Below are 115,343 nucleotides of genomic sequence, written 5' to 3'. Positions count from 1 at the left end.
AAGTTAAACTGCGGGCCGCGGCAGAGGATGCCGTAAAATAACCATGCAGGCAGGTCTGCGCATTTACCGCGCAGACCTGTTTGAACTGTTACCGGACAGGAAAGGACAGAGAAGGGAGAAACTTCTGAAATCATGGATAACTATTTGAATACCCCTTTATGGGACCACCGGCTGCCTGTAGAGGAGCGGCTTACTTATTTACTTGAGGAATTGACGCTGGAAGAAAAAATTGCCTGCCTGACCACCGGCTGCCCCGACATAGGGCGGCTGGGGATCAAGGCCTCCTTTATGGGAGGTGAAGCCGCCCATGGAATAGAAGCCAGGCACGATCAGGCCTTTAATAAAGGGGAGCCGGAACCGACCACCTCTTTTACACAGCCTATTGGAATGAGCGCCAGCTTTGACAGAGAGCTTATCCGGGAATGCGGACGCTGCGTGGGAGAAGAGGCGAGGGCTTTATTTACCCGCAACGGTTCAGGAGGGCTTTGCAGATGGGCCCCTACCATAGATATGGAACGGGATCCCAGATGGGGGCGGACGGAGGAAGCCTATGGGGAGGATCCCTACCTGACTGGTGAAATGGCATCTGCGTATATACAGGGGATGAAAGGAAACGACCCGTTTTATATCCGGTGCGGTGCGACTCTGAAGCATTTTTATGCCAATAATGTGGAAAAAAACAGGATTGCGGTATCCTCTTCTTTGGATCCGAGAAATAAATATGAGTACTATCTGGAACCCTTTCGGAAAGCTATCGTGGAGGGCGGGGCGGAAGCCGTTATGACCTCCTATAATGAAATTAACGGGGTTCCCGCCATTGTGAATGAAGAGGTCCAAACCATTCTGAAGGATACCTGGGGGCTGCCCGGGCATGTGGTCTGCGACGGCGGCGATATGCAGCAGACCGTTTATGACCATAAATACTTTAAAACCCATGAGGAGACGGTGGCATACGGACTGAAAGCAGGAGTGGACTGTTTTACGGATGACAAGAAAGTGGTTATGGAGGCCGCGCGGAAGGCTTTGGAAAAAGGACTTATAACCGAAGCGGATATCGACCGGTCCGTACGGAATTCCTTCCGCACACGTATCCGTCTGGGTTTTTTTGACGGAGACGGAGACTGTCCTTATACAGGAATGGGGGAAGAGTATATCAATAACCAGGATCACAGGGAAATATGTGAAAAAATGGCCGTGGAATCGGTAGTCCTTCTTAAAAATGACAGCAATGCCCTCCCCATCCTGCCGGAAAAGACAGAATCCCTGGCGGTTATCGGTCCTCTTGCGGATGTATGGTACAAGGACTGGTACTGCGGAATCCCTCCCTATACGGTAACTGTGCTGGACGGTATCAAAAAAGCCTATCCGGATACCCGGATTACCGGCAGCAGCGGTTTGTCCCGGGTTTATCTGTGTACCGGAGGAAGGTATGTGGGGATGGATGCTTCCTGTAATCTGTTTCTGACCGGAAGGGAGGAGGCGGAATGCTTTACGTTTACGGACTGGGGCTGCGGAAGCACTACTCTGACCGCATGCAGCAATGGGAAATTTGTCACGCTGAAGGAAGATAATGTCCGGATAAAAGCCGACAGGGAAGAAGCATTTTCCTGGTTTATCCGGGAATCCTGGACTTTCAGACCTGTTAGGGAAGAAAACAGGATTCTGCCGGATACCTATTATCTTGACAGCTGGAACGGAATACCGGTGACGGTAGATAACAACGGTTTTCTTGCGTGCGGCAGAGAAAAAGGGGAACCTGCCGTGTTTACCATGGAAGAGGAAACCGACGGCATAAAAGAGGCGGCGGATGCGGCCCGGAATGCACAGCGTGCCGTGCTGGTATTGGGATGTAATCCGGTCATAAACAGCAAGGAAGAAATCGACAGGAGTACACTTGCCCTGCCCCCATACCAGCAGGCGTTGGCGGATGCGGTAAAACATGCCAACCCGGATACCGTGGTGGTCCTGCTGTCCAATTATCCGTATGCCATAACCCGCCTTCAGGAAGAGATGCCGGGGATCCTATGGAGCGCTTCGGGCAGCCAGGAGCTGGGCACCGGGATTGCAAACGTGTTGTGTGGGAAAATATCCCCTGCGGGCAGGCTCAATATGACCTGGTATCTTTCCGATAAAGATCTGCCGGATATAAATGATTATGATATTATAAAAGGGAAACGAACCTACCAGTATTTTGACAGGGAGGTATTGTATCCGTTTGGTTACGGGTTATCCTATGGGGAATTTTCTTACGGAAAGTTATCCCTGGAAAAAAAGGAAAAGCAGATAATTGCCCGTCTCACCATAACCAATACCGGGGCATATGTTTCGGATGAGGTGGTTCAGCTTTATGTTCATAAGGAAACTTCCCGTGTAACCCAGCCAATCAGCAGGCTGAAAGCCTTTGCCAGGATTAAAAACATCTCGCCGGGGGAAACAAGGAAGGTGGAACTGGCTGTCAATTGCGGGGAACTGGAAATATATGATGTAATTTCGGAAAATATGCTGTTGGAAAGCGGAGAGTATATTTTTCTGGCAGGTGCGTCCTCACGGGATATACGGCAGAGAGCCACGATTTATCTGGAAGGAAAAAAGATGGGACTGCGCAGCCCCTGGAAAGTAACTGCAGCGGACAGATACGATGATTATAAGAACTGTTTTATACATAAGGGGACAGAGGGATTTACCTGTACCATTCCGGGAAAGGCAGGTGACAGTCCCGATGCGGCGGAGACTGCCGGGGGTAAGAAAGAGGCAGGAATCTGTATATACCATGACTTTCTTTTTGAAAGGGTTCCCGAAGAATTGGTAATGTGTATGCACGCCCTGGAAGAGGGACGGATACAAATAACCGTATATTCCAGGGAATCACAGGAAACGGACAGCCTGACCATACAAATCAGGAAAGGTAAAGGCTTTGAGGATCACCGTATTTCCATTCCCGCCGGTTTTCATGTACCCGGGGATCCCTGTTCCCTGAAAATAGAAACCGAAGGCAAGATCAGGCTCTGCCGGTTTTTCTTCCGGTAAAACTGCCGGTTAAAGCGTATCACCGGTTTTTTAGGGGAGTAAACATGCTTTTACGGTATTCCGCAGGGCTCATCCCCGTATACTTCTTGAATTTTTTATGGAAATAATCGACATTGTTATAGCCTACCTGTTCGGCTATTTCATATACCTTCAGCCGGTTTTCTTTTAGGAGTTCCTTGGAATATTCTATCTTCCTGTGATCCACATAGGAATTAAAGCTTTCTCCGAAGGTTCTGTTAAAGATCTTACCCAGATAGGTACTGCTGTATCCGAACAGGGGGGCGATTCCCTCCAGCTTAATATTATTCCTGAAATTATGATCGATATAATAAAGAATATCATCCAGTATGTTATCCCTGGACGGACTTCCGGTGGCATTCATTATCATTTCCGTCTGCGCGGATATAAAAAGAATAATTTCATACAGGTAACGGCTTTGATCAATACGGCGGATGATTTCCGAATTTGTGGGAAAAGGGATTTCCGCCGAACAAAACGTATGGTTTACCTTTTCCTTGATACGTAGAAATAAATCCTTCAGAAACAGCTTGACCGAGGAAATATCATTTTTTACATTATACAGGAATTCTTCCAGGCTGAATAAGGTTTCTGCCACCTTATTCCGCTGGAACGCAAGCAGATAATCGGTCAGAAGGTTGCTGTATTCTTCAAGCGTGGCATTATTGATTTCCAGGGAAATCTCATGGAATTTCGGAAGTTCCCCATAGCCCAGGGTATGCTGTCCCTGCATACAGAAAAACCTTCTTTTCCGCAGAGCGGATGCTTCCCGGTAGGACAGATATATCGCAGCCAGATCGGAAACCGGCCGGCCGTAGGCGAGAAACAGGGAATCCAGCGGACTTCCCTTCTGAGGGGGATTTTTTTCATACCGCTCCAGAAAACCGCTGAACTTATTCAGCGCAAACCGGCCCTTCAGAAGAATGACTTCATTGCTCTCCTCATTAAAGTGTTCGAAGGTATGATTTCCTCTGTTCGTGATTTTAAGAAGATCCGCGAAGCTGTAACTGATATCATCCGGATTCGGACTGAACTTTTCATAGATTACTACCTGATAACAGTCCGCATACAGATTCATTTCCTCTATTTCACGGGAGGACAAAAGCGTTTTTTCTGCAGTCTGATAGGTCCCGGTAACTATTTCATGGAGAATGACGTCCTTGGCCTTTGTTTTCAGCAATTCCATGTTTTCGGAAACGGTATGCTCTTCCTCCAGACTTTTCTTGATCTCACAGATGGCCTGCTGAAGCTCATCTTCATCAATGGGTTTTGTAATATAGTATTCCACGCCGTACCTTATGGCTGTCTGGGCATATGTAAAATCGGAATAACCGCTTAAAATAATAAATCTGCCCTGGAAGCCTTTTTCCCGCGCAATTCGGATCAAATCGGTTCCATACATTTTCGGCATTCGGATATCAAGAAGGACAAGGCTGGGCTTTTTCTCCAGGATCAGGCAGAGGGCATCCTCCCCATTGGCGGCTTCTGCACATATTTCAAAGCCAAGTTCGTTCCAGTCTATAATATATTTCAGACCTTCACGGATATTCATTTCATCATCTGCAATCAATACGGTCTCCATTTTGTTACCCCGCTTTATAGTATTTGGTTGCCTTGTATGCCGGAAATATAAAATAGCCTGCAAATTAAGTATAAAAGCATATTGAAAGAATGTCAACGTATGCACGACTCTGCGTGTTACATAAGATTCCCGGATGTAAGGAGACAATGGTATGAAAATAGAATGGAAAAAACTCCTGCCTGTAATGGCTTTATGTATTCTGGTTTTGGCGGTTTCCAGCTGTACAAATAAAAAAGACACATGTCCCTATGAGGAATTCATCGTGGTGGATGTGTTTGATTCCCTTGCCAATTTCCAGGGGATACAATCAGGCTGGTTTGCCAAAATTGTGAAAGATAAATTCAATATGGAGCTGAATATCATTGCACCCAACGTATCCGGGGGAGGGGATACCCTGTTTGAAATCCGTTCCGCCGCAGGAAATCTGGGGGATCTTGTGATATGCTCGGCAGAAAACGGAGTTTTGCAGGACATGGTAACAGCGGGGCTGGTTATTGATATGGAGCCTTATTTAAAGGATCGCCAGATCATGCGGTTTGAAGATGCCATATACGATCTCAATGATAACGTGGGACAGCCGGGAATTTATGCTATTCCTTCCGAACTGTCCATGAATTCTCCCCGGACATCTATGGAAAACCCGGACCCCATATACGGTCCCTATATCCGCTGGGATCTGTATAAAAAAATGGGTTATCCCGAACTGAATACCCTGGAGGATCTGCTTCCCATTCTGAAACAGATGCAGGAAATGGAGCCGGTTGCAGGGAACGGAGAGAAAACCTATGCCTTTTCCTTTTTTAAGGACTGGGACTCCAATCTGATGAATGCGGTAAAACAACCCTGCTGCTTTTATGGTTATGATGAGTATGGATTTGTGCTTGTAAAGGCGGACAGCAGTGATTACCAGAGTATTATTGAGCCGGATTCTTTGTATATGAGAGTGTTGAAATGGTACTTTGACGCAAACCAGATGGGACTGGTGGATCCCGAATCAAGTACACAGACCTATGACAGCTTTGAATCCAAATATAAAGAAGGGCAGCTGCTGTATTGCCCATGGCCCTGGGTGGCCCAGCCCGCATATAATACGGAAGAACGGACAAGTGAAGGAAAAGGGTTTATGATGGCGGATATCCGGGATATGGTGATTTATTCCTATGGCTGCAGCCCTGCCGGAAACCAGAAGGTGGTTATGTCCATAGGATCCAAGGCGGAGGATCCGGAAAGACTGGCAGCGTTTGTTGACTGGCTGTATTCCCCGGAAGGAATACGGAGTAACCGGGCACAGACCTCCGGGGGAATGGCGGGGCCGGAAGGCTTATGCTGGGAATATGGGGAGGATGGCCCTTATTTAACGGATTTTGGAAAAAAGGCTTTATTGGGAGAAGATGCAGAGGTGCCGGAAGAATGGGGGAGCGGTACCTGGTCGGAAGGGATTTCTGCCCTCAACTACAGCACGGTTGCCTCCTGTGAACTGGATGACAATGGATATCCCTATGCATATCTTTTATGGGATTCCGTAAGAGATATGGATATATCCCCCCTGGAAAGGGATTGGAGAGAGAAGATGGGAGCGGATACGGCTATGGAATATCTGCAGAACAACAATAAGCTTCTGGTTTCTCCCGGTACCGGATATATGGCGCCCCAGGAGGATTCCGAAATGGCGGCTATCCGGCGTCAGTGCCGGAAGGTTATCCAGGAGTACTCTTGGAATATGGTATTTGCCTCAGATAAAGAGGAGTTTGACCGCCTTTACACACAAATGTACAAGGAAGTAATGGAGCTGGGTTATGAAACCATGCTGGAGATCGATCTGTGGAATGCAAAGGAGAAAGAGGATGCAAGATGGGAAGCGGTACAGAAATATGAAGAAAGCATAAAAATAAGGTAAACAGCCAAAGTCCCTGTGGATAGAAAGAACCGCTGCAGGTTTTGCCAATCTGCAGCGGTTTTTAGAGTTTTTACAGGAATACTACCGTTCAGACACACCTGAACGACTGCCGGATATCAGGACTGCTGCGGGGAAATGGAGGAGCCGCAGTGTCCGCAGAATTTGGCATCCTTATGCAGCATTTCTCCGCAAACCGGACATTTAATACCGGATTTATCTTCACCGGCAGCTTTTTCAGGTTCAAGTGAAGAACCGCATTGCGTACAAAACTTAAAGCCTTCCGGATTGACTGCCTGACAGGAAGGGCATACCACCATGGATTCCGGTTCGGGTTCCGGCTTATTAGGGGATTCCGGCCCCTTTGCACCATCTTCGGGGTTCGGTTCACCCTGCTGCGCCTCTTCCTTGTTACCGCCATTCTCTTTCTTAATCCGGTCAATTTCAGCCTGCGCCTGATCTATGATTTCATAGTGGCCTGCAGCCGCATCACAAAACTCCTGGATTTCCGTATCTATAGGTTCTTCGTCGGCAAATTTCTTATAATAGAATTCCCCGATCTTTTTCAGATCTTCTCCAACCGCATTTTTTTCCGAAGCGATTTTCGCATTCAGCTTTGTGATTTCAATCGCGTCATTCGTCCTGTCACCAATATTCTTTGCAATATTTCCAATCTTATCTAAAAAATCCATATGTCTGTACCTCCTTTTCCATCATTCTATGCGCAGGAATAGGAAATAACAAGGGACTTTAGAAATAATTTAGAAAGATTAAGAAATCCTTTGACAAATGGACTCTTAGAAATCTATTTCCGTATCATAGTAGCAGGCTTTCAGGAGCTTCTCCATTTCTTCCTGTGTGGGAATACGGGGATTGCTGCCTGTGCAGGCATCACCGATTGCAAGTTCGGCAACGGTGGGAAGCTTCTCCAGGAATTCTTTTTCATCAATAATGGTAGTATCGGCTATCAGACCGCCTTCGCCGTAATTCTTGATGCCCAGAGGAATATTCAGCATCCTGTTCATATTCCGCAGTTCTTCGATTAAGGCTTCGATCAGTTCCTCGGTAGTAGTTCCGGGAAGATTGATAAATCTGGCGATATCCGCATACCGTTCCGCTGCTTCTTCATTTTTGGCATTGAATTTTATTACCTTGGGAAGGTACATGGCATTGGCGGCACCGTGGATAATATGCCCGCCGGAGTAAGCAGCGCCGGTCTTATGTGCCATGGAATGAACGATTCCCAATAAAGCGTTGGAGAATGCCATTCCGGCCAGGCACTGTGCATCGTGCATCTGATCTCTTGCGTCCATGTCTCCGTCGTAGGATTTCTTAAGGTAGTCATGAATCATCTTAATAGCATGGAGTGCCAGGGGATCCGTATAATTGCAATGTAAGGTGGAAACATAGGCTTCAATGGCATGGGTCATGGCGTCCATACCGGTATGTGCTACCAGCTTGGGAGGCATGGTCTCTGCAAGGGCAGGATCTACGATTGCCACATCAGGGGTAATATTGAAGTCTGCCAGAGGATATTTGATCCCCTTCTGGTAATCGGTGATAACTGCAAATGCGGTAACCTCCGTAGCGGTTCCGGATGTGGAAGGGATCGCGCAGAAATGCGCTTTCTGGCGCAGCTGGGGGAAGGAGAACGGAGTAATCAGTTCTTCAAAGGTTACATCGGGATATTCATAGAAAGCCCACATGGTTTTGGCTGCGTCTATGGGAGAACCGCCGCCCATGGCAACAATCCAGTCCGGTTCAAATTCCTGCATTAATTTTGCGCCGCGCATAACCGTCTCCACGGAAGGATCGGCTTCAACACCCTCGAAAAGCCTGACTTCCATTCCGGCTTCCTTCAGATATTCTTCAGCCTGTCCCAGGAATCCGCCTCTTTTCATGGAACCGCCGCCCACTACGATAATGGCTTTTTTTCCTTTGAGGTTCTTCAGTTCAGCGAGAGATCCCTTTCCATGATACAGGTCACGCGGTAAAGTAAAACGTCCCATTGTAAATACCTCCTTATAATTGAAAATGGTTTTGTAACCGGGGATGTCATTCTCCCCTCAATATCTCTTTATCATATGACGCCCCGTTTGTTAATATTTTAACACTATCGTCATGCAAAGTCAATTCAAATAAAAAAGATTGCGGGATGCCACAGGGCACAAGGGGCCGTCTGAACTGTTACGTTGTGTTTCTTGAATTATTTTTCCTCCTATAGTATGCTGGGATCAATAGAAAGCAAGGGGGAACAGGATGGACATCAGTATTTTAATTGTGGATGATGATAAGCTTGTTGTGGAAAAGCTGGTGGAAGGGGTCAATTGGAAGCAGTTAGGGATCCGTACCGTGCTTACGGCCTGTAATATCAGACAGGCAAAAGAAATTCTGGAAGAGGTGGCGGTGGATATCCTGCTTTCAGATATTGAAATGCCCCAGGGTAGCGGCCTGGAATTGCTGGAATGGGTAAGGGATAAGGAAATACCGGTGGAGTGTATTTTCCTGAGCAGCTATGCCTACTTTGCTTATGCCCAGAAAGCGATCAATCTCAAATCAAGAGAATATATGTTAAAGCCTGTTTCCAACAGGGAGCTGGAGGAGGCCCTGGGGAGTCTTGTGGAGGTTTTAAGGCAGAAAGGGGAGTCCGGGGGCGAAGGCGAGGAGCGGAAAAATTCCTTTTGGGAGAGATATCTGCTTCAGGAAAACGGAACCCGATCCCGAACCCTTTTGGAGAAGGCCTGCAAGGAGGGAATCTGCAGCCCCGACGGAAAATACGGACTGCAGCTTATCAAGATCCTACCCGATTCGGATACCAGAAAGAAAAAAGATCTTGTCTTATATGATTTTATCATTCAGAATATTACCGCAGAATTTATGGAAGAACGGCATCAGAGGCTGAAGGCGGTGCTCCGGGAAAGCGATTATGAATGGGTTCTTGTGGCGGAGGAGAGCGGTGAGCAGGAACAGATGAAAAAGGACTCCTTTCATTTGAAAGAATGCCTGGAAAAAGCGCTTCATATGCGGGTATGTATTTATATGGGAGTTATGGTTTCCATAGACTATCTTGAACAAAGCCGAAGGAACCTGGAGCAGATGGAGCAGGAAGCGGTCCCGGGGAACAACGGCATGCTTTTTGAAGAGGAATGGGACAAGAAGGATATCGTATACGTTTCTCCTCCATGGGAAATATGGGAAAAAGAAATGTCGGCCTCCGGTATGATAGAGGATACCCAGGAGAAAATCCTTTTGTTTCTGGAGGAGCTTTGGAACGGCAATCAGGTCACTATTTCCGTACTGGAACAGTTCCGTAGGGAAATGATGCAGATGGTTTACCGCTATCTGAACAAACAGGATGTGCTGATCACCCGGATTTTTGACGGAAGGGAGTTCGACGAGCATTATGAAAAGGCGGTGGCGACCCTTCCGGACATGGAAAGCTTCATCCGGTATATTTTTGAAAAGCTGGCCGGCTATCAGCATCAGGACAACCGGCAGGAGTCGGTGGTTGAACAGATTAAGACGTACATCAACGAACATCTGAAGGAGGACTTGTCCCGGAAAACACTGGCCGGATCCGTGTATCTTTCGGAGGACTATGTATCTAAGATTTTTATGAATGTAACCGGTATTTCCATTCCCAGCTACGTGGCGTCCTGCCGGATGCAGAAGGCACAGGAATATCTGAAATATTCCAATTTTACGGTGAGCAGGGTGGCTTTGGAGGTGGGGTACAGCAATTTTTCCTATTTCAGCAAGACTTTCCGGGACTACACCGGATGTACGCCCAATGAATACAGAAACCGGGTTAAGAAATAAAAATAATTTACAAAAGAGCAGATATATGGAATGTATGATTTTTTCCTTTAAGGGCATCCATTTCAGATATCTGCTTATTTTTGTCATTATTCCGGAAAAATAACAGGGGTATGCATATGCCGCGCCGGGGAGATTCTAAAGAAGTAACATTTTTAAGCTGTAAATAACAAATTTACGGCTTTATTAATTTACCTTATACCGAGAAAAACCCTCAATTTTGTTAGGAGATGAACTTAGAATTTATAGATATCTGGTTATTTAAAATATACAATATATCCATAAACAAAAACAATTGTTTGTGTAAAAATTCAAAAAGATAAAAAGGAATTAAAAAGTAGAAAAAAAGTAGCACAAATAATTCAGAATTAAGTTGGGAGTGATGAAAAGAGTGGCACGACAGAAAACAGCAGTAAACGTTGCAAAGCCGGTCAGTTTCGGAAAGAGGTTGAAAAGGAGCAGTTCCCTGTATCTGCTCATGCTCCCCTCGCTGGTAATTATGTTTCTCTTTACCTATATACCGATGTACGGTGTGACCATTGCCTTTAAGGATTTTACCCCATCCCAGGGGATTATGGGAAGCAGCTGGGCAGGATTGAAATACTTCAGACAATATTTTAATTCCTACCAGTTCTGGATAACAATTAAGAATACCCTGGTAATCAGCCTGTACAGTATATTGGTTACCTTCCCTCTTCCCATTGCGCTTGCCCTCATGTGCAATCAGATGGCAAGAAAAGGGTTTAAGAAGTTCTTCCAGGTATCCACCTATCTGCCGCATTTTATTTCCACCGTTGTTATGTGCGGTATGATTATCCTGTTCCTTTCCCCCAGCCAGGGGATTATTGCCAAGCTGCTGAGCTATATCGGAATTACCCTTCCCAACCTGATGGGCCAGCCGTCCGCTTTTTCCAGTATTTATGTATGGACAGAAAGCTGGCAGCATGTGGGATGGGACAGTATCCTCTACATAGCCGCCCTTTCCGCCGTGGATCCTTCCCTTTATGAAGCCGCTACCATGGACGGGGCGAGCAAGTGGCAGAAGCTGGTAAACATTGATATTCCCATGCTTCTTCCCACAGCTACGATCATGTTTATCCTCCGTACCGGCAGCATTATGAGCGTCGGCTTTGAAAAGGTTTATCTGCTCCAGAATACCCTGAACAGCAGTGCGAGTGAGATTATTTCCACCTATGTATATAAGATGGGTCTGGTGAGCAGCCAGTACAGCCTGTCAGCCGCTATCGGCCTGTTTAACAATATAATAAATCTGGTATTGCTTCTTTCTGTGAATTATATCTCAAAGAAGATGAGTGATACTTCACTGGTATAAGGGGGAATATAAATGGCAAAGAAAAACGCAAGGACCGGAACGGGAATCAAGGTTAAAAAGTCCAAAAACGACAAGGTATTTGATTTCTTCCTTTATCTTCTGGCTTTTATCATTATACTGATTGTCCTGTATCCGATGTACTTTATTATTATTGCATCCGTCAGCAACCCGGCGGATGTATCGGCTGGAAATATTGTATTTCTGCCGAAAGGAATTAATTTCAAAGGTTATTTGAAGCTGGGTGAATATTCACAGCTTTGGGTGGGCTATAAAAACACCATCCTTTATACGGCTCTCGGGACAGTTCTTTCCCTGGTGGTGAATATCCCTGCGGCTTATGCCCTTTCCCGGAGGGATTTATGCGGGAAGAAGCTGTTTACCATTTACTACCTGATTCCCATGTTCTTTACAGGGGGACTGATTCCTACCTATCTGGTGGTAAAGGATTTTAACCTGCTGGATAATTTCTGGGTTATGGTGGTGCCGTTTTCCGTAATTACTTATTACATCATCGTGGCAAGAACTTTCTTTAACAACAGTATACCGGATGATTTATGGGAGGCCGCACAGATAGACGGCTGCGGAAACCTGAATTTCTTTTTCAAAATCGTTCTTCCCCTTTCCAAAGCAGTTATAGCGGTAATTGCCCTCTGGACGGCGGTTGGACAGTGGAATTCGTATTTTAACGCATTGATTTATCTGCGCAGCCCGGAATTGCAGCCTCTGCAGCTGGTACTGCGGAATATCCTCATCAGTAACCAGAAGATCAGCGCCATGACAACCGGCGCGGCGGCAGTGGAAGCCAAACAGATGGCCGACCTGATTAAATATGCGGTAATTGTGGTATCTTCCGCACCGATTATGTGTATGTATCCCTTTGTTCAGAAGTATTTCAACCAGGGCGTTATGCTGGGGTCCCTGAAGGGATGATGTTATGTAACTGTAAAGGTACGGGACAGTTACGATTGCAGTAAGGTATTCATTGCTTGGAAAGCAAAAGTACATAAACACTTGTTTCAAAGAAAAGGAGAGATGAAAATGAGCTATTGGAAAAAAGCGCTGAGCATTGGCTTGGCAGCAGTGATGACGGCATCCATGCTTGCAGGATGCGGCGGCAGTTCTAAGGATACGGCACAATCTGGGGGGGATACTGCGGGTACACAGGCTGCGGATACTGCCGGTGCGAATGGCGATGAGGCAGCAGATAATACAGCATCCGGTGAAATTCCCACCTATACTATCGCAACGGTGCGTTGGACGGACGCATGGCCTACCGATTTTCTGGAAAGCGGTTATATGAAGGAGCTGGAAGAAAAACACGGAATTAATATTGAATGGCAGGTATATTATGACAGTGACTGGCAGGAGCAGAAATCCCTTCTGTTGGCATCCGGCGACCTTCCCGATGCATTTTTCGGTTCCATCTGTCTGAAAGATACCGATATTGCCCAAAATAAGGATTATTTCCTGGAACTTACGGATCTGATTGATCAGAATATGCCGAATTTAAAGGCCGTTTTTGAAAAAGAGCCGGAGCTGCTTGCAAGGGCAAAAGATCGTAACGGAGATATATACAGTCTTGTTAAAAAGCTTCCGTTAAGGCCGGAAGTTTGCGGTAATATCCTATATATTAACAAAGATTGGCTTGATAACCTGAATCTGGAAGTTCCCAAAACTTATGAAGAACTGGAAAGTGTTTTGGAAGCTTTTGTAACACAGGATGCGGATGGTGACGGCGATCCGAATAATGAAATCGGAATCACCGGGGCCAGCAGCTTAAATGCCTTAAGCGGATGCTTACGCAGTTATCTTTCTCCTTACGGGACCATGGTAAGCAGGGATAACAATTACATGAGCCTTGTAGACGGAAAGCCCGTATTCATGCCTGTGGAAGAGAACTATAAGGAAGCGGTAAAATGGTTCAGCGGGATGTATCAGAAAGGGATCATTGATCCGGAGTTCTTCACACAGGAAGATGCTATGAGAAGAAGCAAGCTGCAGGCGGAAGGCGGTTCTCAGGTAGGCCTGGTATCCGCATGGACGGCAGATGCCGAAACAGGGCTGAACGCAGGACAGTTTATTCCTCTGGAAGCTGTTGCAGGTCCGGATGGAAAACATCACGTGGAAAATGCACAGAATTTCCTGGATATTTCCGACAGAGAGCTTTTAATTACCAAGAACTGCCAGAATCCGGAAAAACTCCTTGCCTGGGCGGATGATTTCTATACCGATTTGGCTTCCCTGCAGACCTTCTACGGATCCATCCCGGATCAGGTACAGGATAACGGCGACGGAACTTATGATGTGCTTGTCCCTTCCGACGGAAGTTCTCTGGATACTTCTGCATGGTCCAACTCCATGCGTGACTTCGGGCCGAAATATATGAATCCTGATTTTTATGACAAAGTTAGCCTTCCTGCGGATCAGGGTGACGGAATCAAACTGGCTGAGGATGCCATTAACGGAAAATACGTGGCAGAAGACAATGTTATCGGGTTCCCCATGGTAAAGTATACAGACGATGAACTGACACAGCTGACAACTCTTGGTACGGATATTTATAAATACGTAGAAGCGCAGTTCGCACACTGGGTAGTAGACGGCGGTATCGATGAAGAATGGGATGCCTACCTGAAACAGCTGGACAACATGGGTTTGCAGGATCTGATGAAAATCCAGAACGGAGCTTATGAGGCATATCTGGAATCTATGGGCAAGTAAAATACCCCATTGCCCGCAATATAAAAGGAACGGGTGCATATCCTGGGGGAAGGAAAGGAGAAAAGTAACTATTCAGTCAGGCCGGCGCACTTGCTGCGCTGGCCGTAAGAAAGTGATTCAGGAGTGCCAAAATCCATCGCTGAAAGCGAATTAGGATGGATTTTGGCAGTAACTGTGAAGGGACTGAACCGTTACGGAGAGAAAATGATTTTCAAAAAAGATGACTGCCTTTATTACCAATATGATAACGAAACGGTGCGGATAGAGCCGTGGGGAAGCAATGCGGTGAGGGTAAGGGCCACCAAGAACGCTTCTTTTACCGGGAACAATTGGGCACTGGAGGAAGCTGTGGAGAGCAACGGTGTGATTATTGTCTATGATGATCAGGATGCCTCCGCCGTGGTATACGCCAATATGTACAGCGGCAAAAATGAATCCTTCGGCTCCCTTACCAACGGAAAAATAACTGCAGTGGTAAATGCGGACGGAGTGCTTGCTTTTTATAACCAGGACAAAAAGCTGCTTTTGAAGGAGCAATGGAAAAGACTGAAGGATTGTCCGAGCACCCCGCTTAATGTCTATGGGCGGGAATTCAAGGTGGCAGCAGGGGATTGCTTCCACGTGGCAGCCAGATTCGTGGCGGATGACGATGAGAAAATATTCGGTATGGGACAGTATCAGCAGAAGTATATGAATATGAAGGGCTGTATGCTGGAACTGGCCCAGAGGAATTCTCAGGTGAGTATCCCTTTTTATGTATCCAATATCGGATATGGGTTTTTGTGGAACAATCCGGCGGTAGGCAGAGTGATCTTTGGGGTGAACGGCACGGAATGGTCTGCGGAATGCACCAAAGAGCTGGATTATCTTGTGATCGCAGGTGATACGCCGGCGGAGATTGAGGAAACCTATATGGGCCTTGTGGGAAGGCCTCCCATGATGCCGGATTACGGCTGCGGCTTCTGGCAATGCAAGCTGCGCTACCAGACCCAGGAGGAACTGCTGGAAGTGGCCCGTAAATATAAGGAATTGGGACTCCCTCTGGATGTTATTGTGGTGGACTTCTTCCACTGGACGCAGCAGGGTGAATATAAGTTTGATGAAAAATACTGGCCTGACGTTCCCGGCATGTGCAGGGAACTGGCGGATATGGGGATACGGGTGATGGTTTCCGTGTGGCCCACCGTGGATTACCGTTCTGAAAATTTCCGGGAGATGATGGAAAAGGGATATCTGGTACGTACGGAAAGCGGGGTACGGATAGCCATGACCTGTTTCGGACAGGAGCTGTTCTTTGATGCCACCAATCCGGACGCCAGAAGCTATGTTTGGGATAAAATCAAGAAAAATTACTGGGACAAGGGGGCGCGGCTCTACTGGCTTGATGTGGCGGAACCGGAATATACCACCTATGATTTCAGCAATTACAGATACCAGTTGGGAAGCGTTATGGAAGTGGGGAATATATACCCCAAATTATATACCAAGGGCTTCTATGAAGGCATGAAGGCGGAAGGAGATGATAATCCGGTGAACCTGGTGCGTTCTGCCTGGGCGGGGAGTGCCAAATACGGCGCGCTCGTATGGTCCGGTGATATAGACAGTACCTTTGAGTGCTTCCGCAGGCAGATGCGGGCAGGGCTTTCCATGGCTATGGCGGGAATCCCCTGGTGGACAACGGATATCGGAGGTTTCCATGGGGCATACGGCGGGGATCCTTCCTTCCGGAAGCTGTTTATCCGCTGGTTCCAATATGCCTGCTTCTGCCCTGTTATGCGTCTTCACGGAAACCGGGAACCCCAGAGAGGTTTTGAAGGCGATATGGTATCCGGTATCGGGCTGTTCGGATCCGGCGCGGACAATGAGGTTTATAGCTTCGGGGATGAGGTATTCGCGATCTGTAAGAAATACATGTTCCTGAGAGAAGAGCTGCGGCCTTATATAAAAGAACAGATGCGCCTAGCCCACGAAAAAGGGACTCCTGTCATGCGCCCGCTGTTCTATGATTTTCCTGCGGATAAAAAAGCCTGGGAAACGGATGATGCTTACATGTTCGGCCCTGATTTCTGTGTGGCGCCAGTGATGGAGGAGGACGTATACGAAAGAAGGGTGTACCTTCCTGAAGGGCCTATATGGAAGGATGTGTTCAGCGGTATCTGCTATGAGGGAGGCCGTACGGTTACTGTAGACGCACCTATGGAAAAAATACCGGTTTTCATCAGAGCTGACAGCAAGTGGGGAGACTTTGCTTTATAGCCGGAAAACTATATAATAGAAAAAGGGAATGCCTGGCGGGAAACTACGTATGATGTTGCAGAATCCTGTCAGGCTGTTTGTATAAATGGAGGAAAGACGATGGCAGGAAAATTGGAGAAAAAAAATAAAAGTATGGGAAAACTCACCATGCAGGTCATTATTCCTGTCATAATCTTGTTTCTTGGAATCCTGGTGGTTATGTTCCAGAGTATGTTTGAGGCGAGACAGCTGGTGTATCGCTACATTGAAGATACGGCCAGACTTTATGTGGAGCAGATCAATACCGATATTACAAAAATTAATTATGAAATCATTACCCTAACAAGCAAAAAAGGGGAAGCCAATTCCATTCCCGCAGGAATCAGGCCGGAGGACAGCCAGTATTACCCCATTTTGAATGAGATACAGGAGCAGAACCGGAATCTGAAAATCCGTTACAAAGAGCCCTGCTGTTTTTTTGTCTATCTGGAAGAGGCGGATCTTCTGATATCGGACAACGGAAGTATTTTTAAAAACAGCCAGAAGCTCGGCCTGAGCAATGCGCTGATGGAGGCGCTCAGGGAGAAGCGGGGAGAACGTACACCCTATTCCCAATGGTACTTTATCAACGATGGGGAACAGGACTATGTATTCAGCCGGTTTTCTAAGAACGGAATGACGATGGGATGTGCCATCCGGCTGGAGGATCTTTTCGAGACTCTGCGGATTAACAGCCTTGGCTATGAAGGGATCCCTTATATACAGGGAGAGGACGGCACCATATTTCTGTCCTCTAAAGACAGGAATAAAATAAACCCGGACGAAATCAATGAAATATCCGGAAAAAAAGCAGGCATATTTACAGAAAAGGTGGTCTATTCTTTTCCTATCAGCGGTATTATCGGAGAAAACAGGGCGTTTCATATCATGATTGCCCCAAGCGGCGGAATATTGGAAAAAATCATGCGTCTCCAGGTTATCCTCGTATTTCTGGCAATCGGCATTATTGCAGGCTGCATCCTGGTAATAAGGGTTTATTACCAGCGCATTCTCCGGCCTATGAAGCAGTTCGTGGGCAGTTTGAAAAACACGGAGGAAGAGCAGTGGATAAACGAAAACGGCAGCAATAACATCCTGGAACTGGAAATGGCAAGCAAGGAATTCAAGGGGCTGCTTCGAAAAATCAAGTCCCTTAAAATCGATATTTATGAAAAAGAGCTGGCAAGGCAGAAAACGGAGCTGGAGGCCATGCAGGTTCAGATCAGGCCCCATTTCTACTTAAACTGCCTGAGTCTGATACACGGAATGGCGGATGTGGCAAAGGAAGAGAAAATCGTGCATATTACGGAAATGCTTTCCAATTATATGCGCTATGTCATGAGCGATACCTTTGAACCCAGATCCCTGAAGGAAGAAATCGAGTTTATACGTAATTATGTGGAAATACAGCAGATCCGGTACGGAAAGGAGGCTTTTTCCTTTGAGGTGATTATGGAAGATACCGTCGGTACCTACCTGGTACCTACCCTGATTATCCATAATTTCGTGGAAAATGCCATCACCCATGCGGTTTCCCTGGATAACCATGTGGAAATTACGCTGTATATAGTCAATGAAAATTATGAGGACGGCGAATATCTGTATATCTGCATATCCGATACCGGTACGGGCTTTCCTCCCGATATCCTGGATGCCATTGAACAGGATACGCCCATTTACTATAATGACAGAAAGCATATTGGAATCCAGAATTCCCTGAAAAGACTGAAGCTAATTTATGGGGAGAAAGCAAAGATTACTTTTTCCAATATGGATGAGGGATATGGGGCGGTAGTTGAAATTACCATTCCTGTGCAGCATTAGATACTGCTGTGTTCTTATCCGAACGGAAGCGTAAACGACTGGAGTCATTCCCCTGTAAGGAACCTTGCGGCACAGGGGGCTATTTTAACATTGAAAGACCAGTATGTCTGTGCTACAATTCAAGTAAGGCAATGAATTCAACACTTCTGATTATTTTTATCTTTAATGCCGTGCCCTTTCAATGGCCGGTATCTGATGCATGGTATCGTCTGCGGATACTGTAACATACATGGATATGTATGTGAATGCATGAACTCCTTGCTGACAATAAAATAAGCAGGGAGTAGAAAAGGCGAAACGACTCTCTGCGTAAAAGGAAAGAGAGGAACGCCTATGGAACATGAAATGAAGAATCTGCTTAAGGAGCAGACAATTCCCCCGGATTATCAGTTTAACCTGAGTGATTTTGCCTTATTTCTATCCGTTATGAAGAATAAGGCGGCTTATGAGAACATGCTGCGAATCATAGTTGACGAACCTGATTTGAGGCTTGCAGAGGTAAAGGCGGAGCAGGTGGTACTCAACCAATCCGGCAAACGGGCTATCCGCCTGGATGCCTGGGCAAGGGATGTACGGAACCGTCAGTTTAATACAGAAATGCAGAACGATTCGAAAAGTGATAATTTGCAGAAACGTTCCCGTTTTTACCAGGGACTCCTGGATACCCCTATACTGAAATCGGGAAAAAAGACCAAATACCGCCATCTTCCTTCCACGATCATTATTTTCATTACCCAGGAGGATATCTTTTCCCGTGACTTGGCAATGTATACTTTTACGGAACAATGTGAAGAAATCGCAGGGCTGCATCTGGATGACGGGACTAAGAAAATTTTTCTGAATATGACCAGCCGCAGGGGAAGGCCGGATCTGGTGAGCCTTCTTCAGTATATGAAGAATACGACACTGGATAACCCGGAAATACTGGTAAAGGATAAACGGATTAGAGAGCTGGATCGGATCGTAAGGGAAGTAAAGCAATCGGAAGAATGGGAGGCTGTTAAGATGAATATTCTTGAGATTGGCATCGAAAAGGGTAAAAATGAGGGGATAGACCGGGTGAACCATCTCATCCGGCTTTTGGCGGAGCGAAACCGGACGGAGGATATCATAAAGGCGGCCGGGGACAAAGAATACCAAAAAAAGCTGTTTGAGGAATTCGGTATATAGTATATAACAAGAACAGGGGGTAAAAGCCCTGTTTTTGTATATGTTTTTATTCCTTGCCTGAAGCTGGCCATGGCTTTTTTAATCGCGGCCCCCGGAAAGGGGATGTTTGACTATACATGTAAAGTATTGTAAACTTATTGTAGTTATCTGATCAGGTCTGCATATTTACTGCGCGGTCCGGTATAAAAACTACAGAAAAATGAGTATGGGATTCGTATCTTTTAGATAAAATAGTAAAACAGGAAACCAAGAGGTTCAGCTGAACCTGGGTGGAACGCCCGCAGAACGGGCAGAGGGGAGCTTATATGAAATTTTCGCAAATGCCTTATGAAAGAGTGGATTTCAATAAGGTGGAAGAAGAATTTACACAGCTGATGAAGGAATTTAAGGAGGCCGGAAACGGAGAAAAGCAGTTTGCGGTACATCAGAAATATTATGAACTGCGTGACAGGGTGGATACGCGGATGACAATTGCCCATATCCGCCATGATGTGAATACTGCGGATGCCTTTTACAGTGCCGAGCAGGATTATTACGATGCGGAAAGCCCCCGATACAGCAATATGGTAATCGAATACCAGAAGCTTCTGTATGAATCCCCATACCGCAGCGTACTGGAGGATAAAATAGGACCGGTCGCCTTTAAGAATATGGAGCTGGCACAGAAATCCATGGAAGAGAAGCTGATTCCCCTTGTCCAGGAAGAAAATGCCCTTGCTACCGCTTATGAGAAAATTCCCGCTTCCGCAAAATTTGAATGGGATGGAGAAACCGTAAATATTTCCCGTTTGAAGGCTTATCTGAAAAATCCCGACCGGGAGATCCGTAAAAAGGCCTGGGCCAAATTCTCCGCTTTCTTTCAGGAACATGAGGAGGAACTGGATGATATTTATGATAAGCTGGTAAAGTTACGGACAAAGCAGGCAAAAGAGCTGGGCTATGAAAATTTTGTGGAGCTTGGCTATTACAGGATGAACCGGAACTGTTATTCCAGGGAACAGGTGGAAGCTTTCCGGGAGCAGGTTAAAAAGGATTTTGTTCCTTTTGTTGAAAAGCTGCATGATAAGAGGAGAAAACGTCTGGGACTTGACAAGCTATCCTTTATTGATGAAGGGGTTTACTTCAAGGACGGAAATCCCAGGCCCGTGGGAACACCGGAAGAGATTCTGGAAGCAGGGCAGCGTATGTACAGCCGGCTTTCTCCGGAAACCAGGGAATTCTTTGATTTCATGATGGAAAACGAGCTTTTTGACGTACTGGGACGTAATAACAAAAGGGTGGGAGGATATATGACCTATCTTCCGGTATACAAAGCGCCTTTTATTTTTGCCAACTTTAACGGAACAAGTGCGGATGTGGATGTCATCACCCATGAATGCGGCCACGCCTTCCAGGGGTATCTGTCCGGAATGGATGAGATACGGGAGCATGGGGATATTACTATGGAAACTGCGGAGTGTCATTCCATGTCCATGGAATTCTTTACGGAAAAATGGATGGACTGGTTTTTCGGAGATCAGGCGGACGCATACCGGGAGATGCATTTTGAGGATGCCATGATGTTCATACCCTATGGATGCATGGTGGATGAATTCCAGCATATCGTATACGAAAATCCGGAGCTGACCCCGGCCCAGAGGAAGGAAACCTGGAGCAGGCTGGAGAAGGAATATAAGCCCCACCTGGATTATGAAGGGGATGAATTCTTCGGAAAGGGCGGCTATTGGCAGCAGCAGCACCATATTTATAGCTTCCCCTTCTATTATATTGATTATGTAATCGCACAGACCGTAGCTTTCGAATATAAACTCTGGCTGGATGAGGACTTTGAAGCCGCATGGAAGAGCTATCTGAAGCTCTGCCGTCTGTCCGCGTCCGATTTCTTTACCAACATGGTTAAGGAAGTGGGACTGAAGCTGCCCTTCGAAGAAGGCTGCCTGAAGGAGATAGCAGGGAAACTGGAAAAGAAGCTGACGAAAGAAGCATAATAGTAAATGAATTATATCATATTGGATCTGGAATGGAATCAGGGGAACGAACAGAAGGAAAAACAGCTGAAGGAGCTGCCGTTTGAGATCATAGAAATCGGTGCGGTGAAGCTGAACAGCCGCATGGAGATCTGTGACAGCTTTCATGAACTCATACGGCCCCAGGTTTATAAGGAAATGCATTATATGACCAAAAAGCTCCTTCATCTTGATATGGAGGAGCTGCAGTCAGGGCGCAGCTTTCTTCAGGTGATAAAAAGCTTTCTCGCCTGGTGCGGGGAGGATTATATGTTCGGGACCTGGGGACCTCAGGATCTGTCGGAACTGCAGCGGAATATGAAATTCTATGGAATGGATCCTCTTGATAAAAAGCCCATGAAATTCTATGATGTGCAGAAGCTGTTCAGCATAGCCTTTGAGGATAAAAAATCCCGCCGCAACCTGGAATATGCGGTGGATTTCCTTGCCATATTCAAAGATATTCCTTTTCACAGGGCATTGAGCGATGCGTACTATACCGGGCGTGTTTTGGCAAAGATCAAGGATCCCCAGGTGCTGCAGATGGTATCCTTTGACGGCTTTATTGTTCCCCATAATAAAAAGGATGAGGTTCATATTGTTTTTGACGATTATGCCAAGTATATATCCAGAGACTTTAATGATAAACAGGAGCTTCTTGCGGATAAGGAAGTCTCCTCCACCAAGTGCTATCTGTGCCACCGTAACCTGAAACGGAAAATCCGGTGGTTTACCCCGAACGGGAAGCATTATTACAGCGTATCCTATTGTGAAAGACATGGCTTTATGAAGGGGAAAATCAGGGTCCGTAAAACGGAGGAGGACCGGGTTTATGCGGTAAAAACCATGAAGTTCATTACGGAAGGGGATGCGGCGGATATTTTTAAAAAGAAGGAAAGAGCCCGGGAGCTTCGCAGGATAAAGAAGCACAGGGAAGGATAAAAAACGGACGGCATGGTTTGTGCCGTCCGTTTTACATAACAATAGGAATATCAGCCCTTTACGGCCCCGCTGGTCAGTCCGTCAATTATATATCTTTGCGCGAAGATATAGAAAATCACAAGAGGAGCCATAATCAGGACCATAGTTGTCATCATGAGGGGCCAGTCGCTTTGGAATTCCCCTACGCCCCGGTACATTTCCAGCATAAGTGTAGCGTTGTTCCTGGTATGCAGAAACAGGAAGGGGGTAACAAAATCATTCCAGGTCCCCATGACATGGAAGATGGTCATGGTTACCGTTATGGGCTTCAAAAGCGGGAAGGTAATCTGGAAGAATACACGAAGAGGGCCTGCCCCGTCAATAATAGCCGATTCCTCTAATTCATAGGGAACGGTATTAATAAAGCCCTGGTACATAAAGAAAGCAAAAACACAGCTGCCGGTGGAAAGGACAATCAGCCCGTACAGTTTGTTTATCAGATGAAACCTCTGCATCTGCTGGTACAGAGGAACCATCGTGGTCTGGAACGGTACCATGAAGCCAAGCAGAAAATAAAGCATGACCAGCTTGTAGAATCTGCTTTTCCGTCTTGCCACGGCGTAGGCGGACATGGATCCGAAAAGAATAACCACCACCAGTGTGGAAAAAGTGAGGATCAGGGTATTACAGAAAGCTCTGATAAAATGGATCTGCGCCCAGGCATTTTTGAAATTTTCCAGATACAGGGCTTCCGGAAGCCCCAGAGGATTCATACCCATTTCTCTCGGTGTTTTGAATATACTGATTACCAGATAATAAAAGGGCAGGACTATGATGCAGCATAATAATAGCATGATAATTTCCAGCAGAAAGGTTTTCCACGTATAGCCTTTAAGTTTTGCTCTTTTTTTCATATAAGTTTTTCCTCCCTTTTTTTCATCAGGGACAACTGGATAATTGTGCAGATACAGATGACAAAAAAGAATACCACCGACATGGCGGTTGCTTTTCCATACAGCTTTTCCGTAACGCCCCGGGTTATAATGATCTGGGTTACCATGAGCGTGGAGTAGCCGGGGCCTCCGTTGGTAAGGGAAAATGGCAGATCAAATACCTTAAGGCTTCCGGTGAGCAGCAGCATAACGCTGATAGTCATGGACGGCGCCAGCATAGGGAAAGTGATATGACGGAAAATACCCCATCCGGAAGCACCGTCAATCCGGGCGGCCTCTATATAGGAAGCGGGAATGCTTTGCAGGTTAGCCAGGTAAATGCAGGCATGCCATCCCACCTGGGACCATACGGACACCATGATAATGGAAAACATCGCCAGCATGGGCTTTCCCAGCCACAGTACCTTATCGATGTTAAAAACCCCCAGGATGGTGTTTATGAGTCCTCTTCCGGTGGGACTCAGCATATAAGACCACAGATATCCCAGAATCAGGACGCTGGGTACCGAAGGAAAGAAAAAAACCGCCCGCTGGAGATTGCGTGTTTTCATTTTACCATTCAGCAGGACCGCAAGCGGAATAGCCAGAAGCGTGACCAGCAGGGGGACCGATACCGCATATACCAGCGTATTCAGCAAAGCCCGCATCATGGGGGCATCCCCGAAGAGATCGAAGAAGTTTTTTAGGCCCACGAATTCTGCTTTGTTGAAGCCATCCCAGTTGGTGAACGCATATTTAAAGCTGTTCAGCAGAGGGACTATAGTGAAGGTGGTATATCCCAGGAAAGCAGGGAGTATAAACAGGAGATAGGGAAATTCCCTTTTCAGATTTTTTTTCAAAACAGGACGCTCCTTTCGTTGAAGATATCTTTATAAATTCAGCGGAATGCGTATCCGCTATTCCGCTGAATCTATTTCAGGCTGTATTTGCTTTTCCCTTATTGTTCTGCGTCCAGCTCAGTCCGTTTTTTATCCATGTTTTCCACTAACTGTTCGGGTTTTATGTTACCAGTAAGGATTTCCTGTGTCCCTATGAGCATTTCATTGCCAAGGGCATCCGAGTATTTCCATTCTACTGCGGGCAGATAGAATTTGCCTTCCAGAAGGTATGGATAGCCTTCTTCAATTGTGGGATGGATAGGGAAGTCAATGCCGTCTATAGCGAGAAGGCCGCCAGTCTGTTCCTGGAACATTTTAAGGGCTTCGTCACTGGAAAGATATTCTAGAAACGCTTTTGCAGCAGGCATATTTTTGGCTTTGGCGTTTATTGACCAGCCTACGCCGGTTGCGCCTGTCATCCAGGCTACGCCGTCTTGTGTCCCAAACCAGGGAAGCATGCCGTATTCCAGATCCGGATTCAGTTCATCGAGAGTGGCGACGGACCAGGTTGCGCCGATCATATAAGCGCATTCCTCAAAAGCAAACATTTCATTTACCTGGTCGCCGGTAAGGCCCAGGGCATCCTGATTAATATAGCCGGGATCCAGATAGTCACTTGCCCAGAGACTGACAGGTTCGCTCCAGCCATCCGCATAGGTTAGTTCCCCGTTATTGACCTGGGCGTCATATTTTCCGTTTTTGTCGATCGTTTCGGTTGCAACATACCCCTGAATGGGATCATACAGATTGGTGCTGCAGAATGCCCAGGGCTGGACGCCGTTAGCCTTCAGAGTCTCCATGCTTGCCAGATATTCCTCCCGGTTTGAGGGGACTTCAATTCCGTTATCCGCAAGTATTTTCTTATTGTAGAAAATTCCTGCAATCCAGGCATCCGGCGCAAAGGCGTATATATTACCGTCTTTTGTATAGGTTTCCTTATTTTTTTCAGACATCCTGTCGAAAGCGGGAAGGTAGGATATATCCATGGCAATATCATTATCCAGAACCTCTCCTTTATTTTCCGCCGCGGTCACAAAGACATCCGGTAAATCCCCTGTGGAGTACATAATCTGGAATTTTTCAACATAATCCTGTACCGGGGGTGCATAGATTAAATCCACGCTGACATCCGGATATTTTTCTTTGAAACCGTCCAGTAAAGGCTGCATTACGGTTTCATTCTGCCAGGAAAGAAAGGTCAGTGTTCCGCTGGGGATATCTCCCCCGGTAACCGCTGTACTCTCTGCAGAGGATTCCTGGGCGGCGGAAGAAGGTACTGCGGAGGCGGTTTCCCCGGATGTATCCGTGCCGGCACAGCCGGTTACGGAAAACGTCAGTACAGCTGCGAGTAAGGCAGCAGATAACTTTGATTTTTTTCTCATTTTCATAACCCTCCTTGATAAGCTTGTTTGACTCAGTTTCTATACTGCAGGTGCCGGCTCCTGAATATTTCTAACTGTTATATATTACTTTTTGTATGCTTTTCATACTTAAAATTTTAGACATTTTTCATTAAAAGTAAATGTGATATAATACACAAAACTTGAATTAAAATATCTTTGCATAGAAAAAATGCGAAATAAATCTTTTTTTTATACAATTATGTGCGGGGCTGTTTTATAATGTTACTATAAATCTGCCTAAGCAGCAGAGGCATTCAGGGGGGTATCCTTATGCATCATCGTCCGCAGCATTCCTCAATTATTACAAAAACAGCGGTAAGCGTCACGGCAGTGTTTCTGGCAGCTATTATTCTGCTGATCTTTGGCATTACCTATATTAACAGCTTCTGGATGCATCAGCGTATCCTGACCGACAAGCAGGAATTTGTATCTGAAATATCCCGCAGCATAGATGATCAGTTCAAAAGCCTAACAACACCGCTGGTATCCCTGGGTAACCAGTCCGCTGTACACCGGCTTCTGGGCAGTAACGATACTTATGATGCCAGCTGGCTGGCCAATATACGGGAAATAGAGACAAGCATTTCCCAGATTCACATTTATTATGATCATGTGGTAGATCTTGTAATAATGAATACGGATTCCAAAATCCTTTTTTCTGTCACCAATGCATTAAGCCGTAATTACGATTTCACCGGCAGTGACTGGTTCCAAAAGGCCCTGGAACAGCCCTCGGCCATTAAATATGTGCCTCCCCATGGGGTCGATCATTATTCTAGACAGAATGAGAAATATACCAATGTCTTTTCGGTTATTTATCCGGTAAAAAAGGGGGATAAGGTAGAGGGATATATCCTGTGTGAGGTAAATGCCAATAAGATTTCAAGTCTGTTCTATGGAACCAATTATAATTCGGCGGAGGGTTATATCATGGTGGATGAGGAGGGCAGGCTTATTTATGATTATGTCAGCAACCGCGACCCGGAGGAAATGAGGGACATATGGGCTGCTTTTAACAGAAACGGGACGGCCGATGCACCCATGCAGACTATAAAAAACGGTAATTTATATACCAGCAAGCAGATACAGACCACCAGATGGTTTATCATATCGGAAACGTCTAACGAAATCATCCGAAATTCCACAAACTCCATCTGGTCCTTTGCAATTGTGATAGGCTGTGCAGCTGTAGGGCTGTGTATTCTGGTACTGCGCTATATCACGCGCAGACTTCAGAAACCGGTCGACAGTGTGATCGAAAGGATATCCTCCTATGATGGTTCCGGAGCCGTCGCTTTTGATGATATGGATAATAGTTTCGGGGAAATTACGGTAATCCGGGGTAAATTCGAAGAAATGGCCGGTAAGATTAATTCTCTGATCAATGATGTGTATGTGGCCCAGATGCATCAGAAGGACATAGAACTGGAGATGCTGGTAAGTCAAATCAATCCCCATTTTTTATATAATGTCCTCCAGACCATACATGGTGAGGCCGTCCTGCACGGGGACAGGGAAATTGAAGATATGCTGTCCGCCCTGGGAGAGATTCTTCATTATACCATCGACCATTCCGATGAAATGACCACCATTGCCCGTGAAATACAGCATGTAAACAATTATCTGGGCTTTTATAAAAAGCGGTTTCCGGATCTTTTTACCTATTCTGTGGACTGCCCCGAAGAACTGATGGATCACCAGATACTTAAATATCTGCTGCAGCCGGTGATAGAAAACAGCATAAAGCATGGGTTCAGGGACCGGAAGGAAGGGGGAGAAATAAGGCTGCGTATTACCCGGGGACAGGGGATTATTGTATTCGAAGTTTTTGATAACGGACATGGTATCTGTGCAAAACGGATGGACGAGATTAGAACCAATATGGAATTGGCCCTTAGAAACCCGGGTGTCGGTATTTCCAATACCAATGCCCGTATAAAACTGAAGTACGGAGCCTCTTACGGCATTGTTCTGGACAGCCGGGAGGAAGCATATACACGGGTTATCATAACAATTCCGGATAAGGAAACAGGTGACGGGTATGTATAAAGTATGCTTTGCGGACGATGAACCGATTATTTTCAAGGTGCTGAACGCCCTTGTGGATTGGGCCGGAATTGGCTTTCAAATTGCAGGAACGGCGACGGACGGGGTTGAGGCCTTTTCTTTATATGAAAAGGAAAAGCCGGATCTTATCATAATTGATATAAAAATGCCTCTCATGGACGGGTTAAGCTGTGTGAAGCAAATCCGTGAAAAGGACAAGAAAGTGAAAATTGTTCTGCTGACGGCGAGCGATTCCTTTGAGTCCGCCCAGGAAGCTTTAAATCTGGGGGCCAATGGGTATCTGCTGAAGCCGGTAAGCCGTGATTCCATCAATAAAATCGTATCAAAAATTACAGCGGAATTAAACCGGGAAGCCAGCCGTGCACAGGAGGGCGCTGCCGGCAGTGAAGAGCAGCTCCTGGAGAAAGACCTGCAGCGGCTATACGGCGCCAGCATGAATTCCGGCGAGAGTACGGCAGGGCTGTGTGACAGCAGGCTGCTACGGGGAAACTACGGACTCATTGATATCTCCTTCCGGCGGGATATACAGCAGCAGCCGGGGGATGCGGAGACCCTTTCAAATACCTTTTCTGCTTACATAAGAAAAGCAGGAGTACAGATTCATGCCCATTTTGTATCGGTGAATAACCGTATTATTTATGCGGTTTCCCCTTTAAAGGAAGACGCGCTGCTTTTTTTTCAGGACTGTCATTCCTGTATATCCCAGGATCTGGATTATTCCCTATACCTTTTGCAGGAAACCGGCGGAAATAAAAGCCCCCAGGCCCTGTGCGGCAGCCTGAAGGCAAACAGGATACACAGCTTTTATCATTCAGAAAACAAAGGATATCCCTTTCTTTGCGGCATAAAGGAGGAATATGGCCCGCTCCCGATCAATGAGATCAAAAATATTTTGTCCGGCGCGTTGCAGGATTTCAACATAGCGGGGGTTACGGAATTCCTGCAGCGTATATTTTCGGGTGCCGGAAAAGAACTGCGAAGTCCCGGACAGCTGCAGGGCTTCTGCTATAATATGATAATGCAGCTGAAAATACATATGAAAGAGCTGGGGCTTGTCCAGTCCGCGGAAGAACTGGATAAAATAGGAATTGAACGCTTTCTTGCCATCGAAAGCGCAGATGCTTTGTTTTCCTATACCCGTCATATCATTGAACGGTACCTGGAGGATTTGGAAAAAAGAGAGGAATTTTCCGGTAATAAGTCCATCGTATTGAAGGCGAACGCATATGCAGCGGAAAACTATGGGGATCCGCTGCTGTCGCTGGAAAGTGCCGCCGACTATGTGGGACTCAGCAAGAATTATTTTATCCGTCTCTATGGGAAAGAGACAGGAATCAGCTTCTGGACCTATATCACCGGTCTGCGCATGGAACGGGCAAAGCTATTGCTCCGCAGCACACAGCTTTCCATGACCGATATCTGCGCGCAGATCGGTTATGATGATGTCAGCTATTTTTCCCGTAAATTCAAACTGGAGGTGGGGATGTCCCCCAGAAAATACCGGGAGGGAAAGGAAATGGCCTGATTCCGGTCAAAGACCGTCAGGCCCTCTTGTATACCTGTCAAAATCAATTCCATCCTTCCTGCGCCGTTTGCTCCGTTTCAAGCTTACCTTCCTGCGTTTTCCAAAGCTGTAATTGCGAAGCAGGGAAATAAGGGATATCAGGGCAAACAGGAAAATAGCCATAGCAACGACAGCAAATAAAACATTTTTTATATTAATATAATAAACCTGGCCGGCAGCGGCGTTTGTGCTATTCTGCGTCTTTGAGGCAGCAGCGTTCGTCCGGACAATTTCCACGGAAGCGCTTCCCACAAAGGAACCGTTGTAGGTAAAATGAATTGTGGCAGCCGATTCTTCCGGCCCGTTATCATAATCCAGCTCCGATTCCACATCTTTATATTCGGCAGTATTGGGTAGCACAATGATATCGGCGGGATTAATGGTAAGCAGCGGATCGGAATTCCCGAACACATCACTGTCCGATTCAAAGAAGCTGTTGTTGCCCACCGTATACTCCGTATCCGCTTCTGAAACATTTACGGCATGGAAATTACTGAAACCATAAGTAAACAGATCTATCGTATCCGTATATTGGGCGGGCGATTCCTCCTTTAGAATAACGCAGATGAGCTTCAGGCCGTCCTTCTGTGCGCAGGATACCAGGGTCTGTCTGGCTTCCGAGGTATATCCTGTTTTACTGCCCACCAGATATTCATAAGCATAAGTCTTGTTTGCAAACAGCTGGTTTTTGCTGTGGACATTCATTTCCTGGCTCACCGTGGCGGATACAGGAATGGTATAATTGGCCGTACTCGCCATTTTGCACAGCAGATCATTGGAGAAGAAGGCACGGGCGATTAAAGCCATATCATAGGCAGAGGTATAATGGTTTTCATCGAATATCCCGTTGGAGGTAACAAAGTGGGAATCCTGGCAGCCCAGTTCCGCGGCCTTTTTATTCATTAAATCCACAAAAGAGCTGATGCTTCCGCTGATGTGCTCCCCGATGGCATTTCCCGCTTCATTGGCGGATCCTACCAGAAGTCCGTAAAGGGACTGTTCCATAGTGATCTGTTCCCCTGCCTTGATCCCCATATTGGAATCCGTCAGCCAGTCAATGCTGTTCACCGCTTCATTGGAATAGGTGACGATATCATCCAGAGGACTGTTTTCCATAGCGATGAGGGCGGTCAGTATTTTGGTTATGCTGGCGGGGTAAAGCTTGTCATGTATATTTTTTTCATAGAGAATCGCGCCGGTGTTGGCTTCCATCAAAATAGCGGATTGGGCACCGATGAGAGGCCCTGCGGGCCAGTTTTCCCATTCATTGGATTCCACGGGCATCTCTTTACGCACTTCGGCTTCCTCCTGGAAGCTGTTTCCTGCGGCAGCAGGTGCTGCCCAGACGGAGAAAGGAACACAGAAAACCAGTGCCGGACATAGAAGGACAGTGGTCAGAAAAAATATAAATTTATGTTTCCTACCGGGATGTAATACCATGTATATCACCTTATATTCCTTACTCAAACGCAGATTAGGCCGGTGTTTGAGCTATTCTTACGTTTATCATACGTTTTTACCGCTTTCATCATACACTATCCGGCGATAAATTTTAAGGGATTTAAGGAAAAATTCATAAAAAGTTCCCGGCCGGGAATACGTAAGCGGAGTATGTGGGCCTGTGTTTACAATAAAAAGAAAATAAGCTATAATGCCTTGATGAATATAAAGGTGCATATCCATAAAAGATTATTCTATTTGAGGGTAGGGTTACCGTTGCAGACAGGGAGGAAAACCAATGAGACTTAAAAACGTACCCGGCTCCAGGGAAGCGATTGGGGAGAGCCGTTTTGTGATACATGAACCGGAGGCACAAATGGGAAAATGGACAGAGATATTCGGAAATGAGAAGCCTATCCATATAGAAATCGGAATGGGAAAAGGGAGGTTTCTAATGGGAATGGCCGCACAACATCCCGAAATAAACTATATCGGCATTGAGAAGTATTCCAGTGTCCTGCTCCGCGCTATCCAGAAGATGGAGGAGGACGAGCTTCCCAACGTCCGCTTTCTCCGCATGGATGCGGAAGATCTCTGCAATGTGTTTGACAAAGAAGAAATAAGCAGGATATATCTGAACTTCTCGGATCCCTGGCCCAAGGACAGGCATGCCAAAAGGCGCCTGCCCTCCAGACAGTTCCTTGCCAGATACGATGAGATACTTAAGAAGGACGGTAAGCTGGAATTCAAAACGGATAACAGAATTCTGTTTGATTTCGCGCTGGAGGAGCTGGAGCCGGCCGGATGGAAGGCGGATGTGGTTACCTTTGATCTCCATGGGGATGAAGTGCTGATGGAAGGGAATGTGATGACGGAATATGAGGAAAGGTTTTCTTCGATTGGCAATCCTATATGTAAATATATAATCCGCAGATAACAGCATTCTTTGATATATTTGAATAAAAAGATCTGAAAATACATGGATAATGAGCGGATAATCCATGTATTTTTTATTATAGATACCGGTATCTGCACCTCTGCTTTCAGTAATGGGTAATATGTGCACTTTTTAACTATTTTTATCCTTGCAAAGCACAAAAATGTGTAATATGCTTATACCATGAACTTATGCCTCTGTTTTGTATTGATATGTTATCCGTATTCGTATGGAAAACAGAAAATCGTCAAGACTAAAAAGAGACACAGAAAAAACAAAGGAGGTTTTATCATGGAATATAAATTTACAACGGGAGATTTTGAAAAAGAAGTGCTGCAGTCGGACAAGCCGGTATTGGTGGATTTTTTTGCGGACTGGTGCGGTCCCTGCAAGATGATGGCGCCTGTAGTGGAGCAGCTGGCTGAGGAACTGGATGGAAAAGCCAAGGTGGGCAAGCTCAATATTGATGAGAATATGGAAATTGCTGAAAAATATGGAGTCATGAATATCCCTACTTTCCTGGTATTTAAGGACGGACAGGAAAAAGCCAGGATTGTGGGTGCGGTATCCAAAAACGAATTGAAAAATAAACTGGAACAGACGTTGGCTTAACAGCGGATGACGCCCGGCGTATTTTCGTCGGGCGACGCTTGTGTCTGTTTTCGCATGATGCAAATAGTGTTTTTTAATGACAGTGGTTGATTGTTGAGGGGAAGGCATTTTATGTACATACTCTTTTTCTTACTATGGGTGATCTTTAACGGGCAGGTTACGTTGGAAATCGTTCTGTTCGGAATTGTGATTGCAGGGGCCGTTTATGCCTTCTGCTGTAAATTCCTGGATTACAGTCCGCGGAAGGACTGGATAATCCTGCGTAAATCAGGTTATATCATTGCCTATCTCGGAGTTCTTATCTGGGAAATCGTCAAAGCCAATGCGGCAACCCTTACGTTCATTGTTTCCCCTCATGTCCGGGTCCAGCCTGTTATTGTCCGGTTTAAAACGGACTTGAAAACGAAAACCGCCAGAGTTCTGCTGGCGAATTCCATTACCCTTACGCCTGGTACCATCACGGTATCGCTGCAGGATAATGTGTATACCGTACATTGTCTGGACAAGCAGTTTGGCGAAGGGCTTTCGGACAGTACCTTTGTGTGGCTTCTGCACAAGATAGAAGGGCAGGTGGCAAAATGACCGGTTTGGAAAATGCATATGAAGCGGTCTTTACGGCGGCGTTGATCTTTCTTGGGTTTATGCTGCTTCTCTGCCTGATAAGGGCTGTGCGCGGTCCCCGCGTGGCGGATCGGCTGGTGGCTGTGAATATGATGGGTACGATGGTTATGGTTATGATAGCCATACTCGCCCTTTTGCTGGAGGAAGGCTATCTGGTGGATATCTGCATCATCTACGCCATGATAAGCTTTCTGGCGGTTATTGTGCTGACCAAGGTATATATGGGGGTTTATCAGGAAACAAGGAAAAAAGACAGGCAAAGGGATGCGGCAGAGGAGGAAAAAGTGCATGAATCTTGAATTGCTCCGCTTTATTATCGGGACAGTGGTTCTTACCGCAGGGCTGCTTACCTTTGCCCTGGAGGTGTTCGGATCCTTCCGTTTTGAGTTTGTACTGAACCGGATGCATGCGGCGGCACTGGGGGACACCCTGGGTATCGGAATATCACTGACGGGCCTGATCATTATGTCCGGCCTGAATTTTACCAGCCTTAAAATGCTTCTGGTCATCATGTTCCTGTGGTTTGCGTCACCGGTTTCCTCCCACCTGATTTCCCGTCTGGAGGTAATGACGGATGAAACGCTGATGGAGCATTGTGAGCTGGGGACAGAGACGGATGAAAAACAGGACGGGGCGCAGAAAGGAGAATGATATGCAGACATTTACATATCTGTTAATGGGCTTTCTGGTGGTGTGTGCGGTATCTGTTAGCTTTTCCAGGAACCTGCTGAATTCCATCCTGATTTTTATGTCCTACAGCCTGGTAATGTCGATTATATGGATTCTTCTGGAATCGCCGGATTTGGCAATTACGGAAGCTGCTGTCGGAGCGGGGGTCACCAGTGTGCTTTTCTTTGTGACGCTGAAAAAAATCCATGCTATCCGGAGGGAGGACGAAGAAGATGACAGAAAAGAAGAATAGCCGTTTTTCCCGCTGGTTTTATGGAGAGGAGGATCCTCTTCTGGGCAGGGTGGAAATGAAACCCCAGAAGGAATATAAGGAAGAGGAATCCAGCGTTCAGGAAAGAATGCGGGAATACCGGCAGCTGCAGGAAAAGGTCTATGATGTGAAGCATAACAGGAAGCTTCAGCTTTTTAATAAAGCCTACCGGGTGATGGGGGTTATATTCTGTATCTGTCTGATTGGTATTATGCTGGTGACCGTTTCCTATCTTCCCAGGACCGGTAATGCCTCCAACCCGGACAACAATGAGGTATCGGAGCGCTACATTACCAAAGGGCTGCAGGAGACCGGTGCCGTTAATATCGTTACCGGAATGATACTGGACTACCGGGCGTTTGATACTTTCGGGGAATCCAATGTGCTGTTTATTGCCACGGTTACGGTCCTTATTCTGCTTCGCATTGATAAAAAAGAAAAGCAGGAGGGGGAGAGCCGGGATAATGCCATGACCCAGGCGGAAGCGGTGGAGAATGACCGGGTTTATGAGCCTAAAAACGATTTGATCCTGCAGAAAGTGGCCGGTTTCCTGGTCCCTTTGATCATTATATTCGGCATTTATGTGATTCTAAACGGCCACCTCTCCCCCGGAGGCGGGTTTTCAGGCGGCGCTATTATCGGTGCGGGTCTTATACTTTACCTGAATGCCTTCGGGTTTGCAAAAACCGAACGGTTTTTTACGGAGAAAACGTATAAATGGATTTGTTTCTGCTCCCTGACCTGTTATTGTCTGGCAAAAAGCTATTCCTTTTATATGGGGGCCAACCACCTGGAAAGCGGAATCCCTTTGGGCACACCCGGGGCAATCCTGAGCAGCGGCCTGATATTGGTGCTGAATATTTGTGTGGGTCTGGTGGTGACCTGTACCATGTATGCTTTTTACGCCTTATTCAGGAAGGGGGGATTCTAGGATGGGCGGTAACCTTTTATCCAATTATGGGGAAGCGATTGCCATGATCCTGTTCGGCATCGGATTCTCCAACCTTCTCCTGCAGAAGAACCTGATAAAAAAAATAATCGGCCTTAATATTATGGATACCGCGGTTTATCTGTTCCTTGCGGAAAAGGGTTATATTCTTGGACGTAAGGCCCCTATTGTGGTGGACGGGGTCCAGACTATGGCCAGCTATATCAATCCGGTTCCCAGCGGCCTTGTTCTTACGGGTATCGTGGTATCGGTTTCCGTGACGGCCCTGATGCTGTCCCTGACCATCCGGCTGTATCGCAGATACCATACGCTGGATTTGGATGAAATATCGGCAAGACTGAAAAAGGAGGGATTGTAAATGGATTTTGTACAGAACTTTCCCTTCTTTTCCATTATATTATCCATGTTTTCCGGTACGGTCAGCTCGGTCCTTCCGGCTAAAGCCGCCAAGTGGCTGAACACGGCGGTTATCGGCGCGGTGGGTTGTATGTCGGCCGTGCTGCTGGTATACCTTACGGGGAAAGGAACCAGTTATACCTACATGATGGGCCATTTTCCGGCACCTTGGGGAAACGAAATCCGCGCGGGTGTGCTGGAAGCGGGTATGGCTCTGTTTTTCTGTATCATCATGCTGCTTTCCATGATGGGCGGGCGGAAAAAGCTTTTGGGGGAAGTGGAATACAGCAAGCATAATCTGTATTATATCCTTACGGATTTGCTGCTCAGTTCCCTTCTCGCCCTTGTATATACCAACGATCTGTTTACTGCCTACGTCTTTGTGGAAATCAATACCATAGCTGCCTGCGGCCTAATTATGATCCGGCAGAACGGAAGAACGATTGAAGCGGCGGTGCGGTATATGATTATGAGCCTTTTGGGCAGCGGTCTGCTGCTGGTGGGAATCAGTATGCTGTATGACATGACCGGCCATCTGCTCATGAGCAATATCAAGGAAACCGTGGGGGAAATTGTAGCCCAGGGGGAATTCCAGGTGCCGTTGGTGGTAACCATAGGTCTGATCTGTGTGGGGCTTGCTATTAAAAGCGCCCTGTTCCCTTTTCATTCCTGGCTGCCGGATGCGTATGGCTATTCCACCGTATCCTCCGCCGCCATGCTTTCCAGTCTGGTGTCCAAGGGATATATTTTCCTGTTGATTAAGATCTTTTACCGGGTAATCGGTTTTGAATTTATTGCAGGGAATAAGATTATAAATGTGCTTTTTATCTTCGGGCTTATGGGCATGATCTTCGGCTCCTTAAGCGCGATCAAGGAAAACGATATCCGAAGGATGATTTCGTTTTCCAGTGTGGCCCAGATCGGATACATCTATATGGGCTTCGGGCTGGGAACGGAAATCGGTATGGTCGCCAGCATCTTCCATATCCTGTCCCATGCAGCCACGAAGTCACTCCTGTTCGTGTCCGCTATCGGCCTGACGGATGTTTCCAAAGGAAGCCGCAAATTCCAGGATCTGACGGGAGCCGCCTACCGGCATAAAATAGCGGGAATCGGGTTTACCGTGGGATCTCTGTCCATGGTGGGTATGCCTTTGTTATCAGGCTTTGTGAGCAAGCTGCTGTTTGCCCAGGCCTCTATCGGACATGCTTATAAAATGCTGCCGGCTCTTATCGTGCTGGGAATCAGCACCATATTAAATGCCATTTATTTCATGAAGACAGTCATCCGTATATTTGTTCCGGAAAAACGTCCGGATTGTGAGGTGATTACCGTAAGGGGAGAAAAAACCTATGCGGTTACCATCGTCCTCTTTATCAGCCTTAATATTGCCCTGGGTATGCTTTCCCAGCCTATTGTGAAGTGGATACAGTCGGGACTGGCTATGTTTGGCTAAGGAAACAGGCTGTTGGAGTTGGGAGGAGCATGGGGGCGTTCCGCAGAGCGGGGCCTCACATTGTTTACTATCAGGCGCGGGTACGGCGCGCAGACAGGAGCTTTATATGAAGGAATCAGGCATGCTTCTTTTTCCCATATTTTTTCCTATTATTATGGGGATTCTGTTGCTGCTTTTGAAAAATTCAATAAAACGGGCTGCAATGACAGCCTTGACAGCCATAGGGCTTGTGGTGACCGCAATTGCGGTTATCATGGTGCTTGGCAGGGGAGAGACTGCTTTTACGCTGTTCCAGCTGACAACGCTGCTTCCTGTGTACTTTAAAGTGGACGGGGTGGGAAGGCTGTTTGTGACGGTAGTCACTATTGTCTGGGTCCTGGCCGGAATCTATGCATTCCGGTATATGCAGCATGAGGACTGTAATAAAAGATATTTCGGGTTTTATCTCATTGTATACGGCATTCTGGTGGGCCTGGATTTTTCCGGCAACCTGATTACCTTTTATCTTTTCTACGAATGCATGACCCTGCTCTCCCTTCCCCTTGTGTTCCATACACGGACAAGGGAAGCGGTGATGGCAGGGCTGAAATATTTATTTTACTCCCTGGCAGGCGCTTATCTGGCCCTGTTCGGGCTGTATTTTATCAACCGCTACGGAAATACCCTTACTTTCACGGCAGGGGGCGTGCTGGACTTTTCCCTGGCGGAGGGGCATGAAACCCTGCTGTTAGTGGTTGCTTTCCTGATGCTGATGGGATTCGGTGTAAAAGCCGGCCTGTTTCCCATGCAGGGCTGGCTTCCTACGGCACATCCGGTGGCGCCTGCGCCCGCTTCTGCCGTTTTGTCCGGTATTATTGTCAAATCGGGAGTGCTGGGCATTATCAGGGTGGTTTATTTTATCTTCGGTGCCTCGTTCCTTCAGGGAACCTGGGTCCAGAAAGTATTCCTGGGACTTGCCCTGGGAACGGTTTTTCTGGGATCTATGCTTGCTTATCTGGAAAAAGGATTGAAAAAGAGGCTGGCCTATTCTACGGTAAGCCAGGTTTCGTATATCCTGTTCGGCCTGATGCTCCTGAACCCGGTGGGTATGACGGGGGCATTCCTGCATGTTCTTTTTCATGCAGTTATTAAATCCGGACTGTTTCTCTGCGCCGGAGCGATCATATTCCGGACTGGAAAAACACGGGTGGAGGATTTAAAGGGAATCGGGAAGGAGATGCCGGTGACCGCAGGCTGTATGACGCTGCTGTCCCTGTCTTTAATAGGGATTCCTCCGGCAGGCGGTTTCGTGAGCAAATGGTATCTGGCTGTTGGCTCCCTGTCGTCAGATACCGGAGTTTTCCGGTGGCTGGGGCCGTTGGTATTGCTGCTGTCCGCGCTGCTCACCGCAGGCTACCTGCTTCCCATAGCCATGCGCGGGTTTTTCCCGGGAGAGGAAGCGCAGAGTAAAGGCTTTGTACGTAAGGAAGCGGATTCCGTTATGCTGATCCCTATTCTGCTGTTGACCATCCTGGCCGTAGTGCCGGGCATGTTCCCGGGAGGGCTGCTTTCCTTTATCAATCAAATCGCACAGCAGCTGTTCCCGATGTGATATCTATACCAGGGAAAAAGAAAGGTGTTCCTCTATGAAACCAGAAATGATGCTTGTGGCCGTGCTTCTGCCTGTACTGGGCGGTGCCGTGGTGCCCCTGATACCCTTTAAAAAAAGAACGCATATGGCGGTGTATATTGAGTGTGTGGTGGCGGCAACCTCCCTGATAGTGGCAGGGCTGCTTCTGAACAGGCCCGCGGAGGCATTTCCTATCGTACAGTTTGTCAATAATCTTTCCCTGTCCCTGGAGATTGACGGATTATCCATGGTATTTGCAGGCCTGGTGGCGGCGCTGTGGCCATTGGCGACGCTGTACTCCTTTGAATATATGAAGCATGAAAGAAGGGAACGGTATTTTTTCATGTTTTATACCATAACTTATGGGATCACGCTGGGTATTGCTTTTGCGGAAGATATGCTCACCATGTACTTCTTTTATGAGCTGCTCACACTGGTTACCGTGCCTCTGGTTCTGCATACGCTCACCAGGGAGGCAATACTGGCCAGCCGGAAGTATCTGTATTATTCGCTTGGCGGCGCGGCTTTCGCTTTTATCGGCCTGATATTCCTGCTGACCTATGGGACGACCATTAATTTCACCTTCGGCGGTGTTTTGGATCCGGCGGTGATCGGCGGGGATAAAAGGTCCATGCTGCTGCTGATATACTGTATCGCTTTCTGCGGCTTCGGTGTAAAGGCGGCCGTGTGCCCGTTTAACTCCTGGCTTCCCCAGGCGGGTGTGGCTCCCACACCGGTTACGGCGCTGCTGCACGCGGTAGCTGTGGTAAAGGCGGGGGCCTTTGCCATAATCAGGCTTACCTATTACAGCTTCGGCGCGGATTTTATCCGGGGAAGCTGGGCGCAGAATGTGGTGATGGGAATTGTGATAGTTACCATTGTCTACGGCTGCAGCAGGGCTTTGAAGGAGACCCACCTGAAAAGGAGGCTTGCTTATTCCACGATCAGCAACCTGTCTTATATCCTTTTCGGCGTCTGTATCATGACTCCTCTCGGCCTGGTGGGTGCCCTGAGCCACATGGTATTCCATGCTGTAATGAAGATATGTTCCTTTTTCTGTGTAGGGGCGGTTATGTATAAAACAGGAAAGCAATATGTCCATGAAATAGACGGACTGGGCAGACGGATGCCCGTGGTGTTCGGTATCTTTACCATAGCGTCCCTGGGGCTGATGGGCGTGCCGGGGCTGGCAGGATTTATCAGTAAATGGAACCTTGCCACCGCAGCGGTTATGAGCGATAACGTACTGGCCTATGTGGGAATAGGCGCACTGCTGATATCCGCACTTTTGACGGCTGTTTATATGCTTTCCATTGTGATAAGGGCATTTTTCCCGGATAAAGAAAAGAAGCCGGATCTTCCCGGAGATACCGGGGATCCGGGATGGATGATGCTGGTGCCTTTGTGTATTTTTGCAGCGGCAATCCTTATATTCGGCCTGCATTCCGCACCCATTGTGAGCTTTTTTCAGGAAATAGCCGGCGGGAATTTGAAATGAGAGGTTGGAGGAACCGGAGATGACTGGTGATTATATGCTGTTATTAATCCTTTCCTTTCCCTTCCTGGGGGCATTTATCGTGCTCTTCCTGGGAAAAGGAGAGAACGTGGTAACTGTATTGGAGACGTTGTGTTTCGCTGTGCTTTTTGCTCTGTTCTGGGACGGCGGCAATATGGGGATCCGGTATGATTTTAGATGGGAAGGCTTCTGCGGACTGGGTATGCATCTGTGTGTGGATGGTTTTCGGGCGCTGTACTGCCTGATCGCCTCTCTGATGTGGATGATGACCAGCCTGTTCTCCGCGGAATATATGAAGAGCTACAGGGACACAGGGAGATACCGGTTTTTTACCCTGCTAACGCTGGGAGCCACTATCGGTGTATTTCTTTCGGCAGACCTCTTTACCGTATTTATATTCTTTGAGATCATGTCCTTTACTTCTTATACATGGGTAGCCCACGAGGAAACGGAGGAAGCTCTCCGGGCTGCGCAAACCTATCTGGCAGTTGCGGTTATCGGCGGGCTGGTTATGCTGATGGGGCTGTTCCTCCTGTATGGGGAGCTGGGAACGCTGGAGTTTACCCGGCTTACGGCAGCGGTGAAAGCAAGCCAAATGAAGGGGGACGGCGGATATGGCCGTATTGTTACCGGTGCGGTCTGCCTGCTGTTTGGCTTTGGGGCGAAGGCGGGTGTATTCCCTCTGCATATCTGGCTGCCAAAGGCACATCCCGTAGCGCCTGCGCCTGCTTCGGCCCTGCTTTCGGGTATTCTTACCAAAGCGGGAGTGTTCGGTATCCTGGTTATCAGCTGCTGTCTTCTTCCCTTTGACGCGGGCTGGGGAACCCTGATGCTGATTCTTGGAGTACTTACCATGTTTACAGGCGCTCTTCTGGCTTTATTTTCCGTAAACCTGAAACGGACGCTTGCCTGTTCCTCTGTCTCCCAAATCGGGTTTATACTTATCGGCATAGGTATGCAGGGGCTTATCGGGGAAGAGGGCAGCCTGGCTATACGGGGAAGCCTGCTTCATATGGTAAACCATTCCCTGATTAAGCTGGTGCTTTTCATGGCAGCCGGCGTAGTATTTATGAATCTTCATGAATTAAATCTGAACGAAATAAAAGGTTTTGGCAGGAAAAAACCGCTTCTGCAGTTCTGTTTCCTGATGGGGGCTCTGGGGATCGGCGGAATGCCTTTATGGAATGGTTATACAAGCAAGACCCTGCTGCATGAATCGATTGTGGAATATCGGCATATGGCAGGCCTGGCAGGGGCCGGAGGCGCCGTCTGGATGGGAGCGGTGGAATGGATCTTTCTGCTCAGCGGCGGAATGACCGTCGCTTATATGCTGAAGCTGTATATCTGCCTCTTCGTGGAAAAAAACAATGACAGAGGGCGGCAGGAACGGTTTGAAGGCATGAAGCATTATATGAACGGCCTGAGCGGGTTTGCCCTGACAGGCAGCGCCGTGCTCCTTCCTCTGCTCGGGGTACTTCCCCATCTGATAACCGACAGGCTTGCGGATATGGCGGCAGAATTCCTGCATGCGGAAAGGGTGGAAACGGTAATCGCCTATTTTTCCCTGATTAATTTAAAAGGGGCCTGTATTTCCCTAGTTATCGGAGTTTTACTGTATGGGCTGGTGGTGCGTAAATGGATGATGGTGACGCAGGAAGGATGCAGGGTATACAGGGATCGCTGGCCTGTATGGCTGGATCTGGAGAACCTGCTGTACCGCCCCATTCTTCTCACCGTGCTTCCCCTGCTGTGCGGATCCTTGTGCAGACTTGCGGACGGCCTGATAGACACGATAGTGGTACTTTTGAGAAAGACGATATACAGAGACAGTAAAATCCCTCATGAACTCAACGAAGGAACTCCGCTGACCCATATGGTGGGCCTTGTTCTGGATGGAGTTACTGATTATTTTAATCATCCGGATGCCACAGAGGAAGAGGTGGAGGAGGATAGATACCTGAAGCAGCACATGGAAGGCAGATATGAGCATAAGCTTGCCATGGTGCATGATGATTTCCGGGAGAATGGGACAATTATAGGAAGAAGCCTTTCCTTTGGTCTTTTCCTTGCCTGCTGTGGACTATTACTGACATTGCTGTATATGCTGATCGATTGAGTGTTTTTCCAGATAAATAAAAAACGAAGCTCCCCGGGGGCTTCGTTTTTTATTACCGGAAGGGAAAATAAATGAGGTTTTATGCTCTGTCTCTTACAAGGCAGAGCAGTACCGAGCGGGGACCCATGACGTAAATATTTTTATCCAGGACTTCTTCTCGGGTAATTACCGCGGATGTTCCTCTTGCGGTATCCATTGCGGGAATCCAGTATTTATCGGAGGGAAGTTCCGGAAGCTCCACCGAAAGCGGATTCCAGAAGGTATTGATACCCAGATAAAGGATATCATCCCTGCCCGAGGGATAGACTCCGGCAAACATGACACCAATCATTTTGCTGTCCCAGGAGAAATTGTCATCCCAGGGTTTCTGGGAATGAAGGCTCATCGGCGGGAAACCAAGGCTGCAGGGAGCCGTATTGTCCCGAATCACGCCATGCTGGCGGCGGAAAGCGATCATATACCGGAAAAAGTCGTGGATTTCTTTATTTTCTTCCAGTAAAGTCCAGTCCAGCCAGGAGATTTCATTGTCCTGGCAATAAGAATTGTTATTGCCGAACTGGGTATTTCCAAATTCATCCCCGGCCAGGAACATGGGGGTACCACGGCTGCACATAAGAACTGCGCAGGCATTTTTGATCATACGCGTCCGCAGCGTCAGGATTACCTCCTTGTCTGTCGCCCCTTCCTGACCGCAGTTCCAGCTCCGGTTATCATCGGCACCGTCCGTATTATTCCAGCCGTTGGCTTCGTTATGCTTATGATTATAAGAATACAGATCGTATAATGTAAAACCATCGTGACAGGTCAGAAAATTGACGGATGCATTGGGACCCCTTTTCTCAGGAGGATAAAGGTCAGGGGATCCCATGATACGCTGGGCGGCTGCGGCTGCGCAGCCGTCATCTCCTTTCAGGAAGCTGCGGATATCATCCCTGTATTTTCCGTTCCATTCCGCCCAACGGTTCCAGGAGGGGAAAGACCCCACCTGGTACAGCCCGCCCGCATCCCAGGCCTCGGCTATCAAATCCACACTTCCCAGGATAGGATCATAGGCCAGGCTTTCCAGCAGAGGCGGTTTACTCATGGGAGCCGCATCCTCACTGCGTCCCAGGATGGAAGCCAGATCGAAACGGAAACCATCCACCCGGTAATTGATCACCCAGTAACGCAGGCAGTCCAGGATCAACTGCCGGACAATAGGATGGTTGCAGTTCAGGGTATTGCCGCAGCCGCTGAAATTATAATAATAACCGTCCGGGGTCAGCATGTAATAGATGTTGTTATCCAGCCCTTTAAACGAGAAGAAAGGCCCCTGTTCATTTCCTTCTGCAGTATGGTTAAACACCACATCCAGTATGACTTCAATCCCATTTTCATTCAGGGCACGGATGAGTTTTTTCAGCTCCAGCCCTTCCTGGTTATATTCGATCTGTGCGGTATAGCTGGTATTGGGAGCAAAAAAGCACACAGGGTTATATCCCCAATAATCCAGAAGCTTCCGTCCGTCCACCTCCCGGCTGCCGGCCGTTTCATCAAACTCAAAGATGGGCATCAGTTCCACTGCATTAATCCCCAGATCCTTCAGGTAAGGAATTTTTTCCATTAATCCGGAGAAGGTGCCGGGATGGGAAACCCCGGAAGAAGCATCCCTGGTAAAGCCCCTGACATGCAATTCATAAATGATATTATCCTTCATGGGTATCAGCGGCTGTTTGCAGCTGCCCCAGTCAAAGTTATTCCGCACCACCCGGGATTTATATTGACAGTTCCGCTCACAGGGGAGGTGTACGCCCCATTCACTCTGACCGGTGACCGCTTTTGCATAAGGATCCAGAATATACTTATTTTTATCGAATATCAGCCCTTTTTCCGGATCATAGGGTCCATCCAGCCGGTAAGCATACTCAAATTCATCAATTTTCAAACCGAACACAATCATGGAAAATACATTACCAATCCTATAGTGTTCCGGAAAAGGAATACTGGCGAAAGGCTGGGAGGATTTCCGGTGAAAAAGCAAAAGCTCACAGGAAGTGGCATTGTGGGAAGCAATGGTAAAATTTACGCCTCCGGGCAGGGCAGAAGCGCCGTTAACCTCATAGAAGCCGGGACGTACCTTATATCCGTTGATATCATCCATAGGTTTCAGGTTGGCGGACACCTCTTCACCCGTAATACTTTCCAGCAGAAGGGTATCGTCAGTCTGTGCAAATAACATTTCCTCAGGCGAAGGCTGAGGAGAAATAGTCTGGTCCTTATTTTTCAATGCGTTACCTCCGTTTCGGCTATGGCTGTCATTGGTTCCGTCTTATACTGATTATATCCTGGGAAAAGGCATGGTACAACCTGTTTTTCGTGACGGCGGGAGAGTGAGGAAGCAGGATATAATGAGTAGTGTATGAGTGAATGGTTTATTATATGTGGAATTAACGGCCCTATGAAGTTATAGCACATAAAAGAAAATTTTTTATCCATGGGCGGAAGAAGGGCAGATAGAAGCAGACAAAGCAATACTGATTACTTCGTGTCTGCTGGACAAAACGTAGAACGGCCTGTTCCAGCATTAAAAGGGGAAAAGTAAAAGCCCGGAAACGTTAAGTTTCCGGGCTTTCTTATAGTCGAAGCGACGTGATTCGAACACGCGACCTCTGCGTCCCGAACGCAGCGCTCTACCAAACTGAGCCACGCTTCGATGCGGACTTTATCAAGCCATTCAATAATACAAAAAATAAAGGAAAATGTCAATGGGTTTTTAAAAATATATTTTTATGCTTTTTATCCCCATAAGACAGCCCCTCCTTCTACCTGCCGCGACAGGAGAAAAAGGAGCGTATATTCTTTTCCGGGCAAAAAGAGATTATGTTCACAAGCTTTCAGATACCGGATATGTCCTCCGGGAGGATCTCTTCCAGAAGAGCAGCGTCACAATCCTGTACCGGCCATGTCAGGATGCCGTTTTCCGGATGAAGGATTTGCCCGCTCCACAGTTCCCGGAAAGAGGAGGTGGGATGCAGTCCGGCACGTTTTAGATCCACACACACCTGTTCCTTTCCTTTTTTCCAGTGGAACACAGCAGCATATTGCTTTCCGTCTTTTTGGGCCGTAAAGATATTTGATGCGGAAAAACCCCATGACTCCGCAGGCACAAATACACTTCCCGATGCCGCAAGGCTGTTAATTTCCCTGTTGGTTGCAAATTCCAAGGCTCTCTGGCGGGCTTCCTCTCTTCGGAAATCGTCACTGAGCATCATGACAGTACCTGCAATAACCGCTGTTGTATACCGTGCCCTTGCTTCTCCCGGCGTGCTGTCTTTTTCCATGCAGAAGCTCTTCAACAGACAGATGTGATCCGGATCATTTGCCGCATACAGCCGCCCGCTCTGCCACCAGGCATAGGTCTGGGCATTGAGGACATACTCCACATCTTCCGCCGTACCGAATGCATCGCAGGAAAATCGTCTCGCATGTCCGTACCCAAAAGGAAACAGAGGCGCGATGGAAAGGCTTATGAAAAAGGGCCTGCCGATTTTATCCTCAGACAGATTTTCTGTCAAAAACTCATATCCTTCCGTGATTGCCTGGCGTCCCGTGCGTATTGCATCATCAAAATGGCAGCCTTCCATACCGCCGTGGCTTAAGAAATCCAGCTTAATATAATCAAAACCCCAGTCAATAAAGCGTTGCAGTTTCCACCTCATCTGTTCTTTCCAGACCGGATGGGTTACATCGTAAGGAATTGCGCCGTCTACCCGTGGGAGTAATTCGCCTTCTGTATTACGCAGCAGGATTTCCGAGTAGAGGTGACCGGGAACCCCGGGGATCTCAGCTTCCGTATCCTGTCCGAAAAAAGCAAAAGGAGCATCATAAATACCGGCCCTCTGACCATTCTGGTGCAGTTGTATGACCATTTCTTCCAGAATTTTGTCAGGGATAATATTCCAGCCGGCATCAAGGTTTGCATAGGTAATTCCTTCATTCAGATAGCCTGCCGGCATCAGCTGATCCCGCATAAAAGCGGCGGTATCCCTGAAATTATCCGCATTCAGTTCAAAGGCGAATCCGGCCCAGCTGTTGAATCCAAAAGGTACACTCCCATTCCAGGATAACGGTTTTTTTAAGGTTTTGAGCAAATCACCGTATTGTTCCAGCAGCTTTCGGTAATCCTCCCCCTGAAATATGCAGAAGCGGGAAGAATAAACCTTATTTCCTGCCATGCTTCCATGTTCCACACTGTCATGTGTCCCTTCTTCGGCGATACCGCAGCGGGCTTCCAGCTTTCCTGCATCAAAGCCGGAAAAGACAAGGGCATTTTTCCATGTGGTAAAATCAACAGCGCCGATCAGCAGCCCCTCCCGGCTGTCGGGGGAAAACAGAACGGTCAGATCATAGCTTCTTCTGCCGGCCCGCGGGGGCACCGCCTCGTAGCGCAGCCACATGGTATTGTCATACGGAACCAGAAGCATTTGTGACCAAAGGCTTCTCCATAGACGGGATATTCCCTGACCGGGAGCCTGCATAATAAGCGGCGAAAGACGCCGGGATTCCACGGATTTTCCGTTTGCTTCGGAGAGGGAACAAGAGGCAAACGGAATACCGTCCGATGTGACTTCCAGCCTCTCGGTGAGAACCAGCCCGTTCCCTGCTGTGAAAACAAGTTCGGTGCTATCCGCCTCGGTATGGGTTCCGGACAGCTGTGCTGTCCGGGTATCTATTTGCCTTCCGTCGGTATGTTCCGCTGTGGAATAGGCGGATAGAACCGGGGTAGGCCCATTCCATAATTCAAAATATCCTGTTTCAGTGATTTTCCATTCCATTTTTATCTACTCCCTTTTTTGCAGGCACTGGCTGTCAGGTAAAGGAACCTGGTATCAATCCGCCTGTCCCCACAATGCCATTCTTTCCTGATACTGAGCGGTAAGGTAGTTTTCCACATCAGACAGCCCTGCCGCTTCCATTTCCGCAGCCATTTCGTCATAAACAGCCAACGCTTCCTCATTGTTTGCTGCATTTACCATTTTGGGGAAATTCTGATTATAAATATCCTGTACCTTCTGCCATTTCAGACCTTCCGGAGAACTTCCCGCAGGTTCCAGACCTGTGAGATCTGCCGTATCCCAGCTGTCTGACTCGCCAAAACTTTTGTTCGCAAATTCCGCGGTAGGCTGCAAAACATATTTGGTGGACATGTCATACGGTGTGCCGTCACTTCCGTATCCGTTTTTAATAAACCAGGACCATTTACGGATGCCGGTCTCCAGCTTTGTTTTATCAAAATCTGTCTGGAAACCATCAACAATTTCCTGTTTCGGAACATGCTTTCCGTCTACCATATCCCAGTGCTTACCTTCGATTCCCCACATCATCAGATATTGGCCTTCTTCACTTACGAGGAAGTCAATAAATTTCATGGCAGCCTCCGGATTTTTGCAGTTGGAGGTAATACCAATTGCATCCCAGCCAAGTGTACTTCTGCCGTTATAGGTGGTCTGCGAGGGATCCATTCCTTCGCCGACTACTTTGTAGCTGTAGAATTGGGCATCCGGCCCAATTGTGGAAGCCAGGCTGGTATTGACCCCATCCGTATCCCAATAAGATGCAAAGGTGGAAAATACATTACCGGCTGAAAGCTTCTGGGTCCATTGTTCTTTTTTGTTTACGACCCATTCCTTATCCAGAAGTCCCTCTGAATACATGGTATTCATAAAGGTGATTGCATCCTTGTATTTAGGGCTTTTTATAACATGCTGGAGAGAATCGCCGTTAATATGATAGGTTTTGATTCCATACATGCCGCCAAAAGTACCGGCGTAATTTTTGGTTTCTGCATCCAGGGTAACGGCAATGCTTTCTTTTCCGTCAATAGTGGGATATTTTTCCTTAAACTGCCGTAAAATATCAAGATACTCAGACTGTGTAAAAGGCTCCGGGCTATCGGCGCGTTCCTGTCCCACGATTTCGGCCAGCAGATCCCTTCTCATAAGGACTCCGGCGGACGCGTCCGGATCCACGCCATACCAGTTATTCAGATAATAATTATTTCCGTCACTGTAACGGCTTTTATTCAGTACATCGCCGTACATTTCCTTTACATGGGGGCCATATTGGTCAATAAGGTCATTCAGCGGGATCAGGGCGCCCGCATCGATATAGCGGTTTACGATTTCGTTGCCTCTGTCCATGAGGACAATATCCGGATAATTCTGTCCGGTCAGCATCAGATTTAACTTTTCCAGCGGATCCCCTGTGGGATTTTCCACCTGGATGGTAACGCCTGTTTTTTCCTCAATAGCCTTTGCAATTTCATCGTCAAAGGTATTGCTGCCCGAGTTCTTATCAAAGAAAGTCAGTGTTACCGGTCCATCGGAAGCCGCCTGTGCTCCTTGTGCGCTTTCTCCCCCTGTACTTCCGTTTCCGCAGCCTGTCAACGCTGCAGCAGCCATTGCCGCGCTCAATAAAAGCGCTGTTACTTTTTTTGCCTTCATAAAATCCTCCTTTTATTATCTTACAGGTTATGTATCCTCTCTTCAAGCTTTGGTTCAGCTTTTTACGGAACCGAGCATGATACCTTTAACAAAATATTTCTGGATGAACGGATATACCAGGATAATTGGAATAGTCGCCACCATGGTTGCCGCCATACGGATGCTGTCGGGTGTAATTCCCTGCCCGGTGCGGTTCGCCGCCTGGTTCGCGCCTGTTGTCTGGTATTGGTTCAGAATTTCCACCAAAATGGACTGCATTACTTTCAGATTCTGTGAGTTTGTGTATAAGTAGGCATCAAACCAGGAGTTCCAGTGCATAATTGCAACAAACAGGGCAATTGTCATAATAATCGGTTTGGACAGCGGCAGGACCAGCCTGAAAAAAATTGTCAAATCGTTTGCGCCGTCAATTTTTGCCGCTTCGAAAAGGGCATCAGGCATTCCCTCTATATAGTTCCTGACCAGAATCATGTTGTAAACACTCACCAGATTGGGAAAAATAAATACGATAAAGTTATTCAGCATTCCTAGATTTTTAAGTACCATATAATAAGGGACCAGACCGCCGCCGAAATACATGGTGAAAATAAATAAGAGTGTAATCGGCTTTTTCCACAGCAGCTCCTTTCTGGAAAGCACATAGGCCAGAGCGGTGGTAGCCAATACAGCCAACGGCGTCCCCACCGCCGTACGGGCCAGTGTAACCAGAATGGAATGCAGAAACGTGGAGCGGGTGAGAATATCCTTATAGCTCGCAAAACTTAGTTTTCTGGGAAGGAAATATAAACCGCCGCGCATGGCATCCGTAGCATCATTGATAGAAATAATAAAAATATTCCAGAATGGATATACACACAGAATTACTACCAGCGCCAGAAAAAAAACCTTGAAAATGTCCAGCGCAATGTCGGAAGCGGGTCTTTTCTTTTTATATACATTGGTTGTTGATTTCATCTCTATCTCTCCTTAAAATAATGCACTGTTATCGTCATCGAACTTTTTGGACAGAGAGTTTGCTCCCATTACCAGGATAAAAGAAACCACCGATTTGAACAGACCCACTGCGGTACCGTAAGAATACATCCCGTTTTTCAGACCGTACCGGTATGCATAGGTATCCAGTACGTCGGAATAATCCAAAATGGAATCGTTAGCCATCAATAGCTGCTGCTCAAAGCCTGTGTTGAGAATGCCGCCGATTGCCAGGATCAGCAGTATAATAATCGTGGGTTTTAAAGCGGGAAGTGTAATATACCAGATTTTCTGTAATCGGGTGGCGCCGTCCACGTCCGCAGCTTCATACATATCCTGGCTGATGCCGGAAATAGCCGCCAGATAAATAATCGCGTTATAGCCCAGAACTTTCCATGCATTTGCAAAAGCAATAATCCACCAGAAATAAGGCCCGTGCTGAAAGAATAAAATCTGTTCGTCTGTAAGACCGACCGCGATCAGAAGATTGTTGATTACGCCGTCTGCGGATAGAAAGGTTATGAAAATGTTTGCCGCAATAACCCAGGATATGAAGTAGGGAAGATAAGAAGCCGTCTGAACGAACTTTTTCATCCTGTTGCTTCTCACTTCATTCAGGCATATGGCAAGAATGATGGGCAGAGGAAAAGAAAACAAAAGTGTGAGCAGACTGGTTGCCAGTGTATTTCTCATGATTTTCAGGAAATCCGTCGAAAAAAAGTACTGAAACCAATCAAGTCCGACAAATGCAGAATTAGCCATATCCGCAAAATAGCCGCTGCCCTTCGGCGTATAATTGATAAATGCCATGTACAGGCCGGTCATTGGCGCATAACAAATCAATAACACCCATACCAGTGCCGGCAGAAGCAGCAGAAACAGATATCTTTGTTCCCAGAACCGGAATCCCAGGCTTTTCTTTCTCCCTGCTTTTTTTTCAGGCTCTGCTGCCTGTGGAACCGCCTTTTTCATAGATACCACCCTCTCTTGTGTGAAATGTATACATATTTCTCTTGTGCCTTAATTTTATATACAAATAGCACGTCAAACAAGAAAAGATATTTATAAAAACCATCAGTATTTTACACTTTTTATAGATTTCATTCTGATAGATGTTAAAATCTTACGATAATTTATAGATTTAACGATTCAGGATACTGCCTGACAGATAAAAAAGGAAGCACCGCCAAGTGCTTCCTTTCTTGCAGAATCTTAAAGACAATCATTATTTACGAAAGCGCTGCCTGCCGTCCCGGGGATTTCCACCCGGATGCAGGTTCCTTTACCATACACGCTGTTTATTGTCACCCCATATTCTTTTCCATAATTAAGCTTTACCCGGATATCCACATTTTTCAGGCCGAAACCTTCCTGGGACTGTTTTAATTCGGTACGCAGCTGTACCAGCTTTTCCGGTTCGATTCCGAGTCCGTCATCCGATACCTCATAAAATATGCGGTTTCCATCCTGCCCCACACGTACGGATATGTGAAGTACTTCTTCTCCTCGCGTACCATGGTGGATAGCATTTTCCACGAGAGGCTGTAAAATCAGTTTAATTGTCCGGCAAGGCAGTATTTCCCTGTCTGCATCATACGATATGTCCACAGCATCCCCAAAACGGAGCTTTTGGATTTTCATATAATTCTGTAAAAGATCCAGTTCCTCCTGGACAGATACGGTCTGTCGCCCTTTATTTAAGGATATCCTGTAGAAATCCGCGAGGTAACGTACGCTTTGTACTGTTTTTTTGCCCCCTTCCCGTATAGCCATGGAAGATATTACAGAAAGGGCATTATACAGAAAATGGGGATTTATCTGTTCCTGAAGCAGATTCATTTCACTGGATTTCAGAAGCAGCTTCTTTTCATAATTTTCCCGGATCAGAATCTGGATCCGTTCATTAAGGGAATTAAAAGCATTGGCAATCTGGCCGATTTCGTCGTATCCCATATCGGAGAGAATATAGTCGAACTGACCGTCCCCCAGTTTCTTTGCCGCATAAACCACCTTTTCCACACGTTTTTCCGCCATCTTGCCATAGAGCCAGATAGCGCAGAATACAAAAGAAGAACTCAGCAGAAAAACAAAGAGAATCCGCTGTGTTACTTCTGCTGTTTCCGCAAGCAGACTTTCCTGATCAATGAGCAAAAGCAGGTTCAGACCCATGTCCTCTTCGCGCCGCATACCGATCATATCGATACCGTCCATCGATATTTTCCGGCCCGTATCCCCGGAAGGTATTTCTTTCCATCCCGGGATCAGCTTTCCTATGTCCGATTCTGCCGCCGCCGCGCCCGCAGCCAGTACCTGTCCCGCTTCGTCAACCAGATACATCTGTCTGGAATTATCGTTTTGTCCCAGCTGTTCATTTATGGAATTGGCATCAACCATCATGACCAGATAATTTTCAATTTCCCCGCTGCTGTAATAATTCAGTTTGCGTATGAATCCCAGATAATCAACCCCGTCTTTATTTACAATGCCGCCGATTGTTGTCGAACCGCTCTTTTCAGAAGCCTTTGCTTCAAAACCGGCAGGAAGCTCTTCTTTCTTATAAAAGTAATAATTATCCTGCGGCAGTGTCCGGTTGGTGCTATAGAAGCTAATCCGGTAAATATTCGGCTGTAAGATAGTGATACTGTGCAGCTGCTTATCAATGTAGGAAAACATGTCCCAATAGGAAATATCCGTATAATCCACGCTGAGATAGCTGTTAAGCATCTGGTTCGTATAGAGCAGATCCATAATCGTACTATAAGACAGGAAGGAGGATTCCAGGCTTTTCCCTGTTGTAACCATATTCTGCTGCATTTCCTGGAAACTCTCTTCTGTCAGGATTTCGCTGGTTTTTCTATAATTATAGGCAGTCAGAAATATCATGGGAATGACTGCAAATACGGTATAAACCAGCATCATCTTTCCCATGAAGCCAAAACTCCTAAACCATTTTACGATATTCATTTGGTGTTACCCCATAATGCTTCACAAAGACCTGACTGAAATAGGATATGTTTTCATAACCCACCAGCAGTCCGATGTCTTTTACTTTCTGTGTTTTATCCTTTAAAAGTTCACATGCTTTCTGCAGCCGGAAATCGGTCAGATATTCCAGAATGGTCTGTCCGGTTCCGGCTTTGAACAGACTCCGCAGATAGTTGGGGGAAAGCCGCAGTCCCTCTGCCATTTCTTCCACACTGCAGGCCCCGGCATAATTTTTTTCTATATATTCCTTAACCCAACCCGATACATAGAAGTTCGGATCCTCCTGCTGGCGTTTATAAAAACAGCAAAGGCTTTCCACATATTGCCGCAGGGCTTCCTGTACCTGGGAAAAGAAACCCAGATCAAGAATCAGCAGCTCCGGCTTGACACTCCGTTTATCCATTTCCTCCATCAAACGGGAATCCTCCATTTCCAGACGGTTATGGAGATTGAGATATAGCCCGTAAACTTCTCTCTGGCACTCCCTCCGGTTTCCTTTTCTCAACTCCTCCAGGCATCTTAGCATGGCCGTATCCGCTTCCATCCCGTTCCCGGCGGTAATAAAACGGCGCAACTCTTGTCTGGCGCTGTGGTAGGCGTCCCGATCAACAGGAACCGCTTTTTTATCCCCGGGATGTGCACAGACCACCTCTCCCGGCTTTCCATAGAACATTTCATCCTGCATTCCGGAAAGCAGGACAGCGGCAGTATGCAGTTCTTTTATGGATAGCTTTTGGGTATGCCAGGCCACGCTTCCTTCCCCCTCCAGAAGTTTTGCAATCCTGCCGGCGGCATCCTGAAAAGAAATGTAGGCCTGCAGAATGACATATATCATCTGGTCGGAAAGAAAAGCATGCTGTACTTCAAACAGATCGGAAATCCGGTGGACATGCTTTTCCTCCGGCGCCCCATAAATGGCCAGCATACCATAAGCCTTTTCCTCAACAGGCCTTCCGAAGCAGGTTTCCGACATTTCCTCCAGATTTTCCTCCCTGCCTTCACAGGCGTTGGCCAGCAGCTGCCCCGAAGCCAGCTTCAGGGAAACCTCTGCGGTATGCTCCTTCTCCAGCTCCCCTTTTATACGGAGGATGAGTTTTTCCACCTCTTCCACACTGAATGGCTTCAAAATATAGTCGATAGCCTGTACCTGAAAAGCGGCTTTTAAATATTCAAAATCATCGTAACCGGACAGGAAGATAATCTTGCACCGGTATCCTTCCTCCCGCACTCTTTTTGTCAGTTCAATTCCGTTCATAACCGGCATTTGTATATCCGCGATCAGGATATCCGGCTCATGCTCCGCCATACATTCCAGCGCAGTCCTGCCATTTCTTGCCGTGTAAACCTTTCCGACACCCAGACTTTTCCAGTCCACATAATCCCGCAGCGTTTCCAGCTCGAGCTTTTCATCTTCCACAAGCAAAATTTTAAGCATGCGTTTTCCCCTTCTCTATCCGGTGATGAGCCATCTCTTATTCTAATTATACGGATTTACAGGAATCCTGCAATGCTAATTTGGCAGGGGAAATCAGTAATCGGAAGGATGCATGCCGGTAAATTTCTGAAACGTTTTGGAAAAATGACGCACACTTGTGTAACCTACTGCTTCCGCCGTCTGCTTTACGGATATCCGGGGATTATTACGGATCAGTTTTTTCGCATTCTCCATCCGTACTTCTGTCACAAAATCGATATATTTCTGTCCTGTTTTTTCATGAAATAGCTTACTGAAATAGGTGGGAGACAGATTAAAGTATTCGCTTACGTAGGCGATACTCACATCTTTTCCATAGTTTTGGTGTACGAAGTCTTTAATAACCGTGATGTCAAAATTCCACAGGGGTTCGTTGTGGGATAATTCGGAAGCGGCTTCCAATAACTCCCCGACAAAAGCAGGAAAGGTACCGGCCAGGAATGAATGGGCCAAAACCTCTTCCAGATAGAGATATAAGGTATCCAGACAAATGCAGTCAAATAAATCCCGCATTTCTTTATCCTGACTGAAAGCTGCAGCCTGTCTGCGTATCGTCTCTTTGTTTCCCACCAGGGCATTCTGAATGAAACAGTCAATCTGTTCACAAAAGGACAGTGATTTATCTAATGTGGGGATTTGCTCCAACATTTCTATCTCGGCAGCAGATCGGCAGTCATATACAAGACGGATTTCCGACAACTGTGAGATTTTCCTGCTTTTCTCATAAATTTCCCACAAGGAACCGGCAATTCCCATGAATACCGAAATCATATCCCGGGGATAGGAACGTATCTGGGAATTAATAAAAAAGGTGAGATGGGAAGGATCCTTTACCGAACAAATGACACAAAGCTCTCCGTTGGTATTAAAAAAGACCGCATGATAGGAAATAAAACTGTTTTTTACGCAGAAACTGTCAATGCTGCAGAATAAGTCATGCTTGAGCATATGCTGCTGCTTTTTTTCCTGCTTGTCGATGTATATCTGGTAAAGCACATACGGATCATTACCATAAGATAAAAATGCGGCTTCCTCACCTCCCAGCTGATCCGCCATATTAAAGGAACGTATGACGTCCAGGGCAAACAATTTGTTGTTGTGGTCCTTTTCCTGGTTTTTTAATACCACAATATCATCCACCACTTGTTTTAAGGTAACCAGATCCACGGGCTTGAGCAGATAGGAGTAAGCAGATAACGTGATTGCCTTTTGCGCGTATTCGAAATCGGCATAACCGCTGAGAATAATCCATTTGGTGGAAGGGGAAAGGGTACGGCAGGCCTCCAGTGCTTCCAGTCCATTCATAAGCGGCATGCGGATATCCAGAAATGCAATGTCCGGAGAAAACTTTTCCACCTGTGCAATAGCAGCCTGCCCATTGGATGCATGGATATACATGTGCTCATGGGGATAAAGCTCTTCCAGCATGGATTGCAGGCTTAAACGTATCATCTTTTCATCATCGGCAATCAGTATAAACATGGTATTTTCCTTTCCCGGCTTTTTGTTTTGGAATCATTATTGTACATTTCGTAGGCTTATCAATGCCTCCCCGGATAATGAAAAAAGAATTAGGGGAAAAAATGGTCAAACGTTCTTCAATATTTTTTAATCCTACCCGTTTATAGCATTTGTTTTCGACAAATGGAAGGCCGGTATTGATTACGGTGATGACCACAAAAGCATCTTTGTTGCGGCTTTTGACTGTAAAGGCGGAGAGCTCAATAAATTCATTTTGTTCCGAAGGTTCCAGCCCGTGTACAATTGCATTTTCAATTAATGGCTGGACAAGAAGTTTGGGGATTTCAAAATCTTCAAGACCCGGTTCCATAAAAATATGGAAGTTAAGTCGGTCATCAAAACGGGATTTCTGAAGAAAAAGATAGTTCCGGATAAAGTCAAATTCTTGTTGCAGCGTACTGTTAAAATTATGCTCACATGTATAACGGTACATGCGTGAGAGGCTGATAATTGACTGCTCCAGGCTTTTTCGGTCTCCAAGACGATTGAATGCGAGTAAAAGATTCAGGGTATTATGCAGAAAATGAGGATTAATTTCCGACTGCAGTGTCTGGTACTCTGCAATTTTTTGTTCCATCTTAAATTTATATTCATTATCAATATATATATTTATTTTCTCTATCATTTCATTTAGATTGATAGCAATAGTGGCGATTTCTGAAATACTGCACATAGATGTATCGCACTGAATATGGGAATCACCTGCATGATATTTATCCATTGTGTCCAGAACCGGTACGATAGAACAGCTTAACCTGCGGGAGGTATGTCCAAAGATACATGCGGCCATCAGTATCATACCAATATAAAATAACAAAACCAGACCTGTAGCAAATCGCAGGTTCTGATATAAACCATAACGTGATGAAAGATAGTAAAAAGTAAAGCCAAAACTTTTGTCTGTAAAGGAATACAGATCGTATTGTTTCATAGATTGATTAACGCTTATTTCAGATTTTAAAAAAGATTGTAAAACAGGAGAAAGTAATTCATTGGTAGAAAAAAGCAATTCCTGTTTAGGTGATTCTAAAAAAATTCCTGAATATTGCGTCATAGATATATCTTTCAAAGACTCAAAAATAAAATCCAGTGAAATATCCAGAATTTCATATCCCACAACCTGCCTCTTATCAATGTTCTTAACTGTCCGTATCAGAGAAATGCTATTTTCCCTGGTACCCGTTTCAGAGAGGACAAACAGGGCGGTCTGATTATTATCCTGAAGCTGTTTATACCAACCGGAAGACTTATACTCGTAATTTTCAATGATCTGTAAACTACTGTATTTCTTTAAATAAAACAGATTATCACTATTGGAATTACATGGAATAAAACCAATGCCCGTTATACTGTTTCCAAGCAATGTCATACGGTTATTTAACGTACTTGTATACTCCTGGGCATAATGGGTGTAGGCCAACATATCCTGGGTATATTCTTTTTTGTTGAGAAAGAAAAACAGATTTGATACTTCCGGATCAAAAAGATAGGTTAGCGATAATCCCGAATTGGCATTAATTTGGTTAACCAGATGAGAGGACAGAATTTTCAACGTATTTCTATATTCCTTTTCCTGTGCATTGACAGTTATTTTTATATAACAGAGAAATAAAAACAGTATGAGCAGAAAAGAAGGGATTAAAAAAGAAAAGATAAATGCAGTAAGGGAGGAAACTTTAAGTGAGCGGTGCTTTTTTCCTTTTTTGTAATTAAAATTCATATTCTTCTCCTGATAAAACTATAGACAATATGTTAGGAATCATTATATGCACAACAAAAATGATTTGTCAAATTAATTAAAATTTAAAGCTATATTATAAAAAAAAGTACATAATACACAAAAAAACACACTTTTGGATTCTTTTTCTAAATGATAAACTAAATACGTCCGATAAAGCAGAAACCGGACAGTCAGTTAACAATTAACAAGAATGAGGAAAGGAAGCCAAGTTATGAAAAGGTATGGGAAAAAAATGACGGCTTTACTGTGTGCCGGAACGATGGCAGTCACATTGCTTACAGGATGTTCTTCAGGGGGAGACAATGCTGCTGTATCGCAGCAGCCGGAAAGCACCGCAGTAACAGGTTCAGAAGAAAAGGCAACAACTGTGGTGGAAGCACAACCGTCGGCATCTGATGTGGTATTAGAGGTAGAGACAATCTGGACGGGTGATATGCTGAACGGCTTGCAGGAAATTATGGATGATTTTACGGCAGAAACAGGTATTGGGGTTGAATTAATCTCACCTGGGGACGATTATGAAAATGTAATGAAAACAAGGATGGCTTCGGGAGATCTTCCGGATTTATGGGAAACTCACGGTTGGAGTACAACCAGATATTCTGAATATCTTGCGCCATTAAATGAAGAGACATGGGTTTCTCATATCAAGGAATCAATCAAAAAAACAGTTACCGATTCGCAGGGAAATATTTATGTGGTACCGCTTTCGATTGATCCGGCGTCTATTTGTTATAATAAAGAAATTTTTGAAGAAGCGGGTGTAGATGCGACTACAATCCGTACATGGGCAGACTTTGAAGCAGCATGTGACAAAATTCTTACAACAGGTAAGGTACCGGTTTATGTGGGTGGTAAATCGGTAAACAATATTGCAAATCTGTTTGAGGTTATGGCTCCAGGTTTTCTCACAAACGAGGATGTTGCAGATAACCAGGGCGCCGCTCTGCTTGACGGAAGTTTTGACTGGGAAACGAATTGGACACCTATGGCACAGAAGTTGGATGATTGGCTGCAAAAGGGTTACTTTAACAAGGATATTCTTACCGCCAGTGATGATTCCTCTATACAGGCTTTGGCTAATGGAGATGGAGCAATTGTTATCAGCGGAAATCATACGATAACACAGGCACTCTCTTATAATCCGGATGCAAAACTTGGAATTATGGCAATTCCTTCACCAAATGAAAATGGAAAAGTATATGTAAGTTCTGGAGAAGGAACCTGCTATGGTATGTGGAAGGATTCGGAGTATCCCGATGAATGCAGAAAGCTTCTGGAATATCTGGCAAAAGATGAAATTTCAATAAAAATTGCTACTATAAATGGTAAAATTCCGGCTATGGAGGGTGTTACCAATGATGATGAATATGTTACTAAGGAATTTAACATAATGAGCAGTGCTTTTGGTGATGACCTTCTATTCGTTAATTATTTTGATCGTGCTTATCTGCCCAGCGGGATGTGGAACGATATGGGCGTATCTGGAAATGAAGTCTTTATGAATCCCGGGCAGGGCGTTGGAAAGTGTGTGGAAACAATAAAAATGGCATATGATGAAAAAATCAGTCAGTAATTTTAATAATAAATTTGTGAAAACACTGATTTGAAAAGGGAAAGTAAGTCGCCCCGTAACGGATTATCCCTTACGTGACGACTTACTTATGCCTTGGCTGATAGCCCGCAGTAAAGCTGTGGGGGGAACTTAGCCGGAAAGGTATGGTTATTTCAATGAAAAAAAGAAACCGCAGAATGAATATATTCTATATACCTGCTTTACTTCTTATCCTGTTTTTTGTCCTATGGCCGCTTATAGAAGCACTTCGTATATCCTTTACACAGTGGAACGGCTATTCCCAAAATTACAAATATATAGGCCTGAAAAATTATCTTAAACTATTTAGGGACAGCAATTTTCTTATCGCATTCCGAAATACTATTGTTTATGGCTTTGGTAGTACTCTTCTTCAGAATTTGCTTGGGCTGGCCTATGCAGTATTTTTAAATTCAAAATTTAAAGGGCATTCTATAGTGCGGACATTTATATATATGCCGGTCATGATTTCCAGCTTAATTATGGGATATATAATTTACTTCTTTGTGCAGTATAACAGAGGTATTTTTAATGAAATAATCGGTGTATTTGGAATGGCAGCGGTTGACTGGATGGCCTCCGGCAACAGAGGGGTTATAATTATCACATTGATGAATTCATGGCAGTATGTAGGGATTGCTATGGTTATTTATATGGCCGGTCTGCAGAATATACCGCAGATGTATTTAGAGGCTGCGGAAATAGACGGTGCAAGTGTCTGGCAGCGATTCAGGCACATCACATTCCCTTTACTGCTTCCTTCTATTTCATCGGCAGTAGTACTTAACCTGATCGGGGGACTTAAACTATATGATGTTATTATTTCTCTTTCAGGGGGAGGCCCCGGATTTTCCACCCATTCTCTGGCGTCTTATGTCAGTAACCAGTACTTTAAGGCACAGAATGCAGGATATTCGGCTGCAGTAGGTATTTTTACTTTTCTGTTTATTATGGTGGTATCTAACATATTTACTAATTATTTTAATAAAAGGGAGGTGGATATGTGATGAAAAAACGGCTGCTGAATGATTGGTGGAAATATCTGCTGGGTCTTCTCATCATAATTTTTCATGTTCTTCCTATATATGTTTTAATTGTTATGGCTTTTAAAAGCATGTCGGATCCATCATCTCTTCTTTCCCTGCCGCAAAAGGTATATACAGCTAATTTTACGAAGGTATTTCAGTCGGGGAACATTCCGTCAGCTTTAAAAAACACAGTTATAGTCACATTCTGTGTACTGCTAATTGAAATCTTGGTAGGAGGGTTTGCATCCTATCCATTATCCAGAAATAAAAGCAGGTGGAATGGTATCATAAAAGGGGTAATCATGGGTATTATGATGATACCTTCACTGAGTATTCTGGTGGGTGTCTATTCTCTTCTTGTTTCTATAAAGGGAATATCCACTCTTTGGGGGCTGATCCTGGTATCATCGGCATTCGGCCTCCCTATGACGATTTATTTATTTACTAATTTCATAGGAGCGATACCTCCCTCTTTGGATGAGGCCAGCGCTATTGACGGCTGTGGGGTTGCTCAGACATTTTTTTATATTATTCTGCCTCAGCTGAAACCTGTTACAGTTACCATTGTTATATTAAACGGAGTTGCCATATGGAATGAATATGCGTATAGCTTGTATATTTTGCAGAAACCTAAGATGTATACTCTTACATTGATGATTTCACAGTATTTTTCTGCAGGAGGTAAAGACCTGAACGGTGCGGCAGCAGCAGCATGTGTCGCAATTTTCCCTTTGATAATTGCTTATATCTTCCTACAAAAATATTTTATACAGGGAACAATTGACAGCGCCATAAAAGGATAATTATACGAAAAGCCGAATGGCGGGATGAGAGGAAGCAAATGATACGACCGGAAAAAATCATTTCCTGTGTTCTGCAGGGAAATACTATAAAAGCCGAATGTGGGCAAGGTATTATGTATATGGTTCCTTATGCAACCAATATTCTGCATTTTGTTTATGACCCGGAAGGAAAATCCGGATGTCTGGACAATATTGCCACAATGCAGGAAAAATTACCTATGTGGGGAATCGAAGCACAAGCGGATAAAAGAATTCTACCTGAATTAAGGGAAAATGAGGAACATATAAACTGCCGGATTGCCGGATTGGGAATAGAGCTAAATAAAAGAGATGCTCAAATCACCTTTTGTGATATAAATAACCGCGAACTTCTTACCCTGATGGACTGTGTCATGGATCCTGTAGTTGCATCAGGTGAAAAAACTTTTCGTATCCGTACAGTTTTTTCTGCCGGAAATGATGAGAAATTCTATGGCTTAGGACAGCATCAGGACGGGAAGCTGGATCTTGGAGGTAAAGAGCACATAATGTGGCATGACTATAGCCATAAAGGCGGCGAAATTGTTGCTATACCTTTCCTTATAACAAGTAAAAAATACGGATTGATTTTTGATAATCCATCTCGTTTGAAAGTTACTCCGGGGGTAGAGGGAAAAACAATCTGGGAAGCGGAAGCGGGGGATCTGGTATCCTTTTTCTTTATAACCGGGGAAAAAAACGACGATATTTACTGTGGTTACAGGCGGCTGTGCGGTTCGGCTCCGCTGCCTCCAAGAAGAGGGCTTGGATTTATTCAGTGTAAGCAAAGATATGCATCCCAGAAGGAACTCCTGGAGGTAGCCTCCCAATATAGGGATAAGGGATATCCCTGTGATATTTTTGTTGTGGATTGGTTTCATTGGAAAGTCCTGGGAGATTTGAGTCTGGATACGGATTTCTGGCCGAATAGTGCGGAAATGAACCGTGAGCTGGAGGCTTTGGGATATGAAACAATGATATCCTGCTGGCCCCGGTTTATGAAAGGAAGCAGTAATTATGATTTCCTGGAAAAGCAGGGATGGTTTATGAAGGATACCCAGGGGAATACCGTATACGGAACAATGCAGGATCAAAGAGGTGCATTGATTGATACCACAAACCCGGAATGTGGTAAGTGGTATTTTGAGACTATTAAAAGGAATTATTGTAATCTGGGATATAAATATTACTGGACGGATGAAAATGAACCCGATATCAGCCCGCATGAATCCTTTCTGTATGCCGGAACAGGAATACGCATCCATAATATCTATCCCCTTACCCATACAAGATGTATATATGAAGGGCACAGAGAATCATATACACATCGCTGTCTGATCCTCTCCAGAGCGTCATATCTGGGAGCCCAGAAATATGGTACAACCTTCTGGTCTTCAGATATTTTTCCGGAGTGGGATGTACTCAAAAGACAGATACCAACAGCGCTTAATTTCTGTGCGAGCGGTATGCCTTACTGGTCATCGGACATTGGGGGATGGCAGGCTCTGCCTGATGAGGATTCGGATGAAGATTACAGTAAACTGCTGATTCAGACCTCCGGTTCAGGCATCGCCTCGGTTACTAAAAAAAATTATACGGAACTTTATATTAGATGGTTTCAGTTCGGAGTATTTTGTCCTACCTTCCGTACCCATGGTACCCGTAAACATAACGAGGTGTGGTCTTATGGGGAAGAGGCTGAAAAAATTCTGGTAAAATATCTGAGACTCCGTTACCGGCTTATGCCTTATATATATTCCCTTGCATATCAGGTTACACAGACCGGAGCTCCCTTTATGAGGGCACTTTGGATGGATTTTTCTGAGGAGGAATGTGGCCGGATAGAGGATGAATTTATGTTTGGACCGGCTCTGCTTGTTGCACCGGTTGTGGAGCAGGGGGCGGTATCCAGAGAAGTTTATCTTCCCGGAGGAACAGACTGGTATAATTTCTGGACCAATGAAAAACTGCGGGGAGGACAGACCGTTATGGCAGATGCTCCTGTTGATACGCTTCCTCTGTATGTAAAATCGGGATCTATTATTCCAATGGGTGAGGTTCTTTTAAATAGTAAAGAAGAACAGGAGGAGATAGAAATACGAGTCTACCCGGGAAAGCAAGTCTCTTTTTTATTATATTCGGATGACGGAATAAGTTATGCATATGAAAAAGGGGAATATTCACTGGTAAAATTAATTTGGAAGGAAGATACACAGAAATTACAAATAAAGGATGAGAAGATATCTGAGAAACTAAAAATTAAGAATTATAAATGGGTAAGATGTGGAATAGCGCAAACAGAAAGGGATTAAATAATGCAGGATTTAAGCTTTTCTTTTCCTACACCTCGGATTTCATTCGGAGGTTTCACATTTTCTGTACTGATTTATACCTTCAGTAATGTATATGCTCCTGATGGAGGAATAATGAACATACGCCGGGAGGGAGATATGATTCTGGCGGAAACAGAGAGACTTCGTTATGCAGGTGGACAGATGGAACTGCCTGGAAGAACAAAAATCAAAGCGCAGATATGTGAAAGGGGCATACGTGTTTCAGCTTCCGCTGAAATATTTAACAGCAGCGAAGATATCCGTTGTATAAAAGTTACGGTATATGGTCTACCAGAGGGCAGACTGATTAACCTGATTGATGCACGGCCTAGGGAAATTCCGCGTGAGGGTCTGAATCTTAAATATCCGGAAGGATGGCGTGATGTGGGGACACCTCTTGTTATAATGGAAATTGGGAAAAAGAATCTGCTATATTTTCGTTCTCTGGACGAGAAGGTAAGGGATAAGAGGTTTGTTTTTGTCCGTTCAGGGGAAGGAATCAATACAGAACTTATTTTTGAAGAGGCAGCGATCCGGATGACAAACCGGATACAGACACCGGAATGGGAAATTGGACATAGTAACACAATTACTGATATTTATTTCCCACACATGAAGCATGTGGAAAAATGTTATGGATTGGTACCATGGGAAAACAGAACTGATGTTCCTGGCTGGGCAAGGGAAATTTCTTTGGTGGCCGCTATACATTGCCAGCATTGGACGGGATATGTTTTTAATGACTATGTCCAGGTTCTGGAAAATCTTAAAAAGATCTGCAGACAGGTTGAGGGTAATCGTGTTCTGGCTTACCTGCCGGGATGGGAAGGACGTTATTATTGGAAATACGGCGATTATGTACCAGATGATCGAATGGGTGGAGAGAAAGGCTTTCGGAAGATGTGTGACGGTGCGCGGCAGCTGGGGGTCCATGTGATGCCAATGTTTGGTATTAATGTTGTAGGAAGCCACATTGATAATTATGAAGCTTGGGGGCTTCCTTCTGAATTTATAGGTCCGGGAGGCAGTAAATACGGGGGAAGTGTTGACTGGGATGGTTCCAGGCACTATGACCATAATTCCAACCGAAATTTAAATCCGGCCGCACCAAGATGGCAGAATCGATTGTATAGCCAAGTGACAGGCTTAATGGATAAATATGGGTTTGATGCTGCTTTTTTTGATATAGCTGCCGTATGGCTGAATGATCCTAATCATTATCTTTATGACGGAGTCAAACACCTGATGGAAAGGTTGAAAAAACATAACCCAGGTATGCTTCTTTCAGGAGAGGGATGGTATGATGGGTTGGCAGCCTGTATTCCTTTGCTGCAGTGTGGTCATACGGACGGGGTTCTCCATTGGCATGACGAAGCTTATGCTCCTGTATTTGATACTTATGCCCGGGGATTCGGGCATTTATGCCTGGGCGATGTATCACGAGGAAGTACCGGTGTCCATGAGCTTGGTTTTAATCCCATTCAAAGATGTCCTTTGCGCAAAGGGATTATACCCACGATAACAATTGTGGATGGGACATTGGATAAAGCCCCGGCTGCGGCTGCGGAAATATTTAAAGATGCCAATACTTATGCACAGTTATACTTGTAAAAAGGCATAATACTGAAGGGAGACTTCCGTAGATGAAAGAAGAAAAAACCTTATTTCTGGTATGCAATGCACATCTGGACCTGGTATGGCAGTGGGAATGGCATGAAAGCCTGGCTGAGGCATTGTCTACCTTTCGTATAGCAGCAGCATTCTGTGAGACTTATGACGGATATATTTTTAATCATAACGAAGCTAAGCTATATGAATGGATAGAAGAATATGACCCTCCTCTTTTCCAAAAAATTCAGGAACTTGTCGAGAAGAATAAATGGCATATTATGGGGGGATGGTATTTACAGCCTGATTGTGTAATGAGCAGTGGGGAATCTGTTCTCAGGCAGATAGAGAAAGGGCAGAATTATTTTTTGAGAAAATTCGGATACCGCCCCCGGACGGCTATCAATGTGGATTCCTTTGGACATGACAGGGGGCTTGTTCAGATTCTGTGTAAAACCGGGTATACCTCCTATCTGGTGGGACGTCCAATGATAGATACATGCAAGGCTCCGGGAAGTGATTTTCTATGGGAAGGATATGATGGATCCTGCATTCCGGTGCATCTTGCGGAAGAAGGTTATAATAGTGGTCTGGGAAAGGTGCGAAAGAAACTGGAATATTACCGTCAGCAGAAAGGAACCGGAAATAATGTGCTTGCATTATGGGGAATCGGTAATCATGGCGGGGGGCCATCCGGGGCAGATCTGGAAGAAATAGGACGCCTTCAGGCAGAATGGGAAAAGGATGGAATCCGGTTAGTACATAGTACACCTGAAATGTATTTTGATGCGATTTCCAACTCGGAAATTCCCTTATTTAAAAATGAAATCGGCCCCTCCATGGTTGGTTGTTATACCTCCCAGGTACGCATTAAGCAAATACACTGCCTTTTGGAGAGTATGCTCTATCAAACGGAGAAAATCCTTACAGCAGCTGAAATTGTGACCGGAAATCCTGCTGATTGGGAGGCAATTCGACAGGCGGAAGAAAGTCTTTTATTTAATGAATTTCATGATATTCTCCCCGGAACCTCCATACAGCGGGCAGAAGAGGCTGCTTTGAGAGAGATGGGGGGTGCGCTTTCCCTCCTGGAAAAATACAGAACCTGGGCATTTATGCAGCTTTGCCGGCAGCCTGTGGAAATACCTCCTGGAGTTATCCCTTTATTTGCATGTAATCCACATCCATGGCCGGTCAGGTCGGTAATAGAATGTGAATTTCAGCTTCAGGATCAGGGATGGGATAATACATATACGGACTTTGATGTGGAATATGATGGAGTAGTTATGCCTTCCCAATTAGAAAAAGAAGGAAGTTCCATTCCGCTTGACTGGAGAAAGCGTCTGGTATTTATGGCAGATATACCTCCGTTTACAACAGCGGCTCTGTATGCCCGTCCCAAAGTGCTTGCTAACAAACCGGAATTGCCTCATACGGAAGAATCACAAATCCGCATTATAGGTAAGGAAGGGGAACTGATAATAGAAAAGGAAACAGGCTTCATTCACACGTATATGGATAAGGATATTCCGCTTCTTTTGCCTGGTGCAGCACGGATGCTGGTTATTGCTGATAATGAGGATCCCTGGGGGATGACAGTAAATAGTTTTCCTGAGGTTATCGGGGAATTTATCCTTGCTACCCCGGAGCAGACAGGGGATATCAGCGGTCTGAATAAAAGGCTGGACCCTGTGCGCATAATTGAGCATGGTGCTGTACGTACAGTAGTGGAGGCAGTATTTGTGTATAAACGTTCTTCTGCTATCCTGCATTATTTATATGAGCCGCTGACAAACCGGCTGAATTTGGAAATACGGCTGCAATGGAATGAACCAAATTGTATGGTTAAATTAGCGCTCCCAACCCCTTGGCAAAATGCTGAATGTTTGGGACAGAAAATGCTAGGACGTATACGATTGTATGAAAACGGGTCTGAAAATGTATCTCAGAAATGGATTGCTGTCTGCGGAGATAGATTTGCACTCACTGTCATGAATAAGGGTAGCTATGGCAGCAGCTTTGAAAAGGGAGAACTTCGACTGACACTTCTCAGATCACCCGCTTATACGGCCCATCCCATTGATGAAAGACCTATTCTGCCGCAAGACCGGTTTTTATCACGGATTGATATAGGGGAACGCTTGTTCTGTTTCTCCATTTATGGCGGTGAAAAGGAGAAACTAATGTGCACAATAGAAAAAGAAGCGTTAATTTTTAATGAGTTTCCCTTCGCAAGATCCTATTTTACATCAAAATCAGGAAATGCTGTTTCTGTAAATATACGCCTTGAAAATAAACAGATTCAGTTGCTTTGCCTGAAAAGGCATGAAGATGGTTATCTGATGCGTCTGTATAATAGTTCTCCTGAGGACCAAAAAACAAGGTTTACATTTATCAATACTGAAATAATGGTAGATTTTTCGCCATTTGAGATAAGAGCATTTTATTATATGGATGGTTGTTTGTCAGAATCCCAGATTATCAGGCTGAAATCTGACTGTAACGGAAAATACGATTGACGCTCCGTACAGGGAATGGCATAATAACTTTATATAATGTGTGTTAATAAAAAAGTATGCATATATGAAAGGAAGAGTGCCATGAAAACACCGGAAATTGCACAGAGCGCTTTTCTCGCGCCGGACGCGGTCATATTAGGTGATGTACATATAGAAGAGGACTGCAGCATATGGTTCCATGCGGTTATCCGTGCGGAGTCGGAGGAAATCCGGATTGGCGAAGGCAGTAATATTCAGGACAACGCAGTGGTTCATGTGGATCAGGGCCATCCCGTTTCCATAGGAAACCATGTAACGGTAGGACATGGAGCAATTATCCACGGCTGCCGCATCGGCGATAACACCCTGATCGGCATGGGGGCCATCCTGTTAAACGGCGCATCTATCGGAAAAAACTGTATTATCGGCGCGGGAGCACTGGTGACCCAAAATACGGTTGTGCCGGATAATTCCTTGGTTATAGGAAGCCCTGCATGCGTGAAACGGCAGGTTCTGGACCAGGAAGTGGAAAACAACAGGAGAAATGCAGAAATTTACATCAAAGAGGGAAAAGAATATGCCGACCGCTTCCGGAAAAAAGAATAATTTCATCAAAGAACAGTTATCCCTGCTGGCAGATCCTGCCTACAGGGATTTTTCATCCTCCCTGCTTCCGGGGACGGATCATATACTCGGAGTAAGACTGCCTGCCCTGCGGAAGCTTGCAAAAAAACTGGCAAAAGAAAACTGGGCTGAAAACCTCAGCCTCTGCACCGGGGACAGCTTTGAAGAAATTATGCTGCAGGGCTTTCTCATTGGATACGCAAAAGCACCCCTCCATGAAATCCTGGAGCAGACGGCCGCCTTTATCCCCAAAATCAATAACTGGTCTGTATGCGACAGCTTCTGTATTACCATGAAAGCGGCAAAACAGTACCCGGAAGCTTTTTGGGACTTCCTTCAGCCCTGCCTGGAAAGCAGCGGGGAATTCATTGTCCGTTTTGCGGTGGTAATGCTGCTGGATTACTTTATCACCGGGGAATATATAGACCGGATCTATCCTATCCTTGATCGAATCAAACACCAGGGCTACTATGTAAAAATGGCTGTTGCCTGGGCTGTATCCATGTGTTACGTACAATTCCCGGAGAAAACCATGGCCTATCTGCGGAACAATACACTGGATGATTTTACTTATAACAAGTCCCTGCAGAAGATTACAGAATCCCTTTGCGTGGATTCGGAAACAAAAAAGACAATCAGAGCGATGAAAAGGAGCACGGCCCGTCTGTAAGGCTGTGCCGCCTTCCCGGGCACCCTGGCTTATACCGTTATTTCTTCCTTCAGAGTGGACAGACAGATAATCGTATTGGCATCCGTTACCCCCGGGATATCCTTTAAAGTGCCGGACAGAAAATCTTCAATATCCTGCATATCCCTGAAAAGCACCTTTAGAAGAAAATCCGCAGGACCTGCGATATGGTGGCATTCCAATACCTGGGGAAGCTGCCGGCAGGTATCCTGGAAAACGTCCATATTCCGGGAATAATCCATTTTTACCAGGATAAAAGCCAGAAGATTATATCCGGAGGCACCGGGATTAACCCGGATCGTATATTTTTCTATCACATCTGTCTGCTCCAGCTTACGGATGCGTTCGGTGACTGCAGGCACGGAAAGAGATACCTGTTTACTGATATCGGAGGCGCTTGCGCGGCTGTTTTCCTTTAGTATAGTAAGAATGACGGAATCGGTTTTATCCATGAAAACCTCCCTTAGCTTATTTTTTTCCTGGCTGTGACGGGTTTCCGGGGGTCTTTTTTCGTCCGGGAGGACGGAAGAGAAAGCTTGTAGTAAAACATATACTGCTGCATGACTCCGGCAAAGCCCTGGTAACGTTCAAAGGGAAACCCCTTCGGGTAATAGGCGGCAAGAATCTGCTTTACATGGGTATCCACAGGAAAAGCCCCGATATGGTGAAGCCCAAACAGGCAGATACAGTCGGCCACCTTACGCCCCACACCGAATTCTTTGGTGAGAATGGCGATCGCTTCGTCATACCCCGCGTTTTGCAGGGATTCCAGAAATTCCTTTCCGCTGTCCCCTTCACAGCGAAGTGCCATAGCCAGAATATATTTATCCCGATAGCCAAGCCCCAGTCCCTGCAGTCCTTCCAGGCCGCCCGCTGCAATTGCTTCCGGTGCAGGAAAGGAGTAGAAATCCGGATCCGGAAAAACCCCTTCCGCCACCAGCTTATCCCCGTACCGGCGGCAAAGGGCATCCACACTCTTGCGGATACGGGAAATATTATTATTCTGTGATATGAGGAAACAAAGGATGGTTTCCCAAAGATCCTGGCGGAGAATACGGATTCCGCCTCCATAGGAAACGGCAGAGAGTAAGAAGCTATCCCCGGGATCCACCGCCTGCTTCATGGCCCCGTAATCTGTGGCAAGGTCGAAATAGTTGTGCCAATACGATGCAAACTCCCCGGGGGAACAGGAAAATTCCACACAGGCCCCCTCCCTGCCCGCACCGGAACCAGGCAGGGAGGGCGTGTCGGCAGCTACAGAAGGTGTCTGGCGTATCCGCACCAGATGGCTCCCGGATGCCGCTACATATGTGTTTTCCCCGCAGGGGCATATGCGGAATACCTGCCCCGAATCCATAAGCATATGGATATCAAAATCATAAAGTATTGTCTGGTACATCTGTGGTTATTTCCTCCGTATAAGGACTGTTGTCTGTCTTTTTCGCTACTGTTCATCCACCACCTGGAAAATATAAAATTTCAGATAATAGGACTCATCCGCCGCCCAGAGAATGGGATGATCACAGCACTGGGTACGGAATTCCACCTGACGCAGCCTTTTATGGGCGCCGGATGCCGCCTCCCGTATCGTCTTGGCAAAAAGATCCGGATCCATAAAATGGGAGCAGGAACAGGTGGCCAGGAACCCCCCGTTTTCCACAAGCTTAATTCCCCGCAGATTGATTTCCCGGTATCCCTTCACCGCATTTTTAATGGAATTCCTCGATTTTGTAAATGCGGGAGGATCCAGGATGACCACATCAAACCGTTCCCCCTGTGCTTCCAGTTCGGGCAGGAGTTCAAAGACATCGGCGCACCGGAAGCGGACCCGATTCTCCAGCCCGTTCAGCCTGGCGTTTTCCTCCGCCTGGAGAATGCCTGTCCGGGAAGCATCTACGCCCAATACGCTTTCCGCACCTGCAATACCCGCATTTAAAGCAAAGGAGCCGGTATGGGTAAAGCAATCCAGCACCTTTTTCCCTCTGCACAGCCGCTGGACAGAGGCCCGGTTATATTTCTGATCCAGAAAAAAGCCGGTTTTCTGCCCGTCCTCTACATCGACTATATATTTGACCCCGTTTTCTTCTATCTGCACTTTGGTGTCGAAAGGGGCGCCGATAAAACCCTTGAAGCGTTCCATCCCTTCCTGCAGCCTTACCTTGGCGTCGCTGCGCTCATAAATCCCCCGTATGACAATCCCGTCCTTTTGCAGGATACGGCAGAGTCCCTCCAGAATCACGGGCTTAAGCCGGTCGATTCCCAACGCCAGGGACTCCACCACAAGCACATCCGAAAACTTGTCCACAACCAGGCCGGGAAGCCAGTCCGCTTCGCCGAAAATCACTCTGCAGCAGCCGGTGTCCATGGTCTGCTTCCGGTATTCCCAGGCGTCCGCCGCTCTCTTTTCCAGAAAAGCCTCGTCGATGACCGTGCCTTTTTTCCGGGAAAGAAGGCGTACCGTAATTTTGGAGTTGGTATTGATAAAGCCGATCCCCAGGAAATAACCGTCAAAATCATGCACGGTAACCAGGCCGCCGTTTTCAAACGTCCCGGCAATGCTTTCTATCTCATTATCATAAACCCACATCCCGCCGGATTTTAAAGTCCTGCCGGTCCCTTTTTTCAATGTTACTATCGTATCGTACATTTTTCCTCACATTCTGCTGTATACCGTCAGGGTTCCTGCTGGCAGCGTTTATGTAACAGTTCAGATCAGTCTGAATTGTCACACGTTTTTTCATTAATCTTCTTTTTTGTATTGTAAGTGTAACATATTTTCTTTATAATTTACAGTAGCAGCCGCCAAGTGGAAAATAGAACCTGTCTTCATGGGCTGTAAACGGAAAATCCGAAAAGAGGAAACGGAACGTTTGTTCCAAAGGAGAGCTTATGATTCTGGAAAAATTCTATGAAAACCCGGAAATACTGCATGTCGGGACGGAAGAAAACAGGTGTTTTTATGTACCTCTCGATCTGCAGGAAAAGGAGAACGCTAGAAACTTAAGCGGGATCGATTGGAAATTCGGCTATTTCCCATATGCGGAGGCGGTGCCGGAGTTCTACAAAAAGGATTTTGATGAGGAAGCCTTCGGCAGGCTGGAGGTACCGTCCTGCTGGCAGATGCTGGGCTTTGATCAAAAGCAGTATACCAATATACGGTATCCTTTCCCCTTCGACCCTCCTTTTGTACCGGATGAGAATCCCTGCGGCGCTTATATCAAATACTTTGACATCAGCCGTGAGGAGGCAAAAAAGGAACAGTTCCTTTATTTTGAAGGAGTGGATTCCTGCTTTTATGTGTGGATAAACGGAAAGTTTGCAGGCTACAGCCAGGTATCCCACAGCCCCAGCGAGTTCAATATTACCGGAAAAACCAGGGCGGGAATGAATAAACTGGCGGTTCTGGTCCTGAAATGGTGCGACGGAAGCTACCTGGAGGATCAGGATAAATTCCGTATGTCCGGCATTTTCCGGGACGTGTACCTGCTTTTCAGACCCAAAGAGTATGTGAGGGATTATACGGTTACAACACCCGTACATTTTGGGGAAAACAGGGCGGAAGTGGAAGTAAGGCTTGATGAGGTGGTGGGAAAGCCTCCGGTTATCTGTGAATTGTGGGACAAGGAAACCCTTCTGGGGGAATGCCCTGCCGAAGAAGGGAAAGCCGTTTTCCCCGTCGAAAACCCGGTTTTGTGGAATGCGGAGGAGCCTTATCAATATACCCTCAAAATCAAGACCCCCGAAGAGATCCTGATTCAGAAGGTAGGGATCCGTACCGTTGCCGTACAGGACGGTGTGGTGCTGGTCAATAACAGGCCTGTAAAGTTCAAGGGTGTGAACCGGCATGACAGCAGCCCTTACACCGGTGCCGTCGTTTCCCGGATGGATGCCATGTTTGATCTGCGCATCATGAAGGAGGCAAATATCAATGCCATCCGTACCAGCCACTATCCCAATGCGCCCTGGTTTCCGGAGCTGTGCAGCGAATACGGTTTCTATATGATCGCGGAAACGGACATCGAGTCCCACGGCGCCGCCGCTATTTACGGAGGCAGCACGGAGGGCACTTACAGCTATTTTGTCCAGGAGCCTTCTTATAAAAAGGCCATACTGGACAGGGTACAGCGTTGTGTGATACGTGACAAGAACCAGTGCAGCGTTATTTTCTGGTCCCTGGGAAATGAATCCGGCTTTGGAACCAATATGGAGGAAGCGGGCCGCTGGGTGAAGAATTACGATCCCACAAGGCTTCTCCATTATGAGAGCGTCCATTTCCAGCCCGAAGGGCATGAAAAAGATGAATCCATGCTGGATGTGGAAAGCTATATGTATGCGTCCACCGGGAAAATAGACGAATATTTTGCAGAACCCGGAGTTAAAAAGCCGTTTATCCAATGTGAATTCATTCACGCCATGGGCAACGGCCCGGGGGATATCGAAGACTATATGCAGCAGATATACCGTTATGACGGATTCTGCGGCGGCTTTGTATGGGAATGGTGTGATCACGCCACCTATGAAGGCCGGGTGGAAAACGGAAAGGAAATGTTCCATTACGGCGGGGACGCGGGAGAATTCCCCCATGACGGGAATTTCTGCATGGATGGGCTGGTATTTCCCGACAGAAGGCCTCACGAAGGGCTTTACGAGTGGAAAAATGCCATCCGTCCGGTCAGGGCCGAGCTGCTGGATCAGAAAAAAGGGATTATCCGCCTGCACAATAAACTGGATTTCAGGAACCTGAAGGATTATATCTATGTCCGCTATGAGATCAAAGAAGAGGGAATCCTTCGGAAGGAAGGAGTACTGGAAGAACTTGATGCGGCCCCTCACGGCTTCACCGATGTTACGCTGAAGCTTCCCGGAAAACCTAAGTCCCACTGTTTCCTGAAGCTGACCTATCTCCAGAAAACAAAGGATAAGCTGACCCAGGCCGGCCATGAAATGGGCTTTGATCAATTTTTGCTATCGGAAGAAAAGGAAGAAAAGCTGTCCCTGCAGAAAAAGGGAGAGCCTCTCACCCTTACGGAAACCCCGGAAGTATTCCGGATGGAAAACAGCAGCCTATGTTATGAATTCGGGAAAAAAGAAGGCAGCTTCCTGAAGCTGGAACGGGACGGCAAAGCCTGTATAACGGCTCCGGCAGAGTGGAATGTATACCGGGCGCCTACAGATAATGACCGCAACATCATCCGTTCCTGGAAGGAAGCGGGATACGACAGAAGTGTGGTAAAAGTATATGCATGCGAAGCCAAAGCCAGACAGGGTGTGATAACCATTACCTGCGACTTTTCCATTGCCGCTGTTTACATACAGCCCTTCCTGCGCCTGCATGCGGTATGGAATGTAAACGGCGATGGGGAAATCAAGGTTGCGGTGGATGCAAAAAGAGATACCTCCTTCCCCTTCCTGCCCCGTTTCGGTTTGAAATTCTGCCTTCCTCAGGAGGAGCAGGAGGTTACCTATCTGGGATACGGCCCTCATGAAAGCTACTGTGACAAGCATCAGGCAAGCTATAGGGACGTTTTCCATACGACGGTGCCCCAGCTCCATGTGGACTATGTGCGCCCCCAGGAAAACGGCAGCCATTATAACTGCTCCCTGGTCAGGGTGGGCGGTATGCAGGCCGAAGGCAGCAGGCCCTTCAGCTTTAACGCTTCGGAATACACGATACAGGAACTGGAAACAAAGCAGCACAACTATGAACTGGAAAAATGCGGTTCTGTCATCGTCTGTACCGATTATAAGATAAGCGGCGTAGGATCCAACTCCTGCGGACCTGAGCTTCTGCCCCAGTACAGGCTGGATGAGGAGGAGTTCCATTGGGAGATGCGGTACCGGTTTGAATAAGGAGGAACAAAATATGGCCAAAATAACAATGCCTGTATCAAATGATTTCTGTCCCCAGTGCCTGTATCTGTATGGCACATACAAAGAAAACGGGGATCCGAACTACGGACTGTTCTGCTGGGCCACCTATTGCTGGGACGAAGGGCTTAAGTTTGTCGCCTGTATCGGACAGGATAAGCTGACCCGCGACAGAATAAGGGCCGAAGGTGTTTTTTCCGCTTCCATCATAAGCGAAGCGATGCTGGGCGCTGCAGATTACTGCGGAACCCATCCGGGATATGAATTTGATAAGTCCGGGAAAATGGAGTCTGAAGAGGGCGCTGTCCTGCACGTGCCGGTACCCAAAGACGGCCCCTGGACGTTTGAGCTGCAGGTGGATAAAACACTTCCTCTTGATGACAAAAACAAAAGTGAAATATACATATGCAGCATCAGGAATGTGCTGGCGGAGGAATGTCTGGCAGGCGAAAGTGATTTTGAAGAACGGCTGCGCCAGGCTGCTCCTGTAATTTCCGTATCCACCAAGTATTTTCCCGTACGCCCGGTTTCCCTTGGAGACTGGGGAAGTATGGGATAATTTCCAGAGGCAGGAATTAAAGTTAAAAATAAGAGAATGCCGCTCATTATTGAGCGGCATTCTCTTATTTTTCCGGAATTTCCTTCTCCAGCTGTTCCAGATAATTCTTTTCCCCGCAGTTGGGACAATACAGAATCTGTCCCTTTCTGCTTCCCACGGAAAAAAGGAGCTGCATCAGTGACGGCCTGAACACCTGTCCGCAGGCGGGGCACTTAAAGGTGGAAGTACGCCTGCAGGACAGCCTGCGGAAAATCACGATCAGGACAAACAGCAATAGCAGGATAAGGGCGGTAACCGGTATCATCTTTTGCAGAAAAGCCATAAATACCTCCATTTCCTAACAGGGCTCAGCCAAGATAAGCCCTCAGCAGGTTAAAAGTATTCTCCACGCCCTTTTTATGGCTGCGTTCGTAGCCGTGGGAAGCATACACTCCCGGGCCGATCAGCCCGTGGCGTACATCATAACCGGCGGTAAGGGCGGCATCCGCATCGGAACCGTAAAACGGATAAACGTCCACCGCAAAATCCGCAGATGCTTTTTTTCCGGCTTCGATGAGCGCGCTTACCACGTCATAATGATAAGGCCCCCTGCTGTCCTTTGCACAGATGGATACCTGATATTCATTACAGCCAAGTCCTTCTCCCACACAGCCCATATCTACGGAAAGCACCTCCGTCACATCCGGAGGGATCGAGGCGCAGCCGCCGTGTCCCACTTCTTCAAATACGGTAATATGATGATAAATCCTGCGGGAAGGGGTTATGTTTTCCTCTTTTATATACTTAGCATAACCCAGCAGAATCCCCGTGCTCAGTTTGTCATCCAGAAAACGGCTTTTGATAAATCCGGAGGGTGTCACCACCGTACGGGGATCAAAACAGACAATATCCCCGGGAAGAATACCCAGCGCCAGAACATCCTCCTTGCTGCGTACGATTTCATCCAGAAGCACCTCCATTCCGCCGAAGGATCGCTTGGTATCGTTATATTCCCCGTTTACGTGGATGGAGGCATTACGAAGCTGGAAGGTTCCGGTGTATACATTTCCGCTCCGCGTGATGATGCGGCAGTTTTCCGCCTCCGTGTTGTTCGGGTTCAGGCCGCCTAGTGCGGTCAGGTTCAGCCTCCCTGCGGCGGTAATTTCCGAAACCATCGCACCCAGGGTATCCACATGGGCTTCGATAAGAACCGGGCCGGCAGCAGGATCGCATTCCCCGTTTCCTTCGGAAACCCCATCTGCAATTTTCACAAATACGCCGCCTTTTGCGGTAAGGACAGGCTCATAGCCCAGTTCGGCATAAACCTTCATCAAATATGCCGCCACATCCTTTGTATACCCGGATGGGCTGTCTATGGAAAGCAGCTTCTGTGTCTGCTCCACAATATATTCGGTATAATCTTTCATCTGCCAGTCTCCTGTGTTTTTAATATGAGAGTGCGCCGTTTCGGCACCGATCCCCGGAAAATATTCCGACGCGGCGATACGGCTGTCTCTCCTACAAGATTACCACTTTTGGGATGGCAAGGCCAGTCCTTCCCTCATTTTATTTTAAATAAAAACATGGTATACTGAAAAAGCGACATGGATCAGCCCGTCCCCGTTTCCGGACAGGGCGGCGGCAGTATCCAAACAACAGGTACGGAGGAATTATGGAAATGAATAATAAGGGCGAACAAAGGATGGGCACGGAAAGCATACCCAGGCTGATGATAAGTATGGCGGTCCCGTCTATTATCGCACAGATTATTAATATTCTATATAACATTGTGGATCGGATTTACATAGGGCATATACCGGGAGTGGGCGCGGCGGCTCTTACCGGTGTGGGAATTACCTTTCCTATCATTACCCTCATTTCGGCATTTTCCGCTTTTGTAGGCATGGGAGGAGCACCGCTTGCCGCCATCTGGCTGGGGAAAGGGGACCGTAAGCATGCGGAAAAGATCCTCGGCAGCGGAACCTGCCTTTTGGTTCTGTTTACGGTTCTGCTCATGGCCGTCTTTTATGTCTTTTTACAGCCCTTTCTCTATATGTTCGGGGCATCGGATGTCACCATCGGCTATGCGGTGGATTATATGTCCATCTATTTGCTGGGAACCCTTTTTGTGGAGCTGGCTCTGGGGCTGAATCCCTTTATCATATCCCAGGGACGTTCCCGGATTGCCATGATATCCATTGTGATAGGGGCCGTAGTCAATATTGTCCTGGATCCTTTGTTTATTTTTGTTTTCGGCTGGGGTGTGAAGGGGGCAGCCGTTGCCACCGTGCTTTCCCAGGCGGTGAGCGCCGCCTGGAATGTTACTTTCCTCATGAGCACAAAATCATCCCTGCGTCTCTCCCTCCGCCATATCCGGCCCTCATTCCGCATTATGGGACAGATTTGTTCCCTGGGAATTTCACCCTTTATCATGCGGTCTACGGAAAGCCTGATCAGCATTGTGCTGAACCGGGGGCTTCAGATATACGGAGGGGATTTGTACGTGGGTTCCCTGACCATCATGCAGAGTGTGCTCCAGCTGTTTTCCGCACCGCTTTCGGGATTTACCCAGGGGGTACAGCCTATTATCAGCTACAATTACGGCGCCGGTAATTTTGATCGGGTAAAAAAACTGTACCGGCGTATGATCGGAATCAGCTTTGCTATTTCCTTCACCGCCAACTTGACGGCTATGCTGTTTCCCGGCATATATGCGGCCCTGTTTACAAATGATCAGGAATTGATTGGACTGGTATCGCGGGTTATGCCCGTATTCCTTTTCGGGATGCTGTTTTTCGGTCTGCAGAATGGGATCCAGCCTACCTTCCTTGCGCTGGGACAGGCCAGAATATCCCTTTTTATTGCCATGTTCCGCAAGGTGATACTCCTTGTCCCGCTGGCTTTGGTACTCCCCCGTTTTTTTGGAGTAATGGGGATTTATTATGCGGAACCTGTATCCGATCTTATTTCCGCCGCAACGGCAGGAATCCTGTTCGGCATAAATATAAAGAAGATTCTGTCCAAAGAGTATCTGGCCAGAATCCAGTGAGGGATTAGTTATGAACATAAAAAAAACAGTGCGGGCGCTTCTTATCATTAACGGTCTCCAGTTTATGGCGGCTTTCCTGCTCTGGCTGGTGATAGGGACGCAGGTTCTCGGACGGGTGAATCCCGCCATCTATCTGACTATAGGCATCATGCTTCTGAGCAGCCTTCTCACCCTGATGGGGCTGTATACCGCCAGCCGGTATCAGAACGACAGCTACCGGGAAAGTATGAAAAACCTGGAAAACCTGAATCTGAAGCTGCGTGCCCAAAGGCATGATTATATGAACCATCTGCAGGTGATCTACGGATTGCTGGAGCTGGGGGAATATGAGGATGCCAGGGAATATATGGAGCCGGTTTTCAAGGACATCAGCAAAGTGTCCAAAGCGATGAAAACCTCCCAGCCGGCGGTGAACGCCCTGCTTCAGGCCAAGATGGAATCCGCGGAAAAAAAGGGGATTGCCATGTTGGTGGAAGTGGCGACCCCTCTGAAGGTAATTCCTGTAGAGCCATGGGAGCTGTGTAAGCTGCTTGCCAATCTTATTGATAATGGGATCACGGCGCTGGCGGATAAGGAGGGCGAGAAAAAGCTGACGGTGGAAATGCGTCAGGACAGCCGGTCTTATTTCTTTGCCGTCCGTAATAACGGGCCTGCGATACCGGAGGAGCACCAGACCCTCATATTTAAGCAGGGCTTTTCCACCAAAAAAGAAGAAGGACATGGAACCGGACTCGCCATTGTATCTCAGATTGTGAAAGATGCCAGGGGGGAACTGCGCCTTTTATCGGATGCAAAAGAGACCTGTTTTGAAGTCCGTCTGCCCCGGTAATAACAGGTTTTCCGCACGGCAGGTAAAGCTCCCGGTTTGCAATTCAAAGAGAGATACTGACATTACAGCCCCTATTCTGTATAAATGGCAGGATACCTCTTCCGGGAATTCCGGAAGGGATTATAATCAGACATAGATAGAACGGTACGGAGATCCCCGGAACAAACAGAGGGCCGGTGCCGGAAAGGAGGAAAAAAGGGATGGATACATTAATGATACTGGGAATTATCCTTTTCATTGTAGGCTTCATTCTGATAGCTGTTGAGATGGTGATTCCGGGATTCGGAGCGCCGGGAATCAGCGGAATCGCCTGCCTTGTGATAGGGGTTTTCCTGACAGCCGACACCGTGGCGGAGGGAGCCTTCATCACGGTCCTTGTATTGGCCCTGCTGGGCATTATGATGGCGGTTATTGTATGGATGCTTTCCAAAGGGAAAATCCATTCACCGATCATCCTGGAGGAGGAGCAGAAAAAGGATGAGGGCTATATCAGCTCTATGGATCTGCAGTATCTCCTTGGGAAAAAAGGGATTGCGGAAACGGATTTAAGGCCCACCGGAGTGGGAAATTTTGAAGGTGTCAATTTTGATGTAATATCTGAAGGCAGGTATATATCAAAAGGTGCGGATCTGGAGATAATAAAAGTAAACGGTTCCAAATTAATGGTAAAGGAACGATAATAAAGGGGGCTTTGTAATGGGAAACATACTTGTAATCAGTATCATTGGTATTATCGGACTGCTTATTGTCCTGTTTTTTATTTTTGTACCGATCGGGCTGTGGATTTCCTCCATGGCGGCGAATGTTAAAATCAGCATATTAAACCTGATAGGAATGAAGCTGCGCCGTGTGGTTCCCTCCCGTATTGTGATCCCCCTCATCAAGGCCAGGAAGGCCGGTATGAATCTGGGGGTAAACCAGTTGGAAGCCCATTATCTGGCGGGCGGTAATGTGGATAATGTAATCAATGCCCTGATCGCATCGGAAAGGGCCGGTATCGAGCTTCCTTTTGAAAAAGCGGCAGCGATTGATCTGGCAGGCCGGGATGTGCTGGAAGCGGTAAAAATGAGCGTTAATCCCAAAGTAATTGAAACCACCAATGTATCGGCTGTTGCCAAGGACGGTATTGAGCTGCTGGTAAAAGCCAGAGTGACCGTGAGGGCCGATCTGGAACGCCTTGTAGGCGGTGCCGGGGAAGCGACAATCCTGGCAAGAATCGGTGAAGGTATTGTAACCACCGTAGGTTCGGCGCAATCCCATAAGGAAGTGCTGGAAAACCCGGATGACATCTCCAAGCGCGTATTAAGCAAGGGCCTGGACTCCGGTACGGCTTTTGAAATCCTTTCCATTGATATTGCGGATATCGATGTGGGACGTAACATCGGCGCCCATCTGCAGTCCCTCCAGGCGGAGGCAGATAAGAACATTGCCCAGGCCAAAGCGGAGGAAAGACGTGCCATGGCTGTGGCAAAGGAACAGGAGATGCGCGCATATGTGGTGGAAGCGGAGGCCGAGGTCCCCAAAGCCCTGGCCTATGCCCTCCGGGAAGGGAAAATGGGAGTTATGGATTATTATGAGCTTCAGAACCTGAAAGCGGATACCGATATGCGTTCGTCAATTTCCGGTACGGGATTGACGGATGCGGACTTGACCGGTGACGGAAGGAATGATTAGAAATGAAAAGGAATAGTTTACAGGAAGGGATTGGAAGGCTGGCCGGTGCGATAATGTCCAATAAATATGCAGGCAGCAATGCGGTATGGCATCCCTATCTTCCCCCGGGAGTACTGCTCCCGGAGGGGGAAGTGTCGGAAAGCCTCTTCCTGACAGAAGAAACACAGGAGGCGCCGCCGCAGACAGGGCAGCAGGAAATACAGCTATCCGCCGGACCGGCGACGGCATGTAACGGGGGTGGAAAAAGCCGGGAAAGCAACCGGTTCCCCACCATTACCGTACAACGGAGGGCGGCACTCAGAAGAGCAGTGGTTCTGAGTGAAATTATCGGTGAACCGGTCTGCAGGAAAAGAAAAAGGAAGGCATATGGCGATCAGGGTAATCATAGTAGAGGATGAAAGCGGCATACGTAAGCTGCTGAAAAAAATCATAGAACGGAAGGGCGGCTTTGAGGTGGCGGGGGAATCCGACAATCTGGCGGACGCGGTGAGCCTTTTTGCCAGAATAAAGCCGGAGGTCGTTTTTCTGGATATCGAAATCAACGGGGCAAGCGGCATTGACTGTGCGAAAATCATTGCAGACATGGATCCCAAGACAAAAATCGTTTTTGCCACCGCCCATGCGGAATATATGCCGGAGGCCTTTGAGGTATATGCCTTTGATTATCTGATAAAGCCCTTTGCTATCGAAAGAGTGGAACGCACCCTTGCCCGCATCCTTTCCCTGAAGGAACAGGAGCTGCCGGAGCATGCGGATAAAATCGTGCGCTACGAAAAAGAGCTTGACCGGCTTCTTGTCAAAGGGAAGGAAAGCATGAGCTTTGTGGATATCCAGGATATCATCCTGGTCCAGCGGGAAAATAACAATACCGTTATCTATACCGGACAGGATTCCTTTACCACCTCGGCAGGTCTGGGGGACATTGAAGCCAAACTGGACCCGGAGCTTTTCCTGCGGAGCCATAAATCCTATATCATCAATTTATCTAAAATAAAAAAAATAGAACCATATGGACGCTGGACATATATTGTGGCCTTTAAGGATATTAACAGGGATGCGCTTATTACAGCGGAGAAATACGAAGAAATTAAAAAAAGATTTTCCTGAAACTGAAAATTGCATGCGGATTAATAACGTGGCCACAGGTGGAACAATTGTAAAAGGCCCTGCTGTCTTCAGCAGGGCCTTATATGCGGAATCATAGATTTTTGGATTTCCCTTCCGGGGAGGAGATTACCCAAGCTTCTGCCAGATTTCCTTCACATCCCGGAACAGGAAATCCGGTTTTATGTCACCCTCTTCTATATCCTTGAGGGTAGCTTCGCCGGAAAGTACGCAGATGGCATCCACGCCTGCATTTTTCCCGGTGGCGATGTCGGTATAAAGCCGATCCCCTACAATAACCGCCTCCTCAGCCGGATACCCGGTATTTTTAAGCACGCAGTCCACCATGATGGGCTGAGGCTTGCCGATAAAGAAAGGCTCTTTACCAGTGGCATTTTTCAGCATAATGCTCATGGAGCCGCAGTCAGGAATAAAGCCGAAGCTGACCGGGCAGACCAAATCCGGATTGGTGGCAAGGTAGACCACGTCCCGTCCCAGCATAATGCATGTATTGCGGATTTTTTCCGATGTATTTTCCGTATCAAAGCCGATGAGCACGATAGAAGCCGTTTCCTCCGGTTCCGTTACCACATGCAGCCCGCTTTCCCGAAGCTCCGTTACCAGGGAACGGGTACCCATGCAGTATACGGTCTGGCCGGGGTAATTCTCCCTGATATACATGGCAGTCGCCTGGCTGGAGGTGTAAAAATCTTCATAACCGGCCGGTATCCCCATTCCGGTAACCTTCTGCACATAATCGGCTGCCGATTTGGAGGAATTGTTGGTAATAAAAATATACCGTCCTCCATTATCGCGGATTTGCTGCAGAAAATCCAGGGTCCCTTCAAAGATTTCATTTTCGTTGTATATGGTGCCGTCCATATCCAGCAGCCACAGTTTTTTCTTTTTCAGTATTTCGGCATTCCGGCCATTCCAATCGGTAATCATCGCAGATCCTTTCCTTTATCAAAATTTAAAACGGTTACCCACAACCCACTATATCAAAGCACATCCTTCGTGGCAATGATATTTACGCCCGTACCTGCCGCATTCTTAAGCAGGATATCGCCGATATGGACGGGAGCAGGCACGGTGATATTCTTCAGTTCCTTTACACATGCCTCCATCTTACCCTTGGGAATGTCGGAGGCTGTTTTTACCGAAACAACAGGCAGGTGCCCGCCCTGAACGCGTACGGTGGAGGTGACGATGCGGGTGGGGTTGGTGCATTCTTTCCTGGCATAGGCTTCGCCACGGGGGCAGGTGTTTCCGGCAACCTTCACCACCTCACTGTCCTGCAGACTCACGGTGAGAGGGCAGCCCAAAGGACAATTAATACAGATGAGTTCACGCTGTTCCATTTGCTTCACCTCTTTCTACCTGAATGGTAATTGTTTTAAGATCCGGCTGGGAATGTCCCATTTGGGACAGGATATCCGCTTTTTTTAGGATAACCTGTTCCATCTCACCGGGGGCCAGCTTGTTTTTGTGCAGACGGGCAATCTGGCGTCCGTCCAGATATACACCGATAAAGCAGTTTTTATAAATGGCGCCCACACGGAACCGGACGGTGAGGGTATCTTCCATCTGGGAGGGATACAGGATTTGGGGAACAGTGTAGCGGACGCCGTTTACGGCAAGAAGCTGCACCGGCGGCCCACCGGCGGTGGCGCGCTCCCCCTGAATATAAAGGGCCGCATACTTACCGGCTTTTTCCGCCTCCTGAGAAACGTAATCCACCAAATCATGGACATGAAGGACATTCCCGCAGGCAAAAACCCCTGGTATGCTGGTTTCCAGACTCTCATTCACAGCAGGACCCGAGGTGACGGGGCACATATCCACACCAAGCTTTCCGGACAGTTCGTTTTCCGGGATCAACCCTACGGACAGAAGCAGGGTGTCACAGGGAATATATTCCTCCGTTCCGGGTATGGGTCTGCGGTTCTCATCCACGTTTGCCAGGGTCACACCCTGCACTCTCTCTTTTCCATGAATGGCGACTACGGTGGTACTGAGTTTCAGGGGAATGCCGAAATCATCCAGGCACTGCACAATGTTCCGCTGCAGCCCGCCGGAATAAGGCATGAGTTCTGCCACAACCCTGACCCTGGCACCTTCCAGCGTCATGCGCCGCGCCATGATAAGGCCGATGTCCCCGGATCCCAGGATGACGATTTCTTTTCCCGGCATAAAGCCGTCCATATTCACAAGACGCTGTGCGGTTCCTGCGGAATAGATACCCGCAGGCCGGTAACCGGGTATGTTCAGGGCTCCCCTGGGACGCTCCCGGCAGCCCATGGCCAGGATGACGGCTTTGGCGGAAAGTGTCATCAGCCCATCCGTCCGGTTCATTGCCGTTACGGTTTTTCGGGAAGGATCCCCTGCGGCAGGGCAGATATCCAGTACCATCGTATGTAGCTTATAGGGGATATTCATTTCTTTCACCCGGGAAATAAAACGGGCGGCATATTCCGGACCTGTCAGCTCTTCCCGGAAGGTATGGAGGCCGAAGCCGTTATGGATGCACTGGTTAAGAATACCGCCCAGTTCGTTATCCCGTTCCAGTATCAGTATTTTATCAATTCCGTTTTCGCGGGCGGAAACCGCGGCAGCAAGTCCTGCCGGTCCTCCCCCGATAATAATCAGATCATAATCAGCCATAATAAACCTTTCCGCATGATACATGCATTATAAAATATTTCCGCGGCCAACGAGCCAAACGAACGCGCTTGCGCGTTCGCCTGGCGACCGCCGTGAGGGTCAAAAACCTCGCCGTTCACGGCGGGGGTTTTAACTTCCGCCGGTCATTCCGGTGAGCAGACAGGACTTCCCGCCCGATTTGGTCAGATCCAGAGGGGAGATCTGCAGTTCCCTTGAGAGGATTTCCATCACCCGGGGGGCGCAGAAACCGGACTGGCAGCGGCCCATACCCGCGCGGGTGCGGCGTTTTACGCCATCCAGGGATTTGGCTCCCAGAGGCCGGCGTATGGCATTTATGATCTCACCCTCCGTAACGGTTTCACAGCGGCAGATGACATTGCCGTAAGCGGGATCGGCGGCGATGAGGGCTTCCATTTCCTCCGGTGTGCTTTCGGCAACACAGGGGATATCCTTACGCCGGGAAATAAAATCGGCTTTCTTTCCGGCCTTCAGCCGTGCGGCGATTTCTTCCGCCAGGAAAAGGCCGATGGCCGGAGCGCTGGAAAGGCCGGGGGAATCGATGCCTGCCGCATTGAAGAATCCTTCCGCGTCCTCCGCTTCCCCCAGGACGAAGTCACCCTTTTCTTCACAGGCACGAAGGCCGGCAAAAGAGGTGATGGCCATAGAAAGCGGTATTTTTTCTGCACTCAGCCGTGCTTTTTCCATGACCTGTGCCAGTCCTTCCCCGGTAGTGCTCACTTCTTCTTTATCCGTGATATCCTCCGCGGTGGGGCCGGCCAGAAGGTTCCCGTGTACGGTAGGGGTGATCAGGATGCCCTTGCCAAGCCGTGTGGGCTGTTGGAAAATGGTATGGGATACAAAGCTTCCGGCTTTTTTATCCATCAGGATATATTCGCCCTTACGGGGGGTGATATGCAGCTTATGGGCGCTGACTTTGTTGTTGAACTGATCCGCGTATACACCTGCCGCATTCACCACACAGCGGGCGGTAAAGGTGCCCCGGCTGGTACTGACCAGATATCCGCCGTCTGTCCGGGCAATGTCGGTAACCGCGGTTTGAAAACGGTAATCCACGCCGTTCACATATGAATTCTCCGCCAGAGCGATAGTCATTTTAAACGGACAGACTATGCCGCCGGTAGGTGCAAAAAGCACCGCCTTTACTTCCGGAGACAGATTAGGCTCCAGTTCTTTTATTTCTTTCCCGGTAACGATGCGCACATCCGGCACGCCGTTGGCCTCTGCTCTTTCCCGTAGCTCTTCCAGACCGGGAAGGTTTTCCTCATCAAAGCAAAGCACCAGGGATCCGTTCCTTTGAAAGGGAAAGTCCAGTTCTTCCGCAAGGGCATCCATTCTCTGGTTGCCCAATACATTCATGCGGGCCTTCAGGGTGCCCGGCTCGGCATCATAGCCGGCATGGATAATGGCACTGTTTGCCTTGGAGGTACCGCAGCACACATCCTCTTCCTTCTCCAAAACCGTCACCTTCAAATCATATCGGGACAGTTCCCTTGCCGTGGCACAGCCGGTAACACCTGCGCCGATAACAATTACATCCAGCATAAATTCCTCCTATCTGCCGCGCGGGCGGCACCTGCAAAATAAGGTCTAACGGTCCGGTCCTTTCACAGTTACAATAAAGTTACTGCTTATCAGAACCTGTAATATAAGAAAAAGACAGCCAAAAAACACATACCGTCCGGTACGCCCTTTTTGCTGTCTCCTTTTCTCCTGCAAATACGATATTCGATTTTGTTTATAAAATATATGCCGCAGGCTGTTACATAAACCAGACCCGGCGGTTTGTTGTTGAAATGGATACGGCCCCCGCATTCAGGGCTGCCATAATATCTTCCCGATCCGTAATCAGCCCGCCTGCAATGACCGGGATCCGGCTTTCCGTACAAATACGCCGTATCACCTTGGGCATCAGCCCGGGCAGAACCTCGATGATGTCAGGATGCACCGATTCCGACTGCCTGCGTATATTGTCGAAGGCCATGGAATCTATGACAAAAAAACGCATCACCGTAAACATGCCGCATTCCCTTGCCTGACGGATAAGGGCAGGCTTTGTGGATATAATACCGTCTGCGGCAGTGGTATTGTGGATAAAGGTAACGGCTATTTCCTTACCGGACAGTCCGGAAATCAAATCCAGATGCACGATCACCGTTTTCCCGGCATTCTTCAGACGCCTCACAATTCCTGCAATGCTGCAGATATCTCCATAGAGAACGAACACAATCCGTATTTCGGAATCAATACAGGCTGTCAGCCCTTCTTCATCTTTAACGGCAGCGACTACAGGACAGTCCTCAAACTGTTCCATAAGTAATTTATTCATAGGAACACCTCTGGAACTATATTTTAGCATAGTGAAGTGACGAACGCAAGACGTTCGTCGGAAATGGCCGAAGTATTAATCGATCGGCGCTACCGTTCACGGCTCTTTGTGCCTGCCGCCCTGTGGCTTTGCCTGCCCGCCCAAAGAGCCGTGAACGGTTACCAATCGACACCTTTATTGTCATTTTCAACCGGTATTTATTGACACCGGGATGCTTATGAAATAGGATAAAGAAAATTGGTTTTATTTTGCTCTCAGAATGGAAAGGGATAGGAAAGCGGATGCAGGAACAGTCAGGTAAGCGGGTACACGGGCTGATAAATGTTTTGTGGGTTTTGATGGGTGTGGTGACCATAGCCGTATTTTTTATTGTGGGCAGAAATTCCGGGCTGGAGGATTCCGCTGTGGATTTTGGATGCGTTGAGGATATCAATGAGGGCTGGTATTATGAGGAAGGCGGACAGGTAAAGTATGTGGAGGAGCTGCCTTATATCACGAAAATGGAAAAAGTGACATTTTATCATGTGCTTCCGGATTCCAGCGGGGAACCGGCGGTTCTTACGTTCCGTAACAAACAGCAGAAGGTGACGGTATGGGTGGGGGATGAGTGTGTCTATCAGTACGGAGACGGCGGGCCTCTGCGGGGCAGCCTTCTGCCTTCCATCCAGTGCTTTGTCCCGGTGGGGATTCAGGACGGGACGCAAACGGTACGTATCCAATTGGAAAAGAGTGTGGGAAGAAGAGTGATGTTTCCCGGGGTACAGATGGGAAGCCAGGGAGCGGTACTGATGGAATTTATCAGGGACAGCCGGGGAATTCTGCTTTTCGGTGTGCTCATGATCGTCTTTGCCCTGTTTTTGATAGCGGGAAGCCTTGTTCTCCGGGTTAAGAACAGGGGTTCCGAATACGCTCTGTTTTTTTCGGCGGGGATGTTTGTATTCCTGTCCTCTCTGTGGGTGCTTACGGACTCGCCGGTCATGCAGCTGGCAACAGGGAATTCGGAGGCTGTGTTTATCACATCCTTTTTATGCTTCATGATATTCCCCCTCCCTATGTTTTCCTTTGTGGAAAGCATATGTGAAAAGAAATACCGGGAATTGTTTGTCCTGAAGGTGTTGTTTATTCTTAATTTCTTTCTGCAGGTATTTTTATATGCGGTCCTGCGGATGGAGTTTTACAGGATGCTTCCGGTTACCCATATCCTGATTGCAGCGGCTATTATACTGATTATTTACTGCCTTGGGAAGGAATACAGGAGGAACCGGGCCTTTTATGCAAAGCAGATCCTCATCGCACTTTTTGTTTTTATGGGAACGACTTTTCTGTCCTTTGCCGACTTTTACGGGAAGCAAAAGGATTACAGCGTAATTATGCGGCTGGGAATGCTGGCGTATGCCCTGATCCTGATCGCCATTTCCTTCAGGAAGTTTATTCTGTCGGGAGAGGAAAGGGCAAAGCTTGCCGTTTATAAATCCCTGGCTTATGTGGATATTATGACTGGATGCCATAACAGGGCGGCTTTTGAACAGGTTATGCAAACCCTGAAAGCGGGGGCGGATGAGGCTGAACTGGCAGGAATGGCTATGATCGACCTGGATGGCCTGAAAAAGGTGAATGATACGTATGGACACAGCATGGGGGATGAAGTCATTATCGGTGCGGGAAGATGTATCAGAAAGGCGTTTGATGGCATAGGAGACTGCTTCCGCATCGGCGGAGATGAATTCCTGGTAATCCTGAAAGGGAAAAAACTACAGGAAAAGGAATATAGAAGGCTGCTGGAGGAAATGGTATCGGAATATAATAAGGAGCATGAGATACCGCTCCGGTTTTCCTGCGGCTTTGCTTTGCCCGAACCCGGGCAAAAAGATGCAGATGCCCTTTATAAAGAGGCGGACGGCAATATGTACCTGGAAAAACAAAAAGGATTGGAAAAAAGGTCTTGACTCCGCCCCGCGGGGGAGGGCTTATACTTTCCGTATCAGGAAAGGAGGAGGAATCGCCGTTGTATAAAATAGGTGAATTTTCCAAGATAACCAGCCTGACCGTAAAAGCGCTCCGCTATTATGAGGAGCAGGGGATTTTGTGCCCTTCGGAGCGGGATAAGAACGGCTACAGGCTTTATAACGATTCGGATTATGAAAGGGCAAGACTGATTGTCCTGCTGCGTGAGCTGGACTTTTCCATTATGGAAATCCGGGATGTCATTGCCAATTATGGGGGAGAAGAGGATTTGGCTTACTTCCTGAAGGAAAAACAGGCACAGATATTGCAGCGGATTTCCGGGGAAAAGGCGCTTCTGAAGAAGCTGGAGGAGGCTCTTCCGGGCAGGTTGGCCGGAGGATATGTGAAACAGGAGTATGCTGTCCGGGTGCAGGAGGAGGAGGAAGTGACGGTGGTTTCCATCCGGTTCCGGGGAGCCTATTCCGATGTGGGCAAATATATTGGCCGCCTGTATAAGGCGGCGGGGAATAAGGCATCCGGCTGTCCCTTCAGCCTGTATTATGATGAGGAATACAGAGAGGATGCGGATGTGGAGCTGTGTTTACCGGTGAAAGGCATGGTGCAGGTACCGGGAATCAGCTGCCGTAAGCTGCCGGGCTGCCGGACAATCCGCACGATCCATCAAGGCAGCTATGAGGAACTGGGATATGCATATAAAGCGCTTCTGGACGCCGCCTTTGAAAGGAAGCTGCGGCCGGAAGCGCCTTCAAGAGAGATTTATACAAAAGGGCCGGGACTTATTTTCCGGGGAAATCCCTCCCATTACCTTACGGAGCTGGCTATTCCGGTCAGGGACGGAGGGGTTTTGCCGCAGGGAGAGGAAGATGCGGATCTGGATAAGCGGATGCAGGAAAGGGAAGAGATAGCCGGAAAGGATGACTATGGCAGAATTGAAATTTGACTTTAAAAAAGAATATAAATCCATTTATTTACAGAAAACGGCGCCGGTTCTGGTGGATGTGCCGCCCATGACTTATCTTTGTGTGGACGGAAAAGGGGATCCCAATACCAGCCGGGAATATAAAGACGCGCTGGCTGTGCTGTACGGTCTTTCCTATACCATCAAAATGAGCAAGATGGACGGCTCCCAGCCCCAGGGCTATTTTGATTATGTGGTCCCTCCCCTGGAGGGGCTGTGGTGGATGGAGAAACGGGAGGGGTTCGACGGCATCCATATTACGGATAAATCCTGTTTCTGCTGGACTTCCATGATCGGCCTCCCTTCCTTTGTCAGCAGGCAGGTACTGGAACAGGCCAAAGAAAAGCTGCACAAAAAGAATCCGGATCTGGATCTTTCCCATGCCCGGATGGAAACCCTGACGGAAGGCCTGTGTGCCCAAATCATGCATCTTGGCCCGTATGACGGGGAACCCGGCACCATACGGCAGATGCAGGCGTTTCTGGAAGCCGAAGGATATATAACCGACATAAATGAAACCAGGAAACATCATGAGATCTATTTCAATGATCCCAGAAAGACGGCACCGGAAAAATTAAAGACGATCATACGCCATCCCGTCAAAATCCGTATATAGGGAAAGGTGCAATGAGAAACGCAGAAGCAGGCAGCTGTCTCTGCGTTTCTCATTGCACCTTATTTCCGCGGCAAGGAGCCAAACGAATGCGTTTGCGGCGGGGGGCTTGACTTTAACCGGTTTCGGAGGGAGCCGGCCGCTCACATAAAAACACAAAAAAAAGCACCAACCCCGAAGCTCTGGATGTCTTCAAAATCGGTACTTTCAAAGTGCGCCTTCAGGGGCTCGAACCCTGGACACCCTGATTAAGAGTCAGGTGCTCTACCAACTGAGCTAAAGGCGCATGTTTTCTTCTGCAACGCAGAATTCATTATATTATATAAATTTTTATTTTGCAATACTTTTTTAAAAAAAAATTAAGAATTTTTTACACAAGCTTTATGAATAAGCAAAAGTATGATATGATCCCTATTGTTTTCAGTGAAAACCCGTTTTTTTCAAAGAATTGGTGATAGAAAGGGTTAAGAGGTGTTATAATGTTTTTTGACAGTCATGCCCATTATGATGATAAAGCCTTTGATGCAGATCGGGAGCAGCTTCTGGGCAGTTTCCCGGAAAAGGGTATCGGTTACGTGGTGAATGCAGGGGCCAGCTTCGCTTCCAGTGAACGATCACTGGAGCTGGCGGATAAATACCCGTTTTTATATGCGGCGGTGGGGATCCACCCCGAGCATGCACAGACATTGGACGAAAAGGGACTGGAGTGGCTGCGGAGCCGGCTTTCCGATCCCAAAGTGGCAGCGGTGGGAGAAATCGGCCTGGATTATTATTGGGACGAGCCGGATCCGTTGATACAGATAGAAGCCTTCCGCCTCCAGCTGGATCTGGCTAAGGAGGCAGGAAAGCCTGTAATTATCCATTCCAGGGATGCCGCAAGGGATACGCTGGAGACAATGCGGACAGAATATGGAAAAGACAGGCCTGCGGTGATCCATTGTTTTTCCTATTCCAAAGAAACAGCCAGAGAGTTTCTGGATCTGGGATATCTGATCGGGATCGGCGGTGTGGTTACTTTTAAAAATGCCAGAAAGGTGAAAGAAGCGGTGGAATATATTCCTTTGGACAGGCTGCTTCTGGAGACCGACTGCCCGTATCTGGCGCCGGATCCTTTCCGCGGCCGGAGGAACAGTTCCCTGAACCTTCCGCTGGTGGCGGCCCGGATAGCCGCGCTGAAGGGACTGACCGAGGAAGAGGTGGAGGAAGCAACCTTCCGGAATGCGAAACGTTTTTACGGGATAGATTAGTTTTACGGGATAGATTTAGAAGGCACAGAAGGTAACAGTTCAGGCAGGTGTGCGCATTTACCACGGAGGAATGATATGCCAAAATTAGGTACGCCAACCGGTACGATTGAGGTACTGCAGAAATATAATTTTAACTTCCAGAAGAAATTCGGCCAGAATTTCCTGATAGAACCCCGCGTTCTGGAAACCATTGTGGAGGCGGCAGGAGTCGGAAAGGATGACTGTGTGCTGGAAATCGGGCCAGGGATCGGCACCATGACCCAATACCTTGCCGAAGAGGCCGGGAAAGTGGTGGCTGTGGAAATTGATAAAGCGCTGATTCCTATTCTGAAGGATACCCTGGCCGCATATCCTAATGTTACAGTTATCCATGGGGATATCCTGAAAATGGATGTGAAAGAACTGGTAAGGGAAAGAAATGCAGGAAAACCTGTTAAGGTGGTTGCTAACCTGCCATACTATATAACCACCCCTATCATCATGCAGCTGTTTGAAAGCCATGTCCCCCTGGAAAGCATCACTATCATGGTACAGACCGAGGTGGCGGAGAGGATGCAGGTGGGGCCGGGAACCAAGGATTACGGTGCGCTTTCCCTGGCGGTCCAATATTATTCCAGGCCGGAGATCGTCACCCATGTGCCGCCGTCCTGTTTTATGCCCAAACCGAATGTGGGAAGCACCGTCATCCGGCTTGCCAGGTATGAACAGCCCCCGGTGGTTACGGCGGATGAAGAATTTATGTTTAAGCTGATCCGGGCATCCTTCAACCAGCGCAGGAAAACCCTGGTGAACGGGCTGTGCAATGCATCCGGCCTGAACCTGTCCAAGGCAGAGGTGGCGGAGGCGCTGGAAAAAATGGAACTGCCCCCCGCCGTCCGGGGAGAAACCTTCACCCTGGAGCAGTTTGCCAGGCTGGGCAGCCTTTTATATAAAGGGAGAATACAATGATTGAAGCAATTGTTTTTGATATGGACGGCATTTTGTTTGACACCGAAAGGCTGAGTGTGGAAAGCTGGGTTGAGGTTGCCGGAAAAATGGGGCTTGGTGATATTGATAAAGGGGTCTATGGCTGTATCGGGTTGAACCGCACGGACTGCCGTATTTTTCTGAAGGAAACTTATGGGCAAGATTTTCCCTATGAATATTTCAGGGAGCAGACGGCTGCTGTTTTCCAGAAGAAAGTGGACAAAGACGGCCTCCCTGTCATGAAAGGGGCACAGGAGCTGCTCCTCTGGCTGCAGGAGAAGGGGATAAAGGTGGCTCTGGCATCCTCCACCCATACAAAAAAAGTGGAAAGCCATCTGCGGCTTGCCGGATTTACCGGGTTTTTCCAGGCGGTTATCGGCGGAGATATGGTCGAGCACAGCAAGCCGCTCCCGGATATCTATTGGAAAGCCTGCCAGCTGCTGCAGGCAGATCCTGCCAGGGCTGTGGCTGTGGAGGATTCCCCAAACGGAATCCGTTCCGCTTATGCGGCAGGAATGCTGCCAGTTATGGTTCCGGATCTGGTACAGCCCGATCCGGAGATAGAAGATATGCTCTATCAAAGATGCGACAGTCTTTTTGACGTCCGGGATTTTCTGGAGAATAAGCTTAAAGAAGGTGAAGTACGCGTATATTCTGATATGATTGGAGGTAATACATGAAACAGGCATTGCTATGGGCAGCCGGCGGAACCGGCTTTACCTTTCTGATGACGACGCTGGGAGCCGCTATGGTTTTTTTATTCCGCGGCAAAATAAATATGAAAATCCAGAGGATTTTTCTGGGATTTGCGGCAGGTGTTATGATTGCCGCCTCCGTGTGGTCGCTCCTCATACCTGCGATTGAGGAGGCGGAGGCAGCGGGCAAGGTGGGATGGATACCCGCAGCGGGAGGTTTTGTGCTTGGGATCGTTTTTCTTCTGCTGATGGATCAGCTGCTTCCCCATCTGCATGCGGGATCCAAGGAGCCGGAGGGGCTTTCCTCCTCCTGGAAACGGACCACCCTGCTGGTTATGGCGGTAACCCTTCACAACATTCCTGAGGGAATGGCAGTAGGCCTTGCTTTTGCCATGGCGGCACAGCATATGGGGGCTGAAGCAGGTGTGGCAGCGGCATTTGCACTGGCGCTGGGCATCGGTATTCAGAACTTCCCGGAAGGGGCGGCTATATCCCTGCCGCTGCGTCAGGAAGGGATTCCCGGCTGGAAGGCCTTTCTTTACGGAAGCCTTTCCGGTATTGTAGAACCGATATTTGGTATCCTGGTAGTGCTGATCGCAGGAGGAATCCAGCCTCTCATGCCCTGGCTTCTCAGCTTTGCGGCAGGTGCCATGATGTATGTGGTGGTGGAGGAACTGATTCCGGAGGCGCATTTGGGAGAACATTCCAATATAGGGACGCTTGGGGTGATGGGCGGATTCCTTATTATGATGATATTGGATGTTGCATTAGGCTGATAAAAGGAGGAAAAAGATATGGAAAAATCAAAGGTTTATTTTACCACAATGAAAACTTCATTTTCTGAGAATCTGCCTCAGAAGCTGGAGCGTCTTATCAAAACGGCAGGTATTGGCAAGATTGATTTCACCAACAAATATGCCGCAATTAAAATCCACTTCGGCGAACCGGGCAATCTGGCCTATCTGAGGCCGAACTATGCGGCTGTTGTGGTGAAGGTCATCAGGGAGCTTGGCGGAAAGCCGTTTCTTACGGACTGCAACACGCTGTATGTGGGCGGAAGGAAAAACGCCCTGGATCACATGGATGCAGCATACCAGAACGGTTTTTCACCCTTTTCCACGGGCTGTCATGTGATAATTGCAGACGGGCTGAAGGGGACGGATGAAGAACTGGTCCCCGTGGAAGGCGGCGAATATGTAAAGGAAGCCAAAATAGGACGCGCCATTATGGATGCGGACGTTTTCGTCACCCTGAGCCACTTCAAGGGCCACGAAGCCACCGGTTTTGGAGGGACTCTGAAAAATATCGGAATGGGCTGCGGTTCCCGCGCGGGGAAAATGGAGATGCATAACGCCGGCAAGCCTTATGTGGAGCAGGCAAACTGTATCGGCTGCGGACGCTGTATCAAGATCTGCGCCCATGACGCCCCCTCCATCACGGACGGCAAGGCTTCCATCGATCATAAGAAATGCGTGGGCTGCGGCCGGTGTATCGGGGTGTGCCCTATGGATGCGGTATGTACGCCCGGGGATGAAAGCAATGATATCCTGAACCGCAAGATTGCGGAGTACAGCAAGGCGGTGGTTTCCGGACGGCCCCAGTTCCATATCAGCCTGGTGGTGGATGTTTCCCCTAACTGTGACTGCCATTCGGAAAATGATATTCCTATCGTACCGGATGTGGGAATGTTTGCCTCCTTCGATCCCGTGGCGCTGGATGTGGCCTGTGCGGATGCGGTAAACAGGCAGCCGGTTATCAGCGGAAGCCAGCTGGATCGCATGCCTCATGTGCATCAGGATCATTTCATTGACTCCGCGCCGGATACCAACTGGCATTCCTGCATTGAGCACGGGGTAAAAATCGGGCTGGGCAGCGATCAATATGAATTAATAGAGATCTGAGATTCATACATAGGAATTACAAAAGGTTCCGGTCAGGCATACCATCGTATCGCCTGTCCGGAACCTTTTTTCTGATTCGGAATTGTACCGGGACCTTATGCTATTTGATAACAGCGAACCCGCCCGGCAGAATCCGCCCGTTTTCCGTCTTTCGTGATACAAGGATACTTCCGTCAGGAACGCCTGTCCCGGTATCCCCTGCGTTGATACATACCGTAAGCGACCGGCCGTCAGCCTGCCTGCGATAGGTAACTATCCGGGATCCCGCAGCTTCCCCCGTCGGAAATATAATTTCCGGGCAGCGGCAGAGAGGTTCCTGCTTCCTAAGAGCTATGAGAGCCTTTACCATGGCGGTAGTCTCCCGAAAGGTTCCTCTATCTATATCATCCCAGGGCATGCATCTCCGGCAGTCGGGATCCGGGCCGCCTTCCATGGCAATTTCGGTACCGTAAAAGATACAGGGGCTTCCCGGCATGGTATACAGCACGGCCAATGCCTGGAAAAAAGAATCCGCATCAGGAAGCTTGCTCCGTAAACGCGCCGTATCATGGGAGTCCAGAAGATTGAAAAGCACCCGGTTGGTCTGCTCCATATACATGCTGTAGCATTTATTAATCCGGTACCGGAATGACAGGCTGTCCGCTTCTTTGTTCCGGAAGAAGTCCATCACTGCATTATGGAAGGGATAATTCATGACGGAATCAAACTCGTCACCTCTCAGCCACCGCATGGAATCCTGCCAGATTTCCCCCAGAATATAAAAGTCCGGGCGCAGGGCTTTCAGACGTGCACGTAAGGAACGGCAGAACTTATGGGATATTTCATGGGCCACATCCAGGCGCAGGCCGTCGATTCCGAATTCCCTGACCCAGTATTCACAGGTTTCCGTCAGATATTCTGCCACTTCATCGTTATTGGTATTCAGTTTGGGCATAAATGCGGTGAAATGGAAGGAATAGTATTTTTTGTCATAGGTCCAGGGATCGGCCTTGTCAAAAGGCCATTTATTTACCATAAACCAGTTCCAGTAAGGGGACGCAGGGCCTTTTTCCAGCACATCCTGCCAGTAGGGAAAATGGTAGCCGCAGTGGTTGAACACACCATCCAGCATGATGCGGATACCTGCCTGATGGGCGGTATCCACCAGCGTGCGGAAATCCTCCTCTGTACCGAAGGCAGGGTCGAGCCTCCGGTAATCCGTGGTGTCATATTTGTGGGTGGTGGAAGCCTCAAAAATAGGTGTGAGGTAGATGCCGGTAATACCCAAATCAGCCAGATACCCGATTTTGGAAGTGATCCCGGCAAGATCCCCGCCATAAAATTCGTCATTGGTTACATGGCACCGGCCCCAGGGAAGCAGTTTCTTTTTGGGGAGGGAATCGTCCTTCCTGCAGAAGCGTTCCGGAAAAATCTGATACCATACCGTGTCTGCCACCCAATCCGGCGTTACATTGATATCTGCAGGATTCATCCAGGGAAAAGAAAAATAGGACAGCCTTTTGTTTTCCAGGACAAGGGTATCCTTTGTATAGAACCCATCCTCCAGATAAAAGTAAGTCTCGTCTGCACTTCGCAGCTCAAAAAAATAGGCGCACCGCTTATAAGGAGGGAAAACGGAAAGTGTCCACCACTTGTGGTTTTCCAGTTCCTTTCCGCCGGACATCTCCTCCGGATGCCCCTTCCACCGCCATGGCCCCCCGAACTCCTCCGATTCCATGGGATCCTCATAATGGAGGAAAACCCGTTCCACATCCTTTCCTGTCTGAATCTGAATCACCAGCTCCGCTTCGTTTTTTGCGTAGCACATATTATCCTGGCTTCTGTGATAAATACAACCTAAATCCATGTGCAAACCTCCCTGTACTCCAAGATCTGTAACCGTTCGGACCTGCCTGGACGGTTAGTTTGTTTCGTTATCCTATGTTATCACGAGAGATTTTGCGGCCATACCAAAAATCTTACCATCTGCATATAGAAATCTATACTTTATGAAAAATAATATACAAAGTATATAACAAAAATTTTAAATAAAAAGTAAAATTAGTAATATTGAATATGAAATAAATGTTATATAGAAAGGGAAATACAAAATGTTACTATATAAATGCAGGAAAAAAGAATGAATTAACAAAAGGAGGAAATTGGGTATGAAGAAAAAAGCGATTGTAATTCTGCTTACGCTTTCCATAGCGGCAGCAGGTATTGTGGGCTGCGGGAAGCAGACATCTGCGGAAAATACGGGGGCTGCTGCGCAGGAAACACCGGCTGTGCAGGCTTCCGAGAGCAAGGAGGCTGCAGAAGAAGGAACTTCATCCGGAACCGTGGAAATCGAGTTTGTAAACCAGAAGAGAGAGGCGGCGGATACCTTCCAGGCAGTTATCGATAAGTTCAGTGAACAAAACCCGGATATCAAGGTGACGCTGAATACCACCCCCGACGGAAGCGGCGTGCTGATGACAAGAGCCAGCAGTGATACACTGCCGGACATTCTCATGCACTGGCCTACGGACGCACAGTTTGTACAGTTTGCCAATGAAGGGCTGCTGGCAGACCTGACAGGCAAAGAATATACGGGAAACATCGTGGATTCGTACATTGAAGATCTGAAAATGGAAGACGGAGGTATCTATTGCCTGCCTATTTCCCTGAATTTTATGGGCGTTTACTATAATGTGGACAAATTTACGGAAGCCGGGCTTTCCGTTCCTGCGACATGGGATGAACTGATTGCGCTGTGTGACAAAATCGTGGCAAACGGTGAGGTTCCCTTCCTCCTTCCCAACAAGGACGCATGGACCGTTTCCCAGCTCTGGGATAATATCGGCGGGAAAGACAGGGGCGGTTATGCGGACTTTTATGCAGGCCTTGATGACGGCAGCCAGTCTTATGCGGCGGACGCCATTGCCAACGATTCCATGGAGAAAATGGTTCTTCTGACGGAGAAGTATTCCCAGGGTGATACCCTTTCCCTCGGCTATGATCAGGCCATTAATGATTTTGCCACAGGGGCCTCCTACATGTTTATCCAGGGAAGCTGGGCACTTCCTTCCATCCAGTCCGCCAACCCGGACAGTAACGTGGAAATGTTCCCTATGCCCAACGGAAGCGGTGATATGAAGCAGCCGGTGGGAGTTGACTGTGCAATCTGCGTCAGTGCCAAAGCAGCATCCGATCCCGCCAAATCGGAAGCCGTTGATAAGTTTATGACCTATCTTTTCTCCACCGAAGCCGGGCAGATGTATTCCGACAGGGATCATTCACCGTCCGCAATCAAAGGGGTTACGGCGGATATTCCCCAGGATAAGCTGGTTCTTGACCTGATTGATAAAGCTGGCGTTCTGGATCTGGCAGTGCCTCCTACCGGATTTGAAGATACCAAGCGTTCGGAAATCCAGAATGTATTTATGGGTACTTCCGTTTCCGATTTCCTTACCCAGCTGGATGAAGACTGGAAAACCGCAAGAGAGGCGGAAGCGCAATAGCGTGCACGCAGCGGCTGCCGCGCAGTACGGGCCGGCTATTGTTTAGGTAAAGCGGGCAGGGCCGCATGTCCTGCCCGTTTTCAGGTAAGGAGAAAAGAGTTATGGAGAAAGAAAAAAGTAAGAAAACAAAGAAAATATCCGAAAGAACCAGAACGCTGTTCCTGTTTACAGTGCCGTCCGTGGTGATGTATACTGTATTTTTTACGGTGACTATGGCAATCGGGATTTACTACAGCTTTACGGACTGGAACGGCATAAGCGCATCCTATAAGCTGATCGGCTTTGGAAATTATGTCAAAGCCATGATGGATCGTAAATTTCTGGCTGCCCTGAAATTCAACTTCGTATATACCTTTCTGTTTGTAATCATTCTGATCGTTATTTCCCTGCTGGTGGCGATATGCCTGAATAACCTCACGAAAGCATCCACCTTTTTCCGGTCCATCTATTTCCTTCCGGCGGTGCTTTCCATGGTAACGGTGGGGCTGATCTGGAATGAACTGTTTTACCGCGCACTTCCCGTCATCGGCAAGACACTGAATATCGGCTGGCTTTCCAACAGCCTTCTGGGAAATAAAACAACAGCCATGTTCGGTATTCTGATAGTCAATCTCTGGCAGGGCTGTTCCATTCCTATTGTCCTGTTTCTGGCAGGACTGCAGAGCGTGCCGTCGGAGCTTTATGAAGCGGCTACCATCGACGGGGCCAACCGGTGGGACAAATTCAGGAGCATTACCTTCCCCTTCCTGATTCCGGTTCTGAATATGGTTATCATAACCCAGGTAAAGGCCGGCCTTACCATATTCGATTATATTATGGCGATGACGAACGGCGGGCCGGGAGGGGCCACTCAGGCAGTGGGTATTTTAATTTACAACCAGGCGATGAAGGGGAATGCCTACAGCCAGTCCGTAGCCGAATCCATGATTTTATTTGTAATCGTGGCCGTTGTGGCTGCCGTTACCTTAAAAATGACTAAGAATAAACAGGTAGGTGACTAATATGGGAAAATCGATATCATCCAGAATTGCTAAAGTGGTTACATGGATTGTCCTACTTATAGGGGCGCTTATTATCCTGTTTCCCATGTATATCACCGTGATAACCTCTTTAAAGACACAGCAGGAATCCGCGGCTGATTTTTTCTCACTTCCTGCCTCCTTTTACCTGGGCAATTTTATCAGTGTGTTTGAAAAAAGCGGGTACTGGACTTATGTGTGGAATTCCGCTAAAATCACAATCATTTCGGTGGTGCTGATACTTGTTTTCATTCCCATGTGCGCCTATGCCATTGCACGGAAAATGGAAGAAAACAGATACTTTAAGACCATCTATTTTTATCTTCTTCTTGGGATTTTTGTACCGTTCCAGGTTATCATGGTGCCGCTGGTGCAGTATCTCACCAAAATGAAGCTTTTAAACCAGACAGGACTGATTTGCATGTGCCTTGCCCTGGCGTCATCCCAGGGAGTATTCCTTCTTGCCAACTATGTGAAGAGTGTGCCCAGGGATTTGGAGGAAGCGGCGTCTATCGACGGCTGTACCACCTTTACCGCTTATTGGCGCGTGGTTCTTCCTTTGATAAAACCTATGGTTGCCACTATTTTTGTCATGAACGCTTTATGGGTATGGAACGATTTCCAGATGCCCCTGCTCATCTTAAACCAGCAGCCGGGAATGTGGACGCTGCCCTTGTTCCAATATAACTTTAAATCCCAGTATACGTTTGACTATAACCTGGCATTTGCCTCCTATCTGGTTGCTATGCTGCCGGTGGTAATTGCCTATATCTGCGCCCAGAAATATATCGTTGCCGGACTGACCCAGGGCGCAGTTAAGACATGAGAAGGAAATCCGTCCGCCTGGAAGTACTTACGGTATTTCTGATTTTCACGGTTATCATGATGGGCGTGAGCCTGATGATTTATAACCAGAATATCGGCGAACTGAGGCAGGCCGACATTAATCATCTGATGGAGAGCGGCAAGCAGCTGGCCTATTCCGTGGATTCCATTATCCTGGATGTGGGAAGCCTGTTTAACCTTCATTATCAGGATCAGAGGATGTGCAACATTATCAACCACCGGAAAAGCCAGTATGATGAAGTGACACGGTTCCAGAACACCACTTATGTGGAAGGGACCATCAACCACGTGGTTTCCAACAGCAAATACATAAAACGCTGCTGCATCTTCTCTGCGAACGGGGATGTATACAGCAATATCAGCTCCGTGTTCCAGGACTATAAGGATTACATATGGGAAATCGTGGACAGCGGAAAGATCGGGCACAGTATTTATTATACGGATCCGTCGGTCTGGAGCATCGGCCAGGTGGATTACAAGGTCGTGACCGCTGTAAAAGTATTGTACAGCTATAACGGGACCTCTCCTCTGGCCTATGTAACCCTGGACATCAGCTATGCGGAGCTGGATCGTCTGCTCAATTCCACAGATAACCCCGCAGGCACCCTGCTGTTTTATGAGGATATGCAGATTTACAATAACGGGAAGGGCGGCCTGTACGGAGAACAGCTTACACAAGTGCAGGAAAAAGCAAAGCAGATGGTAGAGGAAGGACGGGAACAGGATATCCTGCGCATCGGCGGGCTGGATTACCTGATGACTGCCATACGCAGCGAGAGTTCGGGCTGGACAGTGGTGCGCTTCATTGCCGAAAAGGAAGCCCTCCGCTCCATATCGGAACGCAAAGTCAGGGATATCACCATCCTGCTTGTTACGGCGGCTGTGGTTTTTATGATCTACTATTACCGGGTTAACCAGCTGATGGATCCATTGACCAAAATGGATGAAGTGATACGGCATAATAAAGGAACCTCCCTCGCAAAGGTATATTTATCGAAGGAGGAGGAATGGCTGCTGGGAAATAATGAAATACGGAATGTGATACAGAATTATAACAGCATGGCGGATCGGATTAATGAATATGCGGAAAAAACACTTCTTTATGAGATCGATCAGAAGGAAGCCCAAATCAAAATGCTGACCTACCAGATCAATCCCCATTTTCTTTATAATACGCTGAATACCATAAGCGCTATCGCAGAAATAGAAAACATGGACAATATCGTAGAAATTACGGACAGCATATCCAATATATTCCGGTATAACCTGAAAGGGGATTCCATTGTCACGCTCCGGGAGGAAATCGATCACGTAAAGGATTATGTACAGATACAGAAATACCGGTTCCCGGATCAGTTTGAGATGATTTATGAAATCCCGGAAGAGATTTATTCCTTTAAGGTCATGAAATTCATCCTCCAGCCCCTTGTGGAGAACAGCATATCCCATGGGCTGTTCGGCACCGCGGAAAAAGGGCGCGTGACGATCAGCGCCTCGCTGGAAGGAGAGGAGGACATGCTCCTGACTGTCACGGATAACGGTGTCGGAATCAATAAAAAAAAGCTGGAGGACATGAATCAGAAGTTGTTCGAATACCGGGTGAATATGAATGCCGGTCAGGATTTCGGAGGAGACGGAATCGGTATTATGAACGTAAATGCCCGCGTATCCGGCTATTATGGCAAAATCTACGGAATCACCCTGTACAGCGAATATGGCCGGTGGACCCGGGCGGTACTGCGGATAAAAGCATTGCGGGACACAAAGCCCGGGTAATCGTTCAGACAGGACGGGTAGGAGAAACGATATGAAAATATTGATTGCCGAGGATGAATATTACGCCAGGCAGAGGCTGATAAAGATTGTCAGGGAATGTAATATGGAGGTGGAGCTGGCAGCCGCTGTGGAAAACGGCAGGGCGGCGGTGGATTTTCTGGAACAGAACACGGATGTGGATGTGGTTCTGACAGATATTATTATGCCGAAGCAAAACGGCCTGGAGCTTGCAGAATATATTCATATGAATATGCCTTATATCCAGGTGGTAATCGTATCCGGCTATGAGGAATTTGATTATGCCAGAAAAGCTATGGAATACGAAGTCAGGCAATACCTGATAAAACCCGTGAAAAAAGAACAGCTGTTAAACGTGTTACGGCAGCTGGAGGAAAAACAGGAAAGCTTCCGCAGAGAGGTGGAGGCCGGTGTCCAGGAACGGCTGAAGAAACTGCCGAATGGATATACCTCTTCCAAACAGGTGCTCACAAATGAGGAGCTGATGAAGCTCCATATGCCCGGAGTGTCGTGGCTGCCCGACGATGTGTCCTGCAGGATATTTGTCCTGCAGTTGGAACGGCCCATGAATGACAAAGACGCCGGCTTTCTGGGCAAAATCTGCAGCCAGAAGCTGGGAAGCAGGCTGGCGGGGAACTTTTTCTGCCAGCAGAACGATGAATATATGGCGGTCGCTGCAGAGGAGGGAAGCCTGCTAAAGGATCTGGAAGGCATCCTGAATTACTGCCGTGTCCAGCTTCAGACCGGGGTGGTGATGGGAACAAGCCGCCCTTTTTCCGGATGTGTCAATAGGTACGACGCCTATAAAGAATGCCTGTATGCCATTAATATCCGGCTTCTGAAGGGCTGGAACCGGATTTTCGAATATCAGCTTCCCCACGGCGGGAATACCTATTTCCTTTCCCAGGATGAAAATGCGCTCGCCGGCTCCCTTCAGCTTTCCGACAGCGGGAAAGCGGCGGCCCTGGTTCACGGGCTGCTTACTAAACCGGATTTGCTGGAAAGCGGAGACGTGAATGCCTATTATGACATGATTTTGAATATTCTGCGGAGCGTTAACCGGTACTACCGTTCCCTGTATAAGGAAAACGAAGCCATGGACTGCAAGGTGGAAATCATGTTTTCCCGCAGGTATGATCTATATAATTTCAAGCACCCCGGCGAGCTGGAAGAATATCTCATGGATATTATCCGGGAAATCTGTGATCAGGGACAGAATTCCCTCAAAAACGGGGGAAATGCCATAATACGCGACATCCTCCATTATGTGGAGCAGAATTACCAGTACGATCTTTCTTTGCAGGAGCTTGCCGAAAAAAAGTATTTTATGAATCCTTCCTACCTGAGCCGGCTGTTTAAAGGCGCTGTGGGGCAGACCTTTTCCCGGTATGTAATCGAACTCAGGATCAAGAAGGCCAGGGAGCTGCTGGAGGATAAAAGTATGAAAATAAATGAAGTTGCCGCGCAGGTGGGGTACAATAATACATCTCATTTTATCCAGTCCTTTAAGAAACTGTGCGGCTGCACGCCGGAGGAATACCGGAATCAATAGAAAAAAGTAGGGGAGGGTTATCTGATGAACAAGAAAACAGAAGTAAGCTATAATCCACAGCTGGGATATCTGAAAACCATATTCAGCCACAATTTCGATTTCCTGACAGGAGTCCTGGGATATACGGACAGGGGAGACGGCGTGGTAATAGAAGCAGGGACATACCGGAATAAAAAAGCCGCAGTGCTTATACAGCCTTTGAGTCCGTCGTCCTACCGTTTCCGGATGTATCCGGAAGGAAAGGAGCCGGATTTTACAAACGAAGTTTTTTCTTTGGAAAAGACAGTGTCCTACCAGGTGGCGGAAGAGAAAGAAACGCTGTCCATACATACTGCCAGGCTGGAAATCCGGATAAGAAAGATACCCTGGGAAGTGAGTACCTACCTGGACGGCAGGCTGCTGACAAAGGAACAGAACCGGGATTCCAACGTGGATAATATGTGCAAATACCTTCCTTTGGGGTTTGACCGGGATGACGAGGGCAGGGTGATCCGGGTCAGGGAGAGTATGTATATGTATGCCGGTGAGGCATTTTACGGCTTCGGTGAGAAATTTACCGAATTTAATAAGAGAGGACAAAAAATCCAATGCTGGCAGAAGGATGCATTGAGCACCAATACCGGGGATTCCTACAAAAACCATCCGTATTTCATGAGCAGCAGAGGGTATTCTATCCTGGTGAACAGCTTTACCAGAATGACCTTTGACATGGGATGCGGCTCCAATGTTACCTATGGGGTGGAGGTGGAGGACAGCTATCTGGATTATATACTGTTTGCCAACCGGGATTATAAGGATCTGCTGGCAGATTATGTGCATATGACAGGCAGTATTCCCATGATACCAAGATGGGCGTTTGGCCTCTGGATGTCAAAATGTGTCTATAAGGATCAGGAAGAAGTGTACCAGGTGATTGCCAAGGCTGAGGAAGAAGGCGTCTCCATAGATGTGATGAATCTGGACGCATGGCAGAAGCAGGAGGACAGCGGGGCATGGGTATGGGATACGCAGCGTTTCCCGGATCCGGAGGAGATGATACGGGTTCTCCGGGAACACAAAATACACCTCTGCCTGTGGATATATCCTTATATTGGAGAAACATCCGTGTATTTCCGGATGGCGGCGGAAAAAGGCTGGCTGGTGAAGGACGGGATCGGGGATCCCTTGACCTTTTGTGCTACCGCAGGCGCCCGGAGGAAGGTGGGATGCTTTGATTTCACCAATCCGGATTTTCTGGAATGGTATGTCCCCAGGGTAAAAGAAGTGATTGCAATGGGAATCGGCGCGGTAAAAACGGATTTTTCCGAAGCGGTCCCCGAAAATGGGGTTTATTATGACGGGTCAAACGGTATACAGGGGCACAATAAGCTGACTTACCTGTATGCAAAAACCATATACGAGGCCATGAGGGAGGTAAAGGCGCCTCTGGGTGAGCGGCCCATGCTCTGGGGCAGGAGCGGTTATGCAGGAAGCCATACGATTCCGGCAGCCTGGGCAGGAGATTCCTCCACACATCGGAATAACCATGCCTGCATCCTTCAGGGCGGCCTCAGTCTTGCCCTGAGCGGTGTTGCTTACTGGGGCTTTGATATGGGCGGCTTTTATAATACCGACCATGAAGGCTATGAATGTATGCCGGAAGAGGAAGAATATATCCGTTCCACACAATTTGGTTTCTTTTCACCCCTGAGCAGATGCCATGGAAAGACACCCAGGGAACCCTGGAATTTCGCGCCGGAAACAAAGAATATATTTTCATATTATAACCAGCTCCGCCACAGGCTGATGCCGTATCTGTATTCTGCCGCATGGCAGGCATCCCTGGAATCCGTTCCGATGATGCGTCCGCTGCTCATGGAATTCCAGGAGGATCGCAATCTCCGCAATATAGGTTCCGAATATATGCTGGGGGACAGCCTTCTGGTAGCGCCGGTATTTGATCAGGATGATTTTGCCCTGTATCTGCCGGAAGGGACATGGGCGGATTTCTTCACCGGTCGCCTGGCGGAGGGCGGAAGATGGATATCCCTGAAGCCGGCCATGGATCAGATTCCCGTATATATCCGGCCCAATACCATAGTGCCCATGCGTTCTGCCCAAGGCGGCGGCGATCCGGAAGAACCCTTTACCGATCTGACCATCTGTATGAACCTGAAAGATCGCCTTTCCTGCGTCTGCTATGACGACAACGGCAAAAACCATTTTACGGCGGAATGGAAAAACGGGGAACTGGCAATCACCACGGGACTGCCTGTGAAGCAGATACTCCTTTATGGGACGGGACAGCTTACGGAAGTAACCTGTAACGGGATGTCCTGTTCCTGGGAAAGAAGGGATGCATATACGTATAGCATAGGGCCGGTTACCTGTTTACCAGGGTAACGATCCAGGCGCTGGCCTTCTGGCCGATCCGATTAACAGCTGCAATATAAGCATAAAAAGAGGGAACCCGGGGCAGCCGGAATTCCCTCTTTACAGTGACGGTAGTTATTCCCTTCCGGCGGCAAAGCGTTCGGCCTGCTCCCGTATCAGGGCATTGTCTTCGAAATAATTAATTTTCATAGCCCTCTTAACATGAGAGAGGGTGTTGGCAGCTTCCGCTTCCGCGATTTCACTGCCTTTCTTCAGGATATTATAGATTTCGGGAATATCCTTTTCAAATTCTTTCCTCCGCTTCCGGATGGGTTCCAGCTCTTCCTGCATAACGTTGTTCAGGAATTTTTTAACCTTTACATCACCAAGGCCGCCTCTTGCATAATGATCTTCCATTTCCTGAATGTTTTTGTATTCGGGAAGATAACGGGCGAACTGATCCTCGTTGGAGAATGCTTCCAGATAAATAAATACCGGATTCCCTTCCACTTTTCCCGGATCCTGGACGCGCAGGTGACCCGGATCGGTAAACATGGACATGATTTTCTGACGTACCTCTTCTTCACTGTCGGATAAATAAATACAATTATTTAAGGATTTGCTCATTTTGGCTTTGCCGTCGATTCCGGGCAGACGCATGCAAACCTTATTATCAGGCAGAAGGATATTCGGATCCGTAAGGGTTTCGCCATAAATGGAGTTGAATTTATGGACAATTTCCTTGGTCTGTTCAATCATGGGAGCCTGATCCTCGCCTACCGGGACGGTGGTGGCATTAAAAGCCGTGATGTCCGCCGCCTGGCTGATAGGATAGGTAAAAAAGCCTACAGGTATGCTTGTTTCAAAGTTGCGCATCTGGATTTCCGATTTCACCGTGGGGTTTCGCTGCAGCCTGGAGACCGTAACCAGGTTCATATAGTAGAAAGAAAGCTCACACAGTTCCGGAATCTGGGACTGGATAAACAGCGTGGACTTTTCCGGATCCAGCCCGCATGCCAGATAGTCAAGCGCTACCTCTATGATATTCTGACGCACCTTTTCCGGATTATCCGCATTATCAGTGAGTGCCTGGGCATCTGCAATCATAATAAATATTTTATCGTATTCTCCGGAGTTCTGCAGCTCCACCCTGCGTTTCAGGGAACCCACATAATGGCCCACGTGAAGCCTTCCGGTAGGGCGGTCGCCCGTCAAGATAACTTTACTCATAATCAATCTCCTGTCGCATAACCAATATATTTTACTGCGTTCTATTTTACTCGTATTCCGGGGTATATGTCCAGCAAATCCGTTCATTTTTATAAAAACAATTTCTATAGGGGTGACAGTTCCGGCGATGATAGCCGAAGATAGCTGGGAGTGATCGGAAAAGGGATACCGCACCATTAAAAAAGGAGTTCATAATTTTTTTATAATTTAATTAGCACTCACCTCTTGACAGTGCTAACAACTAGTGTTATAAATGTTATAGAACAACAAAGGAGCGGCAGATAAGCCGCAGATTTCAATATAATAATGCAGGAGGAATAAACTATGTTAATCAGAAATAATTTTTTCAATGACTTTTTTGGAGATATGTTTGATGACCCGTTTTTCAACAGAGGCTATGCGCCCCAGACACAGCTGATGAAAACGGATATCCGTGAAAAAGACGGCCAGTACCTTCTGGAAATTGAGGTTCCCGGTTTTACCAAGGACGATGTGAAGGCAGAACTGAAGGAAGGCTACCTTACTATTACCGCAGACAGGAAAGAACCTGTTGAGAACGCGGAAGACAGAACCAAATACGTAAGGAAAGAAAGATACTACGGAACCATGAAGAGAACCTTCTATTTGGGAGAGGATATTACAGAGAATGAAATCCATGCGGCATTCAAAGATGGTATCCTGCGGATCATGATCGATAAGCCGCAGCCTAAGAAAATTGAAGAAGAAAAGACAATTATACCTATCGAGGGATGAAAATAATTTTTTTGTAAGCCGTTATATTCTAATATTGCCGGTAAGAAATCGGTTTTATATAGAGGGTAAAAACGTTGTAGGGATTGATTTCATCCCTGACTTTCAATAGAATCTGAGAGCCTATAACAGTATCATATAGAAATGTTACTGTTATAGGCTCTTTTTAATTTATAGAACAGTACGTCTCATATAAATAAAAACCTTCCGAAAGTATAATGTGGCAGCATAAAAGCCAGATAAATTCCTACTTTTACTATGCTTTTGTTTGATTGACTTTGTATAATGAAGACGTTATAATACAATTAAAAGTTGTTATTATTATACAAAATGATGCTTATGAAGGGTGGAGGGAATTATGGCAATCATAAAGTGTCCGGAATGTGGACAAGACATATCTGACAAGGCGATGAAATGTATTCATTGTGGGAAAATATTCAATGAGGAACTGAAGAAAAAAGAGCTAAAATGTACGGAGTGCGGTGAGGTATTATCCGAAACAGACAAGGTGTGTAAAAATTGCGGATGTCCGATTGAAAAAAATGCGGAAGCCGGTGAAATGAAACCACAACAGGTGGAAGTGGCCGGAATTAAGATGGAACAAAGGACCAAGAAAATTATTATAGGTATTATTATTGCACTGGTGTTTTGCATAGGTGGAGGAGCCACCTATAAAGTATACTCAGATAAAAAGGCGGAGAAAGAATACCGGGAATCCTATAATGCTTACATAGATGATCTAAAAAAAGCCCAGTCTCTCATGCTCAACGGAGGAGGGGATGCCGAAACAATAATTAACCTCACATTAAATGTTTGGAGCAATACCATTTATAAAGAACGAGATAGTGAAACAGATAAATATACAATAAGTAATCAAGGTTCCGGCATTTTCTATGATGATTTTAATGAATCACTGGGTCATTTATATGCTGATTCCTCAACACAGTCTGTCCTTTCAAAGATAGAAGCTAATCAGGTGTCGGTAAAAGAAATTATGAAAAAATTACAGATGCCGCCGGAAGGCCTTGATAAATGTTATGATACGATTTCCGATTTATATGAAGCTTATAAATCACTTACAGATATGGCAATAAGTCCGTCTGGGAATTATAACAGTTTCAGCTCCAAAAAAAGTGATACGGTATCGGATTTTATGTCCGCGTATGATAAACTGGACAGCCAGCTGCCCGAAAAAATAAATAAGAAATAAAGGAGAATTCAATTATGGCTCTTATTCAATGTCCGGAATGTGGGGCAGATATCAGTGACAAAGCAACAGAGTGCCCGAAATGCGGCTGCCCTGTGGAATCGTCTGCTAAAACAGGAACAACTAAGAAAAAAGTATTTTCCACAAAAGTAATGATTCTGATCCTTGCATTTCTTTTTATCGTTGTAGCAGGCATTGGGATATATAAACTTATTAACAGACCCGATAATAGCGGCCTTTATAATGGTTTTAATTGGGGAATGACTTATGATGAAGTTATAAAAAAGTTGCCAGAGGAATCAATAGTTACCCAAAAGCAGGATTCAATTACCACTATGATCCTAGATTATGAAGAAAAAGAAGGTATTGATGCCCTAACTTCCTATAATATTGGTGAAGGTTTGTTAAAATCAATAACATTATATATTACAAATGGAGAGGACAGCTCTTACACGGATGAATCTCTGATTGATGAATATACACAGCATTTGGATGAGTTATATGGCAAACATGAGGAAGAACTGATCTCTTCCGTATGGATAACAGAAAAAAGCAGAATAGAATTATCCTATTTATTGGATGGTCTTTTTGCACTTAAGTACGAGGATATAACCAGGATGGAAGAATAGTTAGCAAATAAAGGGGGAACTATAAAAAATGTTCTCCCCTTATAGATGTTTTAAATTGTTGTGTCAGAATTTTTTAAGAAGATCCAGGATATTCTTTGGTTTAAAAAGCCTGTAATCCGCCGTGATTTCTTCGGGGTTTTTACACCCCCACAGAGCCAGTGCCCGCGGAACGCCGGCCCCTTTGGCACACTCCATATCATAGATGCTGTCCCCGATATACACGGCCTGTTCAGGAAGGATTCCTGCCCTTTCCAGATAAAAAAGCATGGGAGCCGGATTGGGTTTATGCTCTGTTGTATCCGTGGAGGTTACAGTGATGGAAAAATAATCTGCCAGCCCCAGCCGGATCATATCATAATCATATTCCTCCTGGTTTTTTGAGGTTATTACACCTAGTGAAATCCCATTTTCCCTCAATTGATCCAGAACCTTCCTGATATCCGGATATACGGTAACATCCCCGCCGTGTTTACAATAATAGGCATCCCACCGCTTGAGTACTGCTGTCAGATCGCCCTCGATCCCCAGTTGCTTAAGTGTGTGAGGACCGGGAATACCCAGACAGAAATAAAGTTGTTCCGGTTCGTAAGCAATGCCCTGAATCTCCATGAGCAGTTCCTGAAGCCCCTTTATTATTGCTTTTTCTGTATTAATCAAGGTTCCGTCGATATCAAAGATAAAATGACGTTTTTCCATCAGGCCTCTCCTTCCGGTATAAAGTTCTCAAAGATAAAAAGAGTAAAATCCTTCCGGCAGAGGTCCATTTCCTCCTGGGAACGTATAGTCCATCCCACCGACAGGGCGTGATAAAGATTGCAGCATATTTTTCTGGATAAATCATTCCGGTATATCCAGTTGTAAGCGATAAAATCCGGTCTTGAGGCAACGTTGGAAAGCATTTTACCCAATAGGAAAAAAGACAGGCTGCAATTTTTATTTTCTTTATTAAAGTTAGTACACAGCTGCCCGCGGAATACATCCGGCCGGTTTTTCTTATACCAGATAAGAGCGGAAGGATGGAAGGATTCTATACAATAAACACCTTTATAATCCTTAAGCAGATGATTAACTGCCTCCGGAATCCGATCATCCCTTTTGTCCATCTTTATTTCTATAATAAGAGGTACCTGTCCTTTTACAAGTTCCAGGAATTCCTGAAAAGTAGGAATCCGTTCCTGGGTGCCTGCCAGAGTCAGTTCCTTTAATTCTTTTAGGGTCAGTGCATCCACCCTTTTTTCCACTCCGCACATCCGCGTCAGAGTAGCATCATGGAAGACGACCGGAAATCCGTCCCGCGATAGCTGCACATCCATTTCCATACCAAAACCGTTGTCAATGGCCCTCTGAAATGCTTTCATAGAATTCTCCGGAATTCCTAAAGCTATATTATGAAGTCCCCTGTGTGCATAATAATGATGAAGAAGTGCCTTATAATCCGGCTTACGGAACCGGGGTATGATTAATACCATATAACATAAGAATAAAAATAACAAAATAAGTAACAGTACCAGCAGTGCTTTCATGGAACGCTCTCCTTTTTCTTTTGCATGAATATTTCATTTATTATAAACCCAGTATACAGCGGTTTGTTCCCGCAGGCAATGCCTACCCTTTTGCCTCCTGTCTGTTCCGTCCCTCACAGTTGTAAAATTAGTTGCATTATATACTCTATACATATAAAATGCACATAACAGTTAACTTTGAATCACAGGAGGTACCTATGAAATTTAAGTTTGCCCATAATAATTTTAATGTAACCAATTTACAGAAATCCCTTCGTTTTTATGAAGAAGCATTGGAGCTGAAACCCATCCGCACCAAAGAAGCCCCGGACGGAAGCTTTATCCTGGCATTCCTTTCCGATGGAACCACACCTCACCAGCTGGAATTAACCTGGCTGAGAGACTGGGAAAAGAATTCCTATGATCTGGGGGATAATGAATTCCACCTGGCCTTTACGGTAGATGATATGGAAGCCTCTCATTCCCGTCATAAGGAAATGGGGTGCATTTGCTTTGAAAATGAAGCGATGGGCATCTATTTTATCCAGGATCCCGACGGCTACTGGATAGAAATCGTCCCTGCTTAAGCGGAAGCTTCCCGGGAGATCCCGAACATGTCCTGGCATATGGCGGTTCCGTTTCCTGTACGGAAGATATGCTGCAGGGCGTGTTCCACAGCCTCCCGGGAAGAATGATCCTCATATAAATTAACTAAGAAATCGGCTTCCACCAGAATCTGATAATCGGATCCGTCAATTTCATTGTACGTATGATGATGGGCGACCAGATAGCATACCCTGTCAATGACAGAATCCGCAAACTCCAGGGTTTCCAGCATGGCCCGTGCGATAATCGGCCCTTCCAGTTCCTGATGCTTCCCGCTGCAGTCTCCGTATTTTTCTTCACTCACCTTAATGCCGATATCATGGACGATAGCGGCGGTTTCCAGGATATCCAGTTCCTCCTCACCCAGATGTTCCAGTCTGCCGATAATACGGGCTAAATCATGAACCTTGATAAAATGCTGGATTCTTTTGGGATCATTGGCGTAATACCGAATCATTTCTTTTATTAAAAGTGCGTTTCTATCCATAAATCAAACCATCCTTTTCCATATGCCTCACAGATGTCCTGCTCTGTCCATTTTAAGATAGGAACAGATTCGGTACAAGAGTAAATTAACAAGATTTTTCCCGGGGCGGCAGATACCGCAGGGCACAAAGGGCCATCCGGACTGTTGCCACAAACCTTTATCCCCGGCCCAAACGCTGGTGACAAAGAATGGAAACTATACTATAATTAAAACAAGCAGAGCAGTACAGCATAGGAAGGGATTGAAAGCATATGAGAACAGTGCAGGTATCCGAAATAACGGAAAATATAAAGGAAATGTGTATTGAAGCCAACCATATATTAACGCCGGATATGGAGCAGGCCCTGAACCATGCGGTGGAGAAGGAGAAGGCTCCGTTGGGGAAGCAGGTTTTGGGACAGCTGCAGGATAACCTGCGGATAGCAAAAGAAGACACTATCCCCATATGTCAGGACACAGGGATGGCAGTTGTTTTCCTGGAAGTGGGGCAGGAAGTCCATTTTGAAGGTGGTGAACTTGAGGATGCCGTAAACGAAGGGATTCGACAGGGCTATACAGAAGGCTATCTGCGGAAATCCGTAGTAGGGGATCCCCTTCTCCGGCGAAATACCGGAGATAACACACCCGGAATCATTCATTACAGCATCGTCCCCGGAGATCAGGTAAAAATAACGGTAGCCCCTAAAGGATTCGGCAGCGAGAATATGAGCCGGATTTTCATGCTTAAGCCGGCGGACGGCATGGAGGGTGTTAAAAATGCAGTGTTGACCGCCGTGCGTGATGCCGGGCCTAATGCATGTCCTCCCATGGTAGTGGGTGTAGGGATTGGGGGAACCTTTGAAAAGTGTGCTATCCTGGCAAAGCAGGCATTAACCAGGCCGCTGGATAGCCGCTCACATATTCCTTATATAAAGGAAATGGAAGAGGAACTGCTGGAAAAGATAAATAAATCAGGTATCGGTCCCGGCGGTCTTGGCGGAACCACGACTGCGCTGGGAGTAAATATCAATACGTATCCTACCCATATAGCAGGACTTCCCGTTGCTGTAAATATCTGCTGTCATGTGAACAGACATTCCGTACGGGTTATATAGACACGGTTAATCCCCTTTATATAGTAGTTCTAACCGTAAGAAACACAATATCTGCAGAATAAGTATTATATAATAAGAAGAAAGTCGTTTGACAATGCAGACAGGTCCGAATGGTTGCAAAGCAATTTGGGCGGAAGGAGAATATAATGGAAAAACACATGAGAGTGCCTTTTACCAGACAGGAAGCGGCCACGCTGAAAGCAGGAGATTATGTCTGGCTGACAGGCACTATATATACAGCCAGGGATGCAGCACATAAACGAATGTATGAAGCCCTATTAAAAGAAGAGACGCTCCCGTTTGATATCCGGGAAAATGTAATATACTATATGGGGCCGTCCCCCGCGAGGGAAGGCAGGCCCATCGGATCGGCCGGACCCACTACAGCCAGCCGTATGGACAAATATACACCGTCGCTTCTGGACTTGGGAATGCAGGGAATGATAGGGAAAGGAAAGCGCACAGAAGAAGTGAGACAGGCTATGATCCGTAACGGCGCCGTATATTTTGCCGCCGTGGGAGGTGCAGGAGCCCTTCTTTCCAAATCCATCCTCAGCTCAGAGGTAATTGCTTATGACGATTTGGGGACGGAAGCGATTAGAAAGCTGGCAGTGAAGGACTTTCCCGTCATTGTGGTGATAGACAGCCAGGGGAATAATCTATATGAAACTGCCATAAAGCAATATTGTTCAGAATAAACAGGAAAAGAGAATCAGAATATGCGTAGAATTGCCTTGATGGTATTCCGGCTTTTCTTTAAAGCCTTTTACTACTTCAGCCACATCTGGTGGTGCAGCATACATGACAATATCAGCTATGAGGAAGGCTTCCGGTGGTGTAAAAAAACAACTCTTGCCGCCAACAGAGCGGGACGCGTCACCATAGAAGCACACGGTGTGGAAAACCTGCCGGAAAAAGACGGCTTTATTATGTTTCCCAACCACCAGGGCCTGTTTGACGGCCTCGTATTCCTGGAATCCTGTCCGAAAGTCTTTTCTTTTGTCATGAAAAAGGAAGCGGCCAACGTTATTCTTCTCAAACAGGTGCGTAAGGCATTGGGCGCCCTTGTTATTGACAGAGAGGATCTGAGACAATCCATGAAGGTGATCCAGACGATGGCGGAGGAAGTGAAAAAAGGGCGTAACTTTTTGATTTTCCCGGAAGGTACCCGGAGCAGGCAGGGAAATCATACCCAGGAATTCAAAGGAGGCAGCTTTAAGGGAGCAATGAAAGCCAGATGTCCTATCGTACCCTGTGCCCTGATAGACTCCTTCATACCCTTTGATGAAAACAGCATCAGGAAGATAACCGTTAAGATATTTTATCTGAAGCCTATGTATTATGAAGAATACAAGGATATGAAAACAACACAAATAGCAGAAGAAGTAAAAAGACGTATAGATGAAACCATTGCGGGATATACTCAGGAATAGTCTCTGCCATAACAAATTCAGGTGAATATGAAAAAACTTGCCAAAAGGAATTGACAAACAGTTATACCTTATGTATAATAACATTTGCGCTACCGATTGGGACGCGCACTTCATATTGGTAGAGGATAGTTCAGTTTTGTGGAGAAATACTCAAGAGGCTGAAGAGGCGCCCCTGCTAAGGGTGTAGGTCGTTTATAGCGGCGCGAGGGTTCAAATCCCTCTTTCTCCGTTCCCTTTACCGATATAAGGGAAGCTTGATTATAGCTTCGCGGGAAAAGAATCTTAAGTGATTGAGATTTCTTTTTTTTCGCACTTTTGCCGGATTGTAAAACACAAATAAAACTTGTTTAAAAAATAAGTTAAAAAAGATGTTGACATTTGGTAAAAAATGGTGCTATAATGAAACTCCACCGCGAATGGCGATGGGACAACAACTTGAAAGAAATAAAAAAAGTTGAAAAAAGTGCTTGACTGGCGAAACAACATGTGATAAGATATCAACTGTTGCGGCTGAGAAAGCAGCACACAGA

Annotated in this window: 94 protein-coding genes and 3 tRNA genes (1 of these 97 running past the window's edge); 64 read left to right on the top strand and 33 right to left on the bottom strand. The window is 47.0% G+C overall.

The genetic code is table 11. From position 1 onward, the window contains the following. Both DXA36_RS19705 and DXA36_RS19700 read left to right on the top strand, forming a co-directional pair. Positions 1–41, top strand: the 3' portion of a protein-coding gene (locus tag DXA36_RS19705) for an extracellular solute-binding protein (protein WP_330425070.1). 1,501 nt of this gene lie to the left of the window's left edge; 41 of the gene's 1,542 nt are visible here — the last part of the coding sequence; its start codon lies beyond the left edge, outside the window; its stop codon occupies positions 39–41. Between the two features lie 91 nt (positions 42–132). Beyond that, positions 133–3,027, top strand: coding sequence for a beta-glucosidase (locus DXA36_RS19700; protein ID WP_118681196.1), 2,895 nt, complete (start codon positions 133–135; stop codon positions 3,025–3,027). Between the two features lie 19 nt (positions 3,028–3,046). Here the strand turns inward: DXA36_RS19700 and DXA36_RS19695 are convergent, their stop codons facing one another. Further along, on the bottom strand, positions 3,047–4,627 hold the full coding sequence (locus DXA36_RS19695) for a response regulator transcription factor (RefSeq protein WP_118681195.1): 1,581 nt from the start codon (positions 4,625–4,627) through the stop codon (positions 3,047–3,049). Positions 4,628–4,778: 151 nt separating this feature from the next. Between DXA36_RS19695 and DXA36_RS19690 the strand changes: the two genes are divergently transcribed. Continuing rightward, positions 4,779–6,524: an ABC transporter substrate-binding protein gene (locus DXA36_RS19690; protein WP_118681194.1), complete on the top strand. Its 1,746-nt coding sequence runs from the start codon at positions 4,779–4,781 to the stop codon at positions 6,522–6,524. Positions 6,525–6,640: 116 nt separating this feature from the next. On the opposite strand, the gene DXA36_RS19685 is transcribed toward DXA36_RS19690, so the two are convergent. Together DXA36_RS19685 and DXA36_RS19680 are read right to left on the bottom strand one after the other, a co-directional pair. Next, the gene (locus tag DXA36_RS19685; RefSeq protein ID WP_118681193.1) at positions 6,641–7,213 is read right to left on the bottom strand and encodes a zinc ribbon domain-containing protein; all 573 of its coding nucleotides are present in this window, start codon (positions 7,211–7,213) and stop codon (positions 6,641–6,643) included. A 105-nt stretch (positions 7,214–7,318) separates the two neighbouring features. Continuing rightward, positions 7,319–8,530 carry an iron-containing alcohol dehydrogenase gene (locus DXA36_RS19680; protein WP_118681192.1) on the bottom strand — a complete coding sequence of 404 codons (1,212 nt, stop codon included), beginning with the start codon at positions 8,528–8,530 and terminating at the stop codon, positions 7,319–7,321. Between the two features lie 250 nt (positions 8,531–8,780). On the opposite strand from DXA36_RS19680, the gene DXA36_RS19675 reads away from it, so the two are divergent. The 9 genes from DXA36_RS19675 (at position 8,781) to DXA36_RS19635 (ending at position 22,607) form a co-directional block, all read left to right on the top strand. Next, positions 8,781–10,340 (top strand): response regulator transcription factor, encoded by a 1,560-nt coding sequence (locus tag DXA36_RS19675; protein ID WP_118681191.1) that lies wholly within the window; start codon positions 8,781–8,783, stop codon positions 10,338–10,340. Positions 10,341–10,719: 379 nt separating this feature from the next. After that, positions 10,720–11,670 carry an ABC transporter permease gene (locus DXA36_RS19670; protein WP_118681190.1) on the top strand — a complete coding sequence of 317 codons (951 nt, stop codon included), beginning with the start codon at positions 10,720–10,722 and terminating at the stop codon, positions 11,668–11,670. Positions 11,671–11,682: 12 nt separating this feature from the next. Then, a complete protein-coding gene (locus tag DXA36_RS19665; protein ID WP_118681189.1) occupies positions 11,683–12,600 on the top strand; it encodes a carbohydrate ABC transporter permease in 918 nt (305 codons plus the stop codon). A gap of 108 nt (positions 12,601–12,708) precedes the next feature. After that, entirely contained in the window at positions 12,709–14,391 is a 1,683-nt protein-coding gene (locus tag DXA36_RS19660) for an extracellular solute-binding protein (RefSeq protein ID WP_182479170.1), read from the top strand. A gap of 204 nt (positions 14,392–14,595) precedes the next feature. After that, complete coding sequence (locus DXA36_RS19655) at positions 14,596–16,647, top strand: glycoside hydrolase family 31 protein (protein ID WP_118681187.1); 2,052 nt, start codon at positions 14,596–14,598, stop codon at positions 16,645–16,647. Between the two features lie 99 nt (positions 16,648–16,746). Then, on the top strand, positions 16,747–18,489 hold the full coding sequence (locus DXA36_RS19650) for a sensor histidine kinase (protein ID WP_118681186.1): 1,743 nt from the start codon (positions 16,747–16,749) through the stop codon (positions 18,487–18,489). A 333-nt stretch (positions 18,490–18,822) separates the two neighbouring features. Beyond that, the gene (locus tag DXA36_RS19645; protein WP_118681185.1) at positions 18,823–19,659 is read left to right on the top strand and encodes a PD-(D/E)XK nuclease family transposase; all 837 of its coding nucleotides are present in this window, start codon (positions 18,823–18,825) and stop codon (positions 19,657–19,659) included. Positions 19,660–19,964: 305 nt separating this feature from the next. Next, positions 19,965–21,647, top strand: coding sequence for a M3 family oligoendopeptidase (locus DXA36_RS19640; RefSeq protein WP_118681184.1), 1,683 nt, complete (start codon positions 19,965–19,967; stop codon positions 21,645–21,647). 6 nt (positions 21,648–21,653) lie between these two features. Next, positions 21,654–22,607, top strand: coding sequence for a 3'-5' exonuclease (locus tag DXA36_RS19635; RefSeq protein ID WP_118681183.1), 954 nt, complete (start codon positions 21,654–21,656; stop codon positions 22,605–22,607). A 50-nt stretch (positions 22,608–22,657) separates the two neighbouring features. On the opposite strand, the gene DXA36_RS19630 is transcribed toward DXA36_RS19635, so the two are convergent. From DXA36_RS19630 to DXA36_RS19620, 3 genes are all read right to left on the bottom strand, one after another. Continuing rightward, positions 22,658–23,500 (bottom strand): carbohydrate ABC transporter permease, encoded by an 843-nt coding sequence (locus DXA36_RS19630; RefSeq protein WP_118681182.1) that lies wholly within the window; start codon positions 23,498–23,500, stop codon positions 22,658–22,660. Beyond that, positions 23,497–24,378 carry a carbohydrate ABC transporter permease gene (locus DXA36_RS19625; protein ID WP_118681181.1) on the bottom strand — a complete coding sequence of 294 codons (882 nt, stop codon included), beginning with the start codon at positions 24,376–24,378 and terminating at the stop codon, positions 23,497–23,499. The genes DXA36_RS19630 and DXA36_RS19625 overlap by 4 nt, the downstream gene beginning before the upstream one ends. Positions 24,379–24,476: 98 nt before the next feature. Further along, positions 24,477–25,799, bottom strand: coding sequence for an ABC transporter substrate-binding protein (locus tag DXA36_RS19620; protein WP_182479169.1), 1,323 nt, complete (start codon positions 25,797–25,799; stop codon positions 24,477–24,479). 291 nt (positions 25,800–26,090) lie between these two features. Here DXA36_RS19620 and DXA36_RS19615 point away from each other — a divergent pair, with 291 nt between their 5' ends. Further along, positions 26,091–27,869 carry a cache domain-containing sensor histidine kinase gene (locus DXA36_RS19615; RefSeq protein ID WP_118681179.1) on the top strand — a complete coding sequence of 593 codons (1,779 nt, stop codon included), beginning with the start codon at positions 26,091–26,093 and terminating at the stop codon, positions 27,867–27,869. Continuing rightward, positions 27,862–29,412 carry a response regulator transcription factor gene (locus DXA36_RS19610; RefSeq protein WP_118681178.1) on the top strand — a complete coding sequence of 517 codons (1,551 nt, stop codon included), beginning with the start codon at positions 27,862–27,864 and terminating at the stop codon, positions 29,410–29,412. Before DXA36_RS19615 ends, DXA36_RS19610 begins: the two co-directional genes overlap by 8 nt. 6 nt (positions 29,413–29,418) lie before the next feature. On the opposite strand, the gene DXA36_RS19605 is transcribed toward DXA36_RS19610, so the two are convergent. Next, positions 29,419–30,747 carry a D-alanyl-D-alanine carboxypeptidase family protein gene (locus tag DXA36_RS19605; protein ID WP_182479168.1) on the bottom strand — a complete coding sequence of 443 codons (1,329 nt, stop codon included), beginning with the start codon at positions 30,745–30,747 and terminating at the stop codon, positions 29,419–29,421. Positions 30,748–31,189: 442 nt separating this feature from the next. Here DXA36_RS19605 and trmB point away from each other — a divergent pair, with 442 nt between their 5' ends. From trmB to DXA36_RS19545, 12 genes are all read left to right on the top strand, one after another. After that, entirely contained in the window at positions 31,190–31,828 is a 639-nt protein-coding gene (trmB, locus tag DXA36_RS19600) for a tRNA (guanosine(46)-N7)-methyltransferase TrmB (RefSeq protein ID WP_118681176.1), read from the top strand. Between the two features lie 183 nt (positions 31,829–32,011). Further along, a complete protein-coding gene (gene trxA / locus DXA36_RS19595) occupies positions 32,012–32,440 on the top strand; it encodes a thioredoxin (RefSeq protein WP_279221553.1) in 429 nt (142 codons plus the stop codon). Between the two features lie 111 nt (positions 32,441–32,551). Then, positions 32,552–33,022, top strand: a complete 471-nt coding sequence (locus tag DXA36_RS19590; protein WP_118681175.1) for a Na+/H+ antiporter subunit E — start codon at positions 32,552–32,554, stop codon at positions 33,020–33,022. Continuing rightward, entirely contained in the window at positions 33,019–33,360 is a 342-nt protein-coding gene (locus tag DXA36_RS19585) for a monovalent cation/H+ antiporter complex subunit F (protein WP_118681174.1), read from the top strand. Before DXA36_RS19590 ends, DXA36_RS19585 begins: the two co-directional genes overlap by 4 nt. Beyond that, positions 33,350–33,712: a cation:proton antiporter gene (locus DXA36_RS19580; RefSeq protein WP_118681173.1), complete on the top strand. Its 363-nt coding sequence runs from the start codon at positions 33,350–33,352 to the stop codon at positions 33,710–33,712. Before DXA36_RS19585 ends, DXA36_RS19580 begins: the two co-directional genes overlap by 11 nt. Before the next feature lies 1 nt (position 33,713). After that, positions 33,714–33,983: a hydrogenase subunit MbhD domain-containing protein gene (locus DXA36_RS19575; protein WP_118681172.1), complete on the top strand. Its 270-nt coding sequence runs from the start codon at positions 33,714–33,716 to the stop codon at positions 33,981–33,983. Further along, positions 33,964–34,932, top strand: a complete 969-nt coding sequence (gene mbhE / locus DXA36_RS19570) for a hydrogen gas-evolving membrane-bound hydrogenase subunit E (protein WP_118681171.1) — start codon at positions 33,964–33,966, stop codon at positions 34,930–34,932. The genes DXA36_RS19575 and mbhE overlap by 20 nt, the downstream gene beginning before the upstream one ends. A 1-nt stretch (position 34,933) precedes the next feature. Continuing rightward, positions 34,934–35,308: a sodium:proton antiporter gene (locus DXA36_RS19565; protein WP_118681170.1), complete on the top strand. Its 375-nt coding sequence runs from the start codon at positions 34,934–34,936 to the stop codon at positions 35,306–35,308. Beyond that, positions 35,309–36,802, top strand: coding sequence for a complex I subunit 5 family protein (locus DXA36_RS19560; protein ID WP_118681169.1), 1,494 nt, complete (start codon positions 35,309–35,311; stop codon positions 36,800–36,802). 106 nt (positions 36,803–36,908) lie between these two features. Next, positions 36,909–38,393, top strand: coding sequence for a complex I subunit 5 family protein (locus DXA36_RS19555; RefSeq protein WP_118681168.1), 1,485 nt, complete (start codon positions 36,909–36,911; stop codon positions 38,391–38,393). A 34-nt stretch (positions 38,394–38,427) separates the two neighbouring features. Next, a complete protein-coding gene (locus DXA36_RS19550) occupies positions 38,428–39,909 on the top strand; it encodes a complex I subunit 5 family protein (protein WP_118681167.1) in 1,482 nt (493 codons plus the stop codon). Positions 39,910–39,928: 19 nt separating this feature from the next. Next, entirely contained in the window at positions 39,929–42,043 is a 2,115-nt protein-coding gene (locus DXA36_RS19545) for a complex I subunit 5 family protein (RefSeq protein ID WP_118681166.1), read from the top strand. 79 nt (positions 42,044–42,122) lie between these two features. Here DXA36_RS19545 and glgX read toward each other — a convergent pair whose 3' ends face one another. The 10 genes from glgX to DXA36_RS19495 form a co-directional block, all read right to left on the bottom strand. Further along, positions 42,123–44,183, bottom strand: coding sequence for a glycogen debranching protein GlgX (gene glgX / locus DXA36_RS19540; RefSeq protein WP_412249589.1), 2,061 nt, complete (start codon positions 44,181–44,183; stop codon positions 42,123–42,125). Between the two features lie 478 nt (positions 44,184–44,661). Next, positions 44,662–44,735: transfer RNA gene (locus tag DXA36_RS19535), tRNA-Pro, on the bottom strand. 181 nt (positions 44,736–44,916) lie between these two features. Beyond that, positions 44,917–46,857, bottom strand: a complete 1,941-nt coding sequence (locus DXA36_RS19530) for an alpha-galactosidase (protein WP_118681165.1) — start codon at positions 46,855–46,857, stop codon at positions 44,917–44,919. Between the two features lie 54 nt (positions 46,858–46,911). Continuing rightward, positions 46,912–48,525, bottom strand: coding sequence for an extracellular solute-binding protein (locus DXA36_RS19525; protein WP_118681164.1), 1,614 nt, complete (start codon positions 48,523–48,525; stop codon positions 46,912–46,914). 54 nt (positions 48,526–48,579) lie between these two features. Further along, positions 48,580–49,479: a carbohydrate ABC transporter permease gene (locus DXA36_RS19520; RefSeq protein ID WP_118681163.1), complete on the bottom strand. Its 900-nt coding sequence runs from the start codon at positions 49,477–49,479 to the stop codon at positions 48,580–48,582. A 12-nt stretch (positions 49,480–49,491) separates the two neighbouring features. After that, positions 49,492–50,469: an ABC transporter permease gene (locus DXA36_RS19515; protein WP_118681162.1), complete on the bottom strand. Its 978-nt coding sequence runs from the start codon at positions 50,467–50,469 to the stop codon at positions 49,492–49,494. A 240-nt stretch (positions 50,470–50,709) separates the two neighbouring features. Continuing rightward, a complete protein-coding gene (locus tag DXA36_RS19510; RefSeq protein WP_182479167.1) occupies positions 50,710–52,425 on the bottom strand; it encodes a cache domain-containing sensor histidine kinase in 1,716 nt (571 codons plus the stop codon). Between the two features lie 13 nt (positions 52,426–52,438). Beyond that, positions 52,439–53,917: a response regulator transcription factor gene (locus tag DXA36_RS19505; protein ID WP_118681160.1), complete on the bottom strand. Its 1,479-nt coding sequence runs from the start codon at positions 53,915–53,917 to the stop codon at positions 52,439–52,441. Between the two features lie 93 nt (positions 53,918–54,010). After that, positions 54,011–55,438, bottom strand: coding sequence for a response regulator transcription factor (locus DXA36_RS19500; protein WP_118681159.1), 1,428 nt, complete (start codon positions 55,436–55,438; stop codon positions 54,011–54,013). Then, positions 55,416–57,197 (bottom strand): sensor histidine kinase, encoded by a 1,782-nt coding sequence (locus DXA36_RS19495; RefSeq protein ID WP_118681158.1) that lies wholly within the window; start codon positions 57,195–57,197, stop codon positions 55,416–55,418. Before DXA36_RS19495 ends, DXA36_RS19500 begins: the two co-directional genes overlap by 23 nt. Positions 57,198–57,429: 232 nt before the next feature. Between DXA36_RS19495 and DXA36_RS19490 the strand changes: the two genes are divergently transcribed. The 8 genes from DXA36_RS19490 (at position 57,430) to DXA36_RS19455 (ending at position 68,394) form a co-directional block, all read left to right on the top strand. Further along, a complete protein-coding gene (locus tag DXA36_RS19490; RefSeq protein WP_182479166.1) occupies positions 57,430–58,794 on the top strand; it encodes an ABC transporter substrate-binding protein in 1,365 nt (454 codons plus the stop codon). Positions 58,795–58,937: 143 nt separating this feature from the next. After that, positions 58,938–59,819 carry a carbohydrate ABC transporter permease gene (locus tag DXA36_RS19485; RefSeq protein ID WP_330425067.1) on the top strand — a complete coding sequence of 294 codons (882 nt, stop codon included), beginning with the start codon at positions 58,938–58,940 and terminating at the stop codon, positions 59,817–59,819. Beyond that, on the top strand, positions 59,819–60,643 hold the full coding sequence (locus DXA36_RS19480) for a carbohydrate ABC transporter permease (protein WP_118681155.1): 825 nt from the start codon (positions 59,819–59,821) through the stop codon (positions 60,641–60,643). The genes DXA36_RS19485 and DXA36_RS19480 overlap by 1 nt, the downstream gene beginning before the upstream one ends. Positions 60,644–60,681: 38 nt before the next feature. After that, positions 60,682–62,973 carry a glycoside hydrolase family 31 protein gene (locus DXA36_RS19475; protein ID WP_118681154.1) on the top strand — a complete coding sequence of 764 codons (2,292 nt, stop codon included), beginning with the start codon at positions 60,682–60,684 and terminating at the stop codon, positions 62,971–62,973. A 114-nt stretch (positions 62,974–63,087) separates the two neighbouring features. After that, positions 63,088–64,605, top strand: coding sequence for a DUF6259 domain-containing protein (locus DXA36_RS19470; RefSeq protein ID WP_243114689.1), 1,518 nt, complete (start codon positions 63,088–63,090; stop codon positions 64,603–64,605). A 32-nt stretch (positions 64,606–64,637) separates the two neighbouring features. Beyond that, positions 64,638–67,121 carry a glycoside hydrolase family 38 C-terminal domain-containing protein gene (locus tag DXA36_RS19465; RefSeq protein WP_118681152.1) on the top strand — a complete coding sequence of 828 codons (2,484 nt, stop codon included), beginning with the start codon at positions 64,638–64,640 and terminating at the stop codon, positions 67,119–67,121. Between the two features lie 81 nt (positions 67,122–67,202). Continuing rightward, positions 67,203–67,706, top strand: coding sequence for a gamma carbonic anhydrase family protein (locus DXA36_RS19460; RefSeq protein ID WP_118681151.1), 504 nt, complete (start codon positions 67,203–67,205; stop codon positions 67,704–67,706). After that, positions 67,645–68,394 carry a DNA alkylation repair protein gene (locus tag DXA36_RS19455; RefSeq protein ID WP_330425066.1) on the top strand — a complete coding sequence of 250 codons (750 nt, stop codon included), beginning with the start codon at positions 67,645–67,647 and terminating at the stop codon, positions 68,392–68,394. Before DXA36_RS19460 ends, DXA36_RS19455 begins: the two co-directional genes overlap by 62 nt. A gap of 29 nt (positions 68,395–68,423) precedes the next feature. Here the strand turns inward: DXA36_RS19455 and DXA36_RS19450 are convergent, their stop codons facing one another. Genes DXA36_RS19450 through DXA36_RS19440 form a run of 3 tightly spaced genes read right to left on the bottom strand, consistent with a single transcriptional unit; the run spans position 68,424 to position 71,059 of the window. Further along, positions 68,424–68,864, bottom strand: coding sequence for an Lrp/AsnC family transcriptional regulator (locus DXA36_RS19450; RefSeq protein WP_118681149.1), 441 nt, complete (start codon positions 68,862–68,864; stop codon positions 68,424–68,426). Positions 68,865–68,875: 11 nt separating this feature from the next. Beyond that, a complete protein-coding gene (locus tag DXA36_RS19445; RefSeq protein ID WP_118681148.1) occupies positions 68,876–69,811 on the bottom strand; it encodes a DNA-3-methyladenine glycosylase family protein in 936 nt (311 codons plus the stop codon). 45 nt (positions 69,812–69,856) lie between these two features. Beyond that, entirely contained in the window at positions 69,857–71,059 is a 1,203-nt protein-coding gene (locus tag DXA36_RS19440) for a class I SAM-dependent rRNA methyltransferase (protein WP_118681147.1), read from the bottom strand. A 242-nt stretch (positions 71,060–71,301) separates the two neighbouring features. Here DXA36_RS19440 and DXA36_RS19435 point away from each other — a divergent pair, with 242 nt between their 5' ends. Together DXA36_RS19435 and DXA36_RS19430 are read left to right on the top strand one after the other, a co-directional pair. Then, complete coding sequence (locus tag DXA36_RS19435) at positions 71,302–74,262, top strand: glycoside hydrolase family 2 TIM barrel-domain containing protein (RefSeq protein WP_118681146.1); 2,961 nt, start codon at positions 71,302–71,304, stop codon at positions 74,260–74,262. A 13-nt stretch (positions 74,263–74,275) separates the two neighbouring features. Continuing rightward, positions 74,276–74,839 (top strand): flavin reductase family protein, encoded by a 564-nt coding sequence (locus DXA36_RS19430; protein WP_182479165.1) that lies wholly within the window; start codon positions 74,276–74,278, stop codon positions 74,837–74,839. A gap of 64 nt (positions 74,840–74,903) precedes the next feature. On the opposite strand, the gene DXA36_RS19425 is transcribed toward DXA36_RS19430, so the two are convergent. Together DXA36_RS19425 and DXA36_RS19420 are read right to left on the bottom strand one after the other, a co-directional pair. Beyond that, positions 74,904–75,161 (bottom strand): hypothetical protein, encoded by a 258-nt coding sequence (locus tag DXA36_RS19425; protein WP_118681144.1) that lies wholly within the window; start codon positions 75,159–75,161, stop codon positions 74,904–74,906. A 25-nt stretch (positions 75,162–75,186) separates the two neighbouring features. After that, positions 75,187–76,245, bottom strand: a complete 1,059-nt coding sequence (locus DXA36_RS19420) for a M42 family metallopeptidase (RefSeq protein WP_118681143.1) — start codon at positions 76,243–76,245, stop codon at positions 75,187–75,189. A gap of 251 nt (positions 76,246–76,496) precedes the next feature. On the opposite strand from DXA36_RS19420, the gene DXA36_RS19415 reads away from it, so the two are divergent. The 6 genes from DXA36_RS19415 to DXA36_RS19390 all read left to right on the top strand — a co-directional run bounded on the left by DXA36_RS19415 (position 76,497) and on the right by DXA36_RS19390 (position 81,477). Continuing rightward, on the top strand, positions 76,497–77,867 hold the full coding sequence (locus DXA36_RS19415) for an MATE family efflux transporter (protein ID WP_118681207.1): 1,371 nt from the start codon (positions 76,497–76,499) through the stop codon (positions 77,865–77,867). 10 nt (positions 77,868–77,877) lie between these two features. Beyond that, entirely contained in the window at positions 77,878–78,696 is an 819-nt protein-coding gene (locus DXA36_RS19410) for a sensor histidine kinase (RefSeq protein ID WP_118681142.1), read from the top strand. A gap of 200 nt (positions 78,697–78,896) precedes the next feature. After that, entirely contained in the window at positions 78,897–79,376 is a 480-nt protein-coding gene (locus DXA36_RS19405) for an NfeD family protein (protein ID WP_118681141.1), read from the top strand. Positions 79,377–79,392: 16 nt separating this feature from the next. Further along, a complete protein-coding gene (floA, locus tag DXA36_RS19400; protein ID WP_118681140.1) occupies positions 79,393–80,370 on the top strand; it encodes a flotillin-like protein FloA in 978 nt (325 codons plus the stop codon). Positions 80,371–80,372: 2 nt separating this feature from the next. After that, entirely contained in the window at positions 80,373–80,768 is a 396-nt protein-coding gene (locus DXA36_RS19395) for a hypothetical protein (RefSeq protein WP_118681139.1), read from the top strand. After that, positions 80,737–81,477: a LytR/AlgR family response regulator transcription factor gene (locus DXA36_RS19390; RefSeq protein WP_118681138.1), complete on the top strand. Its 741-nt coding sequence runs from the start codon at positions 80,737–80,739 to the stop codon at positions 81,475–81,477. The genes DXA36_RS19395 and DXA36_RS19390 overlap by 32 nt, the downstream gene beginning before the upstream one ends. Before the next feature lie 126 nt (positions 81,478–81,603). Here the strand turns inward: DXA36_RS19390 and DXA36_RS19385 are convergent, their stop codons facing one another. The 5 genes from DXA36_RS19385 to DXA36_RS19365 form a co-directional block, all read right to left on the bottom strand. Further along, positions 81,604–82,422 carry an HAD-IIA family hydrolase gene (locus DXA36_RS19385; protein ID WP_182479164.1) on the bottom strand — a complete coding sequence of 273 codons (819 nt, stop codon included), beginning with the start codon at positions 82,420–82,422 and terminating at the stop codon, positions 81,604–81,606. A 53-nt stretch (positions 82,423–82,475) separates the two neighbouring features. Further along, positions 82,476–82,835, bottom strand: coding sequence for a DUF1667 domain-containing protein (locus DXA36_RS19380; protein ID WP_118681137.1), 360 nt, complete (start codon positions 82,833–82,835; stop codon positions 82,476–82,478). Then, a complete protein-coding gene (locus DXA36_RS19375; RefSeq protein WP_118681136.1) occupies positions 82,822–84,138 on the bottom strand; it encodes an NAD(P)/FAD-dependent oxidoreductase in 1,317 nt (438 codons plus the stop codon). The genes DXA36_RS19380 and DXA36_RS19375 overlap by 14 nt, the downstream gene beginning before the upstream one ends. A 129-nt stretch (positions 84,139–84,267) precedes the next feature. Next, positions 84,268–85,701 carry an NAD(P)/FAD-dependent oxidoreductase gene (locus DXA36_RS19370; RefSeq protein ID WP_118681135.1) on the bottom strand — a complete coding sequence of 478 codons (1,434 nt, stop codon included), beginning with the start codon at positions 85,699–85,701 and terminating at the stop codon, positions 84,268–84,270. 217 nt (positions 85,702–85,918) lie between these two features. Next, on the bottom strand, positions 85,919–86,485 hold the full coding sequence (locus DXA36_RS19365) for a glycerol-3-phosphate responsive antiterminator (RefSeq protein ID WP_118681134.1): 567 nt from the start codon (positions 86,483–86,485) through the stop codon (positions 85,919–85,921). A gap of 281 nt (positions 86,486–86,766) precedes the next feature. Between DXA36_RS19365 and DXA36_RS19360 the strand changes: the two genes are divergently transcribed. The 3 genes from DXA36_RS19360 to DXA36_RS19350 are packed head-to-tail and all read left to right on the top strand — an operon-like array spanning position 86,767 to position 90,024. Then, on the top strand, positions 86,767–88,431 hold the full coding sequence (locus DXA36_RS19360) for a sensor domain-containing diguanylate cyclase (RefSeq protein ID WP_118681133.1): 1,665 nt from the start codon (positions 86,767–86,769) through the stop codon (positions 88,429–88,431). 59 nt (positions 88,432–88,490) lie between these two features. Beyond that, entirely contained in the window at positions 88,491–89,390 is a 900-nt protein-coding gene (locus DXA36_RS19355; protein WP_118681205.1) for a MerR family transcriptional regulator, read from the top strand. After that, positions 89,371–90,024: a GyrI-like domain-containing protein gene (locus DXA36_RS19350; RefSeq protein ID WP_118681132.1), complete on the top strand. Its 654-nt coding sequence runs from the start codon at positions 89,371–89,373 to the stop codon at positions 90,022–90,024. Before DXA36_RS19355 ends, DXA36_RS19350 begins: the two co-directional genes overlap by 20 nt. 210 nt (positions 90,025–90,234) lie before the next feature. On the opposite strand, the gene DXA36_RS19345 is transcribed toward DXA36_RS19350, so the two are convergent. Beyond that, positions 90,235–90,307 (bottom strand) — tRNA-Lys (locus DXA36_RS19345). 193 nt (positions 90,308–90,500) lie between these two features. Here DXA36_RS19345 and DXA36_RS19340 point away from each other — a divergent pair. The 5 genes from DXA36_RS19340 to DXA36_RS19320 all read left to right on the top strand — a co-directional run bounded on the left by DXA36_RS19340 (position 90,501) and on the right by DXA36_RS19320 (position 94,830). Next, a complete protein-coding gene (locus tag DXA36_RS19340) occupies positions 90,501–91,268 on the top strand; it encodes a TatD family hydrolase (protein WP_118681131.1) in 768 nt (255 codons plus the stop codon). 75 nt (positions 91,269–91,343) lie between these two features. After that, positions 91,344–92,216, top strand: a complete 873-nt coding sequence (gene rsmA / locus DXA36_RS19335; protein WP_118681130.1) for a 16S rRNA (adenine(1518)-N(6)/adenine(1519)-N(6))-dimethyltransferase RsmA — start codon at positions 91,344–91,346, stop codon at positions 92,214–92,216. Then, the gene (locus DXA36_RS19330; RefSeq protein ID WP_118681129.1) at positions 92,213–92,914 is read left to right on the top strand and encodes an HAD family hydrolase; all 702 of its coding nucleotides are present in this window, start codon (positions 92,213–92,215) and stop codon (positions 92,912–92,914) included. The genes rsmA and DXA36_RS19330 overlap by 4 nt, the downstream gene beginning before the upstream one ends. Further along, complete coding sequence (locus tag DXA36_RS19325; protein ID WP_118681128.1) at positions 92,911–93,705, top strand: ZIP family metal transporter; 795 nt, start codon at positions 92,911–92,913, stop codon at positions 93,703–93,705. The genes DXA36_RS19330 and DXA36_RS19325 overlap by 4 nt, the downstream gene beginning before the upstream one ends. A gap of 18 nt (positions 93,706–93,723) precedes the next feature. Next, positions 93,724–94,830 (top strand): DUF362 domain-containing protein, encoded by a 1,107-nt coding sequence (locus DXA36_RS19320; protein ID WP_118681127.1) that lies wholly within the window; start codon positions 93,724–93,726, stop codon positions 94,828–94,830. A 100-nt stretch (positions 94,831–94,930) separates the two neighbouring features. Here the strand turns inward: DXA36_RS19320 and DXA36_RS19315 are convergent, their stop codons facing one another. Next, positions 94,931–96,676: a glycoside hydrolase family 13 protein gene (locus DXA36_RS19315; protein WP_118681126.1), complete on the bottom strand. Its 1,746-nt coding sequence runs from the start codon at positions 96,674–96,676 to the stop codon at positions 94,931–94,933. Between the two features lie 301 nt (positions 96,677–96,977). On the opposite strand from DXA36_RS19315, the gene DXA36_RS19310 reads away from it, so the two are divergent. From DXA36_RS19310 to DXA36_RS19285, 6 genes are all read left to right on the top strand, one after another. Continuing rightward, entirely contained in the window at positions 96,978–98,312 is a 1,335-nt protein-coding gene (locus DXA36_RS19310; RefSeq protein WP_118681125.1) for an ABC transporter substrate-binding protein, read from the top strand. Between the two features lie 101 nt (positions 98,313–98,413). Beyond that, positions 98,414–99,313: a carbohydrate ABC transporter permease gene (locus DXA36_RS19305; RefSeq protein WP_118681204.1), complete on the top strand. Its 900-nt coding sequence runs from the start codon at positions 98,414–98,416 to the stop codon at positions 99,311–99,313. A 1-nt stretch (position 99,314) separates the two neighbouring features. After that, positions 99,315–100,157: a carbohydrate ABC transporter permease gene (locus DXA36_RS19300; protein ID WP_118681124.1), complete on the top strand. Its 843-nt coding sequence runs from the start codon at positions 99,315–99,317 to the stop codon at positions 100,155–100,157. Further along, positions 100,154–101,953 (top strand): sensor histidine kinase, encoded by a 1,800-nt coding sequence (locus tag DXA36_RS19295; RefSeq protein ID WP_118681123.1) that lies wholly within the window; start codon positions 100,154–100,156, stop codon positions 101,951–101,953. Before DXA36_RS19300 ends, DXA36_RS19295 begins: the two co-directional genes overlap by 4 nt. 31 nt (positions 101,954–101,984) lie before the next feature. Further along, complete coding sequence (locus tag DXA36_RS19290) at positions 101,985–103,523, top strand: response regulator transcription factor (protein WP_118681122.1); 1,539 nt, start codon at positions 101,985–101,987, stop codon at positions 103,521–103,523. Between the two features lie 24 nt (positions 103,524–103,547). Then, positions 103,548–105,905 carry a glycoside hydrolase family 31 protein gene (locus tag DXA36_RS19285; protein WP_118681121.1) on the top strand — a complete coding sequence of 786 codons (2,358 nt, stop codon included), beginning with the start codon at positions 103,548–103,550 and terminating at the stop codon, positions 105,903–105,905. Positions 105,906–106,010: 105 nt separating this feature from the next. Here the strand turns inward: DXA36_RS19285 and trpS are convergent, their stop codons facing one another. Continuing rightward, on the bottom strand, positions 106,011–107,105 hold the full coding sequence (gene trpS, locus DXA36_RS19280) for a tryptophan--tRNA ligase (protein WP_118681120.1): 1,095 nt from the start codon (positions 107,103–107,105) through the stop codon (positions 106,011–106,013). Between the two features lie 324 nt (positions 107,106–107,429). Between trpS and DXA36_RS19275 the strand changes: the two genes are divergently transcribed. From DXA36_RS19275 to DXA36_RS19265, 3 genes are all read left to right on the top strand, one after another. Next, the gene (locus DXA36_RS19275; protein WP_118681119.1) at positions 107,430–107,858 is read left to right on the top strand and encodes an Hsp20/alpha crystallin family protein; all 429 of its coding nucleotides are present in this window, start codon (positions 107,430–107,432) and stop codon (positions 107,856–107,858) included. Between the two features lie 355 nt (positions 107,859–108,213). Then, positions 108,214–109,065 carry a zinc ribbon domain-containing protein gene (locus DXA36_RS19270; protein ID WP_118681118.1) on the top strand — a complete coding sequence of 284 codons (852 nt, stop codon included), beginning with the start codon at positions 108,214–108,216 and terminating at the stop codon, positions 109,063–109,065. A gap of 14 nt (positions 109,066–109,079) precedes the next feature. Further along, positions 109,080–109,691: a zinc-ribbon domain-containing protein gene (locus DXA36_RS19265; RefSeq protein WP_118681117.1), complete on the top strand. Its 612-nt coding sequence runs from the start codon at positions 109,080–109,082 to the stop codon at positions 109,689–109,691. A 63-nt stretch (positions 109,692–109,754) separates the two neighbouring features. On the opposite strand, the gene DXA36_RS19260 is transcribed toward DXA36_RS19265, so the two are convergent. Further along, positions 109,755–110,387 carry an HAD family hydrolase gene (locus DXA36_RS19260; protein WP_118681116.1) on the bottom strand — a complete coding sequence of 211 codons (633 nt, stop codon included), beginning with the start codon at positions 110,385–110,387 and terminating at the stop codon, positions 109,755–109,757. After that, a complete protein-coding gene (locus tag DXA36_RS19255; RefSeq protein ID WP_279221554.1) occupies positions 110,387–111,160 on the bottom strand; it encodes a glycerophosphodiester phosphodiesterase family protein in 774 nt (257 codons plus the stop codon). Before DXA36_RS19255 ends, DXA36_RS19260 begins: the two co-directional genes overlap by 1 nt. A gap of 251 nt (positions 111,161–111,411) precedes the next feature. Between DXA36_RS19255 and DXA36_RS19250 the strand changes: the two genes are divergently transcribed. Further along, positions 111,412–111,780, top strand: coding sequence for a VOC family protein (locus tag DXA36_RS19250; RefSeq protein WP_118681114.1), 369 nt, complete (start codon positions 111,412–111,414; stop codon positions 111,778–111,780). Here DXA36_RS19250 and DXA36_RS19245 read toward each other — a convergent pair. Further along, complete coding sequence (locus DXA36_RS19245) at positions 111,777–112,286, bottom strand: HD domain-containing protein (RefSeq protein WP_118681113.1); 510 nt, start codon at positions 112,284–112,286, stop codon at positions 111,777–111,779. The genes DXA36_RS19250 and DXA36_RS19245 overlap by 4 nt on opposite strands. 251 nt (positions 112,287–112,537) lie before the next feature. Here DXA36_RS19245 and DXA36_RS19240 point away from each other — a divergent pair, with 251 nt between their 5' ends. From DXA36_RS19240 to DXA36_RS19225, 4 genes are all read left to right on the top strand, one after another. After that, positions 112,538–113,380, top strand: a complete 843-nt coding sequence (locus tag DXA36_RS19240; RefSeq protein WP_118681112.1) for a fumarate hydratase — start codon at positions 112,538–112,540, stop codon at positions 113,378–113,380. Positions 113,381–113,526: 146 nt separating this feature from the next. Beyond that, positions 113,527–114,078, top strand: a complete 552-nt coding sequence (locus DXA36_RS19235; RefSeq protein ID WP_118681111.1) for a Fe-S-containing hydro-lyase — start codon at positions 113,527–113,529, stop codon at positions 114,076–114,078. Between the two features lie 21 nt (positions 114,079–114,099). Beyond that, positions 114,100–114,813 (top strand): lysophospholipid acyltransferase family protein, encoded by a 714-nt coding sequence (locus DXA36_RS19230; protein WP_118681110.1) that lies wholly within the window; start codon positions 114,100–114,102, stop codon positions 114,811–114,813. 140 nt (positions 114,814–114,953) lie between these two features. After that, positions 114,954–115,042: transfer RNA gene (locus DXA36_RS19225), tRNA-Ser, on the top strand. Positions 115,043–115,343: the final 301 nt, after the last annotated feature.

It is taken from the genome of Eisenbergiella sp. OF01-20, assembly GCF_003478085.1.
Classification (GTDB): domain Bacteria; phylum Bacillota; class Clostridia; order Lachnospirales; family Lachnospiraceae; genus Eisenbergiella.
This window is presented reverse-complemented; position numbering and strand designations above follow the sequence as displayed.

Excerpts from the sequence above, each read along its gene's own strand:
- DXA36_RS19685 (WP_118681193.1), bottom strand. The coding sequence starts at position 7,213 with ATGGATTTTTTAGATAAGATTGGAAATATTGCAAAGAATATTGGTGAC.
- DXA36_RS19235 (WP_118681111.1), top strand. The coding sequence starts at position 113,527 with ATGGAAAAACACATGAGAGTGCCTTTTACCAGACAGGAAGCGGCCACG.
- DXA36_RS19385 (WP_182479164.1), bottom strand. The coding sequence starts at position 82,422 with ATGATTACCGATTGGAATGGCCGGAATGCCGAAATACTGAAAAAGAAA.
- DXA36_RS19650 (WP_118681186.1), top strand. The coding sequence starts at position 16,747 with ATGGCAGGAAAATTGGAGAAAAAAAATAAAAGTATGGGAAAACTCACC.
- trmB (WP_118681176.1), top strand. The coding sequence starts at position 31,190 with ATGAGACTTAAAAACGTACCCGGCTCCAGGGAAGCGATTGGGGAGAGC.
- rsmA (WP_118681130.1), top strand. The coding sequence starts at position 91,344 with ATGCCAAAATTAGGTACGCCAACCGGTACGATTGAGGTACTGCAGAAA.
- DXA36_RS19690 (WP_118681194.1), top strand. The coding sequence starts at position 4,779 with ATGAAAATAGAATGGAAAAAACTCCTGCCTGTAATGGCTTTATGTATT.
- DXA36_RS19315 (WP_118681126.1), bottom strand. The coding sequence starts at position 96,676 with ATGGATTTAGGTTGTATTTATCACAGAAGCCAGGATAATATGTGCTAC.
- trpS (WP_118681120.1), bottom strand. The coding sequence starts at position 107,105 with ATGAGTAAAGTTATCTTGACGGGCGACCGCCCTACCGGAAGGCTTCAC.
- DXA36_RS19485 (WP_330425067.1), top strand. The coding sequence starts at position 58,938 with ATGGTTATTTCAATGAAAAAAAGAAACCGCAGAATGAATATATTCTAT.
- DXA36_RS19300 (WP_118681124.1), top strand. The coding sequence starts at position 99,315 with ATGGGAAAATCGATATCATCCAGAATTGCTAAAGTGGTTACATGGATT.
- DXA36_RS19575 (WP_118681172.1), top strand. The coding sequence starts at position 33,714 with ATGCAGACATTTACATATCTGTTAATGGGCTTTCTGGTGGTGTGTGCG.
- DXA36_RS19435 (WP_118681146.1), top strand. The coding sequence starts at position 71,302 with ATGATTCTGGAAAAATTCTATGAAAACCCGGAAATACTGCATGTCGGG.
- DXA36_RS19665 (WP_118681189.1), top strand. The coding sequence starts at position 11,683 with ATGGCAAAGAAAAACGCAAGGACCGGAACGGGAATCAAGGTTAAAAAG.
- DXA36_RS19500 (WP_118681159.1), bottom strand. The coding sequence starts at position 55,438 with ATGTTTATACTGATTGCCGATGATGAAAAGATGATACGTTTAAGCCTG.
- DXA36_RS19590 (WP_118681175.1), top strand. The coding sequence starts at position 32,552 with ATGTACATACTCTTTTTCTTACTATGGGTGATCTTTAACGGGCAGGTT.
- DXA36_RS19330 (WP_118681129.1), top strand. The coding sequence starts at position 92,213 with ATGATTGAAGCAATTGTTTTTGATATGGACGGCATTTTGTTTGACACC.
- DXA36_RS19245 (WP_118681113.1), bottom strand. The coding sequence starts at position 112,286 with ATGGATAGAAACGCACTTTTAATAAAAGAAATGATTCGGTATTACGCC.
- DXA36_RS19405 (WP_118681141.1), top strand. The coding sequence starts at position 78,897 with ATGGATACATTAATGATACTGGGAATTATCCTTTTCATTGTAGGCTTC.
- DXA36_RS19635 (WP_118681183.1), top strand. The coding sequence starts at position 21,654 with ATGAATTATATCATATTGGATCTGGAATGGAATCAGGGGAACGAACAG.
- DXA36_RS19620 (WP_182479169.1), bottom strand. The coding sequence starts at position 25,799 with ATGAGAAAAAAATCAAAGTTATCTGCTGCCTTACTCGCAGCTGTACTG.
- DXA36_RS19655 (WP_118681187.1), top strand. The coding sequence starts at position 14,596 with ATGATTTTCAAAAAAGATGACTGCCTTTATTACCAATATGATAACGAA.
- trxA (WP_279221553.1), top strand. The coding sequence starts at position 32,012 with ATGAACTTATGCCTCTGTTTTGTATTGATATGTTATCCGTATTCGTAT.
- DXA36_RS19470 (WP_243114689.1), top strand. The coding sequence starts at position 63,088 with ATGAACATACGCCGGGAGGGAGATATGATTCTGGCGGAAACAGAGAGA.
- DXA36_RS19520 (WP_118681163.1), bottom strand. The coding sequence starts at position 49,479 with ATGAAATCAACAACCAATGTATATAAAAAGAAAAGACCCGCTTCCGAC.
- DXA36_RS19465 (WP_118681152.1), top strand. The coding sequence starts at position 64,638 with ATGAAAGAAGAAAAAACCTTATTTCTGGTATGCAATGCACATCTGGAC.
- DXA36_RS19290 (WP_118681122.1), top strand. The coding sequence starts at position 101,985 with ATGAAAATATTGATTGCCGAGGATGAATATTACGCCAGGCAGAGGCTG.
- DXA36_RS19255 (WP_279221554.1), bottom strand. The coding sequence starts at position 111,160 with ATGGTATTAATCATACCCCGGTTCCGTAAGCCGGATTATAAGGCACTT.
- DXA36_RS19560 (WP_118681169.1), top strand. The coding sequence starts at position 35,309 with ATGGATTTTGTACAGAACTTTCCCTTCTTTTCCATTATATTATCCATG.
- DXA36_RS19585 (WP_118681174.1), top strand. The coding sequence starts at position 33,019 with ATGACCGGTTTGGAAAATGCATATGAAGCGGTCTTTACGGCGGCGTTG.
- DXA36_RS19640 (WP_118681184.1), top strand. The coding sequence starts at position 19,965 with ATGAAATTTTCGCAAATGCCTTATGAAAGAGTGGATTTCAATAAGGTG.
- DXA36_RS19375 (WP_118681136.1), bottom strand. The coding sequence starts at position 84,138 with ATGGCTGATTATGATCTGATTATTATCGGGGGAGGACCGGCAGGACTT.
- floA (WP_118681140.1), top strand. The coding sequence starts at position 79,393 with ATGGGAAACATACTTGTAATCAGTATCATTGGTATTATCGGACTGCTT.
- DXA36_RS19310 (WP_118681125.1), top strand. The coding sequence starts at position 96,978 with ATGAAGAAAAAAGCGATTGTAATTCTGCTTACGCTTTCCATAGCGGCA.
- DXA36_RS19410 (WP_118681142.1), top strand. The coding sequence starts at position 77,878 with ATGAACATAAAAAAAACAGTGCGGGCGCTTCTTATCATTAACGGTCTC.
- DXA36_RS19425 (WP_118681144.1), bottom strand. The coding sequence starts at position 75,161 with ATGGCTTTTCTGCAAAAGATGATACCGGTTACCGCCCTTATCCTGCTA.
- DXA36_RS19515 (WP_118681162.1), bottom strand. The coding sequence starts at position 50,469 with ATGAAAAAGGCGGTTCCACAGGCAGCAGAGCCTGAAAAAAAAGCAGGG.
- DXA36_RS19695 (WP_118681195.1), bottom strand. The coding sequence starts at position 4,627 with ATGGAGACCGTATTGATTGCAGATGATGAAATGAATATCCGTGAAGGT.
- DXA36_RS19610 (WP_118681178.1), top strand. The coding sequence starts at position 27,862 with ATGTATAAAGTATGCTTTGCGGACGATGAACCGATTATTTTCAAGGTG.
- DXA36_RS19240 (WP_118681112.1), top strand. The coding sequence starts at position 112,538 with ATGAGAACAGTGCAGGTATCCGAAATAACGGAAAATATAAAGGAAATG.
- DXA36_RS19550 (WP_118681167.1), top strand. The coding sequence starts at position 38,428 with ATGAAACCAGAAATGATGCTTGTGGCCGTGCTTCTGCCTGTACTGGGC.
- DXA36_RS19265 (WP_118681117.1), top strand. The coding sequence starts at position 109,080 with ATGGCTCTTATTCAATGTCCGGAATGTGGGGCAGATATCAGTGACAAA.
- DXA36_RS19565 (WP_118681170.1), top strand. The coding sequence starts at position 34,934 with ATGGGCGGTAACCTTTTATCCAATTATGGGGAAGCGATTGCCATGATC.
- mbhE (WP_118681171.1), top strand. The coding sequence starts at position 33,964 with ATGACAGAAAAGAAGAATAGCCGTTTTTCCCGCTGGTTTTATGGAGAG.
- DXA36_RS19680 (WP_118681192.1), bottom strand. The coding sequence starts at position 8,530 with ATGGGACGTTTTACTTTACCGCGTGACCTGTATCATGGAAAGGGATCT.
- DXA36_RS19390 (WP_118681138.1), top strand. The coding sequence starts at position 80,737 with ATGGCGATCAGGGTAATCATAGTAGAGGATGAAAGCGGCATACGTAAG.
- DXA36_RS19530 (WP_118681165.1), bottom strand. The coding sequence starts at position 46,857 with ATGGAATGGAAAATCACTGAAACAGGATATTTTGAATTATGGAATGGG.
- DXA36_RS19340 (WP_118681131.1), top strand. The coding sequence starts at position 90,501 with ATGTTTTTTGACAGTCATGCCCATTATGATGATAAAGCCTTTGATGCA.
- DXA36_RS19645 (WP_118681185.1), top strand. The coding sequence starts at position 18,823 with ATGGAACATGAAATGAAGAATCTGCTTAAGGAGCAGACAATTCCCCCG.
- DXA36_RS19320 (WP_118681127.1), top strand. The coding sequence starts at position 93,724 with ATGGAAAAATCAAAGGTTTATTTTACCACAATGAAAACTTCATTTTCT.
- DXA36_RS19510 (WP_182479167.1), bottom strand. The coding sequence starts at position 52,425 with ATGGGAAAGATGATGCTGGTTTATACCGTATTTGCAGTCATTCCCATG.
- DXA36_RS19295 (WP_118681123.1), top strand. The coding sequence starts at position 100,154 with ATGAGAAGGAAATCCGTCCGCCTGGAAGTACTTACGGTATTTCTGATT.
- DXA36_RS19250 (WP_118681114.1), top strand. The coding sequence starts at position 111,412 with ATGAAATTTAAGTTTGCCCATAATAATTTTAATGTAACCAATTTACAG.
- DXA36_RS19430 (WP_182479165.1), top strand. The coding sequence starts at position 74,276 with ATGGCCAAAATAACAATGCCTGTATCAAATGATTTCTGTCCCCAGTGC.
- DXA36_RS19260 (WP_118681116.1), bottom strand. The coding sequence starts at position 110,387 with ATGGAAAAACGTCATTTTATCTTTGATATCGACGGAACCTTGATTAAT.
- DXA36_RS19675 (WP_118681191.1), top strand. The coding sequence starts at position 8,781 with ATGGACATCAGTATTTTAATTGTGGATGATGATAAGCTTGTTGTGGAA.
- DXA36_RS19555 (WP_118681168.1), top strand. The coding sequence starts at position 36,909 with ATGAAGGAATCAGGCATGCTTCTTTTTCCCATATTTTTTCCTATTATT.
- DXA36_RS19415 (WP_118681207.1), top strand. The coding sequence starts at position 76,497 with ATGAATAATAAGGGCGAACAAAGGATGGGCACGGAAAGCATACCCAGG.
- DXA36_RS19480 (WP_118681155.1), top strand. The coding sequence starts at position 59,819 with ATGAAAAAACGGCTGCTGAATGATTGGTGGAAATATCTGCTGGGTCTT.
- DXA36_RS19455 (WP_330425066.1), top strand. The coding sequence starts at position 67,645 with ATGCAGAAATTTACATCAAAGAGGGAAAAGAATATGCCGACCGCTTCC.
- DXA36_RS19495 (WP_118681158.1), bottom strand. The coding sequence starts at position 57,197 with ATGAATTTTAATTACAAAAAAGGAAAAAAGCACCGCTCACTTAAAGTT.
- DXA36_RS19440 (WP_118681147.1), bottom strand. The coding sequence starts at position 71,059 with ATGTACGATACGATAGTAACATTGAAAAAAGGGACCGGCAGGACTTTA.
- DXA36_RS19360 (WP_118681133.1), top strand. The coding sequence starts at position 86,767 with ATGCAGGAACAGTCAGGTAAGCGGGTACACGGGCTGATAAATGTTTTG.
- DXA36_RS19630 (WP_118681182.1), bottom strand. The coding sequence starts at position 23,500 with ATGAAAAAAAGAGCAAAACTTAAAGGCTATACGTGGAAAACCTTTCTG.
- DXA36_RS19525 (WP_118681164.1), bottom strand. The coding sequence starts at position 48,525 with ATGAAGGCAAAAAAAGTAACAGCGCTTTTATTGAGCGCGGCAATGGCT.
- DXA36_RS19490 (WP_182479166.1), top strand. The coding sequence starts at position 57,430 with ATGAAAAGGTATGGGAAAAAAATGACGGCTTTACTGTGTGCCGGAACG.
- DXA36_RS19660 (WP_182479170.1), top strand. The coding sequence starts at position 12,709 with ATGAGCTATTGGAAAAAAGCGCTGAGCATTGGCTTGGCAGCAGTGATG.
- DXA36_RS19445 (WP_118681148.1), bottom strand. The coding sequence starts at position 69,811 with ATGTACCAGACAATACTTTATGATTTTGATATCCATATGCTTATGGAT.
- DXA36_RS19325 (WP_118681128.1), top strand. The coding sequence starts at position 92,911 with ATGAAACAGGCATTGCTATGGGCAGCCGGCGGAACCGGCTTTACCTTT.
- DXA36_RS19350 (WP_118681132.1), top strand. The coding sequence starts at position 89,371 with ATGGCAGAATTGAAATTTGACTTTAAAAAAGAATATAAATCCATTTAT.
- DXA36_RS19380 (WP_118681137.1), bottom strand. The coding sequence starts at position 82,835 with ATGGAACAGCGTGAACTCATCTGTATTAATTGTCCTTTGGGCTGCCCT.
- DXA36_RS19475 (WP_118681154.1), top strand. The coding sequence starts at position 60,682 with ATGATACGACCGGAAAAAATCATTTCCTGTGTTCTGCAGGGAAATACT.
- DXA36_RS19365 (WP_118681134.1), bottom strand. The coding sequence starts at position 86,485 with ATGAATAAATTACTTATGGAACAGTTTGAGGACTGTCCTGTAGTCGCT.
- DXA36_RS19505 (WP_118681160.1), bottom strand. The coding sequence starts at position 53,917 with ATGCTTAAAATTTTGCTTGTGGAAGATGAAAAGCTCGAGCTGGAAACG.
- DXA36_RS19275 (WP_118681119.1), top strand. The coding sequence starts at position 107,430 with ATGTTAATCAGAAATAATTTTTTCAATGACTTTTTTGGAGATATGTTT.
- DXA36_RS19370 (WP_118681135.1), bottom strand. The coding sequence starts at position 85,701 with ATGCTGGATGTAATTGTTATCGGCGCAGGTGTTACCGGCTGTGCCACG.
- DXA36_RS19450 (WP_118681149.1), bottom strand. The coding sequence starts at position 68,864 with ATGGATAAAACCGATTCCGTCATTCTTACTATACTAAAGGAAAACAGC.
- DXA36_RS19230 (WP_118681110.1), top strand. The coding sequence starts at position 114,100 with ATGCGTAGAATTGCCTTGATGGTATTCCGGCTTTTCTTTAAAGCCTTT.
- DXA36_RS19270 (WP_118681118.1), top strand. The coding sequence starts at position 108,214 with ATGGCAATCATAAAGTGTCCGGAATGTGGACAAGACATATCTGACAAG.
- DXA36_RS19305 (WP_118681204.1), top strand. The coding sequence starts at position 98,414 with ATGGAGAAAGAAAAAAGTAAGAAAACAAAGAAAATATCCGAAAGAACC.
- DXA36_RS19615 (WP_118681179.1), top strand. The coding sequence starts at position 26,091 with ATGCATCATCGTCCGCAGCATTCCTCAATTATTACAAAAACAGCGGTA.
- DXA36_RS19580 (WP_118681173.1), top strand. The coding sequence starts at position 33,350 with ATGAATCTTGAATTGCTCCGCTTTATTATCGGGACAGTGGTTCTTACC.
- DXA36_RS19670 (WP_118681190.1), top strand. The coding sequence starts at position 10,720 with ATGAAAAGAGTGGCACGACAGAAAACAGCAGTAAACGTTGCAAAGCCG.
- DXA36_RS19700 (WP_118681196.1), top strand. The coding sequence starts at position 133 with ATGGATAACTATTTGAATACCCCTTTATGGGACCACCGGCTGCCTGTA.
- DXA36_RS19395 (WP_118681139.1), top strand. The coding sequence starts at position 80,373 with ATGAAAAGGAATAGTTTACAGGAAGGGATTGGAAGGCTGGCCGGTGCG.
- DXA36_RS19545 (WP_118681166.1), top strand. The coding sequence starts at position 39,929 with ATGACTGGTGATTATATGCTGTTATTAATCCTTTCCTTTCCCTTCCTG.
- DXA36_RS19420 (WP_118681143.1), bottom strand. The coding sequence starts at position 76,245 with ATGAAAGATTATACCGAATATATTGTGGAGCAGACACAGAAGCTGCTT.
- glgX (WP_412249589.1), bottom strand. The coding sequence starts at position 44,183 with ATGGATGATATCAACGGATATAAGGTACGTCCCGGCTTCTATGAGGTT.
- DXA36_RS19460 (WP_118681151.1), top strand. The coding sequence starts at position 67,203 with ATGAAAACACCGGAAATTGCACAGAGCGCTTTTCTCGCGCCGGACGCG.
- DXA36_RS19285 (WP_118681121.1), top strand. The coding sequence starts at position 103,548 with ATGAACAAGAAAACAGAAGTAAGCTATAATCCACAGCTGGGATATCTG.